Below are 107581 nucleotides of genomic sequence, written 5' to 3'. Positions count from 1 at the left end.
CACCAATCCGAATCGCACAAGCCCCTAATCACATTATTTTTACACTTTCTTTAACACCGCCTAAATCGCGCAAAAAACGACCAAACAAATACCCAAACTACAGGCACAAAAAAGGCGGCTTGCGCCGCCTTTTACACTTCTAGCTTTGGCTTATATTTTCATATCGCCAAAAAAGCTTCGCATGCCATCAAACCAACTTTTTTGACGCGGCGAATGCTTGCCGTTTTCCATGGTGCCTTGAAATTGCTCAAGCAAGTCTTTTTGTTTCGCCGTTAGGTTCACCGGCGTCTCCAGCACAACACGGCACATTAAATCACCTGCACCACCGCCACGCACCGGGGCAACCCCTTTACCGCGCAAACGGAACAGCTTGCCAGTCTGCGTCTCGGCAGGTACTTTGAGCTTGACCCGACCATCCAGCGTCGGAACTTCAATTTCACCGCCCAGCGTCGCCTGCACAAAATCGATAGGTACTTCGCAATATAAATCGCGCCCGTCGCGCTGGAAGATTTCATGCTCTTTAACGTTGATCTGTACATACAAATCACCAGTAGGGCCACCTTCCGCCCCAGCCTCACCTTCACCAGATAGGCGAATGCGATCACCGGTATCGACACCCGGCGGCACTTTAACAGACAGGGTTTTGGTCTCTTCGACGCGCCCTTGCCCATGACAGTTACCACAGGGGTCCGAAATGGTCGTACCGCGGCCATGGCAGGTAGGACAAGCTTGCTGCACAGAGAAGAAGCCCTGCTGCATACGCACCTGCCCAATACCACCACAGGTGGAACAACTCACCGGCTTACTGCCAGGCTTAGCGCCCGAACCATCGCAAGTACCACAGTGCGCGAGCGTTGGCACCTTAATTTGTACCTGCGCCCCACGCACCGCATCTTCTAGCGATAAATCCAAGGTGTAGCGCAGATCGGAGCCGCGTGCCGGACCACCACGCGCGCGACCACCACCGGCGCCGCCAAATATATCGCCAAACACATCGCCAAAAATATCACTGAAGTTGCCAAAACCACCGGCGCCAGCACCGCCGCCACCCATACCAGAGTTGCCATCGACACCAGCGTGGCCGAACTGATCGTAGGCGGCGCGCTTTTGATCGTCGGATAAAATCTCGTAGGCCTCACTGGCCTCTTTAAATTTATCTTCCGATGCTTTGTCACCGGGGTTGCGATCCGGGTGATGCTTCATTGCAACCCGACGGTAGGCCTTTTTTAGGTCCTGCGCCGAGACGCCTTTCGACACACCGAGAACTTCGTAATAATCGCGCTTTGCCATGCGTTTGTGTATCCAGTTATTTCAAGTAAGTTGCGATACATAAATGCGGACCGAGGCCCGCATTTATGTAGGTTAAATCAGCAAAAGGGCTCGACTTATTTCTTATCGTCTTCTTTCACTTCTTCAAACTCCGCATCGACAGCGCCATCGTCATCCTGCTGACTGTCACCTGCGGCCTGCTCACCGCCGGCCTCACCCTGCTGCTCGGCATACATCTTTTGCGCCAATGAGCCAGAAGCTTCGGTCAACTTCGTCGTCGCCGCTTCCATGGCTTCTACGTCATCACCTTTAACCGCTTCTTCAGCTTCAGCAATGGCCGCCTCAATCGCCGTTTTCTCTTCCTCTGTGGCTTTGTCGCCCGCTTCGGTTAAGGTTTTTTGCGTCGCGTGCATCAAGCCTTCTAGCGTATTACGAGTAGTGACACGCTGCTCAAACTTTTTATCGGCCTCAGCATTTGCTTCGGCGTCCCGCACCATTGATTCAATTTCATCGTCAGACAAGCCCGAAGAGGCTTTAATAACGATAGACTGTTCTTTACCAGTGGCCTTATCTTTGGCGCTCACGTTCAGAATACCGTTAGCGTCAATATCAAAGGTTACCTCTACCTGAGGCATGCCTCGTGGCGCTGGCGGAATATCAGCCAAGTCAAAGCGGCCCAAAGATTTGTTCTGCGACGACTGCTTGCGCTCACCCTGCACCACGTGAATCGTTACCGCGGTTTGGTTGTCTTCGGCCGTTGAGAACACCTGTGACTTTTTCGTCGGGATCGTGGTGTTTTTCTCAATCAATGGTGTCGCCACACCACCCATAGTCTCAATACCCAAGGTCAGAGGCGTTACATCCAACAACAGTACATCTTTTACGTCACCAGACAATACCGCACCCTGAATCGCCGCACCCATGGCTACCGCCTCATCTGGGTTTACGTCTTTGCGTGGCTCTTTACCAAAAAAGTCAGCAACCGCTTTTTGTACCATTGGCATACGGGTTTGACCGCCCACCAGAATAACATCGCTGATATCGCTAGCCGAAACGCCAGCATCCTTAATGGCCATTTTTACCGGCTCGAGTGAACGAGTTACCAGATCTTCCACCAAAGACTCAAGCTTGGCGCGAGACAACTTAACCACCAAGTGCTTAGGGCCGGTGTTATCGGCCGTAATGTACGGTAGGTTCACCTCAGTTTGCTGACTAGACGACAACTCAATCTTGGCTTTCTCGGCGGCCTCTTTCAGGCGCTGCAAAGCCAAAGGATCATTGTGCAAGTCAATGCCCTGCTCTTTTTTGAACTCGGCCGCCAAATAATTAATCAGCACCAAGTCAAAGTCTTCACCACCCAAGAAGGTGTCACCGTTGGTGGACAGCACTTCAAACTGGTGCTCGCCATCAACGTCGGCAATTTCGATAATTGAAATATCAAAGGTACCGCCACCCAAGTCGTAAACAGCAATGGTGCGGTCGCCTTTTTTCTGATCCATACCGTAGGCTAGTGCCGCTGCGGTAGGCTCGTTAATAATGCGTTTAACATCCAAGCCCGCAATTTTACCGGCGTCTTTTGTTGCCTGTCGCTGCGAATCATTAAAGTAGGCAGGAACCGTAATAACCGCCTCGGTCACCGCTTCGCCCAGGTAATCCTCGGCGGTTTTCTTCATTTTCTTCAGCACTTCAGCTGAGATTTGTGGTGGTGCTTTTTTGTCGCCTTTGGTTTCAACCCAAGCGTCGCCATTATCGGCGGCAACAATTTTGTAAGGCACCATCTTGATGTCTTTTTGCACAACATCGTCTTTAAACTTACGGCCAATCAAACGCTTAACCGCGTACAAAGTGTTGTGCGGGTTGGTCACGGCCTGGCGTTTGGCGCTCTGTCCCACCAGCACTTCATCATCATTGGTAAACGCCACGATCGACGGTGTGGTGCGATCGCCTTCGGCGTTTTCAATTACTTTGGCTTTATCGCCTTCTAGTATGGCTACACACGAGTTAGTGGTACCCAAGTCAATGCCAATAATCTTACCCATGAATCAATCTCCTAAACATTGTCTTTCTGCACTGTTGACCTAGCACGCAATCGGCGGGTCGTTAACAACAAAACAGCACAGAGAATTTATACAGTAAGTGCACAACGCACTATTCCCAGTCAGTAGTAGCTATATGGGCGCCGTTAACGATTTTTCAAGCCTCTAACGACGCAAACAGCGAAATTTTTAACCCTTGGCAACCACCACCATCGCCGGACGTACCAACCGACCATGCAGGGTATAACCCTTCTGAAAGACGTCAATAACCGTATTCGGCTCAACATCCGGGTTGTCAATCATGGTCATCGCTTGATGCAACTGCGGATCAAAGGGTTCACCGGCAGGATTAAGCGCAAGCACTTGGTGACGCGCCAAACTGTCAGTAAAAGACTTCAACGTCAGCTCAATACCCTCAATAATGGGTTTGTTGGCCTCAACGTCACGATCGATAGTGGCTAGCGCCCGCTCTAAATTGTCGACGACAGGCAGCAAATCTATCACCAGCTTCTCCTGGCCAAACTTGTGTGCTTTCTCGACATCTTGCTCTGCGCGACGGCGGCTGTTTTGCGCGTCCGCCTGCGCCCGCAGCGTTTGCTCTTTGGCTGATGCCAAGGCGTTAGCCAAGGTCTCTACCTGAGCACTCAACGTGTCGGCATCATTGACCAGCTGCTCTTCAGGTTGCTCGGTTTCGGGCGAATCTGGCGCCTCGGGCTCTTGTTGATCGTTATGCTCTTGATCTGTCACCTTGCTCTCCATCGTGAATGGTTGAACGAATCTCTGCCGGATATGGGGTTAGCAGAGCAACTTTCAAGGGGTAGACCCTCCATTTTTTATCTAGCAGGGCTCAAAAAAAACCTGTATAAATAACCAGAAAAGACCACCCAAACACGGAGCACGGTATGTTAAGCCACCTGAGCATTCAGAACTTTACCCTGGTAGAGAGGCTGGATCTTGACCTAAAGGCAGGCATGACGGTTATCACCGGTGAGACAGGGGCCGGTAAATCGGTGCTGCTGGAAGCGCTGGGACAAACACTCGGCGACCGGGCCGATGCGTCGCGGGTAAGGCACGGCAGCAAACGTGCCGACATTGCCGCCACCTTTGAACTGGCCACCAACCCGCGGGCGCGCCGCTGGCTAACTCAGGCCGACCTAGCACAGCAAGACGCCCCAGATGAATGCTTATTGCGCCGTACCGTCACCGGAGAGGGCCGCTCTAAAGCCTACATCAATGGCCACCCTGCCACCCTGGCGCAGCTGCGTGAGCTGGGCGATATGCTGATGGACATCCACAGCCAGCACGAACACCAATCGCTTTTGGTAAAAGACAATCACCGCCGCCTGCTGGACGACTACGCCGGCCACAACACACTGGTGCAAGAGGTAAAAACGGCCTACAGCAACTGGCACGAACTAGCCGCCAGCTTGCAGCATCGCCGCGAAAACGCCGATGAAGTGAACGCCCGCTATCAGCTGGTGCACTATCAGGTCGAGGAATTAGACCAACTCAACATTCAGGCAGACGAGATAACCGCACTGGAGCAAGAGCAGCGCGAGCTAACCTGCGCGGAAGATTTACTGCAAACCAGCGCCCAAGTGCTTGCCCTGTGCAGCGACGATGAGCAGGGGCTACAAACAGGCCTGAGCCGGGCACTGCAGATGCTGCGCAAACTCAATAACAAGCCCGCGGCGCTGACTGAGGCCGAGCAGCTGCTGAGCGAAGCCGAGATACAGCTAGAAGAGGCGCAGCACAGCCTTGAGCACTTTGGCGACAGTTTCAGCCTCGATCCCGAGCGCTTACAGTGGGTCGAGGATCGGTTATCGAGCATTTACGACGTAGCCCGCAAGCATCGTGTAGCTCCCGAAGAGCTACCCAAAATTCACGAGGCACTGGCGCACGAGCTGGCAAGCCTGGGCGGGTGCGACGAGCGGCTGGAAGCGATGGCCCGCGAGGTCTCTCAGCTAGAGCAAGAATTTCGCACAAAGGCCGGCGAGCTATCCAGCAAGCGACGCAAAACAGCGGCCACCCTCTCTAAAAAGGTAAACGCGCACCTCAAGGCCCTGGCCATGGAGCACGCCAAACTTACGGTTGAGTGTAAGCCAAGAGACGACCGCCCCAGCGCCCATGGTTTAGAGGATATTGAACTGCTGATCAGCACCAACCCCGGACAACCAGCCGCACCACTGGCCAAGGTCGCCTCCGGCGGGGAGCTATCGCGGGTTAGCCTGGCCATTCAGGTGGTGGCTGCCGAGCGCAGTGCAATTGCCAGCTTGGTGTTTGATGAGGTGGACGTCGGTATCGGCGGCGCGACCGCCGATACCGTAGGGCGACTTCTGCGACAACTCGCCAGCCGCGGACAAATTTTATGTGTCACCCACTTGGCACAAGTCGCCAGCAAAGGGCACCAGCATTTGCGTGTCGAAAAAACCAGTCGCAGCAAATCAGCAGAGACGGCACTGATTGAGCTTGAAGGTAACGATAAGGTGGAGGAGCTAGCGCGTATGCTTGGCGGCGCGACCATCACCGAAGAGTCGCGCGCCCATGCCCAGCAGATGTTAGGGGATGCCGCTGAGGCTTAAGATTTTTTAGGTTTTACGTAAAGCACCAGCGAGTGATCTTCCAGCTCATAGCCGTGTTCGTCGGCTATGCGCTGCTGCAGCTGCTCAATCTCTTCGTTGTGGAACTCAATAACTCGGCCTGAGTCCAAGCACACCATGTGATCGTGATGCTCGCCGCGGGAGATCTCAAATACCGAGTGGCCGCCATCGAAATTGTGGCGAACCACCAGTCCGGCGCTCTCAAATTGAGTCAAAACGCGGTAGACCGTTGCCAGCCCCACGTCGTCGCCAGCCTCCATCAAGGCTTTGTAGACGTCCTCGGCGCTCATGTGATGATCTTCCGACGACTCGAGCATCTGCAAGATTTTAACCCTTGGCAGAGTAACTTTAAGTCCGGCTTTGCGTAATTCTTGGTTTTCATCAGCCATTTTTCGTCTAAGCCCTTCTCAGTGTTCGTTATGTTCAGGTATTATCGCCCATTCATTTTAGCAAGTGGAACCCCTGTAATGAAAATAATCAAAACGCCCCTCCTGCTCGTCTGCCTAATATCTGTATTGGCGGGGTGTCAGTATTTTCAATTCCCCGGTGTTCACAAGATCAATATACAGCAAGGGCACATCTTAACCGAGGAAATGATTTCTCAGCTTGAGCCCGGCCTCAATAAGCGCCAAGTGCGCTATATTCTCGGCACACCTTTGATTGACGATATTTTTAATGATGATCGCTGGGATTACTACTACAGCCTGAAGATGGGCGACGGTCGCTTTTTTAAGCGGACGTTAACGGTTTATTTTGACGGCGACTCTATGACCCATTTTACCGGCGAGAACCTGCCGGAAGACAAGGATGAGGACGCGGATAACGAAAATAACGAGGGCGACGACGACAAAGAACCCGAAACCCCACTGCCAACCAACAGCTAAAAACGCTTTTAATGAGGGCCGCATAAACTTATTGCGGCCCTACCCACACCCCATTAATTGCAATTAATTCGCTTCGCAAACACGGTTACGCCCTTCAGCCTTAGCGCGATACAAGGCCTGATCGGCAATCTCGAGTAAATTACTGCCGCCCGCACAGCGATCGCTGCTTACCAAACCACAACTTAAACTTACATTAAAAGTAGTACCACTGGCGTTAAACGTCACCGCCGCAAAACTCTCACGCAAGTCATTAAGTATCAGCTTGGCCGCTGCCGTATCACACTCTGGTAAAGCCACAACAAATTCTTCGCCGCCATAGCGACCAATACTATCTGTCTGGCGTAGCCGCTGGCGTAATAGTTGCGCTAGCGCCCGGATCACGCGATCTCCAATGGCGTGGCCGTAAGTATCGTTTACGTTTTTAAAGTGATCCAGGTCGATCATGGCAACACAGACAGGTTTACCTAAACGTCTCGCCCGCTGCTGCTCAATATTTACCCGCTCTTTTATACGGGCATGCGTAAGCAAGCCCGTTAAACTGTCCCGGTCAATCGCTTCACTGAGCTGGCGAGAGCGAGCCGCCCGCACACATACGGCACTGACCAAACGCAAATCAGAGATAGGCTTGGTCAGAAAGTCTTCTCCACCATAGCCTACCGCGTTGGCCTGAACCTGCTCGTCGCTCTCGGACGATAAGTAGGCAATCGCCACCCGCAGCCAATCGGGGTTAAGGCGTATAAGTTGCGCCACCTCATAGCCGCGACACTCTGGTAAGTGTAAATCCAATAACACCAGCTCGGGGTGAAAATCACGCATCACCTCCAACACCTCGCGCGGATCAGAGATTAACTCTACCCGCATACCGGCGTGCTCCAACACCACTTTGTAGTGACGCGCCAACAAAACGTCATCATCGACAATCAGTATTCGGTAAGGGGAGCTTTGCGCCAGTTTTAGTTGCGACTCCAGGCAATTAACAAGCTGTGGAATATCCAACGGTTTAACAAAGTAACCCACGGCGCCGGCACGCACTGCTGCGAGGTACGCATCAAAATCGTCACGCGCCGTGATAAACACCACCGATAACGGGTCTATTGCTCTTTCCTGCAGGGCAGCAATGCTTTCGGGGCCAGTGCGACTGTCGCCAGAGAACATAACATCGACCAGTAAAAAATCGGGACGAACCTTACCCACCGCCACTTCAGCAGCATCCAACGTCGCATAGTGCTCTACCCGATAACCAAAATTAGTCAGCGCCAGTTGCAGCTCAGCCGCCAAGTCTAAATCGTCTTCGAGCAAATAAATCAGATGCCGGTCAGCGTCAGCAAGCTGCACGGTTTGGGAGTGTCCTGCTACCAACACATTAGCGGCGTCATCCGGCGCAGAGGCGTCAATCAAAACTCGCAACTGGTGAACTGCCGCGACAAACTCGGCAACCTCGGCCGTTGTGGGCGCTTCGCCACCTAACCACTTTTTGACGAGTTGTTCTTTCTCGCGAGATTGCACACTTAGCTCCGCAAACCCAAAGCTGCCAGCAGAGCCTGCCAGCTTGTGCAACTCTTGGTACAACGGCTGTAAAAGCTCGAGCGGCAAAGGCTGCTCGGCGTTGAGCTGCTCGGATGAATGCTCGAGCTTGGTTAAAACACTGGGCAACTTGGCAGCGTACTCGCGCCGCAAATTCTGCAATTGCTCAAGTGCATGCTGCTGAGCGTCTGAACTCACTGAGCCTCCTTAGAGTTATCGAAATCAAAAGGTTTAGGCGCGCTGCCAAATGTCATTAATACGTTGCGCCAAGCTAAGAGGGTCAAACGGCTTCGGAATCACATCCAGCGCTCCCAATGCGCGGTACTCCGCAATTTCGTCGGGCTGCACCTTAGCGGTCATAAAAATTGCCGGGACATCAACCATAGAGGGAATCTCACGTAATTTGCGCAAAGTTTCCGGGCCATCCATCTCAGGCATCATAACATCGAGCACAATTAAATCCGGAACCCCGGCACGAGCGGCACTCAGCGCCTCTTTGCCACTGGCGCAACTGGTTAGCGAAAACCCGCCAATGGCTTGTAGCGCCAGCTCTGCGATGGCTCTGATGTCAGGTTCATCTTCAACATACAAAATGGTAGTCAATGGCCGTTTAGCAGTCATGATACTGATCTCTGGGTGTAGCCAATCAAATTAGCAGCCTTTTTACATAGCGCAGCGTCACCGAGCCGAACCGCCGCGCTCCATACGCGCATTTAAATAATGACTCAACTGCGCCACAAGCGCAGCATCTTTTGCAAATACACGGGTAAATCGCTGTTGCTGCGCAGGCGTTAAGTCGACCTGGGTTAAGGCTAGCACCTCGGTGGCCTTTGGCTGCAGCGACAATATAGTTTCTAACAGCTCTAAACCTCCACCATCGGGTAGCAGCACATCAAGCAACACAATATCGTACTGGGTAGTGGCAAGCGCCTCCCGTGCGGCTGCAACAGAGCTAACCTGAGTTAAACCCGCCGCATCGCCAATAAGTATGTGTAGCAACTGTAAAATTGCTTCATCGTCCTCGACATGCAGCACGCTAAGGCGCTCGCCAGTGCTAGGAGGAACCACATCGGGTATTACAGTACACGGCAGGGCGAAGTAAAAGCGTGAGCCATGTCCCTCGCGGGACTCAAAATCGATGGTTCCGCTGTGTTGCTCAATAATTTCTTTGCATATTGCTAGGCCCAGGCCGGTACCGCCTTTATCGCGTGTTGTAGAACTATCGGCCTGAGAAAACTTCTGAAAGATCCGCTCGCGAAATTCAGCGGCAATACCTATGCCGAGGTCAACCACGCTGACAATTAAGTTCTCCCGCTCGAGGGACATACGCAACACAACGTCATTGCCAGGGTGCGAAAACTTAACTGCATTAGATATTAAATTAATAAGCACTTGGGTAATTCGTTTGGCATCCGCTCGCACAAGGTAACGTTGGGAATCTTTAGGCAGGTCGCCCGAATCCAGGCGCAGGGCAACATCAAACTGCTGAGCATAGCTCGCGGTAGCTTCCATCGCGTTAATGAGCAGATCCGCTACCACCAGGTACTCCAGCGTAAGCCGAACCTTACCGGCGACAAGCTTTTCAATATCCAGCAGATCATTGACTAAATTTAACAAACGCTCGCTGTTGTTGTGCGCGACACGCACCATCTTTTTAACCGACTCGGGCAGCTCGCCTAACACATCCGCATCGAGCAACCGTAATGAACCGCTAATCGCCGTTAACGGAGTGCGCAACTCGTGACTCACCGTGGCAATAAATTCATTTTTCATGCGCTCAACACGTTTGCGATCAGTAATATCCCGCATCAGCGCTATATAGAGCAACCGCCCGTCGCTGCGAATTTCAGAAAACGATAGCTCCAGCGGAAATAGCTCGCCATCGGCCCGACACCCTTTTACCTCAATGCTGCCCGCCTCCTTCTTTTGGCGGCGAGAGGTGAGTATATTGGCATCCTCTTCCGACAATAACGCCTCAATAGCCAGCCCCTGTGCCTGTGCAGCGCGCAAGCCAAAAATCTGCTCGGCGGCTAAATTAAACGAGATTATGGCGCCATCCTCGGCAATCAAAACGATACCGTCGGCGGCATTATCCAAAATCGCTTGAGTTCGCTCGGCACTCGCGCGTAGCTTTTCGGCCTGAGAGCGCTCAAGGGTAATATCACGGGCAACGCTCAAGTAACCTTCAATTCGACCGTCGTCGTCACGTACCGCCGTTAGGGTCTCCATAACCCTGACCGTGCGACCATCCTTACAACGGTAAGCTCGTTCTTCGCTTTTTAGTTCGCCCCGCGCCGCGCTGGCCGCCAGCGCCTCAAACTCCAGCACAGCAAACGCCTTACCTTGGGTAGCGTCAGCCGCTGACGCCCCCGCGACTTGATGCAAGTCTTTTAAGTTACCCTTGTGCAATAACTCGTGCTCACTGTAACCAAGCATGCGACTGGCACCGACATTAAACGATTGGATCACACCCTGTACGTCGGTAATAATCAGAGACAAGCTCGCCACATCAAAAATCGCATCACGCCAGCGGCTGGTGCGGCTAAGCCGCTGCTCAGCAAGTACCTCTTCGGTAACATCCCACAAGGAGCCGTGCCAAATAATGCTGCCATCAGTTTGCTGCTCTGGGCTGGTACGGCCCCGAATCCACAACAAACCCCGCGTCGGATGCAACACGCGATATTGATCGTTCCACATGGTCATGGACCGTTCGGACTCGGTAATACCGGCCACTATACGCTGTAGGTCGTCGGAGTGTAGGCGTTCAAAGGCTTTAGCGGCACTATCTTTTACCTCTTCTGGTGTGACGCCGTAAATATCGACAATACCGCTACTTGCGTAGGCAAAACGGGAGGAGCCATCGGTGTTTTTTTGAAACTGAACCAAGCAACCAGGCATGCTGTCTGACAAACGCCTAAACGTCTCTGACAGCTTTCTGTTCTCGCGCTCTTGCAGTGAACGCTCAAGCGTAGCCCCCACCCAACGAGCCAAAAGACGCACAAAATCGCGCTCAGACGCACTAAATTCATCGCGGCGAGCTTCAGGGGCAGAAAAGTTTAACGTGCCGTAAACCTCTCCACTTACCCATACCGGCGCGCCGATATAGCTTTCGAGCTGAGTTGAGCGATAGCATGGATGACTTGCCAACGCGGACTGCCCTGTATGGTGGATCGCCATAACGTCTTGACTGTGTAGTGTTTCGACACAAAAACAGTGGGGCAAGAAAAACTCTTGGTTATCTTCGAGGGCACCGGGGGGCGACACCTGCACATGAACCCGATAATTATCGCCCGTAATCTGGCTGACAATCCCCAAGGGCAAATCTAAGTAATCAGCTCCTAAACGCAACGCCTGACGCAACTGGTCTTTAGCTTCAGATCCGGCTAGCGATGCGATCTCGTTAAGCCGCTGCAGGGCTTGCTGTTGATGCACCACCAACTCTTCGACCCGTTTTTGCGCATTAACATCGGTATAAACACCGATCATTTGCACGGCCCGGCCCGCCGCATCCCGTTCAGTTACCCGCCCCCGGGTTAAAAACCATAGGTACTTGCCGTGCTCATCGCGCAAACGGTGCTCGTGCTCAAAGCGATCGGTGTCACCTTTAATGTGCCGTTTAATGCGCATTAAGCACTCTTCACGATCATCGGGGTGCACCCGAGCCATCCACTCCGAAACACCGTCTTTCGTAACAGCATTCTCGCCGAGACCAAACATGCGCTTCCAGTCGTCAGAAAACTCCACCGTATTGCGCTGAACATCCCAATCCCAATAGCCAGATTGACTGTTTTCCAGCGCCAGCTGTAATCGTCGGCCGAGGTTTTGCGAAGATGTTTGCCCCGGCGCAGAGTCGCCGGTGCGACGCCACCGGTGCAAGCCAAGGGCCGTCATTACGATGATTAACGCCCCCAACAGCACGCCGACCAAAAATCCGCGTGTCATATCAGGGCCTGCCTGAGCCCAGGCAGGAAAGGCCATTAGCAATAGCAAGCCAGTTGTCACAACGGACTTAAACGCCAATCCATATTTGCCCCGCCACCGGCACGCCATAATTCTCCCTTTGCTCACCACCGCTCTTAGTTAGTCTAGCAGGGCTTAAATGGTACGCGAATAAACTTCTTGCGCAGGATACGCGCGAGCTTTTACGAGTCAGCCTGCTTTGCTTTTTCGGCACGACGACGGCGCACCTCTTTGGGGTCGGCCTGCAGCGGACGGTATATCTCTATCCGGTCCCCCGCTTGCAGCACATGCTCGTGGGGTGGCTTTAAGCCTTTAGTCCCCAGCGCTTGACCAAAAATCCCCATCTTGGCGTTTTCTAAGTCGATCTCGGGATAGTCACGCGTAATCCCCGAAGACTCGGCCGCTTGGTAGGCGGTTGTTCCCGGCTCAACCAACACCTCGAGTATTGTTTGTCGGTCGGGCAGCGCGTAGGCCACCTCAACCGTAATTAAATCTAAATCTGCCATACGCCTAATTACCTTACCTAACTAACCGAACTATTTTACGCCTTGCGTTAAGCGCCATAGACAACCTGCGCCCGTCGGCATACAGCCTTTACTTGCGACGCCGCTATTTGTTCAAACATCTTATTAACGGCCATCGCCAATAGCGGGTTCTTTAAACTAAAGTCTAGCTCCAAGGTTACGCAACATCCCTCGGTGGTATCGCTAAAAGACCACTGGCCGGAAAACTTACGGAACGGGCCATCAACCAGCTCCATTGTCATTTTACTGGGTGGAATCAACTGATTGCGTGTCACAAAACTCTGAGACACACCGCCCAGCCCCAATGCCAACCGCGCTTCCAGCCAATCATCACCACGCGCTAATACGGCAGCGCTTTGGCAGCCATCCATATACTCAGGATACGCCTCAATATCGTTGACCAACGCAAACATTTGCTCGCGCGAATAGCCTACTTCGGCTGTACGTTTTATCTGATGCCCCACAACTACCCCGCAAACTTAATATAAATACCCAATATAAACAAAACCGCGATCAATACAGGAGATACAAACTTTAACACTAACAACCAACGCACAGACCAACTTGAAAAATCCAAATCGAGCCCACGATGCAAGGGGCGTTCTATCATGATCCAACCTATATACACCCCAGCAGCTAAAATACCAAACAAGAAAAATAACCACTCGTTTATGACCCAGCTGAAATCTAACTGATTTATATCCTCTGCAAACTTTCCGTACAAACCCATAATAAACACCACCAGCACCAACACCGGCGATACATAGCGAACAATGGTAAACCAGCGACTAAATGTCTCGCGCGACTCCAGTTTCAGCTCGCGCCGCAGCGGCCGCCGCTTCATAAACCAGCCGACATACACCGCCATTAACGCACCCCCTAACGGCAACAATACACTGGCGGTTATAAAATCAATAAAGTTAAATAAATTCATGCCTAAGAAGTAGGTGCTGTCGGACCAGTCGTTAAAGGACATCACCGTCCCTAAACCCAACAACCACGCTAACGACGCGATAAGCAAATTAGCGCTGACCCGGTGAAACCGAAAACGCTCCGTCAAATAAGCCACCGCCGGCTCCAACAGAGAAATCGTCGAGCTCCAGGCCGCCAGGGTAACCAATAAAAAGAACAAGGTGCCAAATATCGTTCCAAAAGGCATAGAGCCAAAAACAATCGGCAAGCTGATAAACATCAAGCCCGAACCGTCGCCCGGTTCTACCCCGCTAGTGGCAAACACAATCGGAAAAATGGCCAGCCCCGCAATTAACGCCACCAAGGTATCCAGCACCCCCACCATCATGACGGTTTTTACAATCGAGCTTTTGTGGGGCATGTACGAGCCGTAGGCCATAATGGCGCCCATTCCAAGGCTAAGCGTAAAAAATGCGTGCCCCAATGCTAACGACAACCCCTCTAAGGATAAATCAGCGAACTTAAAGCTAAACAGAAACGAGGCTCCTGCGGCAAAATCCCCCACATAGGCGGCATACCCTAACAGCACCAACAGCAACACAAACAGCAGCGGCATCAGCACCCGCACCGCAGTCTCTAGCCCGCGGGTTACGCCAAATACAATCACCAACACCGTCATACACAAAAACGCTGTCTGCCATTGCACCAAGGCACTTTTATTGGCCAGCAGCGCATCAAACGCCTGCTTGGCACTCTCGCCGTCTAGGCCAACAAATCCGCCACGAGCGGCAGTCGTGACATATTCTAGGGTCCAGCCGGCAATGACACTGTAATAGGATAAAATCAAAAAGCCGGCCAACACTCCAAACAGACCGATCACATTCCAACCGGGCGAGCTGCCCGACTCTCGGGTGACCGCTTGCATCGCCGTGATGGGGCTCGCGCGGCCCCGGCGCCCCAATAACACCTCGGCGACCATCACCGGCAAACCAATCAAGCAGATACACAGCAGATACATCAATACAAAGGCACCACCACCGTTCTCGCCGGTGATGTAGGGAAACTTCCATATGTTGCCAAGACCTACGGCGGAGCCTGTCGCCGCCAGGATAAATGTGCCTCTGCGCCCCCAAATGGCGTGCTGTTGTGCTCGTTTCACGCTGTCACTCCGCTTGTCTGCGATTATCCACCGCCCAGCACTGAGCAGCGGCCTGCGTTATTGCGCCCAAACCTTATAGTTGCCGCCGATTGTATCGTTAATCGCTCAACAGCATAAGTGCGGACGCAGACAGAACGCCCGGGGATCGTTATAATGCCGGTGTTTTCATTCACCCATCCGACGCGACTGTTCATGGCTAAAAAGCAGAAAAAACCCGCTGGCAACACCATTGCCCTCAACAAAAAGGCAAAATTTGACTACCTGCTGCAAGATAAGCTGGAGGCGGGCATCGTCCTGCTCGGCTGGGAAGTTAAAAGCTTACGCGCCGGCAAGATGCAACTAACCGACACCTACGTGATTTTCCAAAACGGTGAGGCGTGGTTGGTGGGCGCACAAATTTCGCCTCTCGCGACCGTCTCTACCCACTATGTGGTCGAGCCCAACCGCTCGCGCAAACTTTTAATGCACGAAAAAGAGCTGGCCAAACTGCGTCAGGCGACCGAGCAAAAAGGTTACACCGTGGTCGCGACCGCCATGTATTGGAAGCAACACTTGGTCAAAGTCGAAGTGGCGCTGGGTAAAGGTAAACAACTGCACGACAAGCGCGAAACCGAAAAAGAGCGGGACTGGAACCGGCAAAAACAACGTCTGTTTCAAACCGATACGCGCTAATCAAACACCACCGCCGACTCCGCTCTCGGGCCACTGCATCCTCCAGATGCGTGGCACCCGGCAACATTACCGCAAACGCCAGCAGCGGCCTCACCTAGCTGACCTGTGCATAATTTTGCACTTTCATTACAAATCTCTACTTGCCCTTCAAAGTAATCCCCGCTAGATTTCTGCAACCGGTTACACCGTCGCACTACAAGCAAAACAATCGCGCCACCAAGACGCATAACGCTGGGGTAATGGGCAACGCCGGCTGGACCGGCTTCACTAACGAATCTGACTACGGCTGGGTCAACGGTAACAACCCAAACTTTGCCGATCGTTTCAGCGATGGCAGCGTCGATCTCAATAATGATGGCGACCTAGATGATCGCTATTGGGCGTTTACCGGTCACACCGCCTACAACCGCCAGACAGAGCGCGAGCGCACCGGGGCAAACATTGCCATTCAAGTTGATCTGGGAGCCGGCTTTGAGCTGGTGGCCGAAGCTCTGGTAACCGACTTAGAAGATAACGACTACCAAACAGGGTTTGCTTTCGGCGATAAATGGCAGCGCTGGGGCTGGTATGACGCAACGCAATCCACTGATCACGGCAGTGTCAATACCGTACAAGAATATACCGGCTTCGGCCGCCGCGCGAAATCCTATTCCTCGGTACAGGCACAAACAGCCGAATCGCAAAACTACAACGTCGAGCTTAATTACGACAACGGCGATGCGTTCACCGGATCGCTCCGCTTAGTGCACGGCGAAGCCGAGCAAGAGCGCCTGAACAGCTACATGGATATCGACGCCGCCAATGGCAGCCAATGGGGCATACAATGCAAATACTATCCCGAGGGTACACAGGGGACACAAGGCGACTGCGCCGACGGTCAACTGCAAACCAACCCTAATGGTTACCTAGGTTACCCCCAGCTGAGCGTCAACTACAGCGGCGACAACCCCAGCTGGAGCGGTTTTGATAACAACGCCAACCTAGGGATGAACGGCGAATCGATGGGCGACGCACGCTCGATTGGCGACTACATGGGAGACCTTAACAGTTATTCATTAGGCGCGTTAACCAGCGAGAATAACTTCACCCGTGACGGTGAGCTGGATGTGGCACGCTTTGACGGAGAGTATCGCTTCGACGGTAATTTCCTGACCTCGCTGGAGTTCGGCGTGCGCCTAAGCGAGCGTAGCGTCGACAATTATGAATTTGATCTACTGTCACCGGTAAGCGGCTGCGACGTTAAATACAAAGCAACTGACGTGGACCTAGACGGCGGCGGCATTGAAGGCGCCTGTACCGCAGGTGATGGCGAACACTTTTACACCTCGGGCATCCCAACACTACTGGCCGACCTAGACGCAATTCAAGTTAGCGACTTCGGCAGCGTAACCGGTATTCCAACCATATGGAGTGCTGACCCGCGTAGCATGCAAGATGTCGAGGCCTACCACGAAGCGCTCTATCCCGGCACACATCGCGCGATCGCCCCCGCACGCTCTTACAATGTCGAACTAGAAGAGCAAAGCTACTACGCCAAAGCAAATTTTGAAACCGGCATTATGAGCGGTAACTTTGGCGTCCGCGCCATCGACTCGGACCTGACCGTGGGGCAAAACCAAGTAGGCGCCTCTCAGCCTTACGGTGCCGCATCTGTCGATGCGGGTGATATCACCACCGAGCGTTCACTGGACTACTTATTGCCCTCGCTAAACTTGCGCTTTGACTTGAGTGAAGAGCTCGTGCTGCGCGCCTCTTATGCCCGCACTATGGCGCCGCTGGATCTGGCTCAATGGGGCGGCGGCTTGTCACCCACTTACGTACTAGACTCTGACCCCGAGAGCGAAACCAACGGCAAGTTTATTGTCACCGGTGGCAATGCCACGGGTAACCCTGAGCTAGACCCTTGGCAAGCCACTAACTACGACCTCTCTCTGGAGTATTATCTGGGCGCTGCCAGCAGCTTATCTGCAGGCTGGTTTTACATTGATGTCGAGAGCTTTATCGAGAACGGCACCGTTCAAATGGAACTGCCCGACCTAGACGGCGTCGTGCGCCGCAGCGTACCCGTATCCACCAGTATTCAAGGCGAGGGCGGCGTACTCAAAGGGGTCGAGCTGGCCGCCAAGCTAGCGTTTGACGACTTCTTAGACATACCGATGCTGAGCGGTTTTGGTATCGACGCCAACTACACTTACTCGCCTAGCGAGTCTGGCAATCAAAGTATGGACGGCGTTGAACTGCCCTTCCAAGACAACTCGGAAGACGTCGTAAACTTGGTCGGCTGGTACGAAAATGGCGCACTGCAGGCTCGTATTGCCTACAACTACCGCGGTGAGCGCGTGGTTGGCTTCAACCAAACCTGGGGCGAAGGTACTCTGTGGCAAGAGCCAACAGCGTATGTGGACGCCTCGGTCAGCTATGACATTAACGACTACGTTAGTGTGTATGTAAACGCCTCGAACATTACCTCAGAGAAAGAAACTTACTACCTGGAATATGAAGACCAGTTCGCATGGCAGAATGAGTACGAAGCGCGCTACACCATGGGTGTAAGAGCGACTTTCTAAACCGCGACCATAGGCCGGCTCGCGCTCCTAAAGCGAATGAGCCGGCGTTACATCCTGTACCTAGTGTGTAGGTTCCTTGCTTGGCGTGTTTGTAACACGCCTTTTTTATACCCTTGGTAAATTAATGCTTATGAAGTCAACAACAATAAAACGCCTCATCATGAGTGCTTTCATAGCCTCCCTTGTTGCTTGTAGTACGCAAACCAACATCGCGTCACAGCGACCCAACATCTTGCTGGTGCTAACCGATGACCAGGGCTGGGGCGACCTCGGCCTTAATGGTAACCAAAAAATCGACACCCCCACCATCGACAAGCTCGCCCACGATGGCGTCAGCTTTGACCGCTTTTATGTCAGCCCGGTGTGTTCACCCACGCGCGCCAGTTTACTTACGGGGCGCCACTCGCTTGCCACCGGTGTTCACAGTGTGACCCGCGGCGGTGAAAAAATGCTACCCGATGAACAAACCATCGCCGAATACCTACAAGACGCCGGTTATAAAACCGGATTATTCGGCAAGTGGCACAATGGCCTGCAATACCCTCACAACCCTTTAGGCCAAGGGTTTGACGAGTTCTACGGCTTTGCCGACGGACACATCACCGATTACTTTGACGGTCACCTGCAACACAACCGCAGCACCGAAGCGTTTGCCGGCTACTTGCCCGATCGCTTAACCGATCACGCTATTGAATTTATGCGTGATAACCAGCAGCCCTTCTTTGCTTACCTCTCATTTAATACGCCTCACAGCCCCTTTGAGTTACCGCAACAGTATTTTGATAAATACAAAAAACGCGGGCTCACGAATGTCGAGGCTAGCGTGTATGGCATGGTCGAAAATATCGATCAAAACCTGCAAAGAGTCTTTCGGCAGCTCGAGCGCAACGGCAGCCTTAACAACACCATTGTCGTTTTTTTGTCCGACAACGGCCCGGCGTTCCCAGGAGGCCAAGCGCGCTACAATGGCGAGATGAAAGGTTGGAAAGGCAAGTTGGATGAAGGCGGTGTTAGAGTGCCCTTTATTATCTCTTGGCCCGATCACATCAGTGGCGGACGCCGCATTACACCGATCGCACAACACCTTGATGTGCTGCCCACGTTGCTCGCGCTAACCGGCATCGATCGTGCGCCCGTAAAACCGATCCACGGCGATGATCTGACGCCGCTGATACTTGATGCCAATCAAGCTCAAGCCGTCAACTGGCCCGACCGCACGCTATTTACCCACCATTTTCGCAACACCACGCGCCCGGATGAGGTTGCCATTAGCGAAAGCCCCGGTGCGGTGCGCACCCAACGCTGGCTCGCCACGTCCGACCATAATAACCACTGGTCGCTGTACGATCTTGAGGCCGATCCGAAGCAAACCCAGAATGTCGCATCCGAGCACCCGACACGACTGGCTGAGCTTAAACAAGAGTACACGCAGTGGTACCGGAAAACACGGCTGCCCGATTATGCCCCCCTGCCCGTCCATGTTGGCCACGCGGGTTACCCAGAGGTTATATTTCCCGCCCACGAGGCTGCGATCGTCAAAGAGGGCGTTAACTATCGCCACGGCGACGGCTGGGCACACGATTGGCTGATCAGCACCGGACAAACCGCGGGCCAAATTCAGTGGCCGATTGACGTCATTAATGGCGGCAGCTACGAACTTGTGATTGGCTACGAAACACCCGACGGATCGTATGACGGCGAGATCACCGCTCAAGCCCAAGGGGCGCGGTACACATTCGACTCACTACCGCCCTACCAAAGCACTGTCCGTCAAGGGCAGCGCCGCGCTGAAACCGGAGAGGCGCCCACCCAAAGCTGGGCCGAACAATCTCAGAAAATTAAACTACACGCCGGCCCTGGCGAGCTGACACTGAGCTTTGGCCGCGACGCACAGAACCGAAACCTTGCGGTAAAATACCTGCGTTTAGTAAAGCGCAACGACTAACCCATTGCGACGCCGCTGAGGCTTACCCTGCAGCCTCAGCGGCGTTGCCCTTCTTTTGTTCCCGCGTAAAGTTACGCTATAGTGGCTGCCATTGTTAATAACAAAATGGCACAGCGATCATGGCGACAGAACGCGGACAATTCTCCAGCAAGATAGGCTTTTTACTCGCCGCCGCAGGCTCTGCCGTGGGGTTGGGTAATATCTGGGGGTTTCCGACGCAGGCGGCCAGTAATGGCGGTGCCGCCTTTTTATTGGTCTATTTAATTCTCGCGTTTATATTGGCGTATCCAGCACTAATGGCCGAGTTAACCATCGGCCGTTATGCCCGGGCGAATGTCATCACCGCCCTGTCAGAGCTAAGCCCATCACCATTGTTTAAACGAGCCGGCCTTGCCGTGGGCATTGGCGCACTGACGGTGGCTGTGTTTATTTTAAGCTTTTACGCCATTGTCGCCGGTTGGATGTTGGCGGAATTTATCAGCCCGGCAGCACAACTGCTGCAGCTCGACGGCCTTGCCCGCTGGGTAGGCTCGCAAAGTTTTAGCCGCAACGCGTTAATGTGTGGTGTTATGTCGGCGCTTACTATTATGATTATCGCGCGCGGTGTCGAGCAAGGTATTGAGGCTTGGTCAACTCGGCTAATGCCAGCCTTATTTTTAATTTTACTGGGGATGATCGGCTACGTATTTACCCAAGCCGGCGCACTTGCCGGACTACGCGCTTACCTTGTGCCCGACCTCACCCGTCTGGGCGACCCTGCGCTTATTTTAAGTGCGATGGGTCAAGCGTTTTTCTCTCTGTCGCTTGGGGTCGGCACCATGCTGATTTACGGCTCGTACCTGCGCGACACCGACAATTTACCTCGGCTCGGCGCCGCCGTCACCTTACTCGACACCGGCTTTGCATTTACCGCCGGACTGCTTATTTTACCGGCCATATATGTGGCACAAGCCCAAGGCATTAGTGTATTTAATACCGAGGGTGCATTGATCGCTGGACCGGACTTGATCTTTCAGGTGCTACCCGCGCTCTTTGACAACATGGGCGCCGCCGGCAGCTGGCTGGCCCTCGCGTTTTTTGCACTAATGAGTATCGCCGCACTCACCTCGGCGATCTCGTTACTCGAAGTGCCGGTATCGGTCGCGGTCGAGCGCTGCAGCATGAGCCGCCCGACAGCGGCAGTGCTGTCGGGCGGCGTCATTTTTATGATTAGCTTACTGATTATCTGGCAGTTCGATGCACTTTTTAACACCGTGATCTCGCTGACCACGGTTTACGGCCAGCCGCTACTCGGGGTTGCCCTGTGTGTGTTTGCCGGCTGGGTGCTGCACCGCAACCAACTGCTTAAAGAGCTAAGCAACGGTCACCCTGAAATTGAATCCACTTTTTTCTGGCGAGTCTGGCCTTTTTACGTAAAGTTTATTTGCCCGAGCTTGATACTGGTAACGTTTGTGCAGAGTGTGCGATAAAAATCGCCCCAAAAAAAGTAAAGCCGCAGTGCACACTTACTGCGGCTAGAGGGTAAAGTCATTTAATTAAAACGCGTAAGACACATTCACATTAACGCTGTCATCTAACCCTAGCTGGTAGCCATTGTAGTCTTCTTCCAGGCGGGTCACCCACTCCACCCCCAAGCGCAGCCCGGCAAAGTCACCGCCGGTAACCACGGTGTTGATCCCCAAAGCGCCATCAAGAAATTCGCCGCCGTAATTGGCTTGAATATCCGCGGGGCTTGAGTGGTTATGCGCACCGTTGTAATGGCCGCTTATGGCGTCTTGATCGGTCCAGTTAACCCGAGCCGAGAAACTCATCCAATCGACCACACGCACCGCACCCCATGCGGTTGCGCCATATTTATCGCCTAGGGCGTAGCCCGAGTCGTTGGCATCCTCTAAGCGGATTACCGCCGAGGCCTGGGCGCCCCAGTTAAGTGCACCCGCCGTACCGGTGTAGGTGATTGAAGGCGTCGCATCCCAGGTGCCAGAGCCCAACTGCATGCCGTAGTGTACGAAGCTGCCGTCGGGGTTTTTCAAGTCTACTTTACCGGTCGGTGCGCTTACGCCCAAGGTGCCAATCAGTGTTTGGTGCTCGGCGGTAACCAGCTTATACAAGGCGCTGAAGTTGGTATCGCCAAAGCCGTCTACCTCGTGGGACATATGCCCCATGCCGTGGCCGTGATCCATAGAGTCGTCCATTCCCATAGAGCCGCCCATGTCCATAGCGTGCTCCATCATGCCGGTGCCGGCCATATTCATGCTCATGGTCATATACATGGGCATTAACATCAGCGTTAAACGATCAGTCGGGGCGTACATAATATCCAGCATGGTCATTTCCATACTCATGGCGGTAGGCATCATACTGTAACCCGCCGCCGCGAGGCCCGAGGCGCCAATTTCACTATCGCCTTGGTACATGCCACTGTAACTGGCGTAGGTGTAGCGGTAGCCGGTCATGACCTCGCCTTTATTGTGGGCGTGATCCACCATAACGCCGGCAGGCGCATGAGAGTCGGGCCTAAAGGTCTGCTCATGGGCGCTAGCGCCCGATGCAAGCAATGCCCCTGCCAGAGCAGTCACAGCCACCCCTCTAACCTTCATTGTCGCCATTGTCTCGCTCCTTATGTCAGGCAAAATTCAAAGGCCGGTATTGTACCGCGTCTGGGGGGATTGTCAGTGTGTCAATTTGTCACAGGGGCAAAACATACCCAACCTCAACAAAGGGGGCTTAAACGCGCAAATTTACCGCCCTAGTAACACTCAATCACCACTTTGTGGATCATTTATCGATATACTAGTGTCAAAGCCATTGATAACGATCCATGTACTGGGAGAAGACCGTATGATTCACGCACGTAAGCTGACTATTCGCTGGGTAAAGCTGGCGGCCACACTGATCGTTGGCACCGCGCTCTTGGCGGGCTGCGCCTCCAGCGGCCCCACGATTCAGAGCGATTACGACCGCGACGCAGACTTTACCGCGTACCAAACCTTTGCGTTTGTCGATCCACTGGGCACCGACAAATCGGGCTATTCCACGCTCGTGACGAGCCACTTTAAGTCGGCGGCAAGGGAAGAAATGGAGCAATTGGGTTATACCTACTCCGAGCAATCGCCGGATTTACTGGTTAACTTTTTCTCCAATACCGAGAATCGTACCGATATTCGCAGCACGCCATCAATGACCGCCTCTTATGGGTATTACGGCTACCGCAGTGGCTTGTATATGGGGCTGCCGCTGTACGGCTCAGAAACCGAGACCCGCCATTACAAAGTGGGGACGTTAAACATCGACGTCGTCGATGCCAATAAAGAGCAACTGGTTTGGGAGGGCATCGCCGAGGGCAAGCTGAGCAAAGACGCCATGGCCAACCCCCGTGACGCCATTCGCACTGCGGTAAATCAGATTTTTAAAACCTACCCAACTCAGGTGGCAACCACTACCAAATAACCACCGAGCAAACCTCGCGGCAGTCGGCTCGTCCGGCCGCCGCCACTCGGCTTTTTAGGATCTGCTATGTCTCGTCTATCTGTGTTGCACACTCTTTTTGCGCTAACCTCTACCGTTTTGTTACTTGCCGGCTGCCAGAGCACTCCCACCCCCGACATTCAAACTCTGACAGCAAAAAACACAGACTTTAGCCTGTACCAAACCTTCTCGCTCACCAGTACTCCGGGTATTCAGGTGTACGGCGAGCCAGAACCCGTAGCGCAGGACGTAGCCACCGCTATTGCCCGCGAGTTAACCGCCAAAGGTTACCGCCAAGTTGATCGCAACGGCGATTTGTTTATTAATTTCCACGCCGAGATCGACAACGATGTACAGGCGTTTAATAACGCCATCCCGATCACCCCGGACCGCACCGGTTATTACCGTTCTTGGGCGTCGTTTTACGGCCCGCTGCCGCAGGAGCGCGAAGGTGGTACCACGCGCATCACCTACGCCGGCGCTATCAACATCGATGTGGTCGACCGCAGCGCCAATCAAGCGGTGTGGCAAGGCGTGTATCGGCGCAAACTAACCGCCGAGGACGAGAACGAACAGACGCAAGTCATCGACCAAGCGGTTACATCTTTGCTGCGCTCATTGCCGCGCGCCAAATAACCGTTGCACACTGGCGCCAACTCACATTTTTAGTGCTAATCTTAAGCCGTTAAGCGATAGCGTCCGGTGCGCCTCCCGCACCGGGCCTTGTAATATTTTGTCTCTATCAACGGCAACCCGCAGGATAAATAACACTCACCGGGAATAAAACATGAAGGCCAATCGACAACTTTATGGCGTCGCCGTCGCGTGTCTACTGCTATCGTCGTGCGCCAACGGCGTAAGCCAAAGCGATTTAAATTACTCAATCAATATCAATTACGGTACGGTCGACGCTATTGATAACGTCAAGATCGACTCTGATGCAGGAAGTGGCGCCGCGATGGGAGGCATCGTCGGTGCCGCCACCAGTGGCCATCACAATCGCGGTGAACACGCACTGGAAGGTGCCGTAGCAGGCGGTATTCTTGCGGCGTTACTGCAAGGCAATCGTGACGCCTACTCGTACCAAATCAGCTTAGCGCGCGGCGGCACCTTAAAGGTAATCACAGAGCAAGGCGACATCCGCGTTGGCGATTGCGTCAGTGTCGAACAAGGCCGTACGACCAATGTTCGTCGAGTTGCCAGTGTTTACTGCGACTCTCATGGCAACGCTGCCCTGCAGCACCCTCACGTCGTCTCTTCTGCCCAAGAGGACGCGGCCGAGTGTCACACGGCCAAGCAAATTGCGTTAAAGGCAGAAACCGAAGAGGACATCGACCTCGCCATCAAGCGCGTACGCGCTTTATGTGATGGCTAAAATACATAAGACCCGGCTAGCCTTTGCAGGTTAGCCGGCCTCGATAACACCACCCCCCCCACACACCAACCACTAACACAGCTACGAGTTTTAGTGGGCGCCCGCATTAAGTGCGTCCATCACGCGTGGCCAACATCGATAAACATCACTTAACGGTCCGCGCAAAACCCAAGCTCACTGTCCGCACCATATTAAGGCGAGGCCATGCCCTCCGTCTTTAAATGGTGCGCAATAACAGTGCAAACTTATTGCCCATCAAGCGACTAAGCGCCGCTCAAGTTTTAAAGCCGCCGGGCAAACCCTCGCAATCACCAGCGTTACGCTGCATCACTCGCGCGTCATTCTCGTTTGGCACGCTTCATGCTCAATGGCCTGTGCCTTTTATGAAAACGCTAATTTAAACTAAGCATAAGCGAGACCTCAAACACCATGCGAACAAGTGGATGGACACTGACAGACTGGCTTGATACCTATACTCGCCAAGAGGCGACGCCAGCCGAATTACTCACGCCATTAGTTGATGCGCTTGACGCCAGTGACCCGGCATGGACCTACAGAATTAATCGCGCCGAGCTTAACCAACAGCTGGCTTTTTTAAACGATAAGTCTCCCGCTGACTTGCCGCTATACGGTATTCCTTTTGCTGTTAAAGACAACATTGATGTCGCCGGTTTACCCACCAGCGCCGCCTGCCCCGCCTACAGCTATGACGCCCGTAATAGCGCGACCGCCGTCGCCCGTTTAACACAAGCCGGCGCCATCGTGATTGGCAAAACCAATCTCGATCAATTTGCCACAGGTCTTGTAGGTACGCGCTCGCCCTATGGCGCGGTGCCCAACAGTGTTAACCCGGATTATATTTCTGGCGGCTCAAGCTCAGGCTCAGCCGTGGTAGTTGCGCGCGGCCTAGTGCCCTTTAGTTTAGGCACAGATACCGCCGGTTCAGGTCGCGTACCCGCAGGTTTTAACAATATCGTTGGGCTTAAACCCACTAAAGGCCGCTTTAGCACGCGCGGGGTTGTACCCGCTTGTCGCAGCCTCGACTGCGTATCGATATTCGCTTTAGGGGTAGACGATGCCGCGACCGTTGCACGGCACCTCGAAGCGTTTGATAGCGCAGATGCCTATTCGCGCAAACCGCAACTCAGTGTGCAAACACACCTGTTTGGCAGCGCACCAAACATTGCCATACCTGAATCTATCGACTGGTGTGGCGACGACGCACAACGCGAGGCGTGGCTTATCGCCGTGCAACAACTCAAAGAGGCCGGGGCAAATATAACCACCTTAGACTTTACGCCAATGCAAAACCTCGCTCAGCTTTTATACGGCGGTGCTTGGGTTGCCGAGCGCGGCGCCGCCGTAGGCGATTTTATTGCGCAAAAACCGGCCGAGGTTAACGACGTGGTCGGCGGCATTATTTCGCAATCCGCTAACTTTACGGCTATCGATGTGTTTAACGCCGAGTACCGCCGCGCCGAGCTCGCGCAAGAAATACAAAGCTTAATGAGAGAAGTCGATGCGCTAATGGTACCCACCACCGTGCGCTTTCCGACACAGGCCGATGTTGCCGCCGACCCAGTTGGCGTTAACACTCAGCTGGGAATGTTTACCAACTTTGTTAACTTAGCCGATTGCGCCGCGTTATCGGTGCCCGCCCCTAAACGCAGCGATGCGCTCCCCTTTGGCATTACTTTTATTGCACCGGCCTGGAGCGACAACGCCCTTATTGCCTTAGGCGCCTATTGGCAACAGCAACAACCCTGGACGAAAGGCGCCTCCGAGCAAACGCTGCCATTAACGCCAGCAAAACCTGCGGGGATTGACGATCAGTTCATACGCGTCGCCGTCGTTGGCGCACATTTAACAGGCATGCCGCTAAACCATCAACTCACCAGCCGCAGTGCGCGCTTTGTCTGCGAAACCAACACCGCCGACCGCTACCGGCTTTACGCGTTAAGTAATACCCAGCCAGCTAAACCCGGTCTTGCCCGCGACGACACCGGCAGCGCCATTACGGTTGAGCTGTGGGATATGCCACTCACATTGTTTGGCAGTTTTGTCGCCGAGATACCGGCGCCATTAGGCATCGGCAACGTGACCTTAGCCGATGGCAGCACCGTAAAGGGCTTTATTTGCGAGCCAGCAGGGCTTAAAGGAGCGCTCGATATTACCGAGTACGGCGGCTGGAGAAATTTTTTAAACAATAAAAACAAGGTGGCAAACCAATGATAAACAACCGCCACACTATTACCTGACATTTTTAAAGGGCGGCGCCAACACGTCGGCCTACACCAATTGCAGAAACAAGAGTCGTTTCGACAAGCTGATAATGAATTTATCGGCCGTGGGATCGCCTTGTCTGTAAAACCGAAGCGTGAGCTTCGGTAAGGGCAACCGATGTTGTCGGGAGCCTTAGTAAACGCGATGTCTGGGAGTAAAACTGGGGCGCACACTGCGTGACGCTCATCTAACCTCAAGCTATGGAGATCGACCATGATATTAAGAAAACTGGCAAAAACCGTTGGCGCGCTAGGTCTTGCCTGCGGGATGACACTGTCCGCAGCCAACAGCTACGCCGAAGATGACACCATTAAGGTCGGCGTACTGCACTCGCTATCCGGCACTATGGCCATCTCAGAAACCACCCTCAAAGACACCATGTTGATGCTTATCGAAGAGCAAAACAAAAAAGGCGGATTGCTGGGTAAAAAACTTGAGCCCGTGGTGGTGGACCCGGCTTCCAACTGGCCTTTATTTGCCGAGAAAACTCGCGAGCTTATCTCGCAAGAGGGCGTCGATGCCATTTTTGGCTGCTGGACATCCGTTTCGCGTAAATCAGTACTGCCCGTCGTCGAAGAGCTAAACGGCTTACTTTTTTACCCCGTACAGTACGAAGGTGAAGAGTCATCACGCAACGTATTTTACACCGGCGCGGCACCCAACCAGCAAGCGATTCCCGCGGTTGATTACCTGATGAATGACCTGGAAGTAAAACGCTGGGTACTGGCCGGTACCGATTATGTGTACCCGCGCACCACCAACAAAATTCTTGCCGCCTATCTAAAATCGAAAGGCGTTAAAGAGTCCGACATTATGATCAACTACACCCCGTTTGGTCACTCCGATTGGCAGAACATTGTCTCGGACATCAAGCGCTTTGGCAGCGCCGGTAAAAAGACCGCCGTTGTCTCGACCATTAACGGTGACGCCAACGTACCTTTCTACCGCGAGCTGGGCAACCAAGGTATTTCGGCCGAGGATATTCCGGTAGTTGCTTTCTCAGTGGGCGAAGAAGAGCTGTCGGGTATCGATGCTAAACCATTGGTAGGCCACATGGCCGCATGGAATTACTTTATGAGTGTCGATACTGACGAGAACAATCAGTTTATCGACCAGTGGCTGGCGTTTATTGAAGACGACAAGCGCGTTACCAACGACCCGATGGAGGCGCACTACATCGGCTTCAATATGTGGGTAAAAGCCGTCGAAAAAGCCGGTTCTACCGACTCCGACAAAGTGATTGATGCCATTGTCGGCGTTGAAGTACCCAACTTAACCGGCGGCACCAGCAAAATGCTGCCTAACCACCACATCACCAAGCCTGTATTAATTGGTGAGATTCAGGAAGATGGTCAGTTTCTTACCGTTTGGGAAACCGAAGGGTTAGTGCCTGGCGACGCTTGGTCTGACTACCTTGAAGGCTCGAAAGATTTAATCTCCGACTGGACCGCTCCAATCAGCTGCGGCAACTACAACGAGATGAGTAAAAAATGCGTAGGCGCGACTGAGTAAATTAAGTATAGCGACCGGCATCACTGTCAGGGGTGCGAAGCCCCTGACAGATAACAACGATAAGTGCTTAAAACAGTAAGCATAACAACATCCTCAAACACCATGATAGTGACTAATGCCATGTTCAAATTACAGAACTCGGTTCGTCGTTACCTAAGCTTCACTTTACTGCTGGTAATGGCGCTGGGGTTTTCGCCGGGCTACGCGCAGAGCGCGCCTGATAAAACCACCACCTTTAACACCCTCGTTGATGAACTGGCTGAGGGCAGTTTAAGCAAGCGAATTAAAACCGTCTCGGCCATCGCCACACTTAAACACGAGCGCAGCGCCATCGTACTTAGCGCGCTACAAGACGGATCACTCAAGGCTACCAGAGGCGACCCCACGCTGGTGGTTATCGAGCTCGAGGATGACTCGCTACTAAGCGCCCAAACCGGTGCGCTCATCAATGACGATTTGGGCCGATTAAAGCGTATCCCTATTCACAATAAACTGCGCAGTCAGCTGCACACATTGGTGGCGCAGCTAAACCTGAGCAGCCCCGACAAAGCCATCCGGTTAGGGGCGGTTAACCGTCTAATCACCGACGGCGGCAATGAAGAAACCGCCACCACCTTGCAAGCTCTGCGTGAAAGCGAGCCCGATAGCGGCGTACGCGATGCCATGAGCACAGCCATTGCGATGTACAACATTCAAAGCGATGACGCCAATGTACGCCTCAATGCAGTTAAACAGCTGCAAGGTTCGCTTATTCCCGAGGTGCGTGGCCCGCTAGCGGCACTGGCCGATAGCGACCCGGACAAAGCCGTACAACAAGAAGCGCAACAAGCCCTGGAGTCGATTGAGGGGCGCCTTAAAGTATTCCGCTTTTCTGAGAACGTGTTTTTTGGTTTAAGTCTTGGCTCAGTTTTTTTACTCTCCGCCATCGGACTCGCCATTACTTTTGGGGTCATGGGGGTAATCAACATGGCCCACGGCGAACTTATGATGATCGGCGCCTATACTACTTGGGTCATTCAGCAGCTATTACCTAACCATATTGGCATAAGCTTGTTTATTGCCATTCCCAGTGCCTTTGTGGTCGCGGGCTTAGTGGGTATTGCTATCGAGCGCGGCGTGATTCAGTTTTTGTACGGTCGTCCACTCGAGACACTATTGGCCACGTTTGGTATTAGCCTTATTTTACAGCAGGCCGCTCGCTCAATATTCTCACCATTAAACCGCGCCGTCAGCCTGCCAGAGTGGATGAGTGGCTCGCTGCAAATCAATCCAGCCCTATCACTTACCTTTAACCGGCTTTACATTTTACTGTTTGGGCTGATGGTCTTTTTTGCCCTGCTGACCATTCTTAAAAAGACTTCTCTCGGGCTTAAAGTCCGCGCTGTATCGCAAAATCGCCCCATGGCGCGCGCCGTCGGCGTACGCGCCAGCTGGGTCGACGCCCTGACCTTTGGCTTGGGCTCGGGTATTGCCGGCATCGCCGGTGTCGCACTGTCGCAACTTACTAACGTTGGGCCTAACCTGGGGCAGGCCTACATCATCGATTCTTTTATGGTGGTGGTATTTGGCGGCGTTGGTAATTTATGGGGCACATTGGTCGGCGCCATGGGCATTGGCTTACTCAATAAATTTATGGAGCCCTACGCCGGCGCGGTGTTGGCCAAAGTTTTGATTCTCGTGCTGTTAATTCTGTTTATTCAGAAAAAACCCAAAGGGCTGTTTCCACAAAAAGGCCGCGCTGCCGCCGATTAAACGGCAACGCCTATACGCCCATAAACACCCGCGCGGCTCACTATAAAAATCCGCGCACGAGAAACAAAAAAAGAGTTGGACAAAATTATGTTAACGCAACGTTTACTGACCAGTGACAAAGGCGGCATGGTGGTGCTGGGGATACTCGCCCTCACCTGCATACTCGTGCCTATCTTAAATCTGGCGGTGCCCGAAAGCTCACCGCTTCATGTATCGACCTTTACCGTAACATTACTCGGTAAATTTTTATGTTATGCCTTACTGGCGTTAGCACTGGATTTAATCTGGGGCTACGCCGGTATTTTGTCGCTCGGTCACGGCGCCTTTTTTGCGCTGGGTGGCTACGCCATGGGCATGTATCTAATGCGCCAAATTGGCGATCGCGGGAAATACGGTGACCCGCTACTGCCGGATTTTATGGTGTTTTTAAACTGGGATAGTCTGCCCTGGTATTGGCTTGGGTTTGATATGTTTTGGTTTGCTATGGCAATGGTCATACTCGTGCCCGCCATACTGGCCTGGGTGTTTGGCTGGTTGGCGTTTCGCTCGCGGGTTACCGGCGTGTACTTTGCCATTATTACCCAGGCACTTACCTACGCCTTAATGCTGGCGTTTTTTCGCAACGAAATGGGCTTTGGTGGCAACAATGGTTTAACCGACTTTAAAGACATTCTCGGTTTTTCCATCACCGCTGACTCAACCCGTATCGGTCTGTTTTTAGCCTCGGGCATTATGCTTATTATCGCCTACCTTGCCTGCCGCTATATTGTGACCTCGCGTATGGGCCGGGTAATCGTTTCTATCCGCGATGCCGAAACGCGCACCCGCTTTTGCGGTTATCAAGTGGAGTCCTACAAGCTGTGGTTGTTTGTCTTCTCCGCAATTCTGGCGGGTATCGCCGGCGCCCTCTATGTACCACAAGTAGGTATTATCAACCCGGGTGAGTTCTCGCCGCTTAACTCCATCGAGCTGGTGGTTTGGGTGGCAACCGGGGGCCGCGGTACGTTATACGGTGCCATTGTCGGTGCCTTTAGTGTCAACTATGGCAAGACCATTTTTACCAGCTTCTACCCAGAGGCTTGGCTGTTTCCCTTAGGTTTATTGTTTGTCTTAGTCACACTGGTATTGCCGAAAGGTCTCGTGGGTTTATTCAGCCGCTTTAAGCGCCGCCACAAAAAAAGCAACGACGCCAAACAGGAGGACGCACCATGAACCCGTTTAAGCACGCGCGGAACTGGAGCACCCGCGCCCTACCGGTAAAAGACCCAAACTTCGGCCACGCGGTGGATACCAGTCACGGCCCCATTTTGTACATCGAAGACGTCAACGTCAGTTTTGATGGCTTTAAAGCACTGAATAACCTCAACCTGTTTATCGATGATGGCGAACTGCGCTGTATTATCGGCCCCAACGGCGCCGGTAAAACCACCATGATGGACGTGATTACCGGCAAGACCAAGCCCGATTCGGGCAGTATCTTTTTTGGTCAACAGATTAACCTGCAGCATCTGTCTGAGCATCAAATTTCCCGTGGTGGTATTGGCCGAAAGTTTCAAAAACCCACGGTGTTTGAAGCGCTCTCGGTGTATGAAAACTTAGAACTCGCCACCGCCGACGACAAACGCGTGTGGCATATTCTAAGCCACCAGTTGACCGGTGCGCAGCGCGACAAAATCGATGAAGTGTTATACACCATCGGCCTTAGCCAACATGTTCATAACAGCGCCGGCAACTTATCCCACGGGCAAAAACAATGGTTAGAGATTGGCATGTTACTGATGCAAAGCCCACGGGTGTTGCTGGTCGATGAGCCAGTAGCCGGTATGACCGGCGAAGAAACCGAGCGCACGGCCGAATTATTAACGTCCCTGGCCGGTAAACACTCCGTGATTGTGGTTGAGCACGATATGGCCTTTGTTCGCTCTATCGCCAAAAAAGTCACGGTGCTGCACCAGGGCTCAGTATTGGCCGAGGGCACAATGGATCAGGTGCAAAGCAACCCCAAGGTCATTGAGGTTTATTTGGGGGAATGATGGTTGGCGATGAAGAGAAACGGAGAACGAAATACAGAATTCACTTCGCCGTTAACCGTTTTCCGTCAACCGTCCCCCGCTCTCCCAACAATAATTGGAGCAACACAGTGCTAAACATACAATCAATTAACCAATACTACGGCCAAAGCCATATCCTCTGGGATCTGGATTTGGAGCTGCCCGAAGGCACCTGCGGCTGCCTAATTGGCCGCAATGGCGTGGGTAAAACCACTTTACTTAAATGCATTACCGGCTTACTGCCTATTAAAGATGGCAGCATCATCTTTAACGGCAAAGACATCAGTAAAGCCTCCACCGAGGCCCGCGCCCGCGCTGGTATCGGCTATGTGCCACAGGGCCGCGAGATCTTCCCGCTGCTAACCGTCGAAGAGAACCTAAAAATATCCCTTGGTGCTCGGCCCGACGGCAAAAGCCAAGTGCCCGATTTGATTTACGAGCTGTTTCCGGTACTTAAAGAAATGAAACACCGCCGTGGCGGCGACTTATCCGGCGGTCAGCAACAACAACTTGCCATTGGCCGCGCGCTGGTACTCGACCCTAAACTGCTAATCTTGGACGAGCCCACCGAAGGCATCCAACCCAATGTGGTGCGTGACATCGGCAACGTCATCCGCCGGCTGAACCATGAGTTTGGTTTAACGGTTTTACTGGTGGAACAAAAGCTACCTTTTGCCCGTAAAGTCGCCGACCATTTTTACATTATGGAGCGCGGTAAAGTGGAGGCCACCGGCGCCATCGATGAATTGAACGATGATTTAGTGCAGAAGTACTTAAGCGTTTAATGTAAAAGCTAAGGCAGAGCGGCTTTTCACTCTGCCTTAGTACTATTAATATTCAGGACTATTCATCGCGCGGCCCCGCCACACCGAGCGCCACATAAAACACTGCGCTAGCAGTCCGCACGCCACCATCGCCAACACGACCGACAATAACGTATGCGGCAACAGCCCCGACAATGCGCTTAGCAACCCCGCCCCGCCAAACTGACAAGCACCAAGCAATGCCGCCGCGGTGCCGCTGTTTTGCGCAAAGTGCTCCATATAACAGGCCTGAATATTGGGCGAGAGCGCGCCGTGAGCGCCAATGGTGATCATCATGGCAGGTAAAAACACCCACACCGGCCATGCAAATACCGCCGCCAATGTTAACGCGACTAACCCTATGCCTTGTAGCCCGGTGGCAAGCTGCAAAATATGCAGTGAACTAAAGCAGCGCGCCAGCAGCGCCCGATTCACTAAATTGCAGCAAAACATAGCGGCGATATTAGCCGCAAACATAATGGCAAACGCATCGGCCGACTGGCCAAAATGATCTTGATAAATAAACGAACTGTGGGTAATAAACACCATCATTACCGAGAAAGCCCCCACCTGCCAGGCGATATACGCCAGCGCCGTGCGATTTTTAAAGACCGCCACATAACGCTGAATAATACTCCCCGGCACTTTCTCGACCGGGCGCGGCAGGGGCGGCTCGCTAAACACTATTTTAATTAGCAGCGGAATCATCAAAACCGCATACACCGCCATAAACACAAAAATGCCCGACCAATGGCCGATCTTCAGCAGCAAGCTGCCAATACTTGGGGCAATACCTGGCGCCACCACCAAAATCAAGCCCAAAAACGAAAACAGCTTGGCGGCTTCTTGCCCGCTGATACGGTCGCGAACCAGCGCTGGCACGGACACCAACACCCAGCCCGCACCAATGGCTTGCAACGCGCGGCCAATTAAAAAGTGCGGCAAGGTATGCAACGTCGCCAACAGCGCACTGGCAAACGCAAAAATCAACAAACCCGCCATCAACACCTGCTTGCGTCCTAATTTATCGGATAGCGGCCCGCCAATAAGTTGCCCTATCGCCAGCGCAAAGACATACACCGAAACACTCACCGCTACTGCCTGTGAGGACACTCCCAAATCAACAGCAATGGCCGGAAATGCAGGCAAGTAAGTATCGAGTGAAAAAGGCCCCAACATCATGGTGGCCGCTAAGGTAATAACCAAGGGCAACGAAATTGTGTCAGAGCGCTGGATAGACGGTGTAGGCATAGCAGAATATAAAACTAAGAGAGTGGAAGCGTTAGTGTAGACCCAAAAAGCGATAGAAAAGATAGACACACGCCTAAAATCGGGCCTACTTAACCACAAGGTCAATTTAAGTTAGACCAAGTAAGATTAAGCAAAAACATTGATATGTCATACATATTATATCACGGCACTATAAAACGATTTAAACGACAACCCTAAAATAGCAGGGCTTTACCGCCACTTTACGCTAAGCAACTGAATAATATAGGTTTTTCAATCACTAACCTAGCGGGCCTAATATTTTGCCACACCAAACAGGCCTGACCAAAACCTAAAGAAATAAGAAATTGGCCTACCATTAGGTATTAATATAGTTTAATAGTATTAACAAGCATGTCCTTTTCATTATTATCACTCCTCCTACGGTGTCTTGGTAAATGCCCTTGCCACACACCGAGGTTATTTGGCTAGGCGCATTCTTTCGCCTATGTGTGACAACAACGATAATGAATGAGGTTGAACCATGAAGAAACTCTTTATCCTATTAACCCTGATGGCCTTTAGTGCCAGCTCTTTTGCGGCGCTGTCCTCCGGCCGCTATGTCATCGTATCCAAGCTCAATGGTAACGCGCTCGATATAGACAGCTTTAGCAGCGACGACGGCGCCAATGTCATGCAATGGTTTGCCATTGGCGGTACCAACCAACAGTTTGACGTTCAGGCTCTGGGCGACGGTAGCTACTCCATTCGCGCCGTACACAGCGGTAAATCACTGGATGTTTACGAGTGGAACGCCGAAGACGGCGCCGAACTGCGCCAGTGGAGCTACAGCGGCGGCGACAATCAACGCTGGTACATTGACAGCCAGGGCGGCAATTACCACTCTATTACCTCTAAGTTCAGTGGTCGTGCGCTGGACGTGTGGGAGATGAGCATGTACGCGGGCGCCGATGTGCGTCTGTTTAGCTATTGGGGCGGCCCCGGTCAGTTATGGGCGTTTCAAAAAGTGGGCAGCTCTAGCGAATGCTACGCGGGCGCCTCGCTGTCAAACCGCTTCGTCGACTGCGGTGGCAAAACCATCGGCCTAAGTTGCAATGGCGACGACGAAAGCCAGGGAGCCGTTATCAGCCTTAACAACGCCTCAGTGCGCAATGTGCGCTTGGCCGCCAACGGTGGCGCCGACGGTATCCACTGTACCGGTGGCAACTGCACCCTCACCGATGTAGTTTGGGAAGATGTGTGTGAAGACGCCGCAACCAATAAATCCGAGGGCGGTACTATGACTATAGTCGGCGGCTCGGCTTACAACTCAGATGGCGGCTACGGTGGCAGCCCGGACAAAATATTCCAACATAACTCTAAAAACAGCACCACGGTTATATCCGGTGGCTTTACCGCTTACGGCGAGCACGGCAAGCTGTGGCGCTCGTGTGGCAACTGTACCAACAACGGTGGCCCGCGCAACGTATTGATTTACGACGTCAATATTGATGCCGAAATTGGTGCTATCGTCGGGGTAAACCGCAACTATGGTGATCGCGCCACCATCCGAAACCTGCGAATTAAAAATTACTCCTCCGGCGACCCGCACGTATGCGATGAGTACAAGGGTGTCGAAAAAGGCAGCTCATCATCTAAGTATGGCGAGTACTGGAACTCGGCCAGCTGCGATGTATCGCCCTCAGATGTAAGCTCTCTGTAAACCGCGATACAGCACCGAGTGCTAAATGCAAAGTGCGACCGCTACGGTCGCACTTTGCTGCCTGCGCCGTCCCCCTCTTTGCGATATTGAGAAGGCGTAACGCCCACGATTTTTTTAAAAAACGTATTAAAAACCGATTTGCTGTTAAAGCCCACCGCCAAATAAATGTCCGTAATGGTCCTGTCGCGCTTCTCGCTTGAACGCAACAACTGCTGTGCCTCAGCAACACGGTAGCGATTGATAAACTCGTAAAAATTAACGCTAAAGTGACGGTTAATAATCATCGACAAATCTCGTGACGAAACATCCAGCGCGTCAGCTAAGTGATCGAGGGTTATATCAGTCGGCCGGTAGAGTTTATCATCACGCATTTTCTGATCGATGGCCCGAGCCAACTCAGGGTTCAGCAACTGGTCAGATAACGTAGCGTTAATCGGTGGCTTCTTACCCACGCTGGTAAAGCTGGCAAAGTGCCTAATGCCGGTATAGACCAACAGGTTTACTAGGATAAACAGCGCGTAATAACCAATCAGCCCCAGGGTTTCAAATATCTGCACATTTGGATTTTCAAGCAAACTCATCATCTTCGCTAAGCTTAATAGCAACTCGAGTGACATCACCCCCCCAAAGCCTATGACCACAACCGTTATCCAATGGGTTTCAACTTTCTCGATATTTGAATGTGTGCTTTTGAGCAGCTTCTTGTAGCGCGCTAAAATTACTAAACAGGCAACAATGTATCCCACCCGCAGCCACTTACAGGCAACATCGGCGACAATATAGCTGGCACTATAGACAAAAGTCTCGCTGTCGATCAGCCACAGGCGCTGTGCAAAGGATAAGCGGTAATATACCTGCCACATAAATAGTGCATAAACACATAGTGGGAGTAAGTGCCACAAATCTCGCCAGCGCAGTTGAAAGTCACGAAACAATAGTGACTTTACGCAAAAATATAGCAATAACGCATCTAGATAGTAGGCATAGCCACCAAAAAAATACATAGTTGGCCAATGGGCTCTGGCCGTGAACTTAAACGCTTCCCCCCACAAGCTCATTTCATTTAACGGGATAAACGTATGAGCCAGTAAAAAAGCCGCTAAAAAATACGTGCTGGTGAATTTATAAGTGTTAGTTACCACCAGCAGTACCGCAAACAGCAGACACTGCAACGCCGTCATCATCAGCACAAGATCATGGAAGTTAAACAAGACTTTGTTCATAGCGAAAGGTATCCACATTAAGCCGGCCGATTACCACGCAAGCAGTCGTGTGCCTATCGCCGGTTAATGACGCAGCCCCAACTTAGCGCGTCCCTAGCGTCCACCACGGGTTAACACGTTTTAAACACGTCTTACTGTCACCAACCAAATAACACCTGTGCTTTGCGCACCGCTTGTTGGCCGATCTTGGCCCCCATAATGCGCCCACGCAAATCATCGGCCGGTGGGTGGATCCCACCCCAGATCCGCGACAAACTACATTGATCGGCCGCGTCACGATAAGTCGCCCATTGCAGCACCACGTCGACACTAGGGCCTTTCTCGAACACCAAAAAGTCGTCTTTAGGTGCGACAAACTCCCCCATGCCAGCGGGAAAGTACTCACTCCCCGTCACAGCGGTTAACACTTCGGCCGCTGCACGCGAGAATGTCGAATGCCCTGACACATAGCCGGCAAACGGCGGGGTGACAAACGTGGGGCGCTGATACGGCCACCAGTTTTCAGCTAAAATCCAGCCTACACCGGCAACATCCGTCTCGGGCGAGCTTATCGCGCCGGGTCCCCTCCAGGTATAAAGCTTTACTTTGCCGACGTTATTCGGATTATCATTTGCCAGCGGGTCATCGGCCGCGACCAGCTCAATATAACCGTCGTATAGTGGTAATCCATCCGGATGATACGACGCTTTTGCCGGATCGCTAGACTGGCCTAAATCCCCCATCGCCCTAATCGCCGATACCGGACGAATAAAGTCGTACCAACCTTTTAAACTCCACGCGGTTATCGCCGAATCGTGCATGGCACCGCCCAGACTAAAATAAGCTTTAATATCCCACTCCAACGGGCCGACCATCTCTTCACCCCATAAGGTACGACTAAACTCCGGGCTGTCCGTCACATAATTCAAAATAACGTACCAATGCCCGGGCGGAGTTTCAGAGTCGGGGCCATCGGCCCAAAATTCGGCTAACACCCGGGTATAGTCGCCCAATGGTACTTCTTGCGCGACATAAGCCTCTCCCGTTATTGGGTTAGTCGAGCGGCCACGACTGATATCACCGCCGTTAAACAAATCGTAAAACGTTGGGTATTCGGCAAACTCTCGCGGAAAGCTGGCAATATCTAAGTTACCTAATGCTTGCGGCGAGATATCCACCATGGGAGTGACAGCAGGGTCTAAATGCGAGCCCCATATGGATACCAGTGCAAAGCTCCATTGGTACTCTTTGTTAAAAGCACCGTAAGGGTACGGCGGCGAACCTGGGTCGTGGTAAAGAGTGTAATCGTGACCGTTGCGCGTGCGGGTCGAGCGATCGGCGTCAGCCAATGCAAACGGAGCGACATTGCCCCACTCGGCACCTATAAACTCAGGTACCGACCCCACCTGATTGCCCGCTTGGTCAATTGACAAACTGAGCGCAATTGCCTGCCAGCGGCCCAGGTCAATAATGTCCGGATTACCCGGCCGCTCTGGTTCGATAGGCGGATTAAGCGGTTGGTAGTATCGGCTCTGGTATAAGTTGGCTTCGTTTGCGCCATCCTGTAAGCCGTAACGAATGTAACAATCGGCAATATAATTGCCCAGCTCCGCACCACCCATATTGCGACTTTGCTGGACGTTGCTTTTATCAAACCCTAGCTCTTGCATCAGCTTATTAGCGATTACCAAGGTGTAGGCATAGCTTGGCGAATGAGCAAAGCGATGGACGATGATGCGGTAGGCCGCAAAGCTGATCGCTTGCTCGCGCGCTTGAGTGCTTCGACTAAACTCAGCCTCCGCCCCCAGCGGGCAACTAAAACCATTTAATCCCGTACCCAATAGATAAGGCGTCGCCTGTTGCGAAAACACCGCCCATGCATCGTACATCGCGGCCGACAAATGAAATAAATTACGCGCATGAGAGGTTGGCCGAGCAAAGTCGTTACGGATCGACTCCAGTACGACCTCATTCCATAGTCGCGCTACCGATGGCGACCGTATATCCACAAAACCCGCTGGCGGCTCTGGAATCGAAGGGGCAGACACCTCTGGGGTGCCATTATTGGCGACGCTAACGTCGCTATCGCTGCTGCCGCAACCCGACAATGCCAGCGCAATGCACAGAAGCATGATCAACTGATTACAGGACGTTATCTTTATCATTATTATCGCTCACGTTTTAACTAAGCCCACTTCGTGCTAAAAAGGGCACCACCATCTTAGATGGTGGGCCAACACGACAGCGAGGATACAATGGTTTACAGTAGCCTACGTACGATTAACGAGTGCCCGGATGCATGACCGTAACCACGCGTCCCTGCTCTGGCACACGTACTTGGCTCCGCTCTCCATCACGCCAGTGCACACTAATGCTGAGCAACTCATCCCCCTGTGGCAAGGCAACGTACTGTTCGGCCGGATTGTTGGAGACAAAATTACTATTGGCCGTCACTTCTCGCATCTGCGTTGTGTTCACTGATTCGACCCAGATCTTACTGCCAATTCCATAGTGGTTAGGCGCAACTCCCTGGAGGCGAATCGTGTAATGCGTCGCGCCTTTATTACTATTATTGCGATATAAACGTACCGGGTCTAAGCCCTCATCGTGCAAACCATTAGCTATAGCCAGGTCTACATCGCCGTCGTTATCGGCATCGAAGCACACCGCCCCTCGGCCTTGGGTGCGGTCGGTTATTCCCAAAGCTCGGGCTGACTCGTCGTAACCAATATCGCCACTGGTTGTTGTGGGCTTCGCCATAAAAAGCCGCGAACGATCATTCGCGTAAGACGAGCCGAACAGCCCGGCTTGCCAGCCGTTCACGTGAAAAACATCTAAATAGCCGTTAGCATCAAAGTCAGCCAAACACACGGCCCAGCCCCAACCACCGTCAAAAACCTTGCTCTCATCTGTTACATTGCTAAACAGCTGCTCGGTAGCGGCCCCGCCAACATAATTATTACGATATAAACGATTTCCTTGTCCGCTGGGTAACGCAATGCCGCTGACAAACCAATCCAGGTCACCGTCGTTATCCAAATCGCCTGTCGCCGCGCCCATACCGTTGGCAACGTCGATCACACTGGTTGCGTATTTTTCAAACACGCCATCACACCGATTAATAAAAACCTGCGACGTGGCAAAATCGCCCACAACCAAGAGGTCGGGACAATTATCGTTATTGACATCACTAAAAGCACCCGAAAAACTGTAATCAACACCGTCACCCAACACCGCATCCTTACTCGGAGGAGGAACCATATACGCCGCCAAACCGGCTTCTTGCGTGACGTTTACAAAGCGCTCGCCATGAATGTTGCGCCACAAGTGCTGCTTGCGCTTACTTTTATCGGTGCCCCAATGCCCCAGAAACATATCAAGCCAACCGTCGCCGTCGTAATCCCCAAATGAGGCTGAAACAGTATTGCTTAGCTGCAACTCCGCCAGGCCAAACTGCTCGGTTTTATCAACGAAGCGAATATCCCCAACCTCGTCGCGTTGCTGAATAAGAAGGTAGCTAGGATCACCGCCAATACCGCCAATAAAAAGATCCAGCCATCCATCGCCATTCACATCCGCGAACATGGGGCCACAACCTTTGTGGTCGGAAATTTCAATATTGACGCTTTGGGTAATGTCACGGTACTGATTATTGCCGAGGTTTTGATACAGGCTGGGGCGGTCAATATCCCCCTTAATAAAAAACAGATCCGTCAGGCCATCTCCATCTACATCGCCGGCCGCCACGCCGCCGCAATATTTCATAACATCGGTGATCCCTTTAGACGACTGAAATCCAGCCAGAAAGTCAATGCCCGAGGCTTTGGTTACGTTACTAAACATCACTGATGATGACTCCGCAGACCCCGTATCGGAGTCATCGCCAGCGCCTGTTGATCCCGGGCTACTTGACTCGCCTCCGCCGCAACTTGTTAGCCATACTATCAATACCGCTGCCAATAGCTTTAACTTCATAGTCCATCCTCGCGATCCGGCCTTGCGCCGACTGATGCCGCCAACGGCAAAATTAGTCTACTGGCTCATTATTATTAAGCGTCACGCATCGCACCGATTAAGGTAATCGGCCCAGTAAGATTCTGGCAACGAGAATAACGATCACCCCAAACGGTTGTCGTTCGAATAGCGGGATCTAAACAACGTTTTTTAACAAAGAGGCGTTCGGATTAATACGAACCCGAAAAATAAAAACAATTATCTATTATTTTCAACAACTTACAAACAAACCAAACGAACACTTAGTACTGCGCGAGACATCAATTACCAAGCCTAAACACCTCAGAATGACTCCGTGTATGTGCTATAAGCCACTACTTAGAACTGATTAAATAACTCTTAGGCGGTGGCCTTTCATTAGTTTGATGGTGCTCGTACTCACAGAAAAAAATAATAGGTTCGAATACCTTTACCCGTACGACAGCTTAGTGTTTGGCGCTTATATTGACTCCGTCTGACCTCACATAAACAAAACAATTCGGAGTGTGATATGAATAAACTACTATCTTGCTGCTTGCCCGCGCTGCTGGCATTGGCACCGTTCGCATTTTCTGCACCTACTGACGCCGAGATCGAAAGCCGTATCGATACGTTAATAGCGCAAATGAGCCTAACCGAAAAAATCGGTCAATTGGCTCTGCGTGATTACAGCATGTACGACGAAAAAGCGCTGAACGAAGTAAAGCAGCGAATTCGCGATGGTCGAATTGGTGGCTTTTTAAACACCAATTTTAAATACGATAATCAAGTATTTACCAATCTGCAAAAAATTGCGGTAGAAGAGAGTCCACACGGTATTCCTCTGATTTTTGGCCAAGACGTCATTCACGGCTATAAGACCATTTTCCCAATTCCCCTCGGACAAGCGGCGAGCTGGAATGCCGACCTGATTGAACAGGGCGCTCGTATCGCCGCCGAAGAGGCCACCTCGGTGGGCATTCGATGGACTTTCGTCCCCATGATCGATATTGCTCGCGATCCGCGCTGGGGCCGCATCGCCGAGTCACTTGGTGAAGACCCCTATTTAACCTCAGTACTGGGCGTAGCAATGACTCGAGGCTTTCAGACGGACGATCCAACTCAGCCAAGCGCAATGGCCGCCTCAGCCAAACACTTTGTGGGCTATGGCGCTGCTGAAGGTGGACGCGATTACAACGCAGCTTATATTAGTGAGAACACTCTACGAGATATTTACCTGCCACCGTTTAAAGCCAATGTTGATGCCGGCCTCATGACTATCATGAGCTCGTACAATACCCTCAACGACATCCCCGCCACCGCCAACAAATTTGCCTTAAAGCAAATATTGCGGGACGAGTGGGACTTTGATGGCTTTGTGGTTAGCGATTGGAACGCGGTGCTTGAGATGATTCCCCACGGTTACGCCCGCGACGACAAACACGCCGCCGAGCTTGCCATACACGGTGGTATCGACTTTGAAATGTACACCGATACTTATGACCGATTTTTAGCCCAGCTAATAGATGAAGGCAAGTTCACCCAGGCCGAGCTGGACACCGCCGTGCGGCGCATGCTGCGCATCAAAATGCGCTTGGGTTTGTGGCGCGCCCCCTACCCCCGCGGCAATAGCAAAGAAGTTATTTTGAACGATCACTTTAAGGCCGCTGCCCGCTCCGCCGCGCGCGAGAGCTTTGTACTGCTTAAAAACGAAAAATCGTTACTACCCCTTAACAAAAAACAAACCATCGCGGTTATCGGCCCGCTCAGCAACGTACCCCACGAGCAACTCGGCACTTGGATTTACGACGGTAATAAAGACGATTCCTCCCCGTTTATTCCCGCGCTTAAAGATTACCTGGGCGATGACAACCACTTTATCGTTGCGCCCGGCCTCGCCTACAGCCGCGATACCGATACCAAAGGCTTTGGTACGGCCATTACAGCGGCCAAGAAAGCCGATGTAGTTGTGTTTATCGGTGGCGAAGAATCCATTCTTAGCGGTGAAGGCCACAGCCGGGGCGACATCAGTTTACCCGGCGCACAAAAGGCACTGTTTAAAGCACTCAGTGACACCGGCAAGCCGCTGGTGACCTTAATTATGGCCGGCCGACCGATTGCTTTGGGTGAAGTACTGGATGAGTCCGACGCGTTAATGATGCTCTGGCACCCAGGCACCATGGCGGGCCCCGCGATGGTTGATGTACTGTATGGCGATTACTCGCCGGTAGGTCGCCTGCCACTATCTTGGCCCAAAGGGGAAGGGCAAATTCCGGTGTATTACAATCATATGGCCACGGGTCGTCCAGCAACAGACGAGAACTACACGCGTATTGCTGATATAGAGATTGGGGTGTTTCAACATCAGCCGGGAAACTCATCCAACCATTTAGATTACGGTCACACGCCTGAGTTTCCTTTTGGTTATGGCTTAACCTACAGTGATTTTACCTACAGTAAAATCACTCTAAGCAACAACACTATCCCAATGGGCGGCGATATCACTGCCAGCGCCGTAATCCAAAACACCGGTAAAGTCACCGCCACAGAAGTTGTTCAGCTTTACGTACAAGACGTTGTAGGCAGCTACACCCGCCCCGTGCGTGAGCTTAAAGGTTTTGAGCGAGTCACACTCGCTGCCGGCGAATCGACAACGGTTAGTTTTACCCTAAATACCCAAGACTTGGCCTTTCACAATCCGGAGATGGAGCTCGTGACCGAACCAGGTAATTTTAACCTCTGGATTGCGCCCAATGCGGCCGACGGATTAAAGACTGAGTTTACTGTTAAGTAAGCTATAGCGCTCATAGTGGGCGTCCCGTCTATTATTATTTTCAGTCATAGGCCCTACGGGGCCTTTTTAGGCCCTTCTTAGAATTTAGGAGAAGTTAAATTATCAAGGAGCACAACCAAGGAGATCAGACAAAACTAAAGAATACGGCTATTTTAAGCTTATCTCAGCTCGCCAGCTCTAACTCTAAAAGGTTTTGGTAATGTCGACCGTTAGGAGTCCAGCATATCCCAATCGAGTCCCAATCCCTTTCACAAGCAGGTTCATTTACGACTTAGAAGATTGCGCTTGATCTTATATTTACGGCTTATCACAATACCGAGCGCCAAGATAAAAACCATGATGCCTGGTGTTACATTTTGAAATTTTGTTACTGCAGCGGCGACTCAAAAGCTCGTAATCACAAACAAAAAAAAGACCCTTAACAAGGTTAAGAGTCAAATCAACATCATGCCAAGAGGAGAGTCCTGAGGATCAATGTCAGTTAAAAAACATGACCAAAAAAACCAGCTATCTTCTGTAGCCAGTTATTGCACGACGTTAAATCGCCACAGCTGGCGATTCTGATTTGCAATGGTAGCGGTGCGAACGTTCGCCCCATCCTCAAAGCTACCACTAACAACCTCGAGGGCCTCACCACCTGTTTCAGTGCGAATCGTATAATTACCAGCGTTTTGCTGCTCGACTAACCAGCGCTGATTACTGTTATGCTCGCAAGCCCACTGATGAACATTATCGCCACCGCTATCGGCATCTAAACATGAGCCACTGTTTAAGCTGATCAGCTCAAAGGTTTCCTCTCCAACGGGCTCGGCGATCCACTGTTGGTTTAAACCACCACCATAAGCCCACTGGTGAACATTCGCTCCGTTACTAGAAGACACGCCTGACACATCGAGCGCTTTGCCCGATGCCTCATTGGTAATGTAATAGGTACCCGGCTCTAGCTCAGTCACCGGTGTTGTCGTATCGTTGGTAAAGCCTACCCAATTAAGGTTAAACCCACCACTGGGAAACCTCATACGCAGCGTATGATCACCTGCGCTTAAAGTGATTGGCAACGACAGTGTTTGCCAGCTCTGCCAGCCACCGGTGCTGGACACATCCACACCGCCAACATTATTGCCATCAACGATTAACTCTAACCGGCCGCCACCATTTTGGCTGGCAATACGGGCATCGACCACCAGATTAGTGGCCTGGCTTACGTTCACCCCATATTCTGTCCAGTCGCCGCTGTCGATCCAGCCGATATTCTCACCGCCACCTTGATCGGCAGTGGCCTCGGTTTGAACCCCCTGCATTGCGCAGTAGTCTTCGGCCTCGATTTTACCCGGCAAGGGTAAGGACTGGTTTTCGCAAGGGTCAGTTGGGTCTGGGTTGGTCGCGCCCTGATCGAACGCCACCCAGTTAAGATTAAAGCCTCCGGTAACAAAATTAAGCCGCAAACGATTAGCACCAGCCACCAAATCAACTGTTTGGCTGACCGTTTGATAGGTTTGCCAGCCACCGGTGACTGGGGTTGTTACGCTCGCCACATGCGCTTCACCTAACAGCACATCTATTTGGCCCGAGGTTGCTTCACCCGCGACCCGTAGGTTAACGGTGTAGGTTCCCGCAACAGGCACATTAATATTGTACTCGGCCCAGTTCCCAGCAGAGATAAACCCCACATTCTCGCCGCCATCAACATCGCCGGTTGCCTCGGTGGTTAATCCGCTTGAGTCACAAAAGGTTTCTGCCTCAATACGAGCGGGCAAAACACTGGTGGCAGCATCGTCACAATTTGGCTCGGGCTCAGGCGGCTCAGTGGTGCCGGCGCTAGGCTTAATGCCGTTGTAAAAACCCTGATGCCAAGTGTAGCTAGCGTGGCCGTTGCGAATATTGTTTTGCGCGAAGCTAATCATCGAATCGTACAAGTGTGTCGGTGGATTTCCGCCGTTATTGATAAACGCTTTTACCGTGTTGTAATCGGCATTAGGTGGGATCGTCCACAATGTTTTATCGTGAGACATTTTCTTAAACGACCACGGATAATACCCGGCAAGCTCATTTTTAGCCCAATCTGTGATTGCTTTAAGGTTGCCTTCGTCGGTTTCACCATACTCACCGATAATCAAAGGAATACCTAGATTATTGGTAATATCCTCACGCCCCTGGGTGCTCGACACCGGACCGTAATGATGGATCTGATACACCAAATTATTGTCCCACTGTGAGCTGACACCGGTTTGCGCCTGAACTTGTGGATCGCTCCAGTCGATTTTGGTTAAATCGGAACCCCACCATGAGCCTTCGGCCACAACAATATGGTTATTGTCCACTTCACGAATAGCATTGCGCATCGTAATCAGTGAGCCCAACAATTCAAACTCGCGGCCTGCTTGCGGCACTGGCTCATTGATTAAGTCGTACCCCCACACCACGGGCTCGTTTTTGTAACGATCGGCAATATGGCGCCATACAGAGGCGGCAATATTTACGTTATTACCGTCCCAGAAGGTTACGCTATCGCGCGGCTGGCTTGCGTTGGAGTTGACGTTATCCGCGTGATCACCTGGGTTTTGGTAGCCTGGTGCAGCGTGCATATCCAACAACACATACAAGCCATGAGTACGGCAGGATTCAATCAGACGATCAAAGTACTGAAATCCGTGATCACTTAGCTCACCATTACGCCAAAACATATTGTAGTGAAACGGCACGCGTACCGAGTTAAAACCCAGCGCTTTTAGGTCGGCAATGGCTTTATCGTCAACGTAGTTTAAGCGCCACTGGTGCTCAAACTCTGCCGCTTTAGCGGTACTACCAAACGCAGCACTAAGTGAGTCGAAAAACTGTGAATGGGTACGATAATTAAAATCACCCATCATAAGATAACCTTCCCACAACAACCAGTTCCCTAGGTTAATACCGCTAAAGTACAGCGGCTGACCATTCTCATCGACAATATCCGTGCCTTGGGTGTGTACATACTGAGCTTGGCTGGTAGCGCTAAAAAAAACTCCACTTAAAATCAATACGGCCGAGAGCCACCTTTTAATGCGAGAACTAAGAGCGGATATCTGCTCTACATTTTTTATTGAATACTTCATAACAAGCCTCATTTATACGTTATGTGTTCGGCGAAGCGTTAAAAGTAACTGATACCACGAAATCACAAAGCTTAGCTAACGAGCCATTTCACACAGATCTCGCCCTAAACTAATTTCACCAAAGAACTTTATGCGCATCGCGCATCACCAAACCTGCCGCCCTCAAAATGGAGCGGCAGGATGATTAGTACTAAGGATTTTTGACCTCAAACCAGTTTAAGTTCCACTGGTTATCAATCGAGCGTAAACGCAAAGTAGATCGCCCTTCAGGCAATTCAACATCGTAACTAAGGGTTTGGTATGACTGCCAACCATCGGTATTTGGTACGGTGACGGTGGTGACAACCTGATCTTCGATTATTACCTCAAACTGTACGCTGCCTACCTGACTAGCCAAACGGAAGTCCATGATATAGCTACCTGCAGAGGGCACATTAATATCGTAATCGACCCAGTATCCAGTCTCGAAACTACCAATGTTAAAGCCACCACCTTCATCACCCGCAGTCTCGGTTTGCACACCTGGGTGCGCTGCCGAGTAGCTTTCGGCTTCAATTTTAGAAGGTACGGTATAAAAGGTTTCACCACTGGCCACAATATCGCTGGCGTACCCTTCATCAGTGTCGTTGTAAGCGGCCACGTAATAGTAATACGTAGTGCCAGAGGTCACGGTGTCGTCGCTGTAACGGTTTGCTTCAACCGAGGCAATTTTTTCAAAACCAGAGCGCGGCGCCAATGACCGGTACACGTTATAACCCACCACTTCGCCTTCGGCACTATCCCAGCTTAGCGTTACATTGGTATCCGTAACATCCAATAATAAATTGGAAGCCTTGCCAGGGATGTTGGTAAATATCGTGGCAGGCTCGTCGGAGGTTAACGAGTCTTTCACCCAGTTATTCACCACGTAATCCATCTCATTAATAGCAAAGAAACTAAAGTAGTTTTCAATTTCTTCGACCGATGACGAATTAACATTCACGCTCGGAATCGCACGGCCGGTCACATCGACCCACTCCTGAGGCATATCGGGTACCAAATAGATCTCGGCCCAAGTATCGCTGCTGCCCAAATCTTTAAATTTACCCGACAAGGTATAAGATTCACCGCCCTCGACCTCTACCGCCTGATACAGCATGGCGTGGCTGCCAGCGGGCGATGTGACATGCAAAGCGGCGCCGGTATCGCTTCCGGCAAACTCGCCGGCGGCATAATCCAGATCGTACTCGCGCGGATCACCCCAGAGCGACACTTCCGTCCAGCTAGACTCAGAGCCTGCGCCAAATTCGCCATTCACCACAAGATTACTGCCATCGGAGTCTTTTTGTAATTGAATACTGTCGTACACAACATCGACACCGTTAAAACCACCGGTTTTTAACACTAGGTACATCGTCTTAGTGCCTTCACCTTCGTACGGTGTGGTACTGGTTGCCGGCACATCACAGGCATTGGCAAAAGTGGCCTCCCAGCCGGGGCACCCCCAGGTTTGTGCTTTGGTTACGAGCTGATTGCCATTGTTGGTCACATAACCCCATGTACCATTACCCAGACCGCCCGAGGCAGTCGCCACTTTGTAGGACCACGCCGTGCCGGCCCAGTTGAGGTCGTTATAGGTATCGAACGTTGCGCGGGTAATCTCACCTCCCATCGCCCCTAAGCCATTCCACGGCTGCATCTCGCCGACAAGCATTGGGGTATAAACCTTTCGCGCCCGATTGGCCCAGTCGCATACGCCGGAATCGCCATTTTCTCCGCACGTTAACCAATCGCGGTGAACGCTGTAGCCGATCTCGCCCGCGCCAAAAAGCCCCGGATAAAAGTGTGGCTCAAACGCGACGTTCTCCATACCGTAATCCAGCGGGTCACCGTACGCCGATATACCGTCGGAGTTGTGAGCGGCCAGAATAACCACGTGCTCTTCATCATAAGCGCGCACTTCGTCGTACAGCTCGACCAAAAAATCGCGCAAAGTAGCCGAATCAGTGCCCCAGGGCTCATTTAACAAGCCATAGCCTGCCACGGCCGATTCACCTTTATAGTGTTTCGCAATTTCGCCCCACAACCATTTAGTGCGCTCGCGGTACTCGTCACTCTCCCACAGTAAGTTTTGCCCTTCACAACCGGTGTGCTGCTCTTCACCTTGACCACCCACAGCACCGTGCAAATCCAGGACAACGTAAATGTCACGCTTTTTGGCTTCGGCCACGGCCCAATCTAAGTATTCCCAAGCATCGGGGTTTAGGGTCATTGGTTGGTCGTCGTTTTCAATCACACTGTAGGGAAACGGAATCCGCACAATGTTAAAACCAGCCTCGGCAATCACATCCCAATCAGCCTCGGTAAACCAGCTATCACGGTGCAATTTAATCAGCCGATCTTTCTCGGATTCACCAAAGCGCTCGGTCAGCTTATTTTCTAATGAGCATTGATCCGGAATTTCTTCACCCAACGGATTTTCACCGTTATCAAACATCCACAACTCCATGCTAAGCCAGTTACCGATGTTAATACCACGCAGAGAGACTTTCTGCTCGGCCTGATTAACCCACATGGTGCCATCGGCTTTTAGCATGCTGAAATCTTCTGCGCCCGCGTCGGGCGACTCGACGGCAGGCGGCACCGGCGTAACGGTTTCGGGGCCGGAGCTACCTCCGCAAGCGCTTAAACCTAGAACCGCTGCGAGCACGATCGAGCTTGCCGCAACGCTATGATTTTTTGTGCGACGCAATTGATTTGGTCCAAATACTGTATTTTTCATAGTCACTAACCTTTTATAACTCGCATCATTGTTATGTAATCTGGCGGCTGCGATATTTAAGCCGCCAGTGGCGATCGTGGTTATTTAAAAGTTCGCACTCACTCTTACGCCATAGGTGCGTGGTGAAGCGTAACGCCCAGGAAAACCTGCAGCTGTGTTGTTATCAACCGAGGCACTGGATTTGGTCATCTCGTCAGTGGCGTTATTAACAAATAAATCCACCGACCAGTTTTCGCCCGGATCAAGCGTTACACCTACATTGACTTTGGTGTAAGCCTCTTGGCCGGCCGGGTTGCCCCAGTAGAAACCGGTTTGCTCTTGGTCGTTAATAATGTTGTTGATCGGCGCCCCGTTTTCATTTTGATCGCGGAAGAAGACATCATCCACATAGCGCACATTTATACGAGGCGTGATTAAGCCAACGGTGGTCTCAAAGTCCCACCGGAACGTGGTATTGAGGCTAAACTCGGGAGATTGAGGCAAGGTATTACCAGCCAAGTCATAAAATCCCGTCGGCTCGCCATCGGGACCAATAATAGGATTCAGATTTGTACCGAAACCGGCACCATCAACCACATAGTCAGTGTACTCAGCGTTTAAGTAGCCACCACCAATATCCAATTGACCACCGCTACCAATTACCCAAGTGAGCTCCGCCTCAATACCGGATATTTCGGCGCCGGCGACGTTGGAGTTAACAATCTGGTTAAGATCTTCGTCAAAACCCGAACGAATCAAGTCGTCATACTGCATAAAAAATGCCGCGGTATTTAACCGTATTGGACCACTTTGATATTTATAACCCACTTCGTAACTGGTACTGTTTTCCGGCTTCGTTGACTGGCCACCATCTTGGATAACACCGGCGCGATAGCCGGTGCTAACACTGGCGTACACCATTGACTCATCCCACTCATAGCTGGCGCGGGCCAAGTACGTAAACTGATCGTCTTCGCTCTCGACGTCATTACGCAAAGTCGCGGCGCACTGACCTCGGGTGCGCTCGCGACCGGTATAATCGTCTAAACCATCTGGCCCCTCCGCACCGGTCGTGTTGTTCAAGAAGTCCTCAAAAATAGATAGGTTTTCACCACCCAACGTAGGGCGAATAAATTCATTCTCGCAATCTTGAATATTGCGTCCGCCGCGATCGTACTTAAGATCATCGGTATAGCGCACACCACCGGTGAGCGATAGTTGATCAGTGACGTGCCATGTGGCCTGCGCATAAGCGGCAGCAGACTCAGTACCACGTGCAGACTGAATAAAGGTATTGCCCCCCTGTAACCAGCTGCCCTGGCCATCAAAGTCAAAGCGAATGGCGGTTTCTTCTTCAAAGTAGTAAGCGCCGATTACCCACTCCAGTACATCGCCGTCAATATTTTGCAGTTTGAGCTCGTGACTCTCCGCGCTCGAATTTTGATACTCAGTACGCCCCTCTTGAAAACGAGAAGTGACGCCAGCATCCTGGTCGACCACTTGCTCGCGGTGCAGATCACTCACACCCGCGATGTACTCTAGATTGAGGTTATCGCTAATGTCATAACTCACGGTAGAGCGCCACACATCACTTTGCAGCTCGAGTGCCACAGGCGAGTCAATAAAGGAGTCGAAGTTATCTTGTTCAACCAAAACCGGATTAAGCAAAATGCCGCCGTTGCCGTTATCGGTAAAAGTTTCAAACGACAAGGTCCACGACAAGCTGTCGGCAATATCCCACAGACCGGTAATACGCGCCGAGCGCACATCAGTATTGTTTAACTTAAGGCCAACATTAGCCGAACGCCCAGTCTCGATACCCGAAAAGTTATGCTCAGTGCCACGCGGATCTGCACTAATGGGGTTAACCCAGCCGTCGTCCTGATCGGAGTAGCCAGCCACCCGGAAAGACAGGTTATCCAACACGGGTAAGGTCACCGCGCCCGACACCTGCTGGCGGTTGTAGTTGCCGTACGTGGTTTGAAAATTACCCTCAAACTCGTGGCCAGGCTTAACGGTTTGCAGCAGTAAAGCACCACCGGTGTTGTTACGGCCAAACAGTGTGCCCTGTGGGCCACGCAATACTTGTACGTTTTCCAGGTCGTACATCAGCGCCAGGGCCCCCTGAGCTCTGGCCGCGTAAACGCCATCAACATACACCCCCACACCTTGGTCACCAGTTTCTGTGGGGTTATTGGTGCCGACACCGCGAATATAGATTTTAATATCCGACTGTTCCTCTTGCCCTGACACCACCAAGTTGGGCACAAAACCCGTCATGTCGGTCACATCCAGGATGTCGTTTTCTACCAGAGTCTCTTGAGTTAAAGCGGTCACGGCAATGGGTGTGCTCTGCAAGTCGGCCGAACGGCGCTCCGCGGTTACCACCACCTCTTCCAGCATCCGCGTTGAATAGGCTTCACCGGAGTTGTTCTGGGCATAAACGTGAGCGGTACTGCCTGTGGCCACAACCAACCCAACCGCTAACGCCAATGGGTGTTTAATATGCATAGCTATACTTCCTCTTATTTACTCATTATTGTTGTTTACTCATTACCCAACCTTTGACGGTGCAGGCGCTACTTATTACAGATCTTTATCTCGCGCTTAACGTAACCGTCCGCTAATTCGCCCCGAAGCAACTTAACTAAATTTAACCTACAGGCATTAGCACTTGAATACTGAGTGACCGAGGACAAATTATTCTCCCAACCAGAGTTCGTCGTTCGGGTAACCTTAGAAACTGGTTCGGATAGCAAAATAACCTGGTGCTGGTGGTATTAGCATGCTCAAACGGGGTTCGGACTAAGTCGAACCCCTTGCAGACACTGAGCTGGGTGGGATAAAGTCGAATCTACACGTTATTGAGTAACAAACATTAGATAACAATAAATTATATTTTTTGATGCGCTTACGCATCATAACTGGTCACTTATTGCTAGAATAAGCGACACAACTTAGCGTGCATAATAATAGGCAAGTAAAACACCATGGATACAGTGCTCTTTAATTTTCACGACTTAGTGTTAATTCTTACGGCTTTTGAGTGTTTACTTTTTGCACTATTGCTTAGCGCCACCAACAAAGATAAAGCCCTTAGTACGGCGTTTTTTATCGGTTTTTTACTCTGTCATATCTTCATCCCTCTGCACGAGCTGACCTTTTGGGGCAAACAATTTCGTATCTGGCTGCTGGATGTCTCACCCAATATGTTCTTTTTAGGCAGTTATGCCTACTTTTTAGACGGTCCGTTGCTGTATTTATTTGTCCGCTCGTTGCTTTATAAAGACTTTGAACTCAAACGCATACACTTACTGCACGCCCTACCCGTTGTGCTGTACTTTTTTCATATGCTGTTTTCTTTTTACCTGCAAGATTACGAGCGCCGCGAAATGCTGGTGGAGACTCAGCACATTGCCTATTCGGCTCCCTACCTCTACTTTGATGCTGCTGGCCGCTTTATTCGCGTGGTGTACGCCCTGCTGTGCATCAAGCTGGCCTTTGCTTATGGCGAGCAACTTAAAAACGTATTTGCCAACCTAAACAAGCGCGATGTCGCTTGGCTTAAAGTGATGCTCGTGAGCTTTCTGGCGCTGTTCAGTTGGGACGCCGTATTGCTTTCCCTTAAGCTACACGGGTTAATAATCGATGACTTTAATTTAGATCTACTCAATATTGTCGGGCTGTCTGCTTATTACTTAACCTTTATCGTACTTAACGTACTGATATCATTAAAGTTCACCCTGTTCACCTCGGTGGCGGCCATCAACGAGCGCCCACACACGCCGCGAGCGGATGATAACGCCCCCCAAGAAGATAAAGCCCACATCGAACACATCAAAGCGGTGATGGCGAGTAGCAAGGTCTACACGCAACCAGATATCACCATTGATCGATTAGCAACAGAGCTGCAACTGCCTACCAAGCGGTTATCCCAAATTATTAAGCAAGACTTCCACCTAAACTTTTACGAGTTTATTAATAGCTACCGCATTGAAGATGCCAAGCTGCAATTGCGCGACCCGGCCCTAGCCAATAAGACAATCACCGAAATCTATTATGAAGTAGGATTTAATAGCAAATCTGTATTCAACACTTTCTTTAAGCGCGTCGAAGGTGTGACGCCGTCACAGTACCGTGAGCAACACTCTGGCGAGCCCAAAAGCGGCGGTGCGTCAAACCCCTTTATGGGAAAAGGCTCCTCTTAATACACAGCCCCGATCTAAGCACTTACCTCCGCTACCCATACCACTATTGCCAAAGCCATAAAGTGGGCCAAGTTCGACTAACCCTGACAAGTCAGCACCCGGCAAAAAGGTCGTAAATAGTGAGCGCGCCAGCAAGTGCTAAGTGGCGCCAGCTTAATATTGCCTTAACGCCGCCTCGCTATAGCGATACGTCCTTCCCACTTTTATCTCTGCAATATGAGACGACGCCCCCATACGCACAAGTAACAATACCGGTCTAATCAGGCATTACTGTCAAACAATAATAGCGAGACCTTCTATGACCCATCCGATGATTAACCGCCGACATTGGCGCTCGGTTACAATCGCTTTGTTGAGCGCAACCCTAGCCGGCTGTGGCGGTGGTAGTGGAGGCGACACGCCGACCACCAACAGCTCAAGCAGCGCAATAACCAGCAGTTCCACTAGCTCTATATCGAGCTCGGAATCCAGCAGCCAAGCATCTAGCAACTCTTCCGACACTAACGCGCTCACAAGGCTAAGTGCTCAAGGTACGCAGTGGGTCCAAGCCGACGGCACTCCGATTGCGCTAAAAGGCACCAACCTCGGTAACTGGCTGCTGCAAGAGTTTTGGATGATGGGCCAGAGCACCGACGCCGTAAACGACCAGTGCACCTTAGAAGGCGTGTTTGATCAACGCTTTGGCACCGCCGAGCGCGAGCGGTTAATGGAGCTGTTTCGCGATAACTGGATCACCGAGCGCGACTGGGATCAGATGGCCGAGTTTGGTCTCAACGTCGTGCGTGTACCTTTTATGTGGAACCTGATTGAAGACGAGGCCAACCCCTATACGCTGCGCAGCGATGCCTGGGAGTATCTCGACCGGGCCATCAGCGAGGCCGAATCCCGCGATATGTACGTGATCTTAGATTTACACGGCGCCGTGGGCGCTCAAGGTTGGGAGCATCACTCTGGCTGCGCCGAGCAAAACTGGTACTGGGATGGCGGCAACGGCCAAGATGCGGCTTACTATCAGGATCGCACGGCCTGGCTTTGGCAACAAATTGCCGAGCGTTATAAAACCAGCGATACCGTTGCCGGTTACGGCCTGTTAAATGAGCCGTGGGGCACCACGCCAGAGACGCTTGCCGATAACATTGAGTCGCTTTACCACAAAGTACGCGAGATCGACCAAGAGCACGTTATTATTTTACCCGGTCACAGCCAGGGCATTGATGCCTACGGCAACCCTGCCGACCGCGGCATGGAAAACGTCGCCTTTGAGATGCACTTTTACCCCGGTATTTTTGGCTGGGGTGAAATCGGCTACCAGGTACACCGCGATTGGCTAACCTGCGGCATTAACGGCACTGGCGGTGTGTGTGAGTGGCAGGCACGCTTAAGCGCACTGAACACGCCTTTTTTAATCGGCGAGTTTCAGCCCTGGACCGGTTTAGGCGGCGAGCTGGGCGGCAAAATCGCCCGCGCCACTTATGACACTTACGCGCAACACGGGTGGGCCGCCACCAGCTGGGCCTACAAAGTGCTCAGCAATACCGGTGGTCAAGGCAACGGCACCTGGGGCATGGTGACAAACCAAGCCAGCCTGGGGCTACTGGCCAAAGCCGACACCTGGGCCTGCGCCGGTTGGGATAGCACTTTTAGTGCCGCTTGCGGCACCTCGACGCCGACCGTTACCGCACCCGGCGAAGGTACGCAGGATTACTACCTGGTGATTAAAGCCGGCGCCTGCTGCGACGCTGGCAGCCTGGATGTCAGCCTCGACAGCATAAGCCTACGAGCGCACGAAACCGCCACCGAGCTATTAAGCAACGGCGAGTTTAATGACAACAGCGGCTGGACAGCCTGGACGGCCGGGGCCCCGGTGAATCTCGAGTTTAATCAAACCGAGCACATCCCCAGCGGTGGAAATGGCACCGCGCTGCGCTTAACCAGCGCCAGCGTAAGCAATGGCGGGCTTTACCAAAAAGTGAGCTTGACCGGCGGCGAGCAATATCAGTTTAGCGGCGTATTTAAAGACAACGGCAGCACCGATGCCTGGGCCGAAATGTATTTGGTGCCCACTCAGCCTGTCGATGGCGAGGACATAACCGGTAATGCGCTGCCGCAACTCGATTTTAACACTGCCTCAATGGCCGAGATCGAAGCGCTATTTAACGAGTTTGGCTCGCTCGACTACGATGTTCATACCGAGCTCAAGCACTGGCTCACCACCGAGCAAGCGCCCGAACTGTTTTCCCTAAAAAACCCGCCCAGCAATGTCACACTGGTAGAAACCGACGGCGGTAACCAGCTGAGCTGGAGCGCCAGTGTTGAGCCCGGCGTTGAAGGTTACCGCATTTACCGCAGTACCGTTGTCGGTAGCGCCGGAGAGCTTATCGCCCAAGTGGACAACTTACAGTATCTGGATAGTACCGCACCCGAGCAAACCACCTACTACCAAATCAGTAGCTACGCAGGCGACGCCGAGAGCTACCCATCGACGAGTGTTGCCACCACTACCGTAGCCAGCGCTTTGCCCGGTACGGTTCAAGCCGAACACTTCAGCGCCATGAGTGGCGTGCAACTCGAAACCACCAGCGATGCCGGCGGCGGCCACAACATTGGTTACATCGATACCGGCGACTGGCTCGACTACCTTGTGACGATTGAAGCCGCAGGCACCTACACCATCGAGTACCGGCTAGCGAGCGCTGGCGGCTCCGATGGCTTTAGCCTTCTGCTTGGCGATAACACACTCGATACCGTCGCGGTGCCCGACACCGGCGGTTGGCAAGCGTGGCAAAGCGTCAACCACAGCATCACGCTGCCCGCCGGCGAGCACACCCTGCGGGTTAAAGCATTAGCCGGCAGCTGGAATTTTAACTGGCTGCGCGTTAGCGCGCCTTAATAACACAGTGCTTAGGCACATTTTTTAGAAGTATGGAGTCCACCATGAAAAAACTCTTAACCTATTGCTTGCCGGCGCTTATCGCAGCCGTGCCACTGGCACAGGCCGCCACCGATGCCGAGATCGAACAGCGCATCGATGCGCTGCTGGGCAAAATGACGCAAAAAGAAAAAATCGGCCAGCTCGCGCTGCGCGACTTTGGTATGTACAGTGGTGAATCACTCGCCGATATCAAACAGCAAATTCGCGATGGTGAAGTGGGCGGTTTTTTAAACGTTAACTTCTCCTCCGCCGAAGGCAACGCCTTTGCCGACTTGCAAAAATTAGCCGTAGAAGAAAGCCGCAATGGTATCCCGCTTATTTTTGGACAGGACGTTATTCACGGCTACGAGACCATCTTCCCGATCCCACTGGGTCAGGCCGCCAGCTGGAACCCCGAACTGATTGAGCAAGGCGCGCGCGTGGCCGCCGAAGAAGCCACCGCCGACGGTATCCGCTGGACGTTTGCGCCGATGATTGATATCTCGCACGACCCGCGCTGGGGCCGTATCGCCGAAACTCTGGGTGAAGATCCGTACCTGACCTCGACCTTGGGCGTTGCCATGACCCGCGGTTTTCAAACCGACGACCCCACCCGCACCGACGCCATGGCCGCCTCGGCCAAGCACTTTGTCGGCTACGGCGCAGCCGAGGGCGGCCGCGATTACAACGCCGCCTACATTCCCGAAGCGACCTTGCGGGACATGTACCTGCCACCGTTTAAAGCCAACGTCGATGCTGGCCTAATGACGGTTATGAGCTCGTACAACACGCTCAACGATGTGCCCGCTACCGCCAACGACTTTGCCCTAAAAACCATCTTGCGCGATGAATGGGGCTTTGATGGTTTTGTGGTGAGCGACTGGAACGCGGTGATGGAAATGATTCCCCACGGCTACGCGCGCGATGCAAAACACGCCGCCGAGCTTACCGCGAATGGCGGTGTCGACTTTGAGATGCACACTGACACCTTCCGTAAACACCTGCCCGAACTGATTAAAGAGGGCAAGTTTACCGAAGAAAAACTCAATACCGCTGTGCGTCATATGTTGCGCATCAAAATGCGTTTAGGTTTGTGGGATAACCCCTACCCACGGGGCAACCGCAATGAGATTATTTTAAGCGATGACCACTTAGCGGCCGCTCGCGATGCCGCGCGTCAGAGTTTTGTATTGCTTAAAAACGACAACAACCTTTTACCGCTCACCAAAAAAACCAAAATCGCCTTAATCGGCCCCTTGGCCAATGTGCCCCACGAGCAATTAGGCACTTGGATTTACAACGGCAACAAAAAAGATTCGCACCCCTTAGTGCCGGCGCTCAAAGACTACCTGGGTGGCGACAGCCAGTTTACCTTTGTAAAAGGTTTAGACTACAGCCGCGACACAAGCACCAAAGGCTTTAAAGACGCGGTTAAGGCCGCTAAAAAGGCCGACGTGATTGTGTACGTAGGCGGTGAAGAGTCGATTTTATCCGGTGAAGGTCACAGCCGTGGCGACATTGCTCTGCCCGGTGCGCAACAAGCGCTGGTTACTGCTTTAAGTGAAACCGGCAAGCCGTTAGTGACGGTTATTATGGCGGGCCGGCCCATTGAACTTGGCGCTATTCGCGAACAATCGGATGCCATTATGATGGCGTGGCACCCAGGCACCATGGCCGGTCCGGCGCTGGTTGATGTGCTGTACGGCGATTACTCGCCGGTGGGTCGCCTGCCCATCACCTGGCCCAAAGGCGAAGGGCAAATACCGGTGTACTACAACCACATGGCCACCGGCCGCCCAGCCACCGATGATAATTACACCCGTATTGCGGATATCGAAATTGGTGTATTCCAGCACGTGCCCGGCAACTCGTCTAACCACTTAGATTATGGCCACACACCTGAGTATCCGTTTGGTTACGGCTTAACCTACACCAATTTTGACTACTCAGATTTAAACGTCGAAACCGCAAAAGTGAGTATGGGCGGCACGGTAAAAGCCAGTGCTGTGATTAAAAATACCGGTAAAGTCGCCGCCACCGAAGTGGTTCAGCTTTATGTGCAAGATGTGGTCGGCAGTCGCACCCGCCCGGTGCGTGAGCTTAAAGGCTTTAAACGGGTAACCCTGGCGCCCGGCGAATCAAAAACCGTTGCGTTCACCCTGCCCACCAGCCAACTCGCGTTCCACAACCGCGATATGCAGTTAGTGACCGAGCCGGGTAAGTTTAACCTTTGGATCGCCCAAGATTCCGCCTCTGGGTTGCAAGGCGAATTTACCGTGGTTGATCACTAACAACATAAAATAAGGCTCATACACGCCCAACCTAAAAAGCCGGATGCACCAAGGGGGGCATCCGGCTTTTTTTGGGTAACGTATCGGATAAAAGCTTACACCAACCCCGCAACTCCATAAGAGGTGACTGCGCACTGGTTGGTGAGCCCGTCGCGTATAGCTTGGGTATAATCTGACACGGTGGGAACCGCGCCCGAGCAAGGCTGCGTATTGTGCAATACATCATCGTACTTCCACAAAAAGCCTCCCGCTAAATTGTACTTACTGACGCTGGCCAGTGACTCGCACACGCCGCCCAAACCAAACGGGCACTCTTGTGGATTTGAATCACTCGCGCCGCGCACCGCCAGCCCGGCCACAATATAAGAGGCGCCCCGCCCTTTGCCCACCACCTGCGACACAGCATTAATCCATGGCTCTAGCTCGTCGAGGTTTTCGGCGCCGCCCGAGTAGCACTGTAAATTCCACCAACTGACCCGGTGGCCTTTATCCCACAAGGTTTGCATATAGCCTTGCCACTCAGTGGGGTTGCGGTAGGGGCAAAAAGTCACCTCAAAGCCCAATTCAAACAATATCTCGCAAAAATCGGTAATGGTGCTGGCCTTTACCGGCTCCTCGTTATCCAGATCAATGCCGTCAATAACGCATTCGCCATTGAAGGTAAACGCCTCGCGCAGCGTATGAAAATTGCGCCGCAGTAAATCGCCCATGCCGTGTTCCAGCATATACTCGATAGTCTGAAAGTCACACACGCCCCAGCCACCCATCGAGAGAAAAATCTTACTCACCTGACTGCCGTTTTGTTTCATCTTAAGCAAGTCGCGGGGCCAATCGGCCACCGCAGGATTATTGCCTGGATTAAAGGTATCACCGTTCACGATGCGTACATCGCCATCGTTAAACACCAGCTCCCCCCACGTTTGGCCCGCAATGGCCTTACATTCAAAAGGGTTCACATCCCCCGATCGACCGACATGCAACGACCACAGAATCACCGTTGTTAAACCGCTTTTTTGCACGTCCGCGATGTGCTTTTTACACCTCCCTGGCCCAAAATCACCGCTGCAATAGGCAGCTACATTGACAACACTCATTGTCGTTCTCCGGCAGGAACCAAACCACGACGCTAATACAGCGTACCGACAGGCGCCATTACAGGGCATTACAGGCAAAGGTAAACAAGGGGTTTAGCCCGCGCGAACGAAATATCGGCACGGCCATGCTTAATTATGCGTAAAAATATGGAGCGACCCACATCCGTTTTTTGGTTGGGCTATAGCGATACAAATTGCCGGATATACACCTAAAAAATCATTAAAATTACGCCAATATCACCAAAATGCCGCCATCCGCGTTATCCGTACTGCGCGGTCATTAAGAGCAACACAAAACCCTAAGCCTCCAGCAGTAGTGCCGCCCTTTTACCAGCTGCATTGCGCAAGATTCCAGCGTTTGCATGGTCGGGCGCAAAGCCGCTGGCTCTAAGCGCCCCGACCCCGTAAAATACCGGCATCTACACTCTCTATTGATTCCGAGCCCTATGATCCCCCGTATTCGCGAAACGTCCCCTGTCCAATCGGTTTATTTAGCCTTTATCGAGGCGCTGCAAGATCGCGGCTTTGCCGGCGACCTAAACCCGGATTACGCTAACCGCACGGTGCTGGCGACCGACAACTCGATTTATCAGGTACTGCCCCAGGGCGTGGTGTACCCGCGCAACATAAACGACTTGGTGATCTTGGCCACACTCAGTGAGCGCGACGAGTTTAAGCAGATGGTGCTCAGCCCCCGCGGCGGTGGCACCGGCACCAACGGCCAATCGCTGACTGACGGTTTGGTGGTGGATATCTCCCGCCACATGAACCAGATACTGGAGATTAACCAGGCCGAGCGCTGGGTACGGGTACAAACGGGCGTGGTTAAAGATCAACTAAACGCCGCATTAAAACCTTACGGATTGTTTTTTGCGCCGGAGCTATCCACCAGTAACCGCGCCACCATCGGCGGCATGATCAACACCGATGCGTCGGGTCAGGGCTCGTGCCTATACGGCAAAACCCGCGACCATGTACTGGAGCTTAAAACCGTATTGCTGGACGGCAGCGTATGCGACTCGGCGCCCCTGGACGATACTGCCCTGGCGGCGCTGCGCAACCGCAGCGACCGGGTGGGCGATGTAGTACGGCTGGTGGACGATATTCAGCGCCAACACGCTGCGTTAATTGACGCCAAATTCCCCAAGCTCAACCGTTGCCTTACCGGCTACGATTTAGCCCATATCCGCACCGACGAGGGCGAATTTAACCTCAACAGCGTATTGTGCGGCAGCGAGGGCACCTTAGGCTTTATTGCCGAAGCCAAGTTGAATGTTCTGCCCATCCCCGAGTGTTCGGCGTTGGTGAATGTTAACTACCGGGATTTTAACGCCGCGCTGCGCGACGCTACCGAGTTGATGAAAGCCGGCCCTACATCGATTGAGACTGTAGACTCTAAAGTGCTGAACCTGGCCATGAACGATATCGTCTGGCACAGCGTGAGCGAGTTCTTCCCGCCGGTACCGGGCGAAGACATTAAAGGCATTAACTTAGTCGAGTACACCGCCGACAGCGACGAGGCCTTAGCCGAGGGCATAAAGCGCCTGACCGATACGCTGGACGCCATGAACGACTCAGTGCGAGAAAGCACCGGCCGTATCGGTTATTCGGTGGCCATGGGCAACGCCGCCGTGGGCAAAATTTGGGGCATGCGCAAAAAAGCCGTCGGGCTTTTAGGCAACGCCAAAGGCGAAGCGCGGCCGATACCCTTTGTTGAGGATACGGCTGTACCGCCCGAACATTTAGCCGATTTTATTTTGGAGTTTCGCGCCTTACTCGACAGCCACAACTTAGCCTACGGCATGTTCGGCCATGTGGACGCCGGTGTGCTGCACGTGCGCCCCGCGATCGACATGAAAGACCCCGAGCAAGAAAAGCTGGTGCGAGTGATATCCGACCAAGTGGCTGACTTAACACAAAAATATCACGGCCTACTGTGGGGCGAGCACGGTAAAGGCGTGCGCTCGGAGTACGCGCCTAAGTTTTTTGGCGAACTGTATCCGCAACTGCAAAAAATCAAAGCCGCGTTTGATCCGCACAACCAGCTAAACCCCGGCAAAATTGCCACGCCCAATGCTGAGATATCGCTATTGAGCATCGACGGCGTCACCACCCGCGGCCAACAAGACCGTAAAATTGCCGTCGAGGTATGGGAAGGCTACGCCGAGGGCATGCACTGCAACGGCAACGGCGCTTGCTTTAACTGGAACCCCAACGATGCCATGTGCCCCTCGTACAAAGCCACCCGCGAGCGTATTCACTCGCCCAAAGGCCGGTCATCGTTAGTGCGCGAGTGGTTAAAACAATTAAGCGAGCGCGAGGTTAACGCGGTGCAAGAGGCAAAAGCCAACCGCGAGCGCAATGCGGTCTTGTCACTGCCGGCACGCATCAAAAACACCATCAACAAAAAGCGCGGCCAATACGATTTCTCTCACGAGGTAAACGAATCCATGCAGGGCTGCTTGGCCTGTAAATCCTGCGTTGGTCAGTGCCCCATTAAAGTCGACGTGCCCGAGTTTCGCTCAAAGTTTTTAGAGCTGTATTACGGCCGTTATTTGCGCCCGCTAAAAGATTATTTTATCGGCGCGCTGGAATACATTATGCCCACCATGGTACGAGTACCCTGGTTGTACAACGGCGTCATGAAGCCCAAGATTAGTCAAAAAATGCTAGCCAAAGTAGCCGGCATGGTAGACAGCCCGCTGCTAACCGGCGTCGACTTAGACAAAGCCCTGCGCGATGTAAACGTGCGTTACGCCAGCGCGCAAAACATTGCCACGTTAAACGCCGAACAAAAAGCCAAAACCGTTATTGTGGTGCAAGATGCCTTTACCAGTTACTTTGAAACCGAGCTGGTGCTAGACAGCTTAAAGCTGTTAAAAATACTCGGCTTTAATCCCATGCTGGCACCCTTTAAACCCAACGGTAAGCCGCTGCATGTACACGGGTTTTTAAAGGCCTTTGCCAAAGCCGCCAACAACAACGCCGCCATGCTTAATGCGCTGGCCGGTACGGGTATCTCGCTGGTGGGGCTAGAGCCCTCCATGACACTCGCCTATCGCAGCGAGTATCAAAAAGTGCTGGGCGACAAAGCCCCCAAGGTGGCGCTGATCCAAGAGTGGCTGGCCGCGCAAGATTTAACCGAGGCCACCGCACTGTTTGCTAAAAGCGATTACAAACTGCTGGCCCACTGCACCGAAAAAACCAACGCCGCTGCCTCTATTAAAGATTGGCAAACCGTGTATGTGGCCTTGGGGCAAGAGCTAAACGTGCTTGAGACCGGTTGCTGCGGTATGGCCGGCACCTACGGCCACGAGGCGGCGAACGTGGCAACCTCGAAAAAGATCTTCTCGCAAAGCTGGGAGGCGGTTGTTACTGAGCCGGCCAACAGCGGCAAGCTCACCGCCACCGGCTACTCCTGCCGCAGTCAGGTTAAACGCATTCAGGATCAGCGTCTGCCCCACCCCTTGCAGGTGCTGCTCGGTTCCTATCAGGGCTAAATTCACACTGACTATTATTTTTGCAGCGACTCGGGCAGGGCTTAGCTCTACCCGAGTCGCTGCATGCGTTAACAAGTTTAACTAAACTATTTAAACGGAGTTACACAATGGGTTATGCATCAAAATTGGCCGGATGTTTTACCTTGGCGGCCCTTTTAGGGATTGGCCTACACAGTCACGCCACTACCGTTCAGTTTCAAACCGTACTGGGAGATTTTGAAGTCGAGCTGTATGATGAAAAGACCCCGATCACCACAGCAAACTTTTTAGAGTATGTTGAGGCCGGCGCCTACACGGATTCTATTTTTCACCGTTTGGATAACGACTTTATCCTTCAAGGTGGCGGCTTTACCTTTGATATAGAAAACAGTCAAATCGAACGCATTATTCAAAACGATTCTATTAAAAATGAGCCGTTTTTCTCCAACACCCGCGGCACCATCGCCATGGCCAAACTGCCCGGCCAACCGAACAGCGCGACCAGCCAATGGTTTATTAACCTAGAAGATAGCAACGACTTCTTAGACTCAATAGACGGTGGCTTTACGGTCTTTGGCAAGGTAACCGGCGAGGGCATGGATATTGTCGATGATATTGCCGCACTAAAGATCGGCGATTCCCGAGCAACCAACGGTGCCTTCAAAGAACTGCCGCTACGTAACGTTAGCAACAGTGACCTAAACAATAAGGTTCCTCTAACAGAGGACAACCTAATGCTGATCAAAAACATTATGGTTCTAGGCACCACCACCGCCTCTAGCGTAAGTTCTACCTCAAGCAGTTCGAGTAGCAGCAGCGCCATTAATGCCAGCAGTTCTGTTAATTTCAACAATTCTACAAGTTCGAGCAGCATTAGTAGCTCTGATACTTCTGTCAGCTCCAGCAGCTCGGTTAGCTCCAGTAGCGTAGTACCCGCGCCCTCAAACAGCGGTGGCAGCTCCGGTGGTGGCGGTAGCGCCAGCTGGCTGATGCTCGTGGCATTATTGAGTGCAGGTATCGCCCGCAGAATGGGCAGCAAAAAACCGTTACAAGCGACGACCGCCGCACCTTAAAGGCATAGAAAAGCCTCCAGACATCGGCTTCAGATACAGCGGTAGCGCCTAGCTCACAGCTGTACAAATGGTGGATGGTTTGGAGGCCTCGTTAAGCTCTCGCTAGGATGTGGATAATCACGCATCCTAGCAAACCACTACATTTTCTAACATTTCTCCCATTGGCGCTCTGGTATGGTTTACGCCTTATAAGAGCACCATCGCGTTATAGCGATTTTTAATACTCATAATATTACCGTGGAGATTCACAATGGGTCATTTATCCAAAGCCGCTGCCGGCCTTACCTTGGCAACCGCACTATTAGGCGCCAGCGCCGCCAGCCAAGCCACTATCGTCCAGTTTCAGACGGTTATGGGCGATTTTGAGGTGAACCTTTACGATGAGACCACCCCCGAGACGGTGGCAAACTTTTTGGCGTATGTGGAAGCCGGAGCCTATAGCGATAGCTTTATGCATCGCTCTGTACCTGGATTTATTGTCCAAGGTGGAGGTTTTAGCTTTGACCAGGAAGAAGATAAATTTTCGGTGATTGAGGCCAATGACCCCGTTCAAAACGAGCCGTTGCTATCCAATCAGCGAGGCACTATTGCTGTAGCCAAAACCAACGCAGGCCCTAGTACAGGTACTAATCAGTGGTTTTTTAATCTCGACGATAACAGCGGTAACCTCGACTCCCAAAACGGTGGTTTTACCGTATTTGGCGAAGTAACCGGCAATGGTATGGCTATAATTGATGCAATAGCAGAACTACGAACTGAAGACTTTAGCGCCTCTAGTGCAGCCTTCGCGGAATTTCCGCTGCGTAATTTTACCGATGAGGACCTTGCTAATCAAACGACAATTACTGAAGACCATATCGTTCTGGTACAAAACATCGTCGTTCTCGACGCCGCCGTGGATACCGCGGCCGATTTAGACCCCATGCCCACCACCCGCGATGACAGCGAGCCAGACAATGGCGGCAATAACGGTGGCGGTGGCGGTGGCGGTGGCGGCGGTAGTGTCAGCTGGCTGATGTTATTGGGCCTGCTGGGTGCGGGTATCGCGCGCCGCGTTAGCCGCCAGCGTTAATTCAGCGCAAACCTAATGTGATGCTCGGCGGGCTCGAGCCTATTGAGTCAACCGAGCACTTCAGCCAAGTAATAAAGGCAACAACGACAACATAGCGATGGCCGCAATAGCCAGCAGCGTGCCGATTACCACCAACGGCCTTTGCCGCAGTTGACTGGCAAAGGTTGGGGCCGTGCCCTCGGCTAACCGGCGCTCAAAGTCGGCGCGCGACTCTTGGCTAAAATGGTACTGAAACTCTCCGCCAAGCTCCCGCGCCCTTGTTACATCTTTATCATTCACAAGCCATAGGCCATCCACCCCCAAACGCCAGCGGCCGGCCTGAGTGGTATAGCAAGCAATACCCTGGTTTTGTAATAACTCAATAAGCCCGTCGACTTCTTCGGCGCTGGCGCCGGTGGTTCGCATTAATAATTGTGGCAAAGTGCACCTTGCTGGTTTTAAGTTGCTTGCTAAGTTGAAGACTCTATCAGCTTAATTTCGGAGTGTAGCTCGGGCGCTACCAGTGATTTTTGTTGCGAGCGTTTATCCAGCAAGACAATACGGCCCACGCCGGTGGCAACCACCTCGCCCTGCTCATCACTGTAAATTTCGTACTCCTGCGAGAAACCGTGCTCGTGCACCTCGGTGATGGTGCAACCCACTATCAGGCGATCGGGGTAGCGCACCGGCCGGCGGTAACGGCAGGCTGTTTCGGCCAACACCGGTATAATCTGCCCGGTATCAAACACGCCTTTTTGGCTCATACGGCGCATATAGGCAATGCGGGCCGATTCAAAATAACGCAAATACACCACATTATTCACGTGGCCAAAAGCATCCATCTCACCCCATTGCACATCGATTTCGATGGTTACCGGAAAACTACCTAAAAAATCTTCGCGATCGGTCACGGACAACTCCTTCTTTGTTGATGCGTAGTGATGCCTTTCGCCATTTTAGACGCTATCGGCTATGATGAGTAGCCAAGAGACAATCGCTCACCGCACACCCCAAGGATGTTTTATGCACGACTCAGCCATGGCAATTGCCATTATCGGAATTGCCGCGCTCGCCTGCCAGTGGGGCGCCTGGAAAGCCCGCCTGCCAGCCATCTTGTTTTTACTGATTGCTGGCCTAATTTTAGGCCCCGGTCTTGGCTGGCTAAATCCCGACGAGATTTTTGGCGAACTGCTGTTTCCGCTGGTATCTCTTGCGGTGGCGGTCATTCTGTTTGAGGGCAGCTTAACCCTTAACTTTCAAGAGTTGGGCAGCACCAGCAAAGTTGTGCAACGGATGATTACCGTGGCTGCGCCCGTCACTTGGCTCATTGTCGCCGTTACCGCCCACGAACTGTTCGGCCTTAGCTGGCAACTGTCGATTCTGTTTGGCGCGCTAATGGTGGTGACCGGCCCCACCGTTGTCACCCCGCTACTACGCACCGTACGCCCATCCGAGAAAGTCGCCAACATTTTGCGCTGGGAGGGCATTATCATCGACCCAATCGGCGCCCTGCTGGTGGTTGTGGTGTACGAGTTTATCGTGACCCAAAGTGGCGCCAAAGCTTTCAGCCAGAGCCTACTACTGTTTTTAGAAATCATCGTCGTGGGCCTTGCCGGTGGCGCCGCGGCAGGCTACGCATTAGGCAAAATCTTAGCACGACGCCGCTTGCCCGAATATCTACAAAACCTCGCCACCTTAAGCCTAGTATTTATGGTGTTTACGCTTTGTAACCACCTGGCACACGAATCCGGCCTGCTGGGCGTCACCGTAATGGGAATGTGGCTGGGTAATATGCGCGGGGTGCATATTCACAACATCCTTAATTTTAAAGAAAACCTTACCATTTTATTTATCTCCGGGCTGTTTATTATCCTAGCGGCGCGCCTGCCACTAGAGCAACTGATCGGGATTATGACCATCCCGTGCCTGTTACTGCTACTCGTCATCCAGTTTATTGCGCGGCCAATCTCAGTGGCGCTGGCAACTTTTAGGTCGAACATTAAAATTCGCGAACGGGTGTTGCTGGGCTGGATCGCGCCGCGAGGTATTGTCGCGGCCGCCGTATCGGCCCTGTTTGCGTTACGTTTAGCCGAGAGCGGTGTCGAAGACGCCGACCTTTTAGTGCCGCTAACCTTTGCTGTTATTTTAGGCACAGTGGTATTTCAAAGCGCCACCTCCCGGCCTTTGGCCAAGCTACTGGGCATTGTCGAACCAGAGCCTCGCGGCGTATTGATACAAGGCGCCAATCAAGTGGCGCGCAGCATTGGCAAGGCTCTGCAACAGCAAGATTTACCGGTGGTGGTGTGCGATTCCAACTGGGACAACATTCGCCTGGCACGGATGGCAGGACTTAAAACCTTTTACGGCAATCCGGTATCTGAGTTTGCCACCCAACGCTTAGAGCTAACCGGCATTGGCAACCTGATTGCGCTCTCGCCGCTGCGCGAACTCAATGTGATTGCCGGAATGCACTTTCGCAGTGAGTTTGGCGAGCGGCACATCTTCTCGATCCGCACCAGCGCCGACAACAACAAAGCCGAAAAACACCAAGTGGCCTCGACCTTAAAAGGCGCTCCATTGTTTAGCGAGGATTTAACCTACGCCAAACTCGCCAGCTTGATTGGCAGCGGCGCCGAAATCAGAGCCACCCGACTCACCGAAGAATTTACGATGGAAGAGTTCCGCCGTCAGGGCGGGTCGCAGTTGCTATTTGCCGTGACAGATAAAGGCAAGCTTAAACCGTTTATTGCGGGCGAAACCCTAGAACCGGCAAAAGACTGGGTGCTTCTCAGCCTGATTCGCGAACCCAAACCAAAGATTCGCGAGAACAACGACGAGCAGCCTGACCTGCCATAATGTTCCACGAGACAAATATTGGTTAACATTTAGCAAAGATTCCGGCACCCGCTATACTGCTAAGAGCCTATTTTAGTTATTGGACCTAGCAGCGAGGGATTGAACATGTCCGTAAACGTAAGGTTATTGTTAACAGGGCTGCTTGCTTGCAGTATGGTACTGCAAGCAGCAGCCGACCCACTACCATCTTGGAACGACACCCATGCCAAAACGGCAATTGTTGAATATGTTGCTAGCGTCACTGACCCCACCAGCGAGCAGTTTGTACCCGTCGCCGCCCGTATCGCCGTATTTGATAACGACGGCACTTTGTGGAGTGAGCAACCGGTATATTTTCAGTTAACCTACGCCCTCGATACGCTCAAAGAGAAAGCCAAAAAAGATCCAAGCCTCATTAACTCACCCGCCCTAAAAGCGGCCGCGGCGGGCGACTTAAAAACACTTATGGCCGGCGGTATGTCGGGCCTGCAGGAGGTCATCAACGCCTCTCACTCTGACATGAGCGTAATGGCGTTTCAGCAAAGCGTAAAACAATGGCTCGCCACCGCTCGTCACCCCAAAACCAACATGCGTTACGACGCCATGATCTATCAGCCTATGCTGGAGTTGTTAAGCTATCTGCGGGACAACGGCTTTACCACCTACATAGTATCGGGCGGCGGACAACAGTTTATTCGCGCATTCTCCGAAAAAGCCTACGGGATTCCGCCTCAGCAGGTTATCGGCACGGCTCTGCACGCCCAATACGAGCTGATCGATGGCAAACCGCAAATCACCAAAAAGCCTGACGTTAGCTTTCTGGACGATGGCCCAGGCAAGCCGGTGGGGATAGCAACCGTTATTGGCAAAAAGCCGATTTTTGTCGGGGGCAACTCGGATGGTGACTTTGAGATGCTCGAGTGGGGCAGCTCTAACGAGCTGCCCAGTTTTGGGCTGATTGTGCATCACACCGACGCCAAGCGTGAATTCGCTTACGATCGCGATAGCCACATTGGCAAACTAGATAAAGGGTTGAAGCAGGCATCCAGCCGTGGCTGGCTAGTGGTAGACATGAAAGAAGATTGGGCTAAAGTTTACCCTAAAACCCCATAACCAAAGCGCTGCGAACTGGCGAGATGTCACTTGCCGGTTCGCAGCGCTGAGTTAACCGCCCCGCTTTATCACCCACCTCACAGTTCCGTGGCAGCTCACCAGCAACCACCTATAACCTTAAGGGTTAAGCGGCATCAAACGTTGTTGACGATTCGCCAGTATTTGCTGCAACATTTTGCGGTGCTGATGCAAACGCCGATCTAGATGGGTGCCAACAGGCTGCGCCAAATAAATCGCCGCCTCTACCTCTAACACCACATCACGATACTCGTTCCGCGCCTCAGGTGAAGACTGGTAGGCCGAACGCCAAAAGCACCGCCAGTGCTCCAACTCAGTGAGTAAAACCCGGCTTGGAGTATGGCTTAAAGACAATAGCTGACGAAACTTTACCGGCTCACTGCGCCGATAAAGCTGCCATTTAGGCCAGAGCAACCAAGCAATGCCCAGCAACGCCAACAACCCAACCAGAGCAACCAGCAGCGGCCACAACCAGGCAAACCGACTGGGGCTGGCAACCACCACAAACGACTGCCCTTTTACCGAGACGGTGCGTACCGTTGCGCTGCTCAGATCGTAATAGCGAATAGCGATATCCGGCAGTACCACTTGCCCTGAATCAGCAACAACCAACTCCTGAGTATCGACCCGGGTGCCAGAGACTTGCCCCTTCGCGGAGTCATACCGGTCACTAACCTGGGGACTCTGGAGGTAGGACTGTAGATTATCGCTATTGGCTTGCTGCAATAGCGGCGGTACAAATAACGCCGAGGTACCCGTGATGGTTGCCGTTACTTGTCGGTTAAAGCTTTGCCCCACAACCACCGGCTGATCAATATTCATCTCTTGGCTAAGAGTAAGATCCTGCGCGATGATAAGTGGCTTTAACGAGGCGGCTGCGGCCGGCACCACCGCGTTAAAGCTTACCGGATCGGGTGTTACCTGTAAGGTAAGTTTTTTTTGATCAGAACCTAAGTAGTGCAACGTTAGGGTGGGCAGATCCAGCTGGTAGTTTCCGCCAGTCATAGGGATTAACGTGTACTCTTTAATCACGCCCGACCAAGTCGATGCCCCTACCCGCTCGGAAGTAGGGTAAGAGCTTTTATCAACGCTAACGCTAATAACATTAAGCGCTTCCACCTCATCAAAATAAACGGGCTTGGTAAACCAAGTGGGCACCAGCACTTTAACCCGCACCACAACTGGCTCACCCACCGTTACCTCCGGGTGATTCACACTGCTGGATAAAGCGGGGACGGGTTGAGCGGGATTGCCATCATTGGCAGGTTGAGCCGCCGCCCAACTAAAACTTACCGAGCATAAACTTAAGAGCAGAATGCATCGCCTCATGGCGCTTCCCCCGCAGATTGTCCGTTTGTTCTGGATTGCGTGGCAGCGGTGTTACCAGAGGCAGCTTCAGTGGCGAACTTTGCCGTTAAGAAATCACTCATATCGGATTCGACACTGCGCATCCACTGATCTTTGGCGTCTTCGCTCAAAGTGTCGGTCACTTGATAATCCTGAGATTCAGCGCCGGCATCCTCACTAACCTTTTTAACATCGACATCTGTTGTAACGCTCTGCTCAAGATCGACATTACCACCTTGATCCAATAAGCTTTGCAACACCGCCTCGACTAGCGCCAAATTGCGCGCGGCTTTGCTATGGTCCGGCTGTTGTTGCAACACTTGTTTGTACCCCGCGATAGCGGCCTCGTACTGGTGCCCCTTAAACAATGCATTGGCGCGGTTATACAAACCGTCGGTCGTGCCTACGGTGGCAAAGATTTGCGCCGAGTGGGTGTAATCACCATAGGCATAAAGTGCCGCGCCCTTCCACATAGGGTCATCAAACAACCCAGCGGCCTTTTTATAGGCTTTGTTGTTGTAGGCAATCATGCCTTGCTGATCCCGACTTAAAAACCAATCAAGTACTTCAGCCTCACTGGCGGGGCTATAAGCCAACGTCCCGAGTAAACCGACAACCGCCAAATGAGTAACGCCATGCGGTAAACGCCGCTTTGGCTGATTATCTCGCGAGATAAAACCGCGCCTAAACCACAGAGCGGCAAATGCCACCAAGGGCCAAACAAAGTACCAGGTCATCTCGCGCAACGGTGTATCACGATCAGCGCTTTGCCACTCGCGATAACGCTCGCTGGCTGCACGGTCGATTTCGACCAGATCTTGTGAGTTGAGGGTCAACCTCTGCACATCCACTTGCTGCAAACGACCGGCCGTAGAGTCATCCAAAGAAAAAGTTTTTGCCGCCCCGCCGGGCTCGGACAAGATGCTGCCATCATCGGTAACGATAACCCCACCTTTCGTGGTAGCAAACTGCCACCAGACAAAAGGATTGGCCAACTTATTAAGGGCCGACACTTGGGCGTGCTCAATGCCATCGGCCGCAAGCACAATCGCCCCGCCACCGGCTTTTTCAAGCTCGCGCTGCGCACTGGCAATCGCCGAAACCACCGCATCACCGGCCCCGCTAGGCATCACATCAGGGTTTAAAGCTTCAATAAACGGTAAAAACACATTGTTGTCTTCCGTCATCGGTAACACTTTATGACTGGTGGCGTTGTAAACAATGAGTGCGGTTTTAGCCCCGGCGCGGTACTGCAGTAAATCACGAATCTTTTGCTTAGCGCGATCCAGCCTGGTAGGCAAGATATCATTGGCCAGCATGCTTTGACTCACTTTAAGAACCACGACAACCGGTGGTTTGTGGTTCGCATCACTTGTAACACGTTGCCACGCCGGCCCTGCGGCCGCAATCGCCAAAAGCAAACTAAAACCAAACACTAGGTCAATGGGTTTTAATTTATCGCGCATACGCTGTTTAGGTGTCAAAGCTGCCACTAAATGCGGTGCGATAACCTCATTCGAGCGATGCCGCCCGCCCAGTGCACGCCGAGACAACCAATACAAAAGTCCAAACACGACAATAAACAGTAACAACCAAGGGCGCAGAAAGTGAAGTCCAAACAAACTCATGCCAAAGCCCTCACCTTATGAGCACTCGCCCACAATCTGAGCATTGCCACTAACAGCACCAACAATGCTAACGCAAGCGGCCAGTGCACCAAGGACGTTTCTTGCCGGGTAACGGGTAGGTCACTTTCTACAGCGGCAACTTTATCGATTTCTTGGTAAACGTTTGTTAGGGCATCGGAGTCCTCAGCGGAATAAAAAGCGCCACCGGTGGTCGCGGCGATTTTTCGCAAGGTATCAAAATCGACACGGTACTGGCCTTCACCGTTTTCATCCCCGATACCGATGGTAAACACTTTTAGCCCCTCTTGACTCGCCACATGGGCGGCATTACTGGGCGACATGCGCGATCCGGTGTCCGCCCCGTCAGTCAGAAGAATCAATATTTTGTCCGTCACCTGGGACGACTCGAAATGTTTGATCGCAAGCCCTATGGCATCACCAATAGCCGTGTGGGGGCCGGCCATTGAAACACTGGTGTCATTTAATAATTGCTCTGCACTGGCCAGGTCCCGGGTAAAAGGCGCCTGCAAGTACGCGCGGGAACCAAACACGATTAAACCAATGCGGTCATTCTGTCGCTCGGCAATATATTGCGACACCACGCCTTTTACAGCATCTAAGCGCCCAATTAACTCGCCGGACTGATCGGGAAAATCACGCTCTTCCATAGAGCCGGATAAATCAATCGCCAACATTATGTCTCGTGTAATGATTTGTTCAGTAACCGGCTCCCCCAATGCCACAGGCTTAGCAAGGGCGGCCACCAGAGCGCCCCACACGAGTGCCGCCAATAAAACATCTAATACACCTTTGCGATACACCTGACTGCCAGCGGCAACTTTTGCGCCACTGGCCTCGGCCGCCAAAGAAAAAAAGGGGATACGTACCGCCAGCGTTTTTTGTCTAAACGCAGGAAGCAAAAAGTACAGCAATAACGGCAAAGGAAGAAGACACAGTAGCCATAAGTGCTTAAACACAATCATAATGCCACCTTAAAGCCAGTTAACCAGTCAATGGCTTGTTGCTTAAGCTGAAGGCGATCAAAACCTTCCTTTTCAGGGTTGCCTTTTTGCAACTGATTAAAGTCAGGAAGGTCCGGCCCATTGGGGTAGTGGCGATTTAAAAACTCAGTCCAATGGCTACCGGTTAAAGAGGCCACTTGCTGGCGAGGAAACTCAGTTAAGGCGCAGCGTTTTAAAATAGCACTGACTTGCCACGGACTAAAATCCTCTGGCAACGAATTAATTTCGGTGATGGCGTAATAGCGATAGCGATTTTGATAGCGGCGATAAAACTTCCACCCAATGGCGATGGCGATAATACCAAGGATTAGCGCTAACAGTACCCACCAACCGGGTCCCTCGGGAATTTTCGCCACTGGACTTGCAGCCACTAAAGGCTCCATTCTGTCGTACAGCTGGTAAAGCTCTAGTTTTTGCAGCTCTTCCTGGCTCTCCATGACTACCTCCGCACCGCAAAAGCTTGCATAAACTGACTCAAAGTATCGGCAGCGGTGTTTAACTCTAACACGGTAATGTTTAATTGCTCTTGCCAGTTTAAAACCGTCGCCCGCCGCTTAGAAAAACTCTTTTGTAAGGTTTGCTGCGTGACATCGCGGCGGGTATCCAGTGTCATTTGCTTTTCACCGTCACTGACCGGCAACTGAACCCCCGCCGGCACCTGCAGTGAGATAGGGTCGCTCACCAGTGCCAAAACCACATCATTATGGGCCGCCATCTGGCTTAGATACTGCTCGGTGGCTTCGTCAATTTCAGCAAAGTCACTGATCACGATTATCAGCTGATCATGCCGAACAAGCCGCGCGGCGGCCTCCAGCGGATGATTTAAGTGCATTTTTTGCTTTGGTGTGGCTAAATTGCTATTAAGTTGAAGGTTTAAATCACTCAACTCACGCACAATTTGCTCGACCATTTGTACTCGTTTACTGGGCTTGAACGACTTAACCTCGGTGTCGTTAAACAGCACTGCGCCAACACGATCACCTTGCGCAAATATACGATAAGCGCAAATTGCCGCCGCCTCACTAGCCGTCACCGACTTCATATTACGTTTAGTACCAAAAAACATATTGATACGCTGATCGACAATCAATACCGCCGAGCGGTCTTTTTCTTCGGCGTAAACGCGCACATGGGGTACACCCGTACGGGCGGTAACGCGCCAATCGATAGTGCGAATATCATCGCCGATACGGTAATCGCGCAGCTCTTCAAAGCTTAACCCACGCCCGCGAATACGTGAGCCGTGGCGTCCGGACAAAATACTTTTGCTATTATGCCGGGGCAAAAAATTCAACTTTCGTGCTTGTCTTTGCAAGCCTTTTAGGTGGGAGAAGTCTGTGTAAATACGCGTATCTAATGTCGTATTGGTTTCGGCTTGATCCTTCATATGGCCATCCGCTTTGGGGTTATACAGACACAGTTACGGCAGTGCCACCAGCTCGATCATCTTTGCAATAACCGCTTCGGCGTTTACACCGGCGCCTTGGGCTTGATAACTTAAGGCCAAGCGGTGGCGAAGAACGTCGGGGGCAATCGCTCGAATATCTTCTGGCAGCACCTGCGCCCGGCCATTCAACCAAGCATGGGTACGCGCGCACTTATCCAACGCAATTGAGGCCCGTGGCGAGGCGCCGATATCAATCCAACGGGCGAGCTCGGCATCGTACTTTTCTGGGGTTCGGCTGGCGTACACCAAGTCAGCCATGTAACGGGCCATGGCGGCATCGACCTCTACGGCCGCGATCTCGTTACGGGCGGCAAATATATCGTCGGCACTGGTAAGCTCGGCGGGCTCGTGAGGTTTTTTAACGCCTTGTTGGGCTTGCTCTTCGAGGCGCACCAGCTCAATGACTTTGACCTCGTCTTCTACCGTTGGGTAATCGACGTTGACCTTCATCAAAAAACGGTCCATCTGCGCCTCAGGCAGCGGGTAGGTACCTTCTTGCTCTACAGGGTTTTGTGTGGCCAATACCATAAACAGAGGGTCCATTTTATGGCTTTTACCGGCTACCGTAATCTGGCGCTCTTCCATTGCCTCTAGCAGAGCTGATTGGACTTTAGCGGGCGCTCGGTTAATTTCATCGGCCAACACAATGTTGGCGAAAATTGGGCCCGGATCAAAGCGAAACTCGCCGCCGCTGTCGTTTTGATAAAACACCTCAGAGCCGGTAATGTCCGAGGGGAGCAAGTCAGGAGTAAACTGTACCCGACTAAACTTGCTGTCTAGGTTTTTGGCCAGCGCTTTAATAGCACGGGTTTTTGCAAGCCCCGGTAAACCTTCAATCAACAAATTACCATTGGCCAGCAAGCCAATCAGTAAACGCTCCACGACCGTTTCCTGGCCAATGATGCTGGCCGACATACGCGCTTTCAGTGCATTGATTTTGTCCAATCCTTTCATCGTTTACTCCCTTCACAGGCGGTTAGGGCTGATTTGTTTTAAGCGTTTTAATCTGTTCAATCATCTGGCTAATTTGCTCGTTGCCGGGGACCAGCTCAGCTAATTTTTTGGCGTATAAAAGCGCTTTATCATACTGTTTAGCACCAATGTACAACTGAGACAAACTATAGCTTATATCTGGGTTGTTTGGCGTCAACTCATAAGCCCGGCGCAATTGCACCAGCGCATCGTTATAGCGCTGACGATCTTGCAACAACAGTGCATAAGTATAGATGAAGCTGGCGTTAGTGGAGCCGTAAGTAACCGCATTTTGCATGTGGGCGATTGCTTGGTCCTTTTTGCCCTGCCGCACCAAGCTCATCGCCAATGCGTAGTGCGCGGCCGAGGCTTCGCGGTTAACCGCAAGTGCCTGCTTAAGCGTTTCTTGCACCTTAGCTTCATTACCGCGAATGCGATAAATATCGGCCAAGTTCACATAAGCGGGAATAAACACCGGCTCTACGTCAATCGCGTCGCGATAATGGTTCTCGGCATTTTTAATCATGCCAAGCTCTTGCGCCAGGTTGCCAAGGTTAGTGTGAGAGAACCCTCGCTCGGCCTGATAATGCTGTACCTGGCGGTACTCATCTAGTGCCGCGTTAAGTCGCGCTTCGTCCGCCTTGCTTAGCGCCGTCTCTGGCGGCTGCGTTAACATGGCGGTTAAGGTTCGCGCCGCTTCAACGCGAATAGGCGCATGAGTATCATCCAGTAAGCTATTAAGCATGCGCCAACGGTCAGTCACTGGGTAAGCGGATGCCGCGGTAATGGCCGCTTGGCGTTTTATCGGGTCTTGATCGCGCACTGACCGCATGATGGCGACAACCGCATTTTGCCCCGGGGTTTGCTCCATACGTGCCAGTGCAGAGGCGCGCACAATATCGGGGTAGCTAACATTCTGCGCAATGCGGGTTAGCTTAGCATCGGCATTAGGCTCTTGGGTGTCGGCAGCAAAGAACGCTTGGGCAAAATGTTCGGAGCCTAAACGATTAGCGTTTGGGTGCCATTGTTCGATCTGATTTTTGGCCCATGCAGGCGACTGATCTTGGTGACAGCCGTTACACGCATTGGGCACACCGGTCTGCTGAGTTAAGTCGGGGCGCGGTACTTTAAAACTGTGATCGCGCCGGGCATCAACTTGCATATAAACCGTTGCGGGCATATGACAATCGACGCAGTAGCTTCCGGTGGTCTCTAGTTTATGGCCATGATGTTTTGTCGACTCAAATGTTTCAGCACTATGACACTGGGTACAGGTTTTGTTTTCGGGCAACTTTAATTCACCTGAGTGCGGATTATGGCAGTTGCTACAAGTGACACCGGCTGCAAACATTTTACTTTGCATAAAGGAGCCCCAAACGTAATCTTCATCCAAGATCTGACCATCGGCATGATATAGCTCAGGGGTAAGTAGCGATGGCTGATAATGCTCAAAAAACTCGTGGGGCGCACCGCGATCACTGGTTTGCGAACGGCGAGAGTGACAGCTGGCACACACCTCGATTTGCTTAGAGGGTTTAATTTCGGCAATAGCCCGCATTAAACCTTCGTCGTTCTCGCGAAACAGCGGCGTTTTTGCACCAATGTAGTGCTCGTAGCCTTTATTGCGAACGTCTTTATCACCTGCGGCCCAAGCAAGGTGCTTATCGGCATTGCCGTGACACGCAGCGCAACTAACATTGATGGCATCATAACTCGACTTAAAAGTGTTACTGTCAAGGTCAAAACCTTTCACAAAATTAGTCGAGTGGCAGTCGGCGCACATTTGGTTCCAGTTCTGTCCCATTTGCGACCAGTGAAATTCATCGTGAGGTTTTTGCTCGGGATGCAATACAAACCAACGTTGTCCGCCTTCCGTTTTTGCTCTGGTATCCCACGCAAACGGAAAAAACTGCAACTTTCCTGGCGACATTTCAAACATGTATTGCTGCAGCGGTTCGTAACCAAAATAGTTTACGACCGGGTACGGGGTCATTTCACCCTTAAGGTTAGGCATGGCAATAAACAACGCACTTCCCTCGTGGTAAAAACGCGCTTGCTCACCCTGATACTCGATAGTTTGATTAGAAAAGTCGCCCCGAACAGAGTCTAGGGTAGCCTCTCCCATGGCATGAAAATGGTGAGAGCCCTGCCAATCGTTCACCTGTTGTTGATGGCAGTTTGCGCACGCGGCCTCATCCGCCAGACAAAAAGGGCTGAACAAACTAACCAGTATCATCCCCCACCAAGCACTCCTCTGCCAAAACCTTTCTTTTTTTTCAGCGTGTTCCTTGCCTGTCACTTAAAACCTCACTCTGCCAATCACTTGCCCTTAACGGCGCATAAAATCACGTTGGAGTTATTACAATATTGTTATAAACCCTTTTGCTTTTATAGGAATAATAGAGGTAGAGATAGTGATTGTATAGCGATACTAATGTTCTTCATTTTTAGTCCCCAACAATTTAATTATTTATTTGGCAGATTTGATACCAGCGTCTAAGCTTTTTAAGCGGTTCTCATAACGGCTACCCAAAAAGACGTTAGAGGAGTGCCACAGTTGTATGCATTTATATGGCGACCTGAATTGGTAATATCCAGGACTTAAAGGAGTAACATCGTGTCCATCATACATTCAAAGTGGAAAAAGCTTGTGGCTTTAGCGGCGCTTACCGTCGGCACCAGTGCCGCGCACGCCGCTGACAAACCTAACATTCTTGTTATCTGGGGGGATGATATTGGCGTGCACAACGTCAGTGCTTACAATCACGGGATTATGGGTTACCAAACTCCCAATATTGATCGGATTGCCAACGAAGGCGCGATGTTCACCGATGCTTACGCTCAGCAATCGTGTACCGCCGGTCGCGCGTCCTTTATTTTGGGGCAGCACCCTTTCCGTACTGGTCTGTTAACCATTGGTATGCCCGGCTCTGATCACGGCATTCCAGATTGGTCGCCGACCATTGCCGACGTATTAAAGGACCAAGGCTACGCAACAGGCCAATTTGGCAAAAACCACTTAGGCGACCAAGACAAACACCTACCTACCAACCACGGCTTTGATGAGTTTTTTGGTAACTTGTATCACCTAAATGCAGAGGAGGAGCCCGAAGGTTACTATTACCCGAAAGACGAAGAGTTTCGTAAGAAATATGGCCCTCGAGGTGTTCTACACTCTACCGCCGATGGCAAAATTGAAGACACCGGTCCATTAACTAAAAAACGCATGGAAACAGCCGATGAAGAGTTTTTAAGCGCTGGCATCGACTTTATGGAGCGTGCCGTTAAAGCAGACAAGCCCTTCTTTGTCTGGATGAACACCACTCGCATGCACGTTTGGACTCATCTAAAGCCTGAGTCCGACGGCGTAACCGGCATCGGCCTATACGCGGACGGCATGGTGGAACACGATAAGTCCGTCGGTGTATTGCTCGATAAACTCGACGAGTGGAAAATCGCGGATAACACTATTGTGGTTTATTCGACCGACAATGGCGCCGAAACCATCAGTTGGCCAGACGGTGGCACAACGCCATTCCACGGCGAAAAAGGCACCACATGGGAAGGCGGTCATCGTGTACCTATGATGGTTCGCTGGCCTGGTGTGGTCGAGCCCGACACGGTGTTCAACGACATTATCTCGCAAGAAGACTGGATGCCCACTTTTGCCGCAGCAGCAGGCGAGCCTGAATTAGTAGAGAAGATGAAAAAGGGCTTCCGCACTAACGGTAAAAAGTTTCGAGTTCATTTAGACGGCTACAATATGATGCCGTGGTTGAGCGGTGAGGAAGATAAATCTCCACGGGATTCGATCTTCTACTTTGGCGCCACTGGCGAGCTTAATGCTGTACGCTGGCAAGATTGGAAAATTCACTTTGCGACCCTATCTGGTGGCATTAACACCGCGGTACGTGAAACTCCTGCCTGGCCGTTAATCATCAACCTGCGCGCGGACCCTTACCAAAAAGGTGCACTGGAATCAGCTATGTACCTCAAATGGTATGCGGAGAACACCATGTGGCTATTTGTACCCGTACAACAAAAAGCAATGGAATTCCTAAAAAGCATTCCTGAATACCCATTCCAAAAAGGCTCTAGCTTAAGCATGAGCGACATCAGCTACAAAACTTTTGAGCAAAAGGAAGCAATGGACAAGCTGAAAAAGCTCGACGCCCTCGTACCACGTAATTAAACACGAGAGTATCCATTAAAAAGTCGCCCAGCTAACGATGGGCGGCTTTTTTTTGGCATTAAATTTAAAATAAAAGTACCGGCGGCGTTAATCTAACAGCTCTACCCCTTATACTATACGCGAGCCGAATGATCGCATAATTAGCTCGTGAGAAGGCTGAGCATCACTAAATTGCGTTTTTCTATTTAGCCATGATATACAGGGCTCGTGCACATTGGCGCATGCCGCTTCTGGCGACCAGACTATAAAGTATGGCTGGCGCTTGCAATAATGTCATTAGCCAGGAATCAAGCAATTACCTAGTAGTCGTTAACTAATAGCGTTCTCGGTGCTGCGCGACCATTCTCGCGCAGGCTTATTGGGCCCACTTTGATCAGGGTCGTCAGGGTCAACGTGATCTGCTCCCCCAGGCAAGCCCGATTCGGCTAAATATTCAGCCATTGCCTCTTGCAATGGTGCGGTGCCACCAGGCAATCCCTGATTGCCAAACAGTCGATTAAATTCCAGCAAATAAGGATGATCACCCACCATGGCCACATCAAAGCCGGCATGATCCACCCCCAGTGTGCTCGCAACACCTAACGCCAGCTCCACGGCCTGAAACGGCACCGGAGAGTGATCGACAATACCGCCGCGCGCGACATTATTGTAAAACCCTTGGTCGGCTTGTAACCGCCAATAAGCGGTTACCATTTTACCGCCGACAATAACCACGCGAATGTCCCGCACGATAGGCAAATACTCTTGTACATAAAGAATATCGGTTAGCGCCCGGTAGCGTTCAAAGTCGGTGCGGTTATTTACCAGCCACACCCCCTCACCCATAGCCGCTTTAGGCAGCTTAACCACAAAGGGCAGCAGCATAGTATCCCACAGCCGGTCGGCCTCGCTGTCGGTGTTCGCAGCAATAAGCGTCCAGGGGGTGTTGTTTGGCGCTATCATTTGAAAGGCCCGGGTCATCTCGACCTTGTCGTGGCCAATTAAATAGCTCGACAGGCTGGGGAAAATGCGGCACCCCAAACCAAACACCAGCGCGTTAACTTGCCAATACTCAGGGAACAGTACCCAGCGGGCCTCTTGCAGCGCTTGCCTGTGCTGCAAATACTGTTCGGGCTTTAAAACGGTCACGCCGTTTAACCCCAAGGTGCGAAATACATTAAACGAGATCATGCTCACAAAACATACACCTGTAAAAAAAGCGGATAATCCGGTGTTTTTGCGTTTCAGGCAAGTAATTTCGTCGCTCGGCGTGCATTATTTGCCAGCAGTACCTGCCATTCGCTATGCTCAAGGGTGATACACCGAAAAACCAACGACGGAGCCAGCCGTTCGTCGCCCAGCCCGCAACAGTACGAGTAACCGCAATGAGCGAGAGTGACCACAAAACCCACCCCGAATCGATCGCAAAAAAAGTCGAGAACGGCCTGCGCACGCTCGACCGTTGGCTCTGGCAGGTGGAAACCGCGCACCGCTCTAAGTTGCATCAACGCTTTTGGCATTTGTCGCGGGTTATAGTCGCGGTTGTACGCGATCTCGTGCGCGGCGATATCACCCTGCACGCTATGAGCTTGGTATACACCACCTTGCTGTCACTGGTGCCTTTTTTGGCACTGAGCTTTTCGGTACTCAAAGGCTTTGGGGTGCACAATCAGCTCGAGCCCATTTTAGACCATATGTTGGCCGCGCCACTGGGTGAGCGAGGGCCCATTGTGGTCGAGAACATTTTAAGCTTTGTCGACAACATCAAAGTTGGGGTGTTGGGGTCGGTGGGGCTCGGGGTATTAATTTATACCGTCATATCCCTGATCCAAAAAATCGAACGTTCGTTTAACGAGATTTGGCGGGTTAGCGAAAGCCGCTCGCTGGCGCAGCGTTTTAGCAGCTACTTAAGTGTCATTATGATCGGCCCGCTGGTGGTGTTTTCGGCCATGGGCGCCACGGCTGCACTCATCAACAGCAGCACCATGCAACACCTTATTGAATTTGCGCCACTGGGTTGGCTTTACGGCTTTTTATCCAGCACGGTGCCTTACCTGGTTATTATTGGGTTGTTCACCTTCCTTTATACATTTATACCCAATACCCGCGTTAAATTAGCCCACGCTTTTTTAGGTGGTGTAGTGGCCGGGGTGATCTGGCAAACCACTATTTTTGGTTTTACGCTCTTTGTTTCGTCATCGACCAAATACACCGCTATTTACTCGGGGTTTGCGGTCGGTATTTTATTGCTTATCTGGCTCTACCTCGCCTGGCTGATTTTGCTGGTAGGCGCCGCCGTAGCATTTTATTCGCAACACGCGCAACAAATTACACGCTCACGGGTTAATCTGCCGTCGGCCCGCATTGACGAATTAACAGGCCTTGCCATTATGCACAAAGTGGCCTGCAATTTTGACCGCGATGAGGGCAGCACCTCAATCGCTAAAATGGAATCCAACTTGTCGGTGGGGCCACAAGAAATTCAACGCATGATTCACAAAATGCTGAAGCACGATTTGGTGATGATCTCGGGCAGCGATGCCAATCGGCTGGTGCCGGCCCGGTCGCTTGATCATATTACCTTGCGCGAAGTGTTACAGGTTTTAAGGCGCCACGAGGGTGTCGTTCCCTCGTCACTACTCGGCAACAGTCCGGTTACAGCGCTAGAGGCTCGTATTGAATCGGGTTTATACGCCGAACTGGGCGAGCAAACGGTGGCCGATTGGATTCGGGCCACCGCAGAGCAACCGCTTATTGCACCGGATGCAGCCGAGTAAATAGCTTTTGCGCAATGGCGGTATTGTCTTGGTGTCCGGCAAATTGCTCGGCATTTACACCGGCGGCAAACACCGGCACATCGCCGCCGGTATGCCCACTGGTAGTCCAGCCCGTGACACTGGCGCGATCAATGGCCGATAATAATGTTGCCCGCAGCTCAGTTTTGGCGGCGTTTTTCTCGGTCTCGGTGCTGGCACGGCGCGAGGCCTTAACCTGCCGCGCAATCGTATTGTATTGTTCGCTGGTAAGCGCAATACCGGTTAACTCAAGCCATGTTTGCTGCCAGTCACTACCAGCGTCTTTTAGTTGACGGGCTAATTCGTTAGCCGATGCTGTTACTCCGCGCACCACAGAGGCACGCCACTCGTACTCGCCGTTGGCCCCCATGCTCAACCCACCGGTGCTGTGATCGGCGGTCATCACCATTACGGTATCGCGGTGTCCGGCAACATAATTACCCACCACTTTTAAGGTCTCTTCGGCATCGCGCATCTCGGCCATCGCACAGGCGATATCGTTGGCATGGCCACACCAGTCAATTTCACTGGCCTCAACCAGCAGAAAGAACGGTTTGTTCTTGGGCAATAAAGCCAGTGCTTTGGCAGTCATCACCGCTAACCGGTTGGCCGGTGGCTGATCTATCGCAAAGGGCAGCCCCTTAGGTGCCAATAGCGCCAAAGCCGGCGCTTTCTCGATACTATCAAGCGAGGCAAAGTCATCGGCGTAGTGATACCCCAGCGCGGTAAACCCGGCCACCAAATCGCGGTTGTCGCGCTTAAAATACTGCTCACCACCGCCGATCAGGACATCGACCCAAGGCTTGCCGTCAATGCGATTATCCAGATACTGGTCGGCAATATCGTCATACTTTTGGCGACTGTCCACATGGGCGGCAAAGCTGGCCGGCGTCGCATGATTGATTTGGCTGGTCGAGACCATCCCCGTGCTGTAGCCGAGCTTTTTCGCCCGCTCCAGCAACGTCTCTACCGGCCGCTTATCCACATCCACAGCAATCGCACCATTATAGGTTTTAATGCCCGCCGACAGCGCCGTAGCCCCGGCGGCAGAGTCTGTCACCAACCCATGCTCATGGGGATGAGTCGCAGAGGTACCGACAAAGTAACGGTCGAACAGAGTGTCTTCGAGCTCGTCAGTCGTGGGGTCATCGGCAAAATGGCGGTAGGCGGTGATGTACTCCATCCCCATGCCATCGCCAATCACGTAAATAACCGACTGCGGCACCGCCGGCTCGGTTGCCGCGGCACTACTGAGCTGCGCGATACACAATAAAGCCGTAGCGGCCAGTGCTTGTTTCATGTTCACTCCACATTCGTTTGAAAGAGGGCTCGGGGCAATTGCGCCCTTCCTTGATGGAACGTATAGTGCCAGATAATTACAAAAAAATAATGACAGTCGCCCATGTCCAGTATTTACACGCCACCACCTAATTTATCAGCCAACCCCTCGGCACATATCGAGTGTCGCCACATCGGCCGAGAACAACAGCCGGTGCTGGTTATTGATGATTTTTTGAACAACCCAGATTGGCTGGTAAAACGAGCGAGCGAAGCGCCGTTCAAACCAGATCCGGGGCTGTTTCCGGGCCACCGGACACCGGCACCCAGCGTGTATACCGATGCCTTAGAGCGTGCCCTACCGCCGCTACTGGCCAAGGTGTTTGACACCCGCCCGGGCGATATCACCCGGGTAGAGTCCAGCTATTCATTAGTAACCCAAACACCTGCATCACTCAAACCGCTGCAGCGCATTCCGCACTTTGACTCGCGCCACCCACGGGAGCTGGCCAGCATTTACTTTTTATGTAATCGGTTAAACGAGCAGTACGGTGGCACCGCCTTCTACCGCCATCGCAGCACCGGGTTTGAGTCGATAACCGAAGAGCGCTTTAAGCGCTATATGCAGGCCCTAGAGGCCGATGCACAACAAGTAGGGCTGCCGGCGGCCGATTATATTTACTCTGACACCAAGGTTTTTGAAAAAATCGCAGAGATACCGGCGCGTTACAACCGCTTAGTACTCTACCCTTGCACCAGTTTACATTCCGGGGTGATCCGCCCCGGGTTTGATTTTTCACAAGAGCCAACCAACGCGCGACTGTCGATTAATAGCTTTTTAGTCAGTCGTTAATGAGTTTAATTGTTTACGATTAATAATATCTAACCACGTGAACCTAACCTAAAAATTAAAATAATAGAGCCAAAGCAATAACATCAACGCTATACAATAAACACAAAAAGGAGTCCCCCTATGAGCTTTTCATCCAAAGAAGCCGCCCAAGCTTACTGGCGCGCTAACATCCGCTGGCTGTTAACACTGCTCGCAATTTGGTTTGCCGTCTCGTACGGCGCCGGCATTTTGTTTGTCGATCAACTCAACAACATTCGCCTAGGCGGCTTTAAACTCGGTTTTTGGTTTGCGCAGCAGGGGTCGATCTATACATTCGTATTACTGATTTTTGTCTACGTCCGCGTGATGAATCAGCTCGATAAAAAATTCGGCGTAGAGGAAGAATAAACCATGGATGTTCAAGTACTCACGTTTCTTATCGTCGGCATTACTTTCGCGCTTTACATTGGTATTGCCATTTGGGCCCGCGCCGCCAGCACCCAAGAGTTTTACGTGGCTGGCGGCCATGTGCCACCGCTGGCCAACGGCATGGCCACCGCGGCCGATTGGATGAGTGCCGCCTCATTTATCTCTATGGCGGGGCTCATCTCGTTTATCGGTTACGACGGCAGCGTTTACCTTATGGGCTGGACCGGCGGCTACGTTTTGCTGGCCTTGTGCCTAGCGCCCTACTTGCGTAAGTTTGGTAAATTTACGGTGCCAGACTTTATTGGCGACCGCTACTATTCGCAAACGGCGCGTACCGTTGCCGTCATTTGTGCCATTTTTGTCTCGTTTACTTATGTTGCCGGGCAAATGCGGGGCGTGGGCGTAGTGTTTTCACGCTTTCTAGAAGTCGACATCACCCTAGGAATTATCATCGGTATGGGTATTGTCTTTTTTTACGCCGTACTCGGCGGCATGAAAGGTATCACCTACACCCAAGTGGCGCAGTACTGCGTGTTGATTTTTGCCTTTATGGTGCCGGCAATCTTTTTAAGTTTAATGATGACCGGCTCTCCTATTCCGCAAATTGGCATGGGCTCCACCATGGCCGATGATCCTAGCGTATACTTACTCGACAAGCTCGATGGCTTAAGTGAATCGCTCGGGTTTAATGCCTACACCGAAGGTAAAAAATCCACCATCGATATGTTTTGCATTACCGCGGCTTTGATGGTCGGCACCGCTGGTTTACCCCACGTTATTGTGCGGTTTTTTACCGTCCCAAAAGTTCGCGACGCCCGTAAAAGCGCCGGCTGGGCGTTGATCTTTATCGCCATTTTATACACCACAGCTCCAGCCATCGCGGTCTTTGCCCGAGTCAACATGATTGACACTATTAATGGCCCCGAGGCCCAAGGGGTAGCCGCGACCGAAGCGCCCGGTTGGATCGACAGCTGGGAAGCCACAGGCTTAGTCGCCTGGGAAGATAAAAACCAAGACGGCCGACTGTTTTACAGTGGTGATGAGCGCAACGAAATGACCATCGACCGCGATATTATGGTGTTGGCAACCCCAGAGATCGCCCGCTTACCCGCTTGGGTGATTGCTCTGATCGCCGCAGGTGGTTTAGCCGCCGCACTCTCCACGGCGGCCGGCCTGTTGTTGGTGATTTCGACGTCTGTTTCTCACGACCTACTTAAGCGCAACCTAATGCCCAATATTAGTGAGAAACAAGAATTGCTGTTTGCCCGTATTGCCGCAGCGGTAGCTATTTGTGTCGCAGGTTACCTCGGCATACATCCACCAGGGTTTGTCGCCGAGGTGGTTGCCTTTGCCTTTGGTTTGGCGGCGGCAAGTTTCTTTCCAGCCATTATCATGGGCATTTTCTTTAAATCCATGAACCGCGAAGGCGCCATCGCCGGCATGATTTGCGGCTTGCTGTTTACCACGATTTACATTTTGGTATTTAAAGGCATTGTGATGGAACCTCTGCTGCCCAACACCCCCGAGTACTGGCTACTGGGAATATCACCCGAAGGCATTGGCACTGTCGGCATGGTCATTAACGTGATCGTGGCGATTTCGGTTTGGAAAGTAACACCTCCAGCACCGCCAGAGGTACAAGAACTCGTCGAATCGATTCGCTACCCGCAACAAATTAAAGCCTAAGCTTTTTCGCTAACATTAATGACAAATGTCACCCGCAATGGGTGACATTGCTCAATGGTTTAGCGCCTCGGGGCAAAGCACAATAACACCTGAATAATACTACTCAGGAGCTGCACCCATGCTTATTGCCCTATTCGACTATTTATCAACCACAGCGGCGTGCACCTATAGCTTGCTGTGCGAGGTGTCGCCTTGGCTGGAGCAATGGGCTAAAGTCACCTTGAGTGCCAATTTACTCATGCTGGCGCTCGCCGGCTACTTGTGCACCCAACATTGAGGCAAAGCATGAGCCACTCCCATCTAGCAACAACGCAACCGCAAACAGCCGGTAGTATCCATTACTTTAAAAATGACCGACTCTATTATGTTTGGTTAATTTTTAGCGCTTATTATTTTATTCCTATTTTTGTGATTCCCCTTAGCGGGTGGGCGTTAGTGTTGGCCCTACTCGGTTACGGCGCTTTTGTCAGCACCTATATCGGCGTTCGATACTTACCGCAAAACCGCTGGTATCTTGCCATTATCGCAATGCTTAGTATCGCCACAGCTTGCTCTTTTATCACGCCAGGCGCGTCTAACTTTTTTATGTACAGCGGCTTTTTTCTCGGTGTCATGCTACCACTAGGTTATTTTATCGGCGCCGTGAGTTTAGTGTTACTTGGCACCTACTTTTTGGGCGAGGCGCTACACTATCCGTTCTTGTTTTTTAGCCTATACATTATGATTGGTGCACCTACCATAGGCATGATCGGCGTTATCGAGCGAATGCGAGTACAAAATGCCAAACGCGAGCAACAGTCAACCGAGCAAATCCGCTCGCTGGCGCAATCGCTTGAGCGCGAGCGCATTGCCCGCGATTTACACGACGTTATAGGCCATACCCTGTCAACCATCGCATTAAAAGCCGAGCTGGCGCAAAAGCTACTGTTGCGTGAAAAATCCGAGCAAGCCGCTAACGAGTTAACGCAACTGCAAGCCATTACCCGCGACGGCTTACGTCAAGTGCGCGAAACCATTAGCGGTGTACACCGCACTAATCTAGCCGATGAACTCATCAACTTAGCGCTGCGTATGCGCGAACAGAACATACAATTTTTGCAAACCGGTGCCATCCCCGCACTTGATAAAAAAACCGACAATGCCTTAGCGCTGATTCTGCGCGAGCTAACCACAAACTTGCTACGCCACAGCAATGCTGACCGGTGTGAACTAGCATTTAAAAATGACGATGATGTGCACACTATGACCGTAAGCGACAACGGCACACTCGACGACCTAACCGAAGGCAACGGTTTAACCGGCATAAGACAACGACTTCACTTACTCGGCGGCCAACTTAGCATTACGACCGTCAATGGCTTTTGCGTTAAAATCACGCTACCTAAAGACCCAGACAAAACAGGCCCCGCCTCATGAGGATTCTATTAGCCGAAGATCAAGCCATGTTGCGCGGCGCGCTTAGCGCACTACTAGAGCTGGAGCCGTCATTCAAAGTAACAACGGCAAGCGACGGGCTACAGGCCCAAGCGGCACTGCGTGAACACGCTTTTGATATATTGCTAACGGATATTGAGATGCCAGGGCTTAGTGGGCTGGAGTTAGTCGCGTGGCTGCGCGCGCAACAAAACCCGCTGGCCAGCATTATTATTACCACGTTTAATCGCGCCGGTTTTATTCGCCGCGCACTGGAGTTAGACGTCGGTGGTTTTTTACTCAAAGACGCCCCTTCGGACCAATTGGTGGATGCGATCTACCGTGTTAAAAGAGGAGAGCGCGTTATCGCGAGCGAGTTAGCCCTACAGGCGCTGGGCGATAAAGATCCGTTGACCGATAAAGAGCGCCGTGCCTTAAGACTCGCTCACGAAGGGTTAAGCACTGCGCAGATAGCGCAAAAACTCTGTTTGTCAGACGGGACAGTACGCAATTATTTATCCGAGGCCATCAGCAAGCTAGGCGCAGGCAACCGGGTCGAGGCCGCGCGTATTGCGCGGCACAAGGGTTGGTTGTAGCGCTATAGTAGCGCCCTTAACGCACCGAAACCTGAAACGAGTCCACCAATTGATGCAAGGTGACGGCGGTATTTTGTAAGCGGTCCGAGCTACCGCGCAACACTCGATACACTTGGTTCATCGCATCGCTGGAGCTCGCCACCTCGCGCACCCGGTCACCACTTTGACGGCTGGTTTGCTCGATATGCTGAATGGCGTCAAACATCTGTGCCACGATCTCATGCAGCTCGGCGTTATCGGTGGACGACTCTTCAGCTAAGCGCAAACCTCGGTCGACCTCCTCGACGCTGGACTCCATATAAATGGCCGCTTTTTGCGACTCGGATTGAATCGAAAGTATTTTTGCACTGATGTCTTCGGCCACTTGAGCGGTCCGACCGGCAAGCGAGCGCACCTCTTCGGCCACCACAGAAAACCCCCGGCCGTGTTCACCGGCACGGGCAGCCTCAATTGCCGCGTTGAGCGCTAGTAAGTTTGTTTGCTCGGTAATACCACCAATCATCGTCACCATACTGGCGATTTCCGAGGTTTGTGTATTGAGCCGGTGAATCGTCTCGGCGGAGCGTTCAACCACATCGCGAATCGACTGCGTCCCCGTTTGCACCTGTGCGAGTTGCTCGCGCGCTTGCGCGACCACCTCATCCATGGTGGCTTTCATTTGATTCGCGGTCACACTGGCGTTGCTGATCTCGCTGATTTGATCTTCCACCAACGCCAACATCTGCTCGACAGAGCTGGATACGGTTTGCGAGCTACTGCGCGCCTGCTCGTTGCGCGTCAGCATTTGGTCGCTGTTACTTTTTACATCGTTGGCGGCGCCGATCACCTCACCCACAATATTATCGAGATTATCAATAAAGCTATTGGTCCAGCGGCCTAAATCGCCGGTTTCGTCCGGTGCGAGTTTACGAGTGTCCAATCGCTGGCGTAAGTTTCCGCCGCCCTCCGCAATGGTATGAATCATCTCTGTCATTTTACCAATACGCCGCGCTAATCGGCGCGGCCCTCGCTGACGAAACACCAGAGCACTGGCCGCAAGCAAGCCTGCCGTTGCGACGTTGATTGCCCACAAAGGCAATTCGGTAACGCTGTGCAGCAGAGCATTACCACCAAACACCAGCAATACTGACAAGGCGTACTGACGCATCATGGTGTAGGTTACCGAGCGAAACCGATACACCTCTTCCAAATCGCCTTCACACATCATACCCCAGCGGTCGGGCGAGCCTTTTAACGAAAAGGTCACGCCTTTGCCAATCACGGGAATATGGCGGTAGTCCGAATAACCGGGATAAGTCACAAATAAATTACTGCCGTTTTTTATGGTCTCGCGCACGCCAGGGTGCAACTGACCGGTAGCCGGGTCGGTAAAGCGGATTTCAAACTCCGTATGCTCGCGCACCCCAACCACACCCCAGTGAGTGTTAATACCAGATTTGAGGTTTTCACCGTGAGAGAATGTGCTGTCCTCAAAGCGCGAGCGTGATAGCGCCGTACCCACTGCGATCGAGCGATCAAACCTAGGCTCAACCATAAACAAATAATTATCGCCGGACTCAGTAAAAATATGCCCCGCCTCTCGCTGAATTAAATCACTTAACACATCATTGGGGTAACGGGCGCACAAGCTGCCAGGATTACCGTCGGTCAAGGTTACCGGCAAATAAAACATCAACGTGACAGCGTCGTGAAACTTAGAGCTGGAGGGTCCGATTTTTTCGGTTAGCGCATCCACATAGGGCCCGTGTAAAAACGGCTCGGCCAAACCCGCCGCGACGGCCTTACTGTCTAAATCACGCGCGCTTTTACGACTGGCGTAAGTCGATTCAATCACTTGACCGGTAGAGTCGATCAAAAACAACTCGGAGCAATCTTTCATCCGCTGATGCTGCTTTGGTAGCAACGTCTCTTGCTGGACATCGTCTCCCGCCAAGCGCGCAGCCACGCTTTCTAGATGACGCCACTGTGATTCCACCCATTGGTGCATTAACCGAATACGGGTGTTGGCAATACTCTCGAAGGCTTGTTCCATCAGAGCATAACGGTTGCGGTTTACCCGGCACGACCAGCGTAAGGCAAACTTACCGTTAGCGCCAAACCAGTCTAACCAGTGGCGCTCAGGCCCAGACAATTGCATTTGCTGACTTTTTAAGCTCATGGCGGACTTCCTTTGCGGCAACCCCTTCTGTGAGGGCTGGGGTACGTAATCTGAATATTGATATTTGCAGATTTCAGGCCAACAAAGTCGCATTATTCAACACAGAGAAATCACGACCTCAGAGGCCTAACCACAAGTATGAGCGCACCAAAACAAAGCGACGCACCATTACGGAGCGCCGATTTAGGGCAAATCGTTAAAACAATGCTCGGGGTTAATACGACACTCGGGCGAGTGTCGTCGTAGTGTCAGCGGCCACAAGGCCGATGATGGATCTAGCGGGAAAACACCACGGTTTTACTGCCATTGAGCAGCACCCGGTGCTCGGCGTGCCAGCGCAATGCGCGGTTGAGGACCACAGCCTCGATATCACGGCCGATCTCGGCCATGCCCTCGGGCGAGTTAACGTGTGACACGCGCTCTACGGCCTGCTCGATAATCGGACCTTCATCCAAATCGGCGGTGACAAAGTGGGCCGTTGCGCCAATCAGTTTAACCCCGCGCTCGTAAGCTTGGTGGTACGGCTTGGCGCCTTTAAAGCCGGGTAAAAAGGAATGATGAATATTAATCGCCCGACCTTCAAGCTTGCGGCACAAGTCGTCGGACAAAATCTGCATATAGCGCGCGAGCACTAAACAATCCGCTTGGCGCTCTTGCATCAGCTGCCAAATAGCCGCCTCTTGTGCGGGTTTGGTTTCGGCGGTGATGGGTAAATGGTAAAAAGGCAAATCGTACCACTCGGTTAACGGCCGCATTACCTCATGGTTAGACACCACGCCGACAATATCGATAGGTAACGAGCCATTCTTCCAGCTGTTGAGCAAACTGTTAAGACAGTGCCCCCACTGAGACACCGCAATCAGTACCTTGGGTTTGCAAGCGGTATCGCTGATTTGCCAATCCATTTGATACTGCTCGGCAACCGGCGCAAACAATGCGTTGATATCGTCCATATTGACGCCATCTGGGCAATCAAACACCGTGCGCATAAAAAAGCGGCGGCAGTCGGTATCCTCAAACTGGGACGACTCGGTAATGTTGTAACCGCGCTCGGCAAATAAGCTGGCCACTCGCGCCACCAACCCTCGTTGATCCTGACAACTAAAAGTCAACACGATTTCTTGTACATTTGCCATAGCGTTTGCGCTCTCACTCCACTGCGGTTACCGGCCTGCCAATACGGGCCGCGCAAAGACTATCCTATCGCCCCAACGGACTCAAGGGCAGCGCCAATAATACCAACGGCAAACGGTTAAGGTGCAACCCCGTGCAGCACCCACGCCAACACCAGCGGCAAGGTAATAAAAGCCATGGCAGTCGAGGTCACCACCATAGCGGCAACCTCTTGATAGTCGCGCTCGTAACGCAAGCTTAAAATATAAGTAAACACCGCGACGGGCATTGCCGATTGCAACAAGACTACCCCGCGCTCTGTGCCGCTTAAGCCCAGCGCACCCACCACTAGGTAGGCCACTGCCAAACCGCCCCCGATACGCAATGCACTAAACGATACACTGCGCTTTAACTTTTTGACCTTTAAGCGACCGAGCGAGACCCCCAAGGTAATCATCATTAACGGAATCGCAAACCCACCCAGCAAGTCCAGCGTATTAGCCAGCCACAAAGGGACCGGAGTATCGCTTAACAGCAACCCAACGGCCACCAACATGGCCCACAGCACGGGCTGACTTAGCACGGCTTTACACATGGCCTTCGGGCCATGGCCGCCGGCCACCACCGCAAGTCCCATGGTAAACGTGATCAAGATCATCACCAAAAAATACCCCAGTGCCAGCGCCAAGCCGTGCTCGCCAAAGGCAAACAAACAAACCGGTAATCCCATGTTCCCATTGTTGGGCAGCACCATGGGAGGTAAATAGGTGGCTACATCAAGGCCCTTTATACGCAACAGGCAATAACCCAAAAGTCCCGTGATGCCCAGCACCAATGCCGCAGCCAACGCGACACGCGATATACTGGCAAGCTCTACCTCAGTACTGGCCATTGATGAGACGATTAGGCAGGGCGTGCCCACGGTCATGACCAAGCGGCCAATAAAATCCGATGGGTAATCGGCACCCGAACGGGCCCAAATAAATCCTATGGCGGTGGCAATAAACACCGGAGCCAATATGGGCAATAAATGTAAAAACAACACTAAGGGCACCTCTAACTTCAGGCAGTTACGAGCAATACATTAACAAATGCAGGTAATTTGGGGATGTGGTGTGAGACGGTAGAGGACGACATTACTCATTATAGGCTAATCTACTCTTTACAGGTCGAATATGAGTCGCCACCAATGATTAGAAATACGCTAGGAGCACCTATGATCTTTCGTACTGCAAGCCTTGCCACCCTAACCTGCTTAGCCATGACCGCAACCGCTTACGCGGATGACTCAACGCTGCAGTTTAAATTTGGCGCATTTCAGCAAAATACCGACGTCACCGTGGCCTCAGGGATTAATGATACCGGTGAACCGGGTACCGAGCTGAGCTTGGAAGACTTGGGCCATGACAACACCGACACCAACCCTTGGTTTAGCGCGACATGGCAACTCAGTGAGAACTGGCAACTGTGGGGTAATTACTCCAGCTTCTCTAGCGGTGCCGACACTGCCATTGATTTTTCATTCGACTTTGGTGATTTAGATATCCCGCAAGACATCGACGAGCTAGAGGGCACCTTGATGACCCGCTCAGACTTTGATGCCAACGTATACGTGGTTAATTTAGGTTATAACCTCTACCAATCACCCAGCACCGAGGTGGACCTAGGGCTGGGCCTGCATGTCGTGGATATGGCAATGACCATTGATGCGCGAGTAGAAACCGAAGAGGCAACCCGCGAAATCGGTACCGGTAAAAGTGACGTCAGCGCCCCACTCCCTAACGTGGTGCTATTTGCCAGTCACGACCTCGGCTCGCGCTGGACGCTCTCTTCGACACTAGGCTGGCTCTCGCTCAAATACGATGAATACGACGGCAGCCTCACCGCGGCCGATGTCGAGATCGATTACACGCTTACCCCCCATATCGGCATAGGCGCAGGTTACCGCTGGGTAGACTACAGCGTGACACAAACCAAGCCCAAGGTAACCAACAGTTTTGACGCCACTTTTAGCGGCCCCACCGCCTATGTATCCGTGCGATTTTAAGCCGGTGGAGCAACACTCACCGACGGTCAAATCTAAACGAATAAACACGCAACGCGTCATAAACATTTAATCTAATCTGGGCTAGCGGGCCCGTTATAACGCCAGTCCACGACTGCGAGGGCCCGCAACGTTAGTAATCACTTCGCCCACCAATTACTCACAAGTTATCCACATCAAAAGAGGGCTTTTCTGCACTTGCATTCCCCCTCAAACCGCATTATCTTGTATCCCACTTTTACAAAACACCTATATATAGGGTTTAAGGGTAAAACAAGCCGATAGAGCAAACGGCCCGTCCCTACGCTATAAACTGAGTCTGCCGCAAGCCCCGAGCCTCCTTAATTGGGTTAGGCCAAAGGCGCAGATCGTGCTGAAAACGACAGGGCAGACAATTGTCAGAACAACGCTCTATTAAAAGCTAGACCCGCAGACCAAAGGCTAGCCTAACTAAGCGTTGCACCCATTAAAGGTGGCAGGTCAAAAGATGGCAGGCCAAAGGTACAGTGTTAAGGCTCTGGTATTAAATCCTCGCAGCGGCTCACCCCATGAGCGCGAAACGCGAGCACAGGTGGTTACCGCGACATAACGCGCCAACCAAACCTCAGCCACACCGCTATGCCGTCGCATTAGTGGCGACAAAACGAGTCACTAACAAGTCACTCATAAGCAACGACAGACATTAACGTTACACGGCCCAGCAGTAAAGGCGCGTAACGAAAGCCAGGCAATGTGCCGGCGCAAATTTATCGACAAACCAAACCGTAGCAACCGGCGACAAAACAGCCCCTGCCAGCCACGAGTGGCACACTAAGGCACGGGCCGTAGTAAGTATTCACAACGCAACAACAATTTTACTAGCGGGGCCACCCCGCCGTACCCGATATCAACAGGGAATTATCCACGGAGACACCCATGCAGACAGACACTCACTCGTCCCAAGCCGCGCCAGTCAGAGGCGGTGACAACGATCAAAACCTAGAGGCAACAGCACCGGGCCAGCTGCGCGTCATCAAACGCAACGGCACCGTAGTTCCCTTTGATGCCAGCAAGATTGCCGTGGCTATGACCAAGGCTTTTTTGGCCGTCGAAGGCGGCACCGCAGCGGCCTCTAGCCGTGTGCATGAGACAGTGGATAACCTAACCAAGCAAATCACCGCGACCTTTAAGCGCCGTATGCCCTCAGGTGGCACCGTGCACATTGAAGACATTCAAGATCAGGCCGAGCTAGTCTTAATGCGCTCGGGCGAACAAAAAGTCGCTCGTGACTATGTTTTGTACCGCGAAGAGCACGCCCGCCTGCGCGCCACCAAACACCCTGAAGATGCACCGGTTCAGGCCGACCCTGATTACCCCACTCTTCAGGTCACCCATGCAGACGGCTCTACCGGCCCCTTGAACATGATGCACATTCGCACCATCGTCGCCGAGGCCTGTGCCGGCTTAAAAGATGTCGATGACAAAGCGATTCTCGACGAGGCTATGCGCAACTTATACGACGGTGTAAGCCTCTCTGACGTCAATACCTCGCTGGTTATTACCGCCCGCACCTTGGTCGAAAAAGAACCTAACTACAGCTACGCCACCGCGCGCCTGCTGCTCGATAAACTACGCGCCGAGGCACTGGGCTTTTTAGGTGTCGCCGAAACCGCCACTCAGGCCGAAATGCACGAGCATTATGCCAACGCCTTGCCCGTTTATATTCGCAAGGGCGTAGACCTTGAGCTGCTCGACCCCGAGCTACTGAATTATGACTTGGACAAGCTCGGTAAAGCGCTGCTGCCCGAGCGGGATTTGCAGTTTACCTACTTAGGCCTGCAAACCTTGTACGATCGTTACTTTATTCACAGCAACGATGTTCGCATCGAGCTGCCGCAAATCTTCTTTATGCGCGTTGCTATGGGCCTAGCGGCCGAAGAAGACAACCGCGAAGAGCGCGCCATTGAGTTTTATAAGCTGCTCAGCTCGTTCGACTACATGAGCTCGACCCCCACACTGTTTAACGCCGGCACCTTGCGCCCGCAGCTATCCTCTTGCTACCTAACCACCGTGCCCGACAACCTGCACGGTATTTATGGCGCCATGCAAGACAATGCCATGCTGAGTAAATTTGCCGGCGGCTTGGGTAACGACTGGACCCCAGTACGCTCATTGGGCGCCTATATTAAAGGCACCAACGGTCGCTCTCAGGGTGTTGTACCCTTTCTTAAAGTCGCCAACGACACCGCCGTAGCCGTCAATCAAGGCGGCAAGCGCAAAGGCGCTGTTTGTGCGTACTTAGAAACCTGGCACTTGGACATCGAAGAGTTTTTAGAGCTGCGTAAAAACACCGGCGACGATCGCCGCCGCACCCACGATATGAACACCGCCAACTGGGTTCCCGACCTGTTTATGAAGCGCGTGTTTGAAGATAAAGAGTGGACCCTGTTCTCACCTAACGATGTACCGGACTTACACGACCTGTTCGGCAGCGCCTTTGAAGAGCGCTACACGTACTACGAACAGCAAGCGGCGGCGGGCAAAATTAAGCCTCACAAAACCGTGCGTGCACTCGACTTGTGGCGCAAAATGCTGGGTATGCTGTTTGAAACCGGCCACCCTTGGATCACCTTTAAAGACAGCTGTAACCTGCGCAGCCCGCAGCAACACGCCGGTGTCGTACACTCGTCTAACTTGTGTACCGAGATTACGCTCAACACCAAAGCCAACGAAGAAATTGCCGTGTGCAACCTCGGCTCGATCAACTTGGCGCAGCACATTGTTGATGGCAAACTCGATCAAGACAAGCTGGCAAAAACAGTTAAAACCGCGATTCGTATGCTCGATAACGTCATCGACATCAATTACTACTCGGTCGATACCGCGCGCACCTCTAACTTGCGTCACCGCCCCATTGGTTTAGGTATCATGGGTTTCCAAGACGCTCTGTACACCCAGCATATTGCTTACGGCTCACCGGCAGCGGTTGAGTTTGCCGATACCTCAATGGAGGCGATCAGCTACTACGCCATTGCCGAGTCATCCAACTTGGCAGCCGAACGCGGCCGCTACTCAAGTTTTGACGGCTCACTCTGGAGCCAGGGCATTTTGCCAGTAGACTCACTGGAGATTCTCGCCCGCGAGCGCGGCGCCGATTACCTACAAGTGGATCGCACCCAACGCCTCGACTGGGACACCCTGCGCGAAACCGTGAAGACTCAAGGGATGCGCAACTCGAATGTGATGGCCATCGCCCCTACCGCGACCATTGCCAACATTACCGGTGTTAGCCAGTCAATCGAGCCGACTTACCAAAACCTGTATGTTAAGTCGAACTTGTCAGGTGAATTTACCGTGGTCAACCCATCCTTGGTGCGCGACTTAAAAGCACTGGGTTTGTGGGACAGCGTGATGGTGAACGACCTGAAATACTACGAGGGCTCGCTGCAAAAAATTGACCGCATTCCGGCCGATATCAAGCAGCTATACGCCACCGCCTTTGAGGTAGAACCGCGCTGGATCGTCGAAGCCGCCAGCCGCCGGCAAAAATGGATCGACCAGGCGCAGAGCCTGAACCTGTACATCTCGGGCGCCAACGGCAAAAAACTGGACGTCACCTACCGCATGGCGTGGTTCCAGGGTCTTAAAACCACCTATTACCTGCGCGCTTTGGCGGCGACCACGACCGAGAAATCGACCATCAGCACCGGCTCGCTTAACGCCGTGTCAGCCGGTGGCGCTGCTAGCGGTTCGGCCGCCGCCAGTAGCTCGGCCGCCGGTGAGGCAAGCGCCCCCGCACCCGTGCCCAAAGCCTGTTCCATCGATGAGCCGGACTGCGAAGCCTGTCAGTAAGTTTAATAGCTACCCGGTTAAGGCCGGGTGGCTCGCCTTATTTTTAAAAAGTACGATTAAAAGGATACCGCCAACATGTTGAGCTGGGACGATTTTAACCTTGAAGAAAACGCCCAAACCGCACCAAATCCTGCGGCCATGGCCAAGCCCCCAAAAGCAGAAGCTAAGCCCGCCGAGACCTCGCCAGCGCAAGCGTCTGACACCGAGACAGCCGACGCTGAAACCGACGCGGTGCGCAAAGCCCGTGAGTCACTCGCGCAGCTGGATGTAGCACCGGGGCTTGAGGAATTAGAAATTGGTGCCCAGCGCATCGAGGTAGACGACAAGCGCATGATCAACTGCCGCGCCGACCTCAACCAGCTGGTTCCCTTTAAGTACGACTGGGCGTGGCAAAAATACCTGGATGGCTGTGCCAACCACTGGATGCCACAAGAAGTCAACATGACTGCCGACATCTCACTGTGGAAAGGCACTGAAGGCCTGACCGAAGACGAGCGCCGCGTCGTTAAACGCAGTTTAGGTTACTTCTCAACCGCCGACTCCCTGGTTGCCAACAACTTGGTCTTGGCGCTGTATCGGCTAATTACCAACCCTGAGTGCCGCCAGTACATTTTGCGCCAAGCGTTTGAAGAGGCGATTCACACTCACGCCTATCAATACTGTATTGAATCGCTGGGCATGGACGAAGGCGAAGTGTTTAACATGTACCGCGAGCTGCCCTCAGTGGCGGCAAAAGCGGCATGGAGCCTAAAACACACCCAAGCGCTGGGCGATCCAACCTTTAACACCGGCACCCCCGAGACCGATCAAGAGCTGCTGCGCAACCTAGTCGCGTTTTATGTCGTAACAGAAGGCATCTTCTTTTACTGCGGCTTTAGCCAAATACTGTCGATGGGCCGCCGCAACAAAATGACCGGTGTCGCCGAGCAGTTCCAGTACATTCTGCGCGATGAATCCATGCACTTAAATTTCGGCATCGACATCATCAACCAAATTAAGCTCGAAAACCCTCACCTGTGGTCCGCAGAGTTCCAACAGGAGGTGACGCAAATGGTTATCGAAGGCGCTGAGCTTGAGATCGCCTACGCCCGCGACTCTATGCCACGGGGCATCTTGGGCATGAACGCGGCCATGATGGAAGAGTACCTACACTTTATCGCCAACCGCCGCTTAGCGCAGCTGGGCCTTAAAGAGCAGTACGCCGGTGCGCAAAACCCCTTCCCCTGGATGAGCGAGATCATGGACTTACGCAAAGAGAAAAACTTCTTTGAAACCCGTGTTATCGAGTACCAAACAGGCGGCGCCCTGAGCTGGGACTAACCGCGACAACCCGGGTGAATGAAATTCACCCGGGTTTTGTTTTTATTAACCTCGGACCTCCCCATGAGCAAACCCAACCTCCCCGAACCCGAAGAGCTGCTTTTTACTTTAGACCAACTTGAACAAACCACTGAGGTGATGAGCCGCGTTATTACCCGCTTAAAGCGCCAACTCAGTGAGTTATCTGAGTCATCACAGCAGCAGCCGAGCCACACCTCAAGCAAGCCAAGAGGCAAATCTCGGCGCACACTACATTAACCGCGCTAACATTACCCTCAAAGCATTTCTACCTCTAACCAGCTGCGTCCTCGCCCACGCTGCTGTTATACTCAAGCACAAAGCCTAACACTGAGCTAAATGGTTTGAGCCTGCGCAACACCAACAATCCACCACCGCGCCGCACCCGCTTTTGCGCTTGCGCTAGCCGCGTCCGTGTTACTTTTGGTTTATTGAGACAGAGCTTCATTCGCCTAAGTCAAAGTATCGCCCCTCTCTTTCTTTTGCTGGCCATTAGTACCACCGCATTGCAAAGCGACCAACTGCTAAAGCGCATGCAAACCGATTACGGGGATGATGGCCGGGCGCTGCTAAACGCGTGGTTTAGGTTATTGGCCGAGCAAGCCGATCAGTCAGACCAAGCCAAGCTGGATGCCGTCAATAGTTTTTTTAACCGCAGTATTACCTTTACCGATGATACTCTGCTGTGGCGCAACAAAGATTACTGGGCCACACCTCTGCAAACGATGGGCATGCGCGGCGGTGACTGCGAAGATTTTAGTATCGCCAAATATATGTCGCTGCTAGAGCTGGGAATCGCCCCGGACAACTTACGACTGATTTACGTCAAAGCCAAACTCGGCAACCGCGCTCAGGCGCACATGGTGCTCGGCTACTTTGCCAACAACACCGCCGAACCTTTGATTCTGGATAACCTCAACCCCGCCATCCTACCCGCCCGAGAGCGCCCCGATTTAACCCCGGTGTTTAGCTTTAACAGCCAAGGGCTGTGGCTCGGTGGCAGTAAATCGCAAACCGACCCTACCGCGCGTTTATCGCGCTGGCGCGATGTATTGCAGCGGATGCGTGATGAGGGGTTTCTTTAATGTTAACAACGGTATGCAACCGCCCTACTGGGAGTCACTATGTCGCTAATTAAACAACTCTGGATCGGTATTATTTTAATACTGCTATTGGCCATGGGCGGCAGCTTTTTTATCAGCACCTACACCGCCAAAGGGTATCTTGAGCAGCAGTTACAGCTTAAGAACATCGACAACGCTAACTCGTTAGCCTTGTCGATCACCCAGATGCCGAAAGAACCCGTCACTTTAGAGCTTTTACTTGCGGCACAGTTTGACAGCGGTCACTATCAATACATTCGCTTTACCGACCCAGCCGGCAAAGTGATTGCCGAACGTCACTATCAAGGCACTGCCACTGACTCAGTACCCGAGTGGTTTAACCGCCTGTTAAATATTGCCCCGTCCCCTGGAGTCGCCCAAGTACAAGATGGCTGGCAACAATACGGCACCATTGAGCTACTCAGTCACTCCCGCTACGCCAAACAAAAACTCTGGCAGAGCACCAAGCAACTACTGCAATGGCTACTGGTAGCGGCTATCGTCTGCGGCGTAATAGGCACGGCGATACTGCGCTTTATTACCGGCCCTCTTAATCAAGCGGTTATTCAGGCAGAGGCTATCGGACAACGGCATTTTATCACCTCAAACGAGCCCAAAACCCGCGAGCTACGCCGCTTAGTTAGAGCCATGAATAAATTATCCGCTAGCGTTAAGGCTATGCTAGAAAAAGAAACGCAAAAACTAGAGCGCTTACAGGTAGCCTCGCAGAAAGACGCACTCACAAACCTATCCAATCGAGACCATTTTATAAAGTTACTAGACAGTACTGCCGTGCGAGAAGATCAAGAGCAAGACACAGCCATCTACTTAGTGCGCTTACTTAACCTTGCCGATTTAAACCAAAAACTAGGGCGAGATAAAGTCGACCAGTTGTTGGCGAGCTTAGGCCGGACGTTCAACCAATATACAAAAGACGATACAGGTGGTTTTGCTGGACGCCTTAATGGTACCGACTTTGCGTTAGTATTATCCGGCACCCAGCAGCTCAAAAAGACGGCTTACACACTCAGCGAGCACATGCACGACAAGCTCATTGAGCTGAACATCGATACCAAGCACGTTGGTCTACCGCTTGCCGCTAGTCCGTTAGAAATTGGTGAACACCGAGGCCAGCTGCTATCGCGGTTGGACGGACTATTAGCACTTGCCGAACAAAAAGGTAACCGTGGCATTGTTGTGCAGTCACTTGAACAGCCTCAAGGTTTGCAGCGTAACCTAGCCGATTGGCGTTTGAGTATTGAGCAGGCCATTACCAGTGATGGTATTCTGCTGGGCGACTTTCCCGTACGAGATCACGACGGCAGCATTATTCACTATGAGCGTCCTGTGCGTCTACACATTGATGGCGATTGGCAAAGCGCTGGCTACTTTGTCGGCTGGGCACGTCGGTTGGGGCTGCTGGCACACATTGATGAACACGTTTTAAACTCGGCGCTAGCGGACATCCGCGCTAAGCAACTGCCTTGCGCGATTAATTTTTCGGAAAGCTCCCTGTGCGATGCCCACTTTCGCACACGGACCCTTGAGCTATTGAGTAACACCACCGATATCAATTCATCTCTATGGATTGAGTTTCCCGAGAGCTGCGCTATCCGGCAGATGCCACAATTAAAACAGTTTTGTCGCGCCCTGCGGGATTTAGGCTGCAAAGTCGGTTTAGAACACGTAGGGTTGGAATTTACCCGTATTGAAGAGCTGCAAGGTATCGGCCTGGATTACTTGAAAATAGACAGCGCTATTATTCGCGACGCCGACACCCAAGACACCAACCACTCCTACATTCAAAGCTTGTGTCGTATCGGACATTCACTGGGTATGATTATGATCGCCGAGGGCGTTATAACAGAAACTGAGCAAAGGAGCCTCGCAACACTCGATACCGATGGTGCGACAGGCCCCGGGATTAAATAAAAATATCACGAGCGCATTAAAGCGACAGATGATCGTCGTCACTCCATACAAAATTATCGTGAACCTGATCGCGCACTTCCCGGCGGCTCAACAATTTTTGTTGCGCCGCCACAGGTAGATCCGTAAACCGTATAACCGACTTATCGATAAGCAAGTTAACCACGTCCTCCATTACCCGAGCCATTTGCAAATCCGACTGTTCGAGCCGCTGCTGCACCTCTGGCTTAGACGCTTGTAAAAACTGCGTCAACTCATCGGCATCAACCGCAATGGCCTCATCAACCCCAACAATCTTTTCACGGCTCACGGCACAAATAGCGCCACTGCTATCGCGCTTAACAAACATAACTGCCCCTCAGGCACCGCATAGCGGTGCCGTCATTATTGCTCCAAGTTACTAATCAATAGATAGATGGTTACCATCAATCAAGTATTGAATAATCTGATCGCTAGAGCCTTGGCCAGATAGATCTACCCCTTCAAGGGTAATCACTTGATCGGTGGCACTTGTGTGTGTTGCATAATCCCCCTCAAAACCACCCGACTGGCTAATATGTATCACGGTATCCGTACCATCCGATTCAGCGTGTAGGTAGTCAGTAATATTGTCCTCACCATCCACCCGCAGCAGGTCAGAAAGATCGAGACTATCTCCCTGATCTGTTGAGAAGTCGAGAACAACATCCTCTGCGGGTGCACTCGTCGTACCTTCATCGCCAAGCTTCCACTCGAAGGTGTCGGCACCCAAACCACCAATCAAGACATCGCTGCCTGCATTACCAATAAGAGTGTCATCCCCTTCGCCACCAAACAAAGCATCATCCAGTGACCCAGCTGTTAGGGTGTCATTTCCACCATTACCGTGCAAAGTTATAGAATCCGCAGTAGCCCAACTTGCATCTATTTCGTTATCAGTTGTATCACCCGACTGTTCATTGTTTGTCACCCTAATGGTTGAGGTGGCAACCATACTTTGATCATTACCATCATTAACACTAATCTCAATGCTGCGATCACCGGTCACGCTGGAATCATTATTATCTAAATGTATCAACTGCAATGCAGACTGATACTCAGCGAGTGAGGCAAAACCCGATAACAGCCCGACACCACTGATCTCGTTATAGCTAAACCCAATATTGCTAGGCAAAGAGCCACCACTAACAACAAGTTCATCTCCAGCCATAGGATTTAATATTTCAATTTTGGCAGAAAACAAACTTGAGCCATCTATATCCGTAATTGATACATCAGAATCAACTACCGCAACAGGATTCCATAGAGGTGCAGCAGCAAAATAGTCTGAGCCAGACTTTCCTGAACTGTCATCGCCGTCCAAATCAATCAACGCCGCATTATTTTCCGGGCGCACTTCAACTGATACCGATACGCTATCCGTCCCCCCATTACCATCACTGATCGTGTACGTAAAAGAGTCCAAACCAAAGAAGCCGGCATTCGGCGTATAAACAACCGTCGAGCCATTGGTACTCGCTGTACCATTGGCACCATTGGTTACACCGATAACGGTTAGGCTATCACCTTCAATATCCCAATCGTTGGCCAACACATCGACGGTAACCGCTTCATCCTCCTCCGTTGATATAGGCGCTCCTCGGTAGGAGAGGTTTGCCGGCGTCCACAGATCATTATTTGAACTATCATACAAACTGCCATCAAAAACATACTCCCCACCTTGGTCCCAATAGTAAATCTCAACGTCGTGAGAGCCTGCAGACAAATTGGTGGTTTGCACAAAATTGCTTGGCGATGTAATAAAGTCGGCCGTAAAGGTCTCCACACCATCAATAAAAACAATAAAGCCATCATCGTGTGTTATGTCGAGGGTAAATTGCCCCGCCGTTTCCACCTCGAAGACACCGGCAAAACGAACAATCGCGTCACCTGAGCTCTCGGTGGTATTTCTAACGACAGAGCCCTCATCGCCACCATCGGCCAGCCAATCTTCCAAATGATTATTCGACCCGAGGTTAGCCCGGTAATCAGAATCACCAGAAACCACACTGTAAGATAAACCGGTAGAAATAAAAGTAGCATCAGGTGTATTGCTTCCGGTAAAGCCTATTACCTGAGCCACAGACTCTAGGTTTGGCCCATCTTCTCCTTCGTTATAAACCCAAAACTCAGAAGCGAAACCACCAGACGTCAATCCCGAATCGGTTACCGCTGTCGGACCATCATTCACACCCGATATATTCAAGGTCGCAATAGAAGAATCTGATGTGCCGCCAACAGAGGTCACGTAACTAATTTGCAGCTGCGCCATATCCCCAGGAGACATAAAGTCAAATAGGTTTTCATAACCATTCTCCCAAGTGACATCGCCGTTGTCATAAACCACAAGTTCTGCACTCGCAAAGGTATCGTTATGAATAAAACTATAACGAGCCGCTTCACCAGAACCGGCCGATCCGCTAGTAATGGTAAAATCAGCAGCTGCATCGGCGCCATTCACAAACAAAGTCAGGTTAGACACAGAGGAGATACTACTACCTGATTGCGGTGTAGCATTATCCAGCAAATTAAATGTGCCAACGCTTAAGTCTTGATCTTCCGTAAAAGTAGTTGACTCATCGTAATCCCGTGGAGTATCAGCAAGATCGTCGTAAATAGCTACATTAAGATTAGCGCTTTCCACAAAGCCCGCGCCATCATCCAGCGTATAAGTAAATTGGTCTGTTAGGTTCACGGCGGTAATAGACAAGTTGTCAATATTGGCTATTTCACTATTTGCTGTTGTATCTGCGTTAAGCGTTATAACAGCTTCACCATTGCCATCCAAGGTAAGCGTTGTCGATATTCTCGACGTACTAGCATCTGCGGGAGAACTTGAGTTCACCAAATCGCCATTTGCAGAAACATTAAAATAATCGCGAGATCCGCCTGAGGTATCCCAGCCACCGCTGACATTGAGATCAAAGCTTAACACCACCTGCTTCCCTGCCATCTCCGAGCCAAAACTAAATGTTTGCGTCGCGGTGCTATCTCTAGCTATTCGTAGCTGCCCCAGCTGTTGACTAACGCCACTACCAGACCAGCCTTCCGCTCCAAGCGTGAAGTCTTGCTGGATTAAATTATGATCGATGGGGTTGAGCAATGTATAAGTGTAATCACCAAAACCAGCGTCCGTATTATCTGTATTAACAATCAATACATTACCTTCTGCGGTAGTAACAACTGTCTGTCCCATTACAGAATTGTTTACCGTGCCACCCACAATGCTAACAGACAATGATAAAGCACCACTTGGTAAAGCGAGATCATCGGACAGCAAATTACCCGATGTCGTCTCCGCGTTGCTACTACTATTACTGCCGGTCGACAAAGCTTCCTCATAAACCTCTCCAGCGTTATCACGCAACCCTGGAACATTCACCCTTACAGTCGCTGTATCCGTCCCACCATTTCCATCATTAACCGTGTAATCAAAGGTCGCTTCACCAGTAAAATCTGTATCGGGCGTAAACGTCACGCTACCATCGCCATTCAATACAACCGAGCCATTGGCCGCATTACCGACACCGCTAATGGTTAAAGTATCACCATCTTCATCTGTGTCGTTGGGAGTAACAATATCCGCTACAGTTAAAGTGATAGGAGTATTCTCGGAGGTAAGCACAGTATCATCGACCGCCACCGGCGCGTCATTGACGTTCACGATGGTCCCGCCAACGATCGCGCTATCGCTACCACCGTTACTATCACTCACGGTGTATTCGAAGCTCACATCGCCCACGTAGTTCAACGCCGGGGTGAAGGTGATGTTGCCCGCGCTGTCCACGTTCACGGTGCCATTAGTAACCGTAATGCTTTGCACGCCTCCCGTCAGTGCGGTGCCGTTGATGTGGGTAATACTCAGCATGTCGCCATCCAGGTCGGTATCATTGCTCAGCATATCGCTGTTCAGCACCGCACTGGTCGTGTCTTCGTTACCGTCAAGCAAATCATCGGAATTCGCCACCGGGTTGTCGTTGGCGTTGGTCACGTTGATCGTGAAGGTTTCGGTCGTCACGCTCCCGTCACTGCTGGTCGCGGTGATCTGGATGTCGTGGCTGCTCGCGCTTTCGTAGTCAAGACCGCTCGCATCCGCCACCGTCACCACGCCCGTGCTCGCGTCGATCGCGAACCGACCGCCGGCGTCGTCCGCCAGGGTGTAGCTCACGCTCGTGCCGCTGTCCGCGTCGGTGCCCAGACCCGTCACGCCCACCGTCGCCCCATTGCTCGCGCTTTCCGACACGCTGTTCGCGTCACTGTCGTTGTCGATCAGCACCACCGGGTTGTCGTTGGCGTTGGTCACGTTGATCGTGAAGGTTTCGGTCGTCAC

The 107581-nt window shown here is 52.1% G+C and carries 74 protein-coding genes; 39 read left to right on the top strand and 35 right to left on the bottom strand.

What is annotated here, in order from left to right:
• Positions 1 to 150: 150 nt before the first annotated feature.
• The 3 genes from dnaJ to grpE form a co-directional block, all read right to left on the bottom strand.
• Positions 151 to 1290 (bottom strand): molecular chaperone DnaJ, encoded by a 1140-nt coding sequence (dnaJ, locus tag AACY82_RS14350; protein WP_339617530.1) that lies wholly within the window; start codon positions 1288 to 1290, stop codon positions 151 to 153.
• A 95-nt stretch (positions 1291 to 1385) separates the two neighbouring features.
• A complete protein-coding gene (dnaK, locus tag AACY82_RS14345; protein ID WP_339617529.1) occupies positions 1386 to 3308 on the bottom strand; it encodes a molecular chaperone DnaK in 1923 nt (640 codons plus the stop codon).
• Positions 3309 to 3494: 186 nt separating this feature from the next.
• The gene (gene grpE, locus AACY82_RS14340) at positions 3495 to 4052 is read right to left on the bottom strand and encodes a nucleotide exchange factor GrpE (protein ID WP_339617528.1); all 558 of its coding nucleotides are present in this window, start codon (positions 4050 to 4052) and stop codon (positions 3495 to 3497) included.
• A gap of 155 nt (positions 4053 to 4207) precedes the next feature.
• Here grpE and recN point away from each other — a divergent pair, with 155 nt between their 5' ends.
• Entirely contained in the window at positions 4208 to 5887 is a 1680-nt protein-coding gene (recN, locus tag AACY82_RS14335) for a DNA repair protein RecN (RefSeq protein WP_339617527.1), read from the top strand.
• Here the strand turns inward: recN and fur are convergent.
• The gene (fur, locus tag AACY82_RS14330; protein WP_339617526.1) at positions 5884 to 6294 is read right to left on the bottom strand and encodes a ferric iron uptake transcriptional regulator; all 411 of its coding nucleotides are present in this window, start codon (positions 6292 to 6294) and stop codon (positions 5884 to 5886) included. The genes recN and fur overlap by 4 nt on opposite strands.
• Before the next feature lie 78 nt (positions 6295 to 6372).
• Between fur and bamE the strand changes: the two genes are divergently transcribed.
• Positions 6373 to 6789 carry an outer membrane protein assembly factor BamE gene (gene bamE / locus AACY82_RS14325; RefSeq protein ID WP_339617525.1) on the top strand — a complete coding sequence of 139 codons (417 nt, stop codon included), beginning with the start codon at positions 6373 to 6375 and terminating at the stop codon, positions 6787 to 6789.
• Between the two features lie 63 nt (positions 6790 to 6852).
• Here the strand turns inward: bamE and AACY82_RS14320 are convergent, their stop codons facing one another.
• From AACY82_RS14320 to AACY82_RS14295, 6 genes are all read right to left on the bottom strand, one after another.
• Positions 6853 to 8511, bottom strand: a complete 1659-nt coding sequence (locus AACY82_RS14320) for a diguanylate cyclase (protein ID WP_339617524.1) — start codon at positions 8509 to 8511, stop codon at positions 6853 to 6855.
• A gap of 33 nt (positions 8512 to 8544) precedes the next feature.
• Entirely contained in the window at positions 8545 to 8934 is a 390-nt protein-coding gene (locus tag AACY82_RS14315) for a response regulator (protein WP_339617523.1), read from the bottom strand.
• Between the two features lie 57 nt (positions 8935 to 8991).
• The gene (locus tag AACY82_RS14310; RefSeq protein ID WP_339617522.1) at positions 8992 to 12255 is read right to left on the bottom strand and encodes a PAS domain S-box protein; all 3264 of its coding nucleotides are present in this window, start codon (positions 12253 to 12255) and stop codon (positions 8992 to 8994) included.
• A 200-nt stretch (positions 12256 to 12455) separates the two neighbouring features.
• The gene (locus AACY82_RS14305) at positions 12456 to 12779 is read right to left on the bottom strand and encodes an RnfH family protein (RefSeq protein WP_339617521.1); all 324 of its coding nucleotides are present in this window, start codon (positions 12777 to 12779) and stop codon (positions 12456 to 12458) included.
• A gap of 47 nt (positions 12780 to 12826) precedes the next feature.
• The gene (locus AACY82_RS14300) at positions 12827 to 13261 is read right to left on the bottom strand and encodes a type II toxin-antitoxin system RatA family toxin (protein WP_339617520.1); all 435 of its coding nucleotides are present in this window, start codon (positions 13259 to 13261) and stop codon (positions 12827 to 12829) included.
• A gap of 2 nt (positions 13262 to 13263) precedes the next feature.
• The gene (locus tag AACY82_RS14295) at positions 13264 to 14868 is read right to left on the bottom strand and encodes a sodium-dependent transporter (protein ID WP_339617519.1); all 1605 of its coding nucleotides are present in this window, start codon (positions 14866 to 14868) and stop codon (positions 13264 to 13266) included.
• 192 nt (positions 14869 to 15060) lie between these two features.
• Here AACY82_RS14295 and smpB point away from each other — a divergent pair, with 192 nt between their 5' ends.
• The 4 genes from smpB to AACY82_RS14275 all read left to right on the top strand — a co-directional run bounded on the left by smpB (position 15061) and on the right by AACY82_RS14275 (position 21521).
• Positions 15061 to 15540: an SsrA-binding protein SmpB gene (gene smpB / locus AACY82_RS14290; protein WP_339617518.1), complete on the top strand. Its 480-nt coding sequence runs from the start codon at positions 15061 to 15063 to the stop codon at positions 15538 to 15540.
• 140 nt (positions 15541 to 15680) lie between these two features.
• The gene (locus tag AACY82_RS14285; RefSeq protein ID WP_339617517.1) at positions 15681 to 18107 is read left to right on the top strand and encodes a TonB-dependent receptor; all 2427 of its coding nucleotides are present in this window, start codon (positions 15681 to 15683) and stop codon (positions 18105 to 18107) included.
• Positions 18108 to 18267: 160 nt separating this feature from the next.
• A complete protein-coding gene (locus tag AACY82_RS14280) occupies positions 18268 to 20052 on the top strand; it encodes an arylsulfatase (RefSeq protein WP_339617516.1) in 1785 nt (594 codons plus the stop codon).
• Positions 20053 to 20171: 119 nt separating this feature from the next.
• Positions 20172 to 21521 carry a sodium-dependent transporter gene (locus AACY82_RS14275; protein WP_339617515.1) on the top strand — a complete coding sequence of 450 codons (1350 nt, stop codon included), beginning with the start codon at positions 20172 to 20174 and terminating at the stop codon, positions 21519 to 21521.
• Between the two features lie 66 nt (positions 21522 to 21587).
• On the opposite strand, the gene AACY82_RS14270 is transcribed toward AACY82_RS14275, so the two are convergent.
• A complete protein-coding gene (locus AACY82_RS14270; protein ID WP_339617514.1) occupies positions 21588 to 22661 on the bottom strand; it encodes a hypothetical protein in 1074 nt (357 codons plus the stop codon).
• A 232-nt stretch (positions 22662 to 22893) separates the two neighbouring features.
• Here AACY82_RS14270 and AACY82_RS14265 point away from each other — a divergent pair, with 232 nt between their 5' ends.
• The 9 genes from AACY82_RS14265 to urtE all read left to right on the top strand — a co-directional run bounded on the left by AACY82_RS14265 (position 22894) and on the right by urtE (position 33278).
• Entirely contained in the window at positions 22894 to 23502 is a 609-nt protein-coding gene (locus tag AACY82_RS14265; protein ID WP_339617513.1) for a DUF4136 domain-containing protein, read from the top strand.
• Positions 23503 to 23568: 66 nt separating this feature from the next.
• Positions 23569 to 24156, top strand: coding sequence for a DUF4136 domain-containing protein (locus AACY82_RS14260; protein ID WP_339617512.1), 588 nt, complete (start codon positions 23569 to 23571; stop codon positions 24154 to 24156).
• Between the two features lie 151 nt (positions 24157 to 24307).
• Positions 24308 to 24895, top strand: coding sequence for a hypothetical protein (locus AACY82_RS14255; protein ID WP_339617511.1), 588 nt, complete (start codon positions 24308 to 24310; stop codon positions 24893 to 24895).
• Between the two features lie 429 nt (positions 24896 to 25324).
• Positions 25325 to 27127, top strand: a complete 1803-nt coding sequence (gene atzF / locus AACY82_RS14250; protein ID WP_339617510.1) for an allophanate hydrolase — start codon at positions 25325 to 25327, stop codon at positions 27125 to 27127.
• A gap of 318 nt (positions 27128 to 27445) precedes the next feature.
• A complete protein-coding gene (gene urtA, locus AACY82_RS14245; RefSeq protein ID WP_339617534.1) occupies positions 27446 to 28690 on the top strand; it encodes an urea ABC transporter substrate-binding protein in 1245 nt (414 codons plus the stop codon).
• Between the two features lie 120 nt (positions 28691 to 28810).
• A complete protein-coding gene (gene urtB / locus AACY82_RS14240) occupies positions 28811 to 30442 on the top strand; it encodes an urea ABC transporter permease subunit UrtB (RefSeq protein WP_339617509.1) in 1632 nt (543 codons plus the stop codon).
• A gap of 126 nt (positions 30443 to 30568) precedes the next feature.
• A complete protein-coding gene (gene urtC / locus AACY82_RS14235) occupies positions 30569 to 31654 on the top strand; it encodes an urea ABC transporter permease subunit UrtC (protein WP_339617533.1) in 1086 nt (361 codons plus the stop codon).
• The gene (gene urtD, locus AACY82_RS14230) at positions 31651 to 32475 is read left to right on the top strand and encodes an urea ABC transporter ATP-binding protein UrtD (protein ID WP_339617508.1); all 825 of its coding nucleotides are present in this window, start codon (positions 31651 to 31653) and stop codon (positions 32473 to 32475) included. The genes urtC and urtD overlap by 4 nt, the downstream gene beginning before the upstream one ends.
• A 107-nt stretch (positions 32476 to 32582) precedes the next feature.
• A complete protein-coding gene (urtE, locus tag AACY82_RS14225) occupies positions 32583 to 33278 on the top strand; it encodes an urea ABC transporter ATP-binding subunit UrtE (RefSeq protein ID WP_339617507.1) in 696 nt (231 codons plus the stop codon).
• 45 nt (positions 33279 to 33323) lie between these two features.
• Here the strand turns inward: urtE and AACY82_RS14220 are convergent, their stop codons facing one another.
• Entirely contained in the window at positions 33324 to 34547 is a 1224-nt protein-coding gene (locus AACY82_RS14220) for a multidrug effflux MFS transporter (protein ID WP_339617506.1), read from the bottom strand.
• A gap of 502 nt (positions 34548 to 35049) precedes the next feature.
• On the opposite strand from AACY82_RS14220, the gene AACY82_RS14215 reads away from it, so the two are divergent.
• A complete protein-coding gene (locus AACY82_RS14215; RefSeq protein WP_339617505.1) occupies positions 35050 to 36228 on the top strand; it encodes a pectate lyase in 1179 nt (392 codons plus the stop codon).
• 41 nt (positions 36229 to 36269) lie between these two features.
• On the opposite strand, the gene AACY82_RS14210 is transcribed toward AACY82_RS14215, so the two are convergent.
• From AACY82_RS14210 to AACY82_RS14200, 3 genes are all read right to left on the bottom strand, one after another.
• Entirely contained in the window at positions 36270 to 37451 is a 1182-nt protein-coding gene (locus AACY82_RS14210; RefSeq protein WP_339617504.1) for a helix-turn-helix domain-containing protein, read from the bottom strand.
• Positions 37452 to 37588: 137 nt separating this feature from the next.
• Positions 37589 to 39595: a vanadium-dependent haloperoxidase gene (locus AACY82_RS14205; RefSeq protein ID WP_339617503.1), complete on the bottom strand. Its 2007-nt coding sequence runs from the start codon at positions 39593 to 39595 to the stop codon at positions 37589 to 37591.
• A 115-nt stretch (positions 39596 to 39710) separates the two neighbouring features.
• Positions 39711 to 41405: a CRTAC1 family protein gene (locus AACY82_RS14200; RefSeq protein ID WP_339617502.1), complete on the bottom strand. Its 1695-nt coding sequence runs from the start codon at positions 41403 to 41405 to the stop codon at positions 39711 to 39713.
• A gap of 529 nt (positions 41406 to 41934) precedes the next feature.
• Here AACY82_RS14200 and AACY82_RS14195 point away from each other — a divergent pair.
• Positions 41935 to 44196: a glycoside hydrolase family 3 N-terminal domain-containing protein gene (locus tag AACY82_RS14195; RefSeq protein WP_339617501.1), complete on the top strand. Its 2262-nt coding sequence runs from the start codon at positions 41935 to 41937 to the stop codon at positions 44194 to 44196.
• A gap of 524 nt (positions 44197 to 44720) precedes the next feature.
• Here the strand turns inward: AACY82_RS14195 and AACY82_RS14190 are convergent.
• The 3 genes from AACY82_RS14190 to AACY82_RS14180 form a co-directional block, all read right to left on the bottom strand.
• Entirely contained in the window at positions 44721 to 47288 is a 2568-nt protein-coding gene (locus tag AACY82_RS14190) for a carbohydrate-binding protein (protein WP_339617500.1), read from the bottom strand.
• A 190-nt stretch (positions 47289 to 47478) separates the two neighbouring features.
• Positions 47479 to 50049: a carbohydrate-binding protein gene (locus tag AACY82_RS14185; RefSeq protein ID WP_339617499.1), complete on the bottom strand. Its 2571-nt coding sequence runs from the start codon at positions 50047 to 50049 to the stop codon at positions 47479 to 47481.
• Positions 50050 to 50133: 84 nt separating this feature from the next.
• Positions 50134 to 52539, bottom strand: coding sequence for a TonB-dependent receptor (locus AACY82_RS14180; RefSeq protein ID WP_339617498.1), 2406 nt, complete (start codon positions 52537 to 52539; stop codon positions 50134 to 50136).
• Positions 52540 to 53018: 479 nt separating this feature from the next.
• Between AACY82_RS14180 and AACY82_RS14175 the strand changes: the two genes are divergently transcribed.
• The 3 genes from AACY82_RS14175 (at position 53019) to bglX (ending at position 59438) form a co-directional block, all read left to right on the top strand.
• A complete protein-coding gene (locus tag AACY82_RS14175) occupies positions 53019 to 54236 on the top strand; it encodes a helix-turn-helix domain-containing protein (protein WP_339617497.1) in 1218 nt (405 codons plus the stop codon).
• Positions 54237 to 54534: 298 nt separating this feature from the next.
• Positions 54535 to 57126: a cellulase family glycosylhydrolase gene (locus AACY82_RS14170; protein WP_339617496.1), complete on the top strand. Its 2592-nt coding sequence runs from the start codon at positions 54535 to 54537 to the stop codon at positions 57124 to 57126.
• A 44-nt stretch (positions 57127 to 57170) separates the two neighbouring features.
• The gene (gene bglX, locus AACY82_RS14165; RefSeq protein WP_339617495.1) at positions 57171 to 59438 is read left to right on the top strand and encodes a beta-glucosidase BglX; all 2268 of its coding nucleotides are present in this window, start codon (positions 57171 to 57173) and stop codon (positions 59436 to 59438) included.
• Between the two features lie 95 nt (positions 59439 to 59533).
• Here bglX and AACY82_RS14160 read toward each other — a convergent pair whose 3' ends face one another.
• Entirely contained in the window at positions 59534 to 60532 is a 999-nt protein-coding gene (locus AACY82_RS14160; protein ID WP_339617494.1) for a hypothetical protein, read from the bottom strand.
• A gap of 446 nt (positions 60533 to 60978) precedes the next feature.
• Here AACY82_RS14160 and AACY82_RS14155 point away from each other — a divergent pair, with 446 nt between their 5' ends.
• The 3 genes from AACY82_RS14155 to AACY82_RS14145 all read left to right on the top strand — a co-directional run bounded on the left by AACY82_RS14155 (position 60979) and on the right by AACY82_RS14145 (position 66156).
• A complete protein-coding gene (locus tag AACY82_RS14155) occupies positions 60979 to 64032 on the top strand; it encodes an FAD-binding and (Fe-S)-binding domain-containing protein (protein WP_339617532.1) in 3054 nt (1017 codons plus the stop codon).
• Between the two features lie 107 nt (positions 64033 to 64139).
• Complete coding sequence (locus AACY82_RS14150) at positions 64140 to 65084, top strand: peptidylprolyl isomerase (RefSeq protein ID WP_339617493.1); 945 nt, start codon at positions 64140 to 64142, stop codon at positions 65082 to 65084.
• 250 nt (positions 65085 to 65334) lie between these two features.
• The gene (locus tag AACY82_RS14145; RefSeq protein ID WP_339617492.1) at positions 65335 to 66156 is read left to right on the top strand and encodes a peptidylprolyl isomerase; all 822 of its coding nucleotides are present in this window, start codon (positions 65335 to 65337) and stop codon (positions 66154 to 66156) included.
• A gap of 60 nt (positions 66157 to 66216) precedes the next feature.
• On the opposite strand, the gene AACY82_RS14140 is transcribed toward AACY82_RS14145, so the two are convergent.
• Entirely contained in the window at positions 66217 to 66576 is a 360-nt protein-coding gene (locus tag AACY82_RS14140) for a DUF6164 family protein (RefSeq protein ID WP_339617491.1), read from the bottom strand.
• A gap of 29 nt (positions 66577 to 66605) precedes the next feature.
• On the bottom strand, positions 66606 to 67046 hold the full coding sequence (locus tag AACY82_RS14135; RefSeq protein ID WP_339617490.1) for an acyl-CoA thioesterase: 441 nt from the start codon (positions 67044 to 67046) through the stop codon (positions 66606 to 66608).
• Positions 67047 to 67158: 112 nt separating this feature from the next.
• Here AACY82_RS14135 and AACY82_RS14130 point away from each other — a divergent pair, with 112 nt between their 5' ends.
• Both AACY82_RS14130 and AACY82_RS14125 read left to right on the top strand, forming a co-directional pair.
• Complete coding sequence (locus tag AACY82_RS14130) at positions 67159 to 68991, top strand: sodium:proton antiporter (RefSeq protein ID WP_339617489.1); 1833 nt, start codon at positions 67159 to 67161, stop codon at positions 68989 to 68991.
• Positions 68992 to 69096: 105 nt separating this feature from the next.
• Positions 69097 to 70083, top strand: coding sequence for an HAD family hydrolase (locus AACY82_RS14125; RefSeq protein ID WP_339617488.1), 987 nt, complete (start codon positions 69097 to 69099; stop codon positions 70081 to 70083).
• A 117-nt stretch (positions 70084 to 70200) separates the two neighbouring features.
• Here AACY82_RS14125 and AACY82_RS14120 read toward each other — a convergent pair whose 3' ends face one another.
• Genes AACY82_RS14120 through AACY82_RS14090 form a run of 7 tightly spaced genes read right to left on the bottom strand, consistent with a single transcriptional unit; the run spans position 70201 to position 78753 of the window.
• A complete protein-coding gene (locus tag AACY82_RS14120; protein WP_339617487.1) occupies positions 70201 to 71430 on the bottom strand; it encodes a hypothetical protein in 1230 nt (409 codons plus the stop codon).
• Positions 71427 to 73076 carry a VWA domain-containing protein gene (locus AACY82_RS14115; RefSeq protein ID WP_339617486.1) on the bottom strand — a complete coding sequence of 550 codons (1650 nt, stop codon included), beginning with the start codon at positions 73074 to 73076 and terminating at the stop codon, positions 71427 to 71429. The genes AACY82_RS14120 and AACY82_RS14115 overlap by 4 nt, the downstream gene beginning before the upstream one ends.
• Positions 73073 to 74059, bottom strand: coding sequence for a VWA domain-containing protein (locus tag AACY82_RS14110; RefSeq protein WP_339617485.1), 987 nt, complete (start codon positions 74057 to 74059; stop codon positions 73073 to 73075). The genes AACY82_RS14115 and AACY82_RS14110 overlap by 4 nt, the downstream gene beginning before the upstream one ends.
• On the bottom strand, positions 74056 to 74535 hold the full coding sequence (locus tag AACY82_RS14105; protein ID WP_339617484.1) for a DUF4381 domain-containing protein: 480 nt from the start codon (positions 74533 to 74535) through the stop codon (positions 74056 to 74058). Before AACY82_RS14105 ends, AACY82_RS14110 begins: the two co-directional genes overlap by 4 nt.
• A gap of 2 nt (positions 74536 to 74537) precedes the next feature.
• Complete coding sequence (locus AACY82_RS14100; protein WP_339617482.1) at positions 74538 to 75485, bottom strand: DUF58 domain-containing protein; 948 nt, start codon at positions 75483 to 75485, stop codon at positions 74538 to 74540.
• A 33-nt stretch (positions 75486 to 75518) separates the two neighbouring features.
• Positions 75519 to 76499 carry a MoxR family ATPase gene (locus tag AACY82_RS14095; RefSeq protein ID WP_339617481.1) on the bottom strand — a complete coding sequence of 327 codons (981 nt, stop codon included), beginning with the start codon at positions 76497 to 76499 and terminating at the stop codon, positions 75519 to 75521.
• A 22-nt stretch (positions 76500 to 76521) separates the two neighbouring features.
• Entirely contained in the window at positions 76522 to 78753 is a 2232-nt protein-coding gene (locus AACY82_RS14090; RefSeq protein WP_339617480.1) for a tetratricopeptide repeat protein, read from the bottom strand.
• A 381-nt stretch (positions 78754 to 79134) separates the two neighbouring features.
• Between AACY82_RS14090 and AACY82_RS14085 the strand changes: the two genes are divergently transcribed.
• Positions 79135 to 80709, top strand: coding sequence for an arylsulfatase (locus AACY82_RS14085; RefSeq protein ID WP_339617479.1), 1575 nt, complete (start codon positions 79135 to 79137; stop codon positions 80707 to 80709).
• A 309-nt stretch (positions 80710 to 81018) separates the two neighbouring features.
• Here AACY82_RS14085 and AACY82_RS14080 read toward each other — a convergent pair whose 3' ends face one another.
• Positions 81019 to 81879 (bottom strand): hypothetical protein, encoded by an 861-nt coding sequence (locus AACY82_RS14080; protein ID WP_339617531.1) that lies wholly within the window; start codon positions 81877 to 81879, stop codon positions 81019 to 81021.
• A gap of 194 nt (positions 81880 to 82073) precedes the next feature.
• On the opposite strand from AACY82_RS14080, the gene AACY82_RS14075 reads away from it, so the two are divergent.
• On the top strand, positions 82074 to 83465 hold the full coding sequence (locus tag AACY82_RS14075; RefSeq protein ID WP_339617478.1) for a YihY/virulence factor BrkB family protein: 1392 nt from the start codon (positions 82074 to 82076) through the stop codon (positions 83463 to 83465).
• Here the strand turns inward: AACY82_RS14075 and AACY82_RS14070 are convergent.
• Positions 83440 to 84783, bottom strand: a complete 1344-nt coding sequence (locus AACY82_RS14070; protein WP_339617477.1) for an alkaline phosphatase — start codon at positions 84781 to 84783, stop codon at positions 83440 to 83442. The two genes, AACY82_RS14075 and AACY82_RS14070, sit on opposite strands and share 26 nt — an antisense overlap.
• A gap of 102 nt (positions 84784 to 84885) precedes the next feature.
• On the opposite strand from AACY82_RS14070, the gene AACY82_RS14065 reads away from it, so the two are divergent.
• From AACY82_RS14065 to AACY82_RS14040, 6 genes are all read left to right on the top strand, one after another.
• Positions 84886 to 85614 (top strand): DUF6445 family protein, encoded by a 729-nt coding sequence (locus tag AACY82_RS14065; protein WP_339617476.1) that lies wholly within the window; start codon positions 84886 to 84888, stop codon positions 85612 to 85614.
• A 120-nt stretch (positions 85615 to 85734) separates the two neighbouring features.
• Positions 85735 to 86001 carry a DUF4212 domain-containing protein gene (locus AACY82_RS14060; protein WP_339617475.1) on the top strand — a complete coding sequence of 89 codons (267 nt, stop codon included), beginning with the start codon at positions 85735 to 85737 and terminating at the stop codon, positions 85999 to 86001.
• Between the two features lie 3 nt (positions 86002 to 86004).
• Positions 86005 to 87708 (top strand): sodium:solute symporter family protein, encoded by a 1704-nt coding sequence (locus tag AACY82_RS14055; protein ID WP_339617474.1) that lies wholly within the window; start codon positions 86005 to 86007, stop codon positions 87706 to 87708.
• 118 nt (positions 87709 to 87826) lie between these two features.
• Positions 87827 to 87985 (top strand): hypothetical protein, encoded by a 159-nt coding sequence (locus tag AACY82_RS14050; RefSeq protein ID WP_339617473.1) that lies wholly within the window; start codon positions 87827 to 87829, stop codon positions 87983 to 87985.
• Between the two features lie 8 nt (positions 87986 to 87993).
• Complete coding sequence (locus AACY82_RS14045) at positions 87994 to 89124, top strand: sensor histidine kinase (protein WP_339617472.1); 1131 nt, start codon at positions 87994 to 87996, stop codon at positions 89122 to 89124.
• Positions 89121 to 89717, top strand: a complete 597-nt coding sequence (locus AACY82_RS14040) for a response regulator transcription factor (RefSeq protein WP_339617471.1) — start codon at positions 89121 to 89123, stop codon at positions 89715 to 89717. The genes AACY82_RS14045 and AACY82_RS14040 overlap by 4 nt, the downstream gene beginning before the upstream one ends.
• 16 nt (positions 89718 to 89733) lie before the next feature.
• On the opposite strand, the gene AACY82_RS14035 is transcribed toward AACY82_RS14040, so the two are convergent.
• From AACY82_RS14035 to AACY82_RS14025, 3 genes are all read right to left on the bottom strand, one after another.
• On the bottom strand, positions 89734 to 91875 hold the full coding sequence (locus tag AACY82_RS14035; RefSeq protein WP_339617470.1) for a methyl-accepting chemotaxis protein: 2142 nt from the start codon (positions 91873 to 91875) through the stop codon (positions 89734 to 89736).
• Positions 91876 to 92150: 275 nt separating this feature from the next.
• Entirely contained in the window at positions 92151 to 93011 is an 861-nt protein-coding gene (purU, locus tag AACY82_RS14030) for a formyltetrahydrofolate deformylase (protein ID WP_339617469.1), read from the bottom strand.
• Between the two features lie 116 nt (positions 93012 to 93127).
• Positions 93128 to 94033: an AEC family transporter gene (locus tag AACY82_RS14025; protein ID WP_339617468.1), complete on the bottom strand. Its 906-nt coding sequence runs from the start codon at positions 94031 to 94033 to the stop codon at positions 93128 to 93130.
• A gap of 171 nt (positions 94034 to 94204) precedes the next feature.
• Here AACY82_RS14025 and AACY82_RS14020 point away from each other — a divergent pair, with 171 nt between their 5' ends.
• The 6 genes from AACY82_RS14020 (at position 94205) to AACY82_RS13995 (ending at position 103236) form a co-directional block, all read left to right on the top strand.
• A complete protein-coding gene (locus AACY82_RS14020; protein WP_339617467.1) occupies positions 94205 to 95035 on the top strand; it encodes a hypothetical protein in 831 nt (276 codons plus the stop codon).
• Between the two features lie 912 nt (positions 95036 to 95947).
• Complete coding sequence (locus AACY82_RS14015; protein ID WP_339617466.1) at positions 95948 to 98863, top strand: ribonucleoside-diphosphate reductase subunit alpha; 2916 nt, start codon at positions 95948 to 95950, stop codon at positions 98861 to 98863.
• Between the two features lie 75 nt (positions 98864 to 98938).
• The gene (locus tag AACY82_RS14010) at positions 98939 to 100183 is read left to right on the top strand and encodes a ribonucleotide-diphosphate reductase subunit beta (protein ID WP_339617465.1); all 1245 of its coding nucleotides are present in this window, start codon (positions 98939 to 98941) and stop codon (positions 100181 to 100183) included.
• Positions 100184 to 100246: 63 nt separating this feature from the next.
• Positions 100247 to 100441, top strand: a complete 195-nt coding sequence (locus AACY82_RS14005; RefSeq protein ID WP_339617464.1) for a hypothetical protein — start codon at positions 100247 to 100249, stop codon at positions 100439 to 100441.
• A 266-nt stretch (positions 100442 to 100707) separates the two neighbouring features.
• Positions 100708 to 101286: a transglutaminase-like cysteine peptidase gene (locus tag AACY82_RS14000; RefSeq protein ID WP_339617463.1), complete on the top strand. Its 579-nt coding sequence runs from the start codon at positions 100708 to 100710 to the stop codon at positions 101284 to 101286.
• Between the two features lie 39 nt (positions 101287 to 101325).
• Positions 101326 to 103236, top strand: a complete 1911-nt coding sequence (locus tag AACY82_RS13995; RefSeq protein ID WP_339617462.1) for a LapD/MoxY N-terminal periplasmic domain-containing protein — start codon at positions 101326 to 101328, stop codon at positions 103234 to 103236.
• Between the two features lie 16 nt (positions 103237 to 103252).
• Here AACY82_RS13995 and AACY82_RS13990 read toward each other — a convergent pair whose 3' ends face one another.
• Together AACY82_RS13990 and AACY82_RS13985 are read right to left on the bottom strand one after the other, a co-directional pair.
• Positions 103253 to 103582 (bottom strand): hypothetical protein, encoded by a 330-nt coding sequence (locus AACY82_RS13990; protein WP_339617461.1) that lies wholly within the window; start codon positions 103580 to 103582, stop codon positions 103253 to 103255.
• 51 nt (positions 103583 to 103633) lie between these two features.
• Positions 103634 to 107554 (bottom strand): cadherin-like domain-containing protein, encoded by a 3921-nt coding sequence (locus AACY82_RS13985; RefSeq protein WP_339617460.1) that lies wholly within the window; start codon positions 107552 to 107554, stop codon positions 103634 to 103636.
• Positions 107555 to 107581 lie beyond the last annotated feature (27 nt).

The organism is uncultured Gilvimarinus sp. (assembly GCF_963972205.1).
GTDB lineage: Bacteria > Pseudomonadota > Gammaproteobacteria > Pseudomonadales > Cellvibrionaceae > Gilvimarinus > Gilvimarinus japonicus.
Note: the sequence above shows the minus strand (reverse complement) of the source record. Positions and strands in the feature narration are given on the sequence as shown.

Coding starts and splice junctions, on each gene's coding strand:
- dnaJ (WP_339617530.1), bottom strand. CDS start 1,290: ATGGCAAAGCGCGATTATTACGAAGTTCTCGGTGTGTCGAAAGGCGTC.
- dnaK (WP_339617529.1), bottom strand. CDS start 3,308: ATGGGTAAGATTATTGGCATTGACTTGGGTACCACTAACTCGTGTGTA.
- recN (WP_339617527.1), top strand. CDS start 4,208: ATGTTAAGCCACCTGAGCATTCAGAACTTTACCCTGGTAGAGAGGCTG.
- fur (WP_339617526.1), bottom strand. CDS start 6,294: ATGGCTGATGAAAACCAAGAATTACGCAAAGCCGGACTTAAAGTTACT.
- bamE (WP_339617525.1), top strand. CDS start 6,373: ATGAAAATAATCAAAACGCCCCTCCTGCTCGTCTGCCTAATATCTGTA.
- AACY82_RS14315 (WP_339617523.1), bottom strand. CDS start 8,934: ATGACTGCTAAACGGCCATTGACTACCATTTTGTATGTTGAAGATGAA.
- AACY82_RS14310 (WP_339617522.1), bottom strand. CDS start 12,255: ATGACACGCGGATTTTTGGTCGGCGTGCTGTTGGGGGCGTTAATCATC.
- AACY82_RS14305 (WP_339617521.1), bottom strand. CDS start 12,779: ATGGCAGATTTAGATTTAATTACGGTTGAGGTGGCCTACGCGCTGCCC.
- smpB (WP_339617518.1), top strand. CDS start 15,061: ATGGCTAAAAAGCAGAAAAAACCCGCTGGCAACACCATTGCCCTCAAC.
- AACY82_RS14280 (WP_339617516.1), top strand. CDS start 18,268: ATGAGTGCTTTCATAGCCTCCCTTGTTGCTTGTAGTACGCAAACCAAC.
- AACY82_RS14275 (WP_339617515.1), top strand. CDS start 20,172: ATGGCGACAGAACGCGGACAATTCTCCAGCAAGATAGGCTTTTTACTC.
- AACY82_RS14270 (WP_339617514.1), bottom strand. CDS start 22,661: ATGGCGACAATGAAGGTTAGAGGGGTGGCTGTGACTGCTCTGGCAGGG.
- AACY82_RS14265 (WP_339617513.1), top strand. CDS start 22,894: ATGATTCACGCACGTAAGCTGACTATTCGCTGGGTAAAGCTGGCGGCC.
- AACY82_RS14260 (WP_339617512.1), top strand. CDS start 23,569: ATGTCTCGTCTATCTGTGTTGCACACTCTTTTTGCGCTAACCTCTACC.
- AACY82_RS14255 (WP_339617511.1), top strand. CDS start 24,308: ATGAAGGCCAATCGACAACTTTATGGCGTCGCCGTCGCGTGTCTACTG.
- atzF (WP_339617510.1), top strand. CDS start 25,325: ATGCGAACAAGTGGATGGACACTGACAGACTGGCTTGATACCTATACT.
- urtA (WP_339617534.1), top strand. CDS start 27,446: ATGACACTGTCCGCAGCCAACAGCTACGCCGAAGATGACACCATTAAG.
- urtB (WP_339617509.1), top strand. CDS start 28,811: ATGTTCAAATTACAGAACTCGGTTCGTCGTTACCTAAGCTTCACTTTA.
- urtC (WP_339617533.1), top strand. CDS start 30,569: ATGGTGGTGCTGGGGATACTCGCCCTCACCTGCATACTCGTGCCTATC.
- urtD (WP_339617508.1), top strand. CDS start 31,651: ATGAACCCGTTTAAGCACGCGCGGAACTGGAGCACCCGCGCCCTACCG.
- AACY82_RS14220 (WP_339617506.1), bottom strand. CDS start 34,547: ATGCCTACACCGTCTATCCAGCGCTCTGACACAATTTCGTTGCCCTTG.
- AACY82_RS14215 (WP_339617505.1), top strand. CDS start 35,050: ATGAAGAAACTCTTTATCCTATTAACCCTGATGGCCTTTAGTGCCAGC.
- AACY82_RS14210 (WP_339617504.1), bottom strand. CDS start 37,451: ATGAACAAAGTCTTGTTTAACTTCCATGATCTTGTGCTGATGATGACG.
- AACY82_RS14205 (WP_339617503.1), bottom strand. CDS start 39,595: ATGATAAAGATAACGTCCTGTAATCAGTTGATCATGCTTCTGTGCATT.
- AACY82_RS14200 (WP_339617502.1), bottom strand. CDS start 41,405: ATGAAGTTAAAGCTATTGGCAGCGGTATTGATAGTATGGCTAACAAGT.
- AACY82_RS14195 (WP_339617501.1), top strand. CDS start 41,935: ATGAATAAACTACTATCTTGCTGCTTGCCCGCGCTGCTGGCATTGGCA.
- AACY82_RS14190 (WP_339617500.1), bottom strand. CDS start 47,288: ATGAAGTATTCAATAAAAAATGTAGAGCAGATATCCGCTCTTAGTTCT.
- AACY82_RS14185 (WP_339617499.1), bottom strand. CDS start 50,049: ATGAAAAATACAGTATTTGGACCAAATCAATTGCGTCGCACAAAAAAT.
- AACY82_RS14180 (WP_339617498.1), bottom strand. CDS start 52,539: ATGCATATTAAACACCCATTGGCGTTAGCGGTTGGGTTGGTTGTGGCC.
- AACY82_RS14175 (WP_339617497.1), top strand. CDS start 53,019: ATGGATACAGTGCTCTTTAATTTTCACGACTTAGTGTTAATTCTTACG.
- AACY82_RS14170 (WP_339617496.1), top strand. CDS start 54,535: ATGACCCATCCGATGATTAACCGCCGACATTGGCGCTCGGTTACAATC.
- bglX (WP_339617495.1), top strand. CDS start 57,171: ATGAAAAAACTCTTAACCTATTGCTTGCCGGCGCTTATCGCAGCCGTG.
- AACY82_RS14160 (WP_339617494.1), bottom strand. CDS start 60,532: ATGAGTGTTGTCAATGTAGCTGCCTATTGCAGCGGTGATTTTGGGCCA.
- AACY82_RS14155 (WP_339617532.1), top strand. CDS start 60,979: ATGATCCCCCGTATTCGCGAAACGTCCCCTGTCCAATCGGTTTATTTA.
- AACY82_RS14150 (WP_339617493.1), top strand. CDS start 64,140: ATGGGTTATGCATCAAAATTGGCCGGATGTTTTACCTTGGCGGCCCTT.
- AACY82_RS14145 (WP_339617492.1), top strand. CDS start 65,335: ATGGGTCATTTATCCAAAGCCGCTGCCGGCCTTACCTTGGCAACCGCA.
- AACY82_RS14130 (WP_339617489.1), top strand. CDS start 67,159: ATGCACGACTCAGCCATGGCAATTGCCATTATCGGAATTGCCGCGCTC.
- AACY82_RS14125 (WP_339617488.1), top strand. CDS start 69,097: ATGTCCGTAAACGTAAGGTTATTGTTAACAGGGCTGCTTGCTTGCAGT.
- AACY82_RS14120 (WP_339617487.1), bottom strand. CDS start 71,430: ATGAGGCGATGCATTCTGCTCTTAAGTTTATGCTCGGTAAGTTTTAGT.
- AACY82_RS14115 (WP_339617486.1), bottom strand. CDS start 73,076: ATGAGTTTGTTTGGACTTCACTTTCTGCGCCCTTGGTTGTTACTGTTT.
- AACY82_RS14110 (WP_339617485.1), bottom strand. CDS start 74,059: ATGATTGTGTTTAAGCACTTATGGCTACTGTGTCTTCTTCCTTTGCCG.
- AACY82_RS14105 (WP_339617484.1), bottom strand. CDS start 74,535: ATGGAGAGCCAGGAAGAGCTGCAAAAACTAGAGCTTTACCAGCTGTAC.
- AACY82_RS14100 (WP_339617482.1), bottom strand. CDS start 75,485: ATGAAGGATCAAGCCGAAACCAATACGACATTAGATACGCGTATTTAC.
- AACY82_RS14095 (WP_339617481.1), bottom strand. CDS start 76,499: ATGAAAGGATTGGACAAAATCAATGCACTGAAAGCGCGTATGTCGGCC.
- AACY82_RS14090 (WP_339617480.1), bottom strand. CDS start 78,753: ATGATACTGGTTAGTTTGTTCAGCCCTTTTTGTCTGGCGGATGAGGCC.
- AACY82_RS14080 (WP_339617531.1), bottom strand. CDS start 81,879: ATGATCTCGTTTAATGTATTTCGCACCTTGGGGTTAAACGGCGTGACC.
- AACY82_RS14075 (WP_339617478.1), top strand. CDS start 82,074: ATGAGCGAGAGTGACCACAAAACCCACCCCGAATCGATCGCAAAAAAA.
- AACY82_RS14070 (WP_339617477.1), bottom strand. CDS start 84,783: ATGAAACAAGCACTGGCCGCTACGGCTTTATTGTGTATCGCGCAGCTC.
- AACY82_RS14065 (WP_339617476.1), top strand. CDS start 84,886: ATGTCCAGTATTTACACGCCACCACCTAATTTATCAGCCAACCCCTCG.
- AACY82_RS14060 (WP_339617475.1), top strand. CDS start 85,735: ATGAGCTTTTCATCCAAAGAAGCCGCCCAAGCTTACTGGCGCGCTAAC.
- AACY82_RS14055 (WP_339617474.1), top strand. CDS start 86,005: ATGGATGTTCAAGTACTCACGTTTCTTATCGTCGGCATTACTTTCGCG.
- AACY82_RS14050 (WP_339617473.1), top strand. CDS start 87,827: ATGCTTATTGCCCTATTCGACTATTTATCAACCACAGCGGCGTGCACC.
- AACY82_RS14045 (WP_339617472.1), top strand. CDS start 87,994: ATGAGCCACTCCCATCTAGCAACAACGCAACCGCAAACAGCCGGTAGT.
- AACY82_RS14040 (WP_339617471.1), top strand. CDS start 89,121: ATGAGGATTCTATTAGCCGAAGATCAAGCCATGTTGCGCGGCGCGCTT.
- AACY82_RS14035 (WP_339617470.1), bottom strand. CDS start 91,875: ATGAGCTTAAAAAGTCAGCAAATGCAATTGTCTGGGCCTGAGCGCCAC.
- purU (WP_339617469.1), bottom strand. CDS start 93,011: ATGGCAAATGTACAAGAAATCGTGTTGACTTTTAGTTGTCAGGATCAA.
- AACY82_RS14020 (WP_339617467.1), top strand. CDS start 94,205: ATGATCTTTCGTACTGCAAGCCTTGCCACCCTAACCTGCTTAGCCATG.
- AACY82_RS14015 (WP_339617466.1), top strand. CDS start 95,948: ATGCAGACAGACACTCACTCGTCCCAAGCCGCGCCAGTCAGAGGCGGT.
- AACY82_RS14010 (WP_339617465.1), top strand. CDS start 98,939: ATGTTGAGCTGGGACGATTTTAACCTTGAAGAAAACGCCCAAACCGCA.
- AACY82_RS14005 (WP_339617464.1), top strand. CDS start 100,247: ATGAGCAAACCCAACCTCCCCGAACCCGAAGAGCTGCTTTTTACTTTA.
- AACY82_RS13995 (WP_339617462.1), top strand. CDS start 101,326: ATGTCGCTAATTAAACAACTCTGGATCGGTATTATTTTAATACTGCTA.
- AACY82_RS13990 (WP_339617461.1), bottom strand. CDS start 103,582: ATGTTTGTTAAGCGCGATAGCAGTGGCGCTATTTGTGCCGTGAGCCGT.